At 62.0% G+C, this 89502-nt stretch carries 80 protein-coding genes, 1 other RNA gene, 2 pseudogenes and 1 riboswitch (1 of these 84 running past the window's edge); of the genes and pseudogenes, 27 read left to right on the forward strand and 56 right to left on the reverse strand.

The window, feature by feature from the left end; all coding sequences use genetic code 11:
- The 8 genes from IE093_RS03730 to cobT all read right to left on the reverse strand — a co-directional run.
- Nucleotides 1-104, reverse strand: the 5' end (the start) of a protein-coding gene (locus IE093_RS03730) for a TonB-dependent receptor domain-containing protein (protein ID WP_189466325.1). It extends 1726 nt beyond the left edge of the window; only the first 104 of its 1830 coding nucleotides appear in the window; its start codon is at nt 102-104; the stop codon falls past the left edge of the window.
- Between the two features lie 113 nt (nt 105-217).
- A riboswitch (cobalamin riboswitch) is annotated at nt 218-440 on the reverse strand.
- Between the two features lie 33 nt (nt 441-473).
- A complete protein-coding gene (locus IE093_RS03735) occupies nt 474-902 on the reverse strand; it encodes a bifunctional adenosylcobinamide kinase/adenosylcobinamide-phosphate guanylyltransferase (protein ID WP_189466327.1) in 429 nt (142 codons plus the stop codon).
- Nucleotides 854-1492, reverse strand: a complete 639-nt coding sequence (locus IE093_RS03740) for a histidine phosphatase family protein (protein WP_189466329.1) — start codon at nt 1490-1492, stop codon at nt 854-856. The genes IE093_RS03735 and IE093_RS03740 overlap by 49 nt, the downstream gene beginning before the upstream one ends.
- Complete coding sequence (cobS, locus tag IE093_RS03745) at nt 1444-2202, reverse strand: adenosylcobinamide-GDP ribazoletransferase (RefSeq protein WP_189466331.1); 759 nt, start codon at nt 2200-2202, stop codon at nt 1444-1446. Before cobS ends, IE093_RS03740 begins: the two co-directional genes overlap by 49 nt.
- Nucleotides 2199-2750, reverse strand: a complete 552-nt coding sequence (locus tag IE093_RS03750; RefSeq protein WP_189466333.1) for a bifunctional adenosylcobinamide kinase/adenosylcobinamide-phosphate guanylyltransferase — start codon at nt 2748-2750, stop codon at nt 2199-2201. Before IE093_RS03750 ends, cobS begins: the two co-directional genes overlap by 4 nt.
- Nucleotides 2747-3829, reverse strand: coding sequence for a threonine-phosphate decarboxylase CobD (gene cobD, locus IE093_RS03755; protein WP_229803212.1), 1083 nt, complete (start codon nt 3827-3829; stop codon nt 2747-2749). Before cobD ends, IE093_RS03750 begins: the two co-directional genes overlap by 4 nt.
- Before the next feature lie 34 nt (nt 3830-3863).
- Nucleotides 3864-4841: an adenosylcobinamide-phosphate synthase CbiB gene (cbiB, locus tag IE093_RS03760; protein ID WP_189466338.1), complete on the reverse strand. Its 978-nt coding sequence runs from the start codon at nt 4839-4841 to the stop codon at nt 3864-3866.
- On the reverse strand, nt 4838-5890 hold the full coding sequence (gene cobT / locus IE093_RS03765; RefSeq protein ID WP_189466478.1) for a nicotinate-nucleotide--dimethylbenzimidazole phosphoribosyltransferase: 1053 nt from the start codon (nt 5888-5890) through the stop codon (nt 4838-4840). The genes cbiB and cobT overlap by 4 nt, the downstream gene beginning before the upstream one ends.
- A gap of 204 nt (nt 5891-6094) precedes the next feature.
- Between cobT and IE093_RS03770 the strand changes: the two genes are divergently transcribed.
- The 5 genes from IE093_RS03770 (at nt 6095) to IE093_RS03790 (ending at nt 12726) form a co-directional block, all read left to right on the forward strand.
- A complete protein-coding gene (locus tag IE093_RS03770; RefSeq protein WP_189466339.1) occupies nt 6095-7702 on the forward strand; it encodes an OpgD/OpgG family glucan biosynthesis protein in 1608 nt (535 codons plus the stop codon).
- 83 nt (nt 7703-7785) lie between these two features.
- On the forward strand, nt 7786-8868 hold the full coding sequence (locus IE093_RS03775; RefSeq protein ID WP_189466480.1) for a PA0069 family radical SAM protein: 1083 nt from the start codon (nt 7786-7788) through the stop codon (nt 8866-8868).
- Nucleotides 8869-9106: 238 nt separating this feature from the next.
- The gene (locus tag IE093_RS03780) at nt 9107-9409 is read left to right on the forward strand and encodes a winged helix-turn-helix domain-containing protein (RefSeq protein WP_189466341.1); all 303 of its coding nucleotides are present in this window, start codon (nt 9107-9109) and stop codon (nt 9407-9409) included.
- 72 nt (nt 9410-9481) lie between these two features.
- The gene (locus IE093_RS03785; protein WP_229803214.1) at nt 9482-10459 is read left to right on the forward strand and encodes an alpha/beta hydrolase; all 978 of its coding nucleotides are present in this window, start codon (nt 9482-9484) and stop codon (nt 10457-10459) included.
- Between the two features lie 281 nt (nt 10460-10740).
- On the forward strand, nt 10741-12726 hold the full coding sequence (locus IE093_RS03790) for a putative bifunctional diguanylate cyclase/phosphodiesterase (RefSeq protein WP_189466345.1): 1986 nt from the start codon (nt 10741-10743) through the stop codon (nt 12724-12726).
- Nucleotides 12727-12936: 210 nt separating this feature from the next.
- Here the strand turns inward: IE093_RS03790 and IE093_RS03795 are convergent, their stop codons facing one another.
- Complete coding sequence (locus IE093_RS03795; RefSeq protein ID WP_189466347.1) at nt 12937-14961, reverse strand: CocE/NonD family hydrolase; 2025 nt, start codon at nt 14959-14961, stop codon at nt 12937-12939.
- Nucleotides 14962-15023: 62 nt separating this feature from the next.
- Nucleotides 15024-16328 (reverse strand): ATP-grasp domain-containing protein, encoded by a 1305-nt coding sequence (locus IE093_RS03800; protein ID WP_189466349.1) that lies wholly within the window; start codon nt 16326-16328, stop codon nt 15024-15026.
- Between the two features lie 118 nt (nt 16329-16446).
- Between IE093_RS03800 and cobO the strand changes: the two genes are divergently transcribed.
- Together cobO and IE093_RS03810 are read left to right on the forward strand one after the other, a co-directional pair.
- Nucleotides 16447-17046: a cob(I)yrinic acid a,c-diamide adenosyltransferase gene (gene cobO, locus IE093_RS03805; protein WP_189466351.1), complete on the forward strand. Its 600-nt coding sequence runs from the start codon at nt 16447-16449 to the stop codon at nt 17044-17046.
- A gap of 106 nt (nt 17047-17152) precedes the next feature.
- Entirely contained in the window at nt 17153-17863 is a 711-nt protein-coding gene (locus IE093_RS03810) for a tellurite resistance TerB family protein (RefSeq protein ID WP_189466353.1), read from the forward strand.
- Nucleotides 17864-17972: 109 nt separating this feature from the next.
- Here the strand turns inward: IE093_RS03810 and IE093_RS03815 are convergent, their stop codons facing one another.
- The 3 genes from IE093_RS03815 to IE093_RS03825 form a co-directional block, all read right to left on the reverse strand.
- The gene (locus tag IE093_RS03815) at nt 17973-19778 is read right to left on the reverse strand and encodes an acyl-CoA dehydrogenase C-terminal domain-containing protein (protein ID WP_189466355.1); all 1806 of its coding nucleotides are present in this window, start codon (nt 19776-19778) and stop codon (nt 17973-17975) included.
- Between the two features lie 288 nt (nt 19779-20066).
- Nucleotides 20067-20837 (reverse strand): SDR family NAD(P)-dependent oxidoreductase, encoded by a 771-nt coding sequence (locus tag IE093_RS03820; RefSeq protein WP_189466357.1) that lies wholly within the window; start codon nt 20835-20837, stop codon nt 20067-20069.
- Between the two features lie 21 nt (nt 20838-20858).
- Complete coding sequence (locus IE093_RS03825; RefSeq protein WP_189466359.1) at nt 20859-21437, reverse strand: TetR/AcrR family transcriptional regulator; 579 nt, start codon at nt 21435-21437, stop codon at nt 20859-20861.
- 99 nt (nt 21438-21536) lie between these two features.
- Between IE093_RS03825 and IE093_RS03830 the strand changes: the two genes are divergently transcribed.
- Nucleotides 21537-22724: an acetyl-CoA C-acyltransferase gene (locus IE093_RS03830; protein ID WP_189466361.1), complete on the forward strand. Its 1188-nt coding sequence runs from the start codon at nt 21537-21539 to the stop codon at nt 22722-22724.
- A gap of 69 nt (nt 22725-22793) precedes the next feature.
- Here IE093_RS03830 and IE093_RS03835 read toward each other — a convergent pair whose 3' ends face one another.
- Together IE093_RS03835 and crcB are read right to left on the reverse strand one after the other, a co-directional pair.
- Complete coding sequence (locus tag IE093_RS03835; protein WP_189466363.1) at nt 22794-23120, reverse strand: DUF190 domain-containing protein; 327 nt, start codon at nt 23118-23120, stop codon at nt 22794-22796.
- A complete protein-coding gene (crcB, locus tag IE093_RS03840) occupies nt 23117-23515 on the reverse strand; it encodes a fluoride efflux transporter CrcB (protein ID WP_189466365.1) in 399 nt (132 codons plus the stop codon). The genes IE093_RS03835 and crcB overlap by 4 nt, the downstream gene beginning before the upstream one ends.
- Before the next feature lie 258 nt (nt 23516-23773).
- Between crcB and IE093_RS03845 the strand changes: the two are divergent.
- From IE093_RS03845 to IE093_RS03855, 3 genes and pseudogenes are all read left to right on the forward strand, one after another.
- Nucleotides 23774-23929 (forward strand): annotated as a pseudogene (locus IE093_RS03845) (arsenical resistance protein ArsH); the annotation flags it as partial.
- Nucleotides 23930-24019: 90 nt separating this feature from the next.
- The gene (locus IE093_RS03850; RefSeq protein WP_189466367.1) at nt 24020-24403 is read left to right on the forward strand and encodes an ArsR/SmtB family transcription factor; all 384 of its coding nucleotides are present in this window, start codon (nt 24020-24022) and stop codon (nt 24401-24403) included.
- The gene (locus IE093_RS03855) at nt 24396-24851 is read left to right on the forward strand and encodes a hypothetical protein (protein ID WP_189466369.1); all 456 of its coding nucleotides are present in this window, start codon (nt 24396-24398) and stop codon (nt 24849-24851) included. The genes IE093_RS03850 and IE093_RS03855 overlap by 8 nt, the downstream gene beginning before the upstream one ends.
- Nucleotides 24852-24951: 100 nt before the next feature.
- Here the strand turns inward: IE093_RS03855 and chrA are convergent, their stop codons facing one another.
- The 7 genes from chrA to IE093_RS03890 all read right to left on the reverse strand — a co-directional run bounded on the left by chrA (nt 24952) and on the right by IE093_RS03890 (nt 32835).
- The gene (chrA, locus tag IE093_RS03860) at nt 24952-26151 is read right to left on the reverse strand and encodes a chromate efflux transporter (protein WP_189466371.1); all 1200 of its coding nucleotides are present in this window, start codon (nt 26149-26151) and stop codon (nt 24952-24954) included.
- A 108-nt stretch (nt 26152-26259) separates the two neighbouring features.
- Complete coding sequence (locus IE093_RS03865) at nt 26260-26670, reverse strand: arsenate reductase ArsC (protein ID WP_189466372.1); 411 nt, start codon at nt 26668-26670, stop codon at nt 26260-26262.
- Between the two features lie 362 nt (nt 26671-27032).
- Complete coding sequence (gene pstB / locus IE093_RS03870) at nt 27033-27842, reverse strand: phosphate ABC transporter ATP-binding protein PstB (protein ID WP_189466481.1); 810 nt, start codon at nt 27840-27842, stop codon at nt 27033-27035.
- 67 nt (nt 27843-27909) lie between these two features.
- Nucleotides 27910-29076 carry a phosphate ABC transporter permease PstA gene (gene pstA / locus IE093_RS03875; protein WP_189466374.1) on the reverse strand — a complete coding sequence of 389 codons (1167 nt, stop codon included), beginning with the start codon at nt 29074-29076 and terminating at the stop codon, nt 27910-27912.
- A 23-nt stretch (nt 29077-29099) separates the two neighbouring features.
- Complete coding sequence (gene pstC / locus IE093_RS03880) at nt 29100-30356, reverse strand: phosphate ABC transporter permease subunit PstC (protein WP_189466376.1); 1257 nt, start codon at nt 30354-30356, stop codon at nt 29100-29102.
- 103 nt (nt 30357-30459) lie between these two features.
- The gene (locus tag IE093_RS03885; RefSeq protein WP_189466378.1) at nt 30460-31473 is read right to left on the reverse strand and encodes a substrate-binding domain-containing protein; all 1014 of its coding nucleotides are present in this window, start codon (nt 31471-31473) and stop codon (nt 30460-30462) included.
- A gap of 159 nt (nt 31474-31632) precedes the next feature.
- The gene (locus IE093_RS03890; RefSeq protein ID WP_189466380.1) at nt 31633-32835 is read right to left on the reverse strand and encodes a Bcr/CflA family multidrug efflux MFS transporter; all 1203 of its coding nucleotides are present in this window, start codon (nt 32833-32835) and stop codon (nt 31633-31635) included.
- Between the two features lie 275 nt (nt 32836-33110).
- Here IE093_RS03890 and IE093_RS03895 point away from each other — a divergent pair.
- Nucleotides 33111-34526 (forward strand): annotated as a pseudogene (locus IE093_RS03895) (methyl-accepting chemotaxis protein); the annotation flags it as partial.
- Between the two features lie 290 nt (nt 34527-34816).
- Entirely contained in the window at nt 34817-35755 is a 939-nt protein-coding gene (tal, locus tag IE093_RS03900; RefSeq protein WP_189466384.1) for a transaldolase, read from the forward strand.
- A 22-nt stretch (nt 35756-35777) separates the two neighbouring features.
- Here the strand turns inward: tal and IE093_RS03905 are convergent, their stop codons facing one another.
- The 9 genes from IE093_RS03905 to IE093_RS03945 all read right to left on the reverse strand — a co-directional run bounded on the left by IE093_RS03905 (nt 35778) and on the right by IE093_RS03945 (nt 48492).
- Nucleotides 35778-36284, reverse strand: a complete 507-nt coding sequence (locus tag IE093_RS03905; protein ID WP_189466386.1) for an STAS domain-containing protein — start codon at nt 36282-36284, stop codon at nt 35778-35780.
- Complete coding sequence (locus IE093_RS03910) at nt 36271-37467, reverse strand: PP2C family protein-serine/threonine phosphatase (RefSeq protein WP_189466388.1); 1197 nt, start codon at nt 37465-37467, stop codon at nt 36271-36273. The genes IE093_RS03905 and IE093_RS03910 overlap by 14 nt, the downstream gene beginning before the upstream one ends.
- An 18-nt stretch (nt 37468-37485) precedes the next feature.
- Nucleotides 37486-38229 (reverse strand): MlaA family lipoprotein, encoded by a 744-nt coding sequence (locus IE093_RS03915; protein WP_189466390.1) that lies wholly within the window; start codon nt 38227-38229, stop codon nt 37486-37488.
- 59 nt (nt 38230-38288) lie between these two features.
- Nucleotides 38289-39410 (reverse strand): beta-ketoacyl-ACP synthase III, encoded by a 1122-nt coding sequence (locus tag IE093_RS03920; protein WP_189466391.1) that lies wholly within the window; start codon nt 39408-39410, stop codon nt 38289-38291.
- Nucleotides 39411-39472: 62 nt separating this feature from the next.
- Nucleotides 39473-43462 carry an ATP-dependent RNA helicase HrpA gene (gene hrpA / locus IE093_RS03925; RefSeq protein ID WP_189466393.1) on the reverse strand — a complete coding sequence of 1330 codons (3990 nt, stop codon included), beginning with the start codon at nt 43460-43462 and terminating at the stop codon, nt 39473-39475.
- Between the two features lie 118 nt (nt 43463-43580).
- Nucleotides 43581-45251: an AMP-binding protein gene (locus tag IE093_RS03930; protein ID WP_189466395.1), complete on the reverse strand. Its 1671-nt coding sequence runs from the start codon at nt 45249-45251 to the stop codon at nt 43581-43583.
- Between the two features lie 204 nt (nt 45252-45455).
- The gene (locus IE093_RS03935) at nt 45456-46235 is read right to left on the reverse strand and encodes a class II glutamine amidotransferase (protein ID WP_189466397.1); all 780 of its coding nucleotides are present in this window, start codon (nt 46233-46235) and stop codon (nt 45456-45458) included.
- On the reverse strand, nt 46228-48045 hold the full coding sequence (locus IE093_RS03940; protein ID WP_189466399.1) for a VWA domain-containing protein: 1818 nt from the start codon (nt 48043-48045) through the stop codon (nt 46228-46230). The genes IE093_RS03935 and IE093_RS03940 overlap by 8 nt, the downstream gene beginning before the upstream one ends.
- 9 nt (nt 48046-48054) lie before the next feature.
- Entirely contained in the window at nt 48055-48492 is a 438-nt protein-coding gene (locus IE093_RS03945) for a hypothetical protein (RefSeq protein ID WP_189466401.1), read from the reverse strand.
- Nucleotides 48493-48567: 75 nt separating this feature from the next.
- On the opposite strand from IE093_RS03945, the gene IE093_RS03950 reads away from it, so the two are divergent.
- On the forward strand, nt 48568-50637 hold the full coding sequence (locus IE093_RS03950) for a S9 family peptidase (protein WP_189466483.1): 2070 nt from the start codon (nt 48568-48570) through the stop codon (nt 50635-50637).
- 131 nt (nt 50638-50768) lie between these two features.
- Here IE093_RS03950 and IE093_RS03955 read toward each other — a convergent pair whose 3' ends face one another.
- The 8 genes from IE093_RS03955 to IE093_RS03990 all read right to left on the reverse strand — a co-directional run bounded on the left by IE093_RS03955 (nt 50769) and on the right by IE093_RS03990 (nt 57123).
- Nucleotides 50769-51458 (reverse strand): hypothetical protein, encoded by a 690-nt coding sequence (locus IE093_RS03955; protein ID WP_229803215.1) that lies wholly within the window; start codon nt 51456-51458, stop codon nt 50769-50771.
- A 238-nt stretch (nt 51459-51696) separates the two neighbouring features.
- Nucleotides 51697-52146 (reverse strand): YcgN family cysteine cluster protein, encoded by a 450-nt coding sequence (locus IE093_RS03960; protein WP_189466402.1) that lies wholly within the window; start codon nt 52144-52146, stop codon nt 51697-51699.
- 1 nt (nt 52147) lies between these two features.
- Nucleotides 52148-52453, reverse strand: coding sequence for a YcgL domain-containing protein (locus IE093_RS03965; RefSeq protein ID WP_189466405.1), 306 nt, complete (start codon nt 52451-52453; stop codon nt 52148-52150).
- Entirely contained in the window at nt 52450-53580 is a 1131-nt protein-coding gene (gene rnd / locus IE093_RS03970; RefSeq protein ID WP_189466407.1) for a ribonuclease D, read from the reverse strand. The genes IE093_RS03965 and rnd overlap by 4 nt, the downstream gene beginning before the upstream one ends.
- A 33-nt stretch (nt 53581-53613) precedes the next feature.
- The gene (recR, locus tag IE093_RS03975) at nt 53614-54219 is read right to left on the reverse strand and encodes a recombination mediator RecR (RefSeq protein ID WP_189466410.1); all 606 of its coding nucleotides are present in this window, start codon (nt 54217-54219) and stop codon (nt 53614-53616) included.
- Nucleotides 54220-54278: 59 nt separating this feature from the next.
- On the reverse strand, nt 54279-54605 hold the full coding sequence (locus tag IE093_RS03980; RefSeq protein ID WP_189466412.1) for a YbaB/EbfC family nucleoid-associated protein: 327 nt from the start codon (nt 54603-54605) through the stop codon (nt 54279-54281).
- A 34-nt stretch (nt 54606-54639) separates the two neighbouring features.
- The gene (gene dnaX / locus IE093_RS03985; RefSeq protein ID WP_189466413.1) at nt 54640-56445 is read right to left on the reverse strand and encodes a DNA polymerase III subunit gamma/tau; all 1806 of its coding nucleotides are present in this window, start codon (nt 56443-56445) and stop codon (nt 54640-54642) included.
- Nucleotides 56446-56550: 105 nt separating this feature from the next.
- Entirely contained in the window at nt 56551-57123 is a 573-nt protein-coding gene (locus tag IE093_RS03990; protein WP_189466415.1) for a helix-turn-helix domain-containing protein, read from the reverse strand.
- Nucleotides 57124-57248: 125 nt separating this feature from the next.
- Between IE093_RS03990 and IE093_RS03995 the strand changes: the two genes are divergently transcribed.
- Nucleotides 57249-57500 (forward strand): helix-turn-helix domain-containing protein, encoded by a 252-nt coding sequence (locus IE093_RS03995; protein WP_189466417.1) that lies wholly within the window; start codon nt 57249-57251, stop codon nt 57498-57500.
- 105 nt (nt 57501-57605) lie between these two features.
- A complete protein-coding gene (locus IE093_RS04000; protein WP_189466419.1) occupies nt 57606-58325 on the forward strand; it encodes a DUF2201 family putative metallopeptidase in 720 nt (239 codons plus the stop codon).
- A 72-nt stretch (nt 58326-58397) separates the two neighbouring features.
- Here IE093_RS04000 and ffs read toward each other — a convergent pair.
- Nucleotides 58398-58494: signal recognition particle sRNA small type (gene ffs, locus IE093_RS04005), an RNA gene on the reverse strand.
- 213 nt (nt 58495-58707) lie between these two features.
- Here ffs and IE093_RS04010 point away from each other — a divergent pair.
- The 3 genes from IE093_RS04010 (at nt 58708) to IE093_RS04020 (ending at nt 62888) form a co-directional block, all read left to right on the forward strand.
- A complete protein-coding gene (locus IE093_RS04010; protein ID WP_189466421.1) occupies nt 58708-59931 on the forward strand; it encodes an ATP-grasp domain-containing protein in 1224 nt (407 codons plus the stop codon).
- A gap of 82 nt (nt 59932-60013) precedes the next feature.
- Nucleotides 60014-62005: a hypothetical protein gene (locus IE093_RS04015; protein WP_189466487.1), complete on the forward strand. Its 1992-nt coding sequence runs from the start codon at nt 60014-60016 to the stop codon at nt 62003-62005.
- A gap of 103 nt (nt 62006-62108) precedes the next feature.
- Entirely contained in the window at nt 62109-62888 is a 780-nt protein-coding gene (locus IE093_RS04020; RefSeq protein ID WP_189466489.1) for a TlyA family RNA methyltransferase, read from the forward strand.
- A 5-nt stretch (nt 62889-62893) separates the two neighbouring features.
- On the opposite strand, the gene mscK is transcribed toward IE093_RS04020, so the two are convergent.
- On the reverse strand, nt 62894-66253 hold the full coding sequence (gene mscK, locus IE093_RS04025; protein WP_189466423.1) for a mechanosensitive channel MscK: 3360 nt from the start codon (nt 66251-66253) through the stop codon (nt 62894-62896).
- A gap of 242 nt (nt 66254-66495) precedes the next feature.
- On the opposite strand from mscK, the gene IE093_RS04030 reads away from it, so the two are divergent.
- The 5 genes from IE093_RS04030 (at nt 66496) to IE093_RS04050 (ending at nt 69129) form a co-directional block, all read left to right on the forward strand.
- Complete coding sequence (locus tag IE093_RS04030; protein WP_422730960.1) at nt 66496-67560, forward strand: phospholipase A; 1065 nt, start codon at nt 66496-66498, stop codon at nt 67558-67560.
- Nucleotides 67561-67630: 70 nt separating this feature from the next.
- Nucleotides 67631-67963 (forward strand): ElaB/YgaM/YqjD family protein, encoded by a 333-nt coding sequence (locus IE093_RS04035; RefSeq protein ID WP_189466425.1) that lies wholly within the window; start codon nt 67631-67633, stop codon nt 67961-67963.
- On the forward strand, nt 67963-68355 hold the full coding sequence (locus IE093_RS04040) for a phage holin family protein (RefSeq protein WP_189466426.1): 393 nt from the start codon (nt 67963-67965) through the stop codon (nt 68353-68355). Before IE093_RS04035 ends, IE093_RS04040 begins: the two co-directional genes overlap by 1 nt.
- The gene (locus IE093_RS04045; protein WP_189466427.1) at nt 68345-68656 is read left to right on the forward strand and encodes a YqjK family protein; all 312 of its coding nucleotides are present in this window, start codon (nt 68345-68347) and stop codon (nt 68654-68656) included. The genes IE093_RS04040 and IE093_RS04045 overlap by 11 nt, the downstream gene beginning before the upstream one ends.
- 14 nt (nt 68657-68670) lie before the next feature.
- Nucleotides 68671-69129: a CopD family protein gene (locus IE093_RS04050; RefSeq protein WP_189466428.1), complete on the forward strand. Its 459-nt coding sequence runs from the start codon at nt 68671-68673 to the stop codon at nt 69127-69129.
- 13 nt (nt 69130-69142) lie between these two features.
- On the opposite strand, the gene IE093_RS04055 is transcribed toward IE093_RS04050, so the two are convergent.
- Nucleotides 69143-70354 (reverse strand): BaiN/RdsA family NAD(P)/FAD-dependent oxidoreductase, encoded by a 1212-nt coding sequence (locus IE093_RS04055; protein WP_189466429.1) that lies wholly within the window; start codon nt 70352-70354, stop codon nt 69143-69145.
- Nucleotides 70355-70906: 552 nt separating this feature from the next.
- Between IE093_RS04055 and IE093_RS04060 the strand changes: the two genes are divergently transcribed.
- Nucleotides 70907-71833, forward strand: a complete 927-nt coding sequence (locus IE093_RS04060; protein WP_189466430.1) for a response regulator transcription factor — start codon at nt 70907-70909, stop codon at nt 71831-71833.
- Between the two features lie 126 nt (nt 71834-71959).
- Here IE093_RS04060 and IE093_RS04065 read toward each other — a convergent pair whose 3' ends face one another.
- From IE093_RS04065 to IE093_RS04125, 13 genes are all read right to left on the reverse strand, one after another.
- On the reverse strand, nt 71960-73243 hold the full coding sequence (locus tag IE093_RS04065; RefSeq protein ID WP_189466431.1) for a pilus assembly protein TadG-related protein: 1284 nt from the start codon (nt 73241-73243) through the stop codon (nt 71960-71962).
- A gap of 2 nt (nt 73244-73245) precedes the next feature.
- Nucleotides 73246-73737 (reverse strand): TadE family protein, encoded by a 492-nt coding sequence (locus IE093_RS04070; RefSeq protein ID WP_189466432.1) that lies wholly within the window; start codon nt 73735-73737, stop codon nt 73246-73248.
- 26 nt (nt 73738-73763) lie between these two features.
- Complete coding sequence (locus IE093_RS04075; protein WP_189466433.1) at nt 73764-74711, reverse strand: tetratricopeptide repeat protein; 948 nt, start codon at nt 74709-74711, stop codon at nt 73764-73766.
- 61 nt (nt 74712-74772) lie between these two features.
- Nucleotides 74773-75759 (reverse strand): type II secretion system F family protein, encoded by a 987-nt coding sequence (locus tag IE093_RS04080; RefSeq protein WP_189466434.1) that lies wholly within the window; start codon nt 75757-75759, stop codon nt 74773-74775.
- 12 nt (nt 75760-75771) lie between these two features.
- A complete protein-coding gene (locus IE093_RS04085) occupies nt 75772-76767 on the reverse strand; it encodes a type II secretion system F family protein (RefSeq protein WP_189466435.1) in 996 nt (331 codons plus the stop codon).
- On the reverse strand, nt 76758-78185 hold the full coding sequence (locus IE093_RS04090; protein WP_189466436.1) for a TadA family conjugal transfer-associated ATPase: 1428 nt from the start codon (nt 78183-78185) through the stop codon (nt 76758-76760). The genes IE093_RS04085 and IE093_RS04090 overlap by 10 nt, the downstream gene beginning before the upstream one ends.
- A gap of 65 nt (nt 78186-78250) precedes the next feature.
- A complete protein-coding gene (locus tag IE093_RS04095) occupies nt 78251-79441 on the reverse strand; it encodes a CpaE/TadZ family protein (protein WP_189466437.1) in 1191 nt (396 codons plus the stop codon).
- Nucleotides 79442-79530: 89 nt separating this feature from the next.
- Complete coding sequence (locus IE093_RS04100) at nt 79531-79842, reverse strand: hypothetical protein (protein WP_189466438.1); 312 nt, start codon at nt 79840-79842, stop codon at nt 79531-79533.
- A gap of 25 nt (nt 79843-79867) precedes the next feature.
- Entirely contained in the window at nt 79868-81436 is a 1569-nt protein-coding gene (locus IE093_RS04105) for a type II and III secretion system protein family protein (protein ID WP_189466439.1), read from the reverse strand.
- Between the two features lie 54 nt (nt 81437-81490).
- Complete coding sequence (gene cpaB, locus IE093_RS04110) at nt 81491-82312, reverse strand: Flp pilus assembly protein CpaB (RefSeq protein ID WP_189466440.1); 822 nt, start codon at nt 82310-82312, stop codon at nt 81491-81493.
- Nucleotides 82309-83646, reverse strand: coding sequence for a P-loop NTPase family protein (locus tag IE093_RS04115; RefSeq protein WP_189466441.1), 1338 nt, complete (start codon nt 83644-83646; stop codon nt 82309-82311). Before IE093_RS04115 ends, cpaB begins: the two co-directional genes overlap by 4 nt.
- A 107-nt stretch (nt 83647-83753) precedes the next feature.
- The gene (locus IE093_RS04120) at nt 83754-84305 is read right to left on the reverse strand and encodes an A24 family peptidase (protein ID WP_189466443.1); all 552 of its coding nucleotides are present in this window, start codon (nt 84303-84305) and stop codon (nt 83754-83756) included.
- A gap of 88 nt (nt 84306-84393) precedes the next feature.
- Complete coding sequence (locus IE093_RS04125) at nt 84394-84594, reverse strand: Flp family type IVb pilin (RefSeq protein ID WP_189466446.1); 201 nt, start codon at nt 84592-84594, stop codon at nt 84394-84396.
- Between the two features lie 439 nt (nt 84595-85033).
- Here IE093_RS04125 and IE093_RS04130 point away from each other — a divergent pair, with 439 nt between their 5' ends.
- Nucleotides 85034-86182: an efflux RND transporter periplasmic adaptor subunit gene (locus tag IE093_RS04130; RefSeq protein ID WP_422730961.1), complete on the forward strand. Its 1149-nt coding sequence runs from the start codon at nt 85034-85036 to the stop codon at nt 86180-86182.
- Nucleotides 86182-89310 carry an efflux RND transporter permease subunit gene (locus IE093_RS04135; protein ID WP_189466448.1) on the forward strand — a complete coding sequence of 1043 codons (3129 nt, stop codon included), beginning with the start codon at nt 86182-86184 and terminating at the stop codon, nt 89308-89310. The genes IE093_RS04130 and IE093_RS04135 overlap by 1 nt, the downstream gene beginning before the upstream one ends.
- On the opposite strand, the gene IE093_RS22400 is transcribed toward IE093_RS04135, so the two are convergent.
- Nucleotides 89277-89502: hypothetical protein (locus IE093_RS22400; RefSeq protein WP_229803217.1), on the reverse strand; the 226-nt coding region annotated here is incomplete at its 5' end. The genes IE093_RS04135 and IE093_RS22400 overlap by 34 nt on opposite strands.

The following is an 89502-nucleotide window of genomic DNA, read 5'->3' on the forward strand; positions in this document are numbered from 1 at the left end:
TCGCTATCAGCGTCTTCATCGCCGGTCTGGGCCTGGGCGGCTAGTGGCACGGCCCCCAGACACAAGGCGGCCAGTCCCCACTGACGCATGGTGATCGTCTGCATGATGCTCCCCTTGCTCACCCGCACGGGTTCTATTGAATGGCCCGGTGCGGCGAGAAGGGTAAGGGGAAACGAAATGCCGGAGTCCCGCCCTGCCCTTGGGTCGCCCACCGCAACCAAGCATGCTTCTCCAGGCCGGTCTCCGGGCTGACGAGCGTAGCGGGGCTTGAGAACGTCACGCTTACGGACAACCGCCTTCCCATGCCTGAGCAGGCACAGTGGCGTGAAGGGTTGTCTTGACTCGATCACCGTTGCGGGGGCAGCGTCGGATTGATTCACCGACTTCCCGTTTAACTGGCGAAGCTTGCTCCGCCAGCACCTGAGAGTAGGCGTAAGCTAGCAACGCCCTGGGGAAAGGTCAACGCGGATGGCTTATGCCAGGGGCCTTGCCAGGCCATGCCAGACATACCAGACCTGTTCGCAGTGAGTAGCGGCGTCCTGGGCGAGCCAGCCAGCCAGATCACGCAGCCGGCGATCGTCGGCGTCCATTGGCACGATGCCACGCCCCATCTCCAGCATGATCAGTACGATCCGCGGGCCAAGGGCATCTTCCAGCGCACGGATCGCTTCCAATTCGTCGCACATGCGCGACCTGATCCGGTCGTTGTCGGGCTCGCATGCCAACTCGGCCTCCAGCCACAATTCCCATCCCTCGAGCACCAGGCTACGCCCCTCCTCGACGGCGGAGCGCCACGCGTCGAGACTCTTTCCGTCATAAGCCGAATGCCAACGCGGCGAGTCGAAGCGCTGCCTTACCGCCGCGCGCTTGCCGGCATAGGCACCGCCGATGAAGAGCTGCATTGCCAGTCTCCGTGTCGATGAAGAAAGGTCAGCCGCCGTCCCTCGCCCTGGCCGACGCTACCTTCCCAGAAGTCGATGACTTCGAAGCGACGACGCAATTCGCGAATCACGCCGCCATGCGTCACCATCAGCACCTCGCGATACTCCTTCTCTCCGGCTTCGTCGAACAGTTCGGACAACCAAGCCTCGAGGCGCTTGCGCAGTGCCGCCGTCGATTCGCCCCCAGGCGGGGCCTGCTCGCCGCGGCTTTCGATCCAGGCGCGGTAGGCCGGCAGGTCCTTGAGCTCGTCGTAGCACTTGCCCTCGTAATCACCGAAGTCGAGTTCGCGTAACCGAGCATCGAAACGTGGCTTGGTAGGCTCCTTGCGCTCTTTGAGGAGGAACTCGAGCGTCTGGCGACAGCGTGTCAGGTCGCTGCAGTGCACCGCATCGAAGTTGAAACGAGGCAGGTCGTCGCGCAACATGGCCAGCGCCGAATACGCCTCCGGCACCAGCGGAATGTCGCGATGTCCCTGATAGCGTCGCTCGCGGTTCCAGGCGGTTAGCCCATGGCGGACGACCACCAGATCCAGGCGACCAGCAGCAGCCATAATTCTCCTCCTTCGATAGCGGCACCGATGATATCACCGTTGATGCCTTTGAACGCCCGGGTCATGATCCAGCCATACAGCAATAGAAACGGAACCAGTGCGGCGAATAGCAGCAGCCAACCCGGCAGCAGCCAGAAGCACAGCGGTAGCGGCCACAGCGCCAGTAGCAGATCGCGATGCGCAAGATGCCGCTTCCAGGTCCAGGCCATGCCCTCGGGCCGTGCCGCCGGCGCCAATACCAGTAGGACTACGGCTCCGAAGCGGGCCAGCGCCAGTGTCACGGCCAACACGGCCAGGTTCACGCCCGCATCCAACAGTGCCAGTAACAGCGCCCCCTTCCACAACAGCAGGAACACCAGGGCTATGGTCCCGAAGCTGCCTACGTGCGGATCCTTCATGATCGCCCAACGACGTTCTAGTGGTGCGTTGCTGCCCAGAGCATCGGCCACGTCCATCAGGCCATCGAGGTGCAGCCCCCCGGTCAGCGCGACCCACAGGCTAAGCAGGGTCAGCGCCAGTAGCGTTTGTGGTAGCCAGGCACCAAGCAGATGGCCGGAAAGTGCCAGGATGCCACCCAACAGCAGCCCCACCAGTGGGTAGCAACGCACCGCCCAGCGGCTGGTATCAGCATTCCACGGGCACTGGACCGGCACCGGCAGGCGGGTCAGGAATTGCAGTGCCAGTAGCGAACCGTAGCCGGCGTCTCTCATTGGGCCTCCCCTTCTTTGCCACTTCCTTTCCAGTACATAGGGAGTCCGGCCACGACCTGAATCGCCAGCTCGGCCTCATGAGCCACGCGACGATGCAGCCGCTGCAAAAAGGCGAGATAGCGCCTGACCTCGGCATCACGCGGCGGCACTTCTTCGTTGACGTCGTTGGAAACCACTACCAGGGCGATATTGCGGGCCCTGGCCCGTGACAGCATGGTGTCGATCATGGCCAGCCCTTGTCGCTCATCCAGGCCACTGCCGTAGAGCACCTGACTGGCCCACAGCGTTAAACAGTCGAGCAGCAGCGTACTGCCGGGCACCACCTGGTCGAGAGCTGCCATCAGGTCCACCGGCTCCTCCAGGGTCGTCCACCCTGAACCGCGTGTCTCGCGGTGGCGGGAAATACGCCTGATCATCTCGCCATCCGTGGCCCTGGCGGTGGCCAGGTAGTAAAGTCGACCACCCCTGGCCCGGTGCCAGCGCATGGCCAGGGCTTCGGCCTGTGCACTCTTGCCCGAACGCGCGCCACCGCTGACGAAGGCGATCATTCCTGCTGCCTCCAGGCCGTTAGCGCCTCGATCAGGCAATCGTTGTCGGACGCGGAGCGAATCGCGACTCGCAGCCAGGCACCGTCCAAGCCAGGAAAGTTATGGGTATGGCGCGCCAGAACCCGCTTGCGCAGCAAGAACTCGAACAAGGCATCCGTTTCCCCCGGGCGTCGAGCGTCCTGAAACAAAAGGAAATTGACCCGCGAGGGCACTACCTGGAACCCGAGAGCTGCCAATGCCTCGCTCATGCGTGGCAACTCCTCTTGCAACCAGGCGTGAGTGCAGGTCACAAAACCCTCATCCGACAGCAGCGGCTCGACCAAGGCAGCGGCAAGCGCGTTCACGCTCCATGGCATCTGCACTGCGGCCACTCGGCGCACCGTTTCGGGGCTGGCCAGCAGATAGCCGAGCCGCAGCCCAGGAATGGCGTACAGCTTGGTCAGCGAGCGCAGCAGGATCAGGTTGGAATGGCGCTCCAGCAGCGACGTCAGCCGCTCGGCGGGGTCGGCGAGAAAGTCGACGAACGCCTCATCCACTACCAAGTTGCTACCTCGGCGCTTCCCCGCTTCCAGCATGCGCTCGATCAGTGCGCACTCGACCAAGGTGCCGGTAGGGTTGTTGGGCCGGCACAGGAACACCACGTCGGCCTCATGCATGGCGTTCACGGCACCCGACTCGTTCAGCGAAAAACCGAGCGGATCAAGGTGAATATCGCTCACCATGAGCCCATAGTGGCTGCAGGCCCGGGCATACTCGCCGAAGGTCGGCTGTACGATGACCGCCCGTTTACCGGCACACAAGGCCGCCGCCAGGAAGATCGCTTCCGCGCCGCCGTTGGTCGGCAGCACCTGGGAAAGCGAGATGCCTTCGGCTTCGGCAATAACCCGGCGCACCTCGCCATAGTCCGGGTCGGGGTAGGCTGCCACCCCCTGCAATTCGTCGACCAATCGCTCCCTGAGCCAGGCCGGCGGCCCCAGCGGATTGATATTGGCACTGAAATCCAGTACATCCCGGCCTTCGTCCAGGTTGAAACGGGACAGCACTTGCTTAGGGCGTCCCCCGTGACTGGGCCACTGCATCGTCACTTCCTCCGCCATTGTCTCATCGTCAGCATCAACGTCCTCCAACCACCAGGGCAACTATCCCCAACAGCATGACGAAGACGATCCAGCCACCATGCATGTGCCGGACGGCTCGTGCGATATGCCCACCATTCAGAGGTTCGAGTGGCTCGCCTAATCGCGCCCGGTGCGAAGGCTGGCCGGCATAGGTGTTGGTGCCGCCAAGTTGTACGCCAAGCAGCCATGCCATCATCGCCTCGGGCCAGCCGGCATTGGGGCTCGGGTGACGCGGGGCGTCACGCCAGGTACCGGCCAGAGCCCCCCACCGCCTTGATCCGGGTATCGCCAGCGCGGCAACCCACAGACACAGCGCGGTCAGGCGCGACGGCAGCCAGTTGGCCAGATCGTCCAGCTTCGCCGAGGTATAACCGAAATCGGCGTAGCGGGCGTTACGATAGCCGACCATGGAGTCCAGGGTATTGACCGCCTTGTAGGCCAGCGCCAGCGGCACCCCACCCAACAGAGCCCAGAACAGTGGCGCAGTAATGCCGTCGACGGTGTTCTCGGCCACCGTCTCCACCGCACCGCGTGTCACCTCGGCCTCGCTCAGCTCTTGGGTGTCGCGGCCAACGATCATCGACAGCGCCTGCCTGGCTGCCATGAGATCACCATGCACCAAGGGGCCGGCGACAGTGACAGCGGCATCGCGCAGCCCCTTGATAGCCAACGCGGAGGCTAGCAGCCACAGTTCGACCGCCAGCCCCAGCCACGGGTGCAACCGCGAAGCCCCCGCGATCACTGCCCAGACGATCCCGTAGACACCAAGCACCACCACGCCAGTCAACAGGCCGCCCTTCCAGCGTCGTGCCCGTGAGGTTCCACGGTTCCAGGTACGTTCCAGGGTGGCGATCAGCCTGCCCATGCCCACCACGGGATGCGGAATCCAGCGCGGGTCACCGACCATCAAGTCCAGAACGATCGCCGCCAGCAGCAGCGACATTCCCCAAAGCGATAGTGGCTCGAAGTTCATTCACCTGGCTCGCCGGAGACGACCCCTGCCGAGGCAAAGGTTGCCATTTCGACCAGCATGCGTGTCGCCGCCTCCAGCAATGGAAAGGCCAGGGCCGCGCCGGTACCCTCTCCCAGGCGCAACGCCAGATCGAGCAGTGGCTTGGCATCCAGTACCGCCAGAGCGATATCGTGACCCGGCTCACAGGAGCGATGGCCGAAGATCATGAAGCTGCGTGCGGCGGGACATAGCCGGCACGCCACTAGTGCCGCCACCGTGGCGATAAAGCCGTCGACGAGCACCGGCACACGACGTGCCGCAGCGCCCAGGTAGGCGCCAGCCATGGCGGCGATCTCCAACCCGCCAAGCTTGGCCAATACCTCCATCGGATCGTCGGCTTGCGGTCGACGCGCAGCGATGGCGCGCTCGATCACCGCTCGCTTGTGCGCCAGCCGCGACGTCTCGATACCGGTTCCCGGCCCCACCAGCCCAGCCACCGGCTCGCCACTCAATACCGCCAGTACGGCGCTGCTGGCGGTGGTATTGGCAATGCCCATCTCACCGACGATCAGGCAGCGGCAACCGGCATCGACTGCCCGGCTCGCAGCGCGAATACCCACCTCGATAGCCTGCACTGCCTCGTCGCGCGTCATGGCGTCGGCGTCGATGAAGTTGGCCGTTGCGGGGCGCACCTTCTCGTGCACGACATCCGGCACCACCAGCTTCGTGGCCACTCCCACATCGATGACCTCAAGACGCGCTCCGATCTGTCGTGCGAAGACATTGATGGCGGCTCCTCCTCCCGCAAAATTGGCCACCATCTGCGCGGTAACCTCCTGAGGAAAGGCCGACACCCCTTCGGCGGCCACGCCATGATCGGCGGCAAAGACCAGGACACCAGGCGGCGTCACCCGAGGGAAATCCTCGCCGGTCATGGCCGCCAGCTCCACGGCCAGAGCTTCCAGTTGTCCCAAACTACCCGGGGGCTTGGTCAAGGTATCGAGATACGCGGTGACCCGACGACCGATTTCTCGATCAGGCCCAGTGATCCTGGCTAAGGTATCGTTCAGCACGGCCGCTCCTGGCTTATCTGCTCGGGGCTTTTCATGAACAGCCCCGTGGAAAGACGCCAATGGTAGCAAAGAAGATTCACCATGCCTCGACGAGGTGCGGCACCTTGCCACACGACGTGCAGCGACTTGAGGATTATTGAACTTTTTTGCTATTGCTTCCCTAAATTGATTGGAGCTGACAACGTCAAGGAAAAGACAACCGTGAATCGACGCGACTTCTTGAAAGCCACGAGTGCGCTGGGCAGTGCCTTTCTGCCTCTTTCCTCCCTCTTCGCCGCCGTCGAAGGCCAGCCCCGGCCCATCGGCTCCCGCGAACCCTTCGATTATGCCTGGCTCAAGGGGCTGGCCAGGAACCTGTCGCAGCAGGGCTATCAATCACCCGTAGCCGATCTTCCGCAACAGTTGCAGGGCTTGACCTGGGATGAATACCAGTCCATCACCTTCCGGCCAGAACATGCGCTATGGGCCGATGAGGAGCGGTCACGCTTCCGCGTACAGCTCTTCCATCTGGGCCTCTATTTCAAGAAACCGGTCAGGATCTACGAAATCGTCGACGGCAAAGCACAGGAGCTGGCCTACCACCCAGCGATGTTCGATTACGGCCAGTCGGGAATCTCGGGACAGGCACTTCCCAAGGATCTGGGATTCGCAGGTTTTCGTATACATCATCATGATGACTGGAAACGCGATATCGCCGCTTTTCTCGGTGCCAGTTATTTCCGCGCGGTCGACAAGTCGCTTCAATACGGCATGTCGGCGCGCGGCCTGGCGATCGATACCGCCATGGGCAGACCCGAGGAATTCCCCGACTTCACGCGCTTCTGGCTCGAACGTCCACAAGCCGACAGCGAAGTCGTCAATGTCTATGCCCTGCTCGACTCGCCCAGCATCACCGGTGCTTACCGCTTCGCGATCACCAACAGCGACGGCGTAACCATGGACGTGGACGCCGCGCTCTATCCACGCAAGGCGATAGAACGCCTGGGCATCGCCCCGCTGACCAGCATGTACATGGTGGGTGAAAATGATCAGGAGGCGAGTTGGGACTGGCGACCGGAGATCCACGACTCCGATGGCCTCTCCATGCATACGGGTGATGGCGAATGGCTGTGGCGTCCACTGACCAATCCCCGCAATCTCCGGTTCAACGCCTACAGCGACGACAGCCCTTTCGGCTTCGGCCTGATCCAGCGTGACCGCAACTTCGATCACTATCAGGACGACGGCGCTTTCTACGATCGCCGCCCAAGCGTCTGGATCGAGCCCAAGGCCGAGTGGGGGCCGGGCTCGATTCAACTGGTGGAAATACCCACCCTCGACGAGACCTTCGACAACATCGTGGCTTTCTGGAACCCAGCCGCTCCCGTCGAGCCCGACAGCGAGATGCTGTTCGGCTATCGCATCTACTGGCGCGGCCTCCCACCTGCCGAGCCGGAGTTGGCGCACTGTGTCGCCACACGTACCGGCCTTGGCGGCGTCGTCGGGCAACGCCGGGAATATTTCAGTTGGCGTTTCGTGGTCGATTTCAAAGGTGGCCCCTTTCCCTTCGACGAGGATGAGAATGTCACCGTCCAGCCGGTCATCAGTCATTCCTCGGGCCGAATCGAGATAGTCTCGGCACGGCCACTCGACTCGATTCAGGGCTACCGGGCACGGTTCGATGTCGTGCCACCGGACGATAGCACCGAACCCATCAACCTACGCCTCTATCTCAAGGCGGGAGACAGGCCGCTGACCGAAACCTGGATCTATCAATGGACCCCACCGCCTGCCAGTGAGCGTGAGCTGCATAATCCCGGCCATCTGTAGTCGATCACGGTGGATGGATCAGCTTGCAGCCACGGCCACTCATTCTATACTGTACATAAATACAGTATAGAGTTATCGTGCCCATGACCATTCGCCACCCTTCCACGCCACGCAAGGGACGTGGCGCCACCTATGACCCGCACAATCGTTTCGCGCCCACGGCAAGCGAGGCCATCGACGATGGCTGGTGGCAGGACGAGACACCATCACGCATCGCCACCGAGGTGCGTGACGAAGCGACCAAAAGCGCCCTGTCATGGAACCGCTCGCCAGACCTTCCCTTCGATCGCTCGCTCAACCCCTACCGCGGTTGTGAGCACGGTTGTATCTACTGCTACGCTCGGCCAAGCCACGCTTACTGGGATCTGTCCCCCGGGCTCGATTTCGAAACGCGGCTGATCGCCCGTACCGGACTGGTGGAACGGTTACGCGAGGAACTCTGCAAACCCGGCTATGTTTGCCGGCCGATCAATCTGTCCGGCAACACCGATTGCTACCAACCCCTGGAAGCCGAACGCCGCACCACTCGGGCAATCCTCGAGTTGCTGCTGGAATGTCGGCATCCAGTCACCCTGGTGACCAAGAGCGCATTGATCCTGCGCGACCTGGATTTGCTCGCGGCCATGGCCGAACGACGCCTGGTGCGTGTCTTCATCAGCCTGACCAGTCTCGACAACGAGCTCAAGCGCACACTGGAGCCACGTACCGCTTCGCCCCAGGCACGCCTCAAGGTGATGCGTGAGCTGAATACCGCCGGCGTGCCGGTAGGTACCCTGATCGCCCCCGTGATACCCGGCCTCAACGACCACGAGCTGGAACACCTGCTGGAAGCTGCCAGTCGTTCCGGCGCCCGAAGTGCGGCCTGGATGCTGCTGAGACTGCCTTTGGAAGTCGCGCCACTGTTCGAAGACTGGCTGGTCACCCACTACCCTGAACGTGCGGCCAAGGTGATGAGCCTGATGCGTCAGTGTCGAGGCGGTGAAACCTATGACTCGCGCTTCGGCAAACGCATGCGCGGCGAGGGCGTGTTCGCAGACCTGCTGGCCCAGCGCTTCACCAAGGCCAGCCGTCGCCTGGGCATGCAGGGTCGGGCTGAAACGGGGCTGGATTGCAGTGGCTTTCGTCCTCCTCGCGCTCAAGGCGATTTGTTCGGAAATACTGAATAAATGCCTGCGCGACTCAATCGCTGCGTTGCGCGGTGCGCGGAAGCCTCACAAATACTCCATAGGCTCCGGTTGACTCAAAACCTGCGGTTTCTCGCCCCTTCGGGGCCATCCTTCGGATGTTTGTCGCTGCGCTCGGTTCTGTGCTCCGGGCGCCTTGCGCTTGATGACGCTCGTCGATTTATTCAGCGTTTCCTTCGGGTAAGATGGCATCATCACGCCTCTTCCGGGGAGTCACATCATGGCCGGCAAGCTCAGCAAGACCAAATCCAGTTTCTATCGCCGCCTCTATGTGGCCTACCTGATCGATACTGGCGTCGCCACCAGCGTCCCCGCCTTGACCGAAGCCACCGGCATGCCAAGGCGTACCGCCCAGGACACCATTCACTCCCTGGCCGAACTGGATATCGTCTGCGAGTTCGAGCGTCACCCTGGGGCACCGAACAATATCGGTCGCTACGTGATTCGCGACTGGGGAGCCATCAATCGCCGCTGGATCATGCATCACTTGACACATATCAAGGATTCGCTGGGTTACCCCTGAACATTCGCGATTCGCTATGCTCGTCTCATGGACCGCCCGCTGATCGCATTATTGTCCCTCATGTTGCTGGCCATGCCGCTTACCGGATGCGGCAACCATGTTGTCATTCAGGAACCAGGGCCAGGCGCCGCTGCCGCCAGCCTGGAAAGCTTCCACGTGATCGCCAACGACGGTTACCGCTTGCCGCTCAGACACTGGTCGGCAAAAGGCACTAGACGCGCGGTGGTACTGGCCGTGCATGGCTTCAATGATCACGGTGGCAGCTTCGAGATCCTGGCCGACTCGCTCACGGAACATGGCATCGAGGTCTATGCACACGACCAGCGAGGTTTCGGCACCACCGCGCAACGTCGCTTGTGGCCGGGCGAGGACCGGCTAACCGGGGACGTCGCCACCATTGCACGTCTGCTACGCGAGCGTTACCCGCAAACGCCACTGTATCTGGTCGGCAAGAGTATGGGGGCCGCCGTGGTCATGCTGACCATGGCTGGCGACGACCAGCCGCCGGTCGACGGTAGCGTGTTGATCTCACCGGCCATATGGGGCCGCAGTGCCATGCCCTGGTACCATCGCCTAGGGCTGTGGCTCGGGGTCCGCCTGATTCCCTCCACCACCTTCTCGGCCCGCATGACCCAGCGCCTTGGCATCGAACCCACCGACGACCCCGAGATCAAGCGGCGCCTGGCCGAGGACCCGCTGATCTTGCGCAGCGCCCGGGTCGATACCGTGTATGCTCTCACGGGAATGATGGACAACGCGCTGCGCGCCGCTTCGCGACTCACTGGCCCGGCCCTGATTCTCTACGGCGGAGAAGACCAGGTCATTCCCCCCCAAGCGATCTGCATCATGCTCGAACGCCTGACAGACGCCAAAACCACCCCTTGGCGCATGGTGTTCTACCCTGCCGGCTACCACATGTTGACGCGCTATACCGGCCGTGACCAAACCCATGCCGATATCGCCAGTTGGCTTCTCGACCCCGAGGCTCCTCTGCCATCACACCATGAGGTGACACCCGTCGAGGCCAGGCGACGTCTTTGCAACCCCTAGCATGGTTTCTTTCGCACTTTCGTCTTCCGCCTTTGTAGTGGGGAAAAGACTGGCGCCGCTAAGCCGAAGAAACTGCGCAAGAAATGTGCACCGACTGTGACATAAAGCAAAAAACTGCCCCTGGCGGTCGCTTTGACAGTCCGAGAAGCCCGTGATAAAGAAAAAGGTTCGGGTTCTGAAGACATGCTCTCACAGTCAGTCCCAGTCTCCATAAAGAACCACTAATAAAGTGTGGCTGATTATTACAATACAAGAAATGCTTACATGTAGAAGGATACAGCATGCAAGTAGCAGCCCAGTGCCAAGCCCATGACCATATCGTCCAGTTCTACACGGACGATGACTTTCTTGCCGATGTGGTAGCCGACTATCTGTATGCCGGTGCTCAAACCGGCGAACGGCTGCTGGTGATATTGACCGCGACTCACCTCGATGCCGTCATGCAGCGGTTGGAGGCCAAGGGGCTGGACACCCGCTCGGCAATGGCCAGCAACCGGCTTACCACCTTCGACGCCCACACCACACTCGACGCCATCATGCGAGATGGCATGCCCGACGAAACCTTGTTCGAGCGCCACCTGCTGGGCAGAATCGGCTCCCTATCGCACGATCATCGCCCCGTCCGCACGTTCGGCGAACTCGTCGACCTGCTCTGCGCAGCCGGCAACGCCAAGGCGGCAATACGCTTGGAAGAGCTCTGGCACGAGGCCTGCCATCGGTTGTCGATGTCGCTACTGTGCGCCTATTCCATGGCCAACTTCCACGAGACCAACGACAGGGCGGACTTCGATGCCCTATGCGACCTCCATTCCCATGTCTTGCCGGCCGAAGATTATTGCCTGTTGCCCCCTCACCAACGGCTGCGCGAAGTTACCCGTCTCCAGCAACAGGCCCAAGTGCTACGCCACGAATCGGCATGCCGCGCCAAGGCCGAGCATGCTCTCAACGCCACCCAGCAGCTATGTCACGACATGCTGGCGGAACTCGCCGATCATGCTGGGCATGATGTGCTGACCGGACTGCCGAATCGGCAATACGCCCAGAACCGCCTGGCGGAGATCATCGCCAACAAGACGGATAGTGCGCAAAGAACCGCTGTGCTACACATCGATGTCGACCGGCTACAGTCGATCAACGACTCGCTAGGGCTCGACATGGGCGACTACTTCCTGCACCGCACCGCGCAACGCATCAAGCGCTGCCTACGTCAGGGCCAAGTCGTCAGCCGGTTGGGCAGCGACGAGATGCTGGTGATACTGCCGAATCTTGCCAAAGCCGAAGATATCCAACCGATCGTCGAACGGCTGCTGATCTGGACCAGCGAGCCGGTGGAACTGGCGGGTCACAAGGTATTCGCCAGTTGCAGTGTCGGCATCAGCCTGTTCCCCGACCACGGCCGCACGGTCCATGAGCTGATTCGCAACGCAAGCCTTGCCCTGCGGCAAGCGCAGCGTAGTGGAAGCCGCCAGTACCAAGTCTTCACACCGGAACTGCAGCGCAATGAACCGAACCGCATCGCCTTGCGTGGCGCATTACGCGAAGCCCTTCCACGTGGAGAACTGGAACTCGTCTACCAACCGCTGGTTTGCGCACAAACCAGCCAGGTAATGGCGGTGGAAGCGCTGCCGCGCTGGAACTCGCCACGGTTCGGCCTGATGGGACCACAGCAGCTCGTAAGTGCAGCCGAAGAAGCCGGCCTGACCGCCTCCATCGGCCAATGGGTGTTGGAAAAAGTCTGTCGGCAAGGGCGAAGTTGGCTGGACTCGGGGGTCGGCCTGAAGATGAATCTCAACATCGCCACCGCGCAGTTGCTGCGTGACGACCTCGTCGACAAGGTCGCGGATACACTAGCCGAGAGCGGCCTGCCAGGCAGGATGCTGGAGATCGAGCTGACCGAAAGCGTATTGATGAGCGACCCCCAGCGAGCCAGCAACATCCTGTGCGGCCTCAAGGGCATGGGCGTGAGACTGGCCATCGACGAGTTCGGTAGCGGTCATTCGGTATTGACGCAGCTCCATCGTTTCCCAGTCGATACCATCAAGCTCGACAAGACCCTGATCGAAGGTGTCACCGACAATCCCCATTGCCGGGCGATCGTGCGTAGCCTCATCATCATGGCCCATGAACTGGGGCTTCAGGTCGTCGCCAGCGGTGTGGAAACTCGGGAGCAAGCGATCCTTCTGCGCCATAAAGGCTGCGATATCCTTCAAGGCGGACTCTGGGCTCCCCTGGAATACCGCGGCGATATTGACGAGGCCGAGGCCTAAACCGGCTGATCTCCCCACGACAGCCCCTATATATCCTGTCGCCACTCAGCGCCCCACTCGAAGACAGTCACAGGAAACCGCGGCGGTGGAGAAACGCCGCGTGCCGAACCTCCTCCGCCTTGACTGAGCGCTGTTTCCAACTACGCCTACACTTGTGGAATGTGAACCGACCTAGCCTTGATGCCGTTCGTCGATTTATTCGGTACCTCCCTAAAGCAACCGTCGGCGGATGCTACGATTCCAGGTCCGGCAAAAGATACGACGTTTACCCTCGTAGGCATCGAGAGTGGCGTGCAGCATGAAGTCCTGCGCATTCGATGTCAGTACGGTACGCGTCACGGTCCGGACCTCCCAGTCGCCCTGACGCAGTTCGCGTTCCCAAAGGGTCTCACCACGAATGGAGTCGAAATCGTCGTCCCGGGAGCTATACCATTCCACGGTCCTGGTGCTCGCTTCGATTCCTGAGTCTTCCAGCCGCATCCGCCCCCTGTCATTGATCACTTCCAGGGTCGACAGGTCCTCCGCCAGATCACGATGCACGTACCAGTTATGATGCGGGGGGTCGATCAACGTCTGGTCGATCGAAGGCGCCCCTTCGGGTTCCTCAAAGGCGCATAACTCGGCATCCTCGGCTCGTGGTAGGCGCACGGGCAGGCACAGTACACTGCCTTGGTCAAAGACCGTCAGGCGCACGCGTTCGGGTGGCGGCCAGGCCAGTGGCCAGTAGGAAGTGGAAAGGGAAAGGCGCAACCGATGGCCACCGGGAAACACTTGCGCCACGTGATTGAGGGGCACCGTGACGCGGTAGCGACGATCCGGTACCAGCGGCGAAGGGACCTCATGCCCGTCCCGGTGGGTCAAGTTCAGCAGGCCATAGGTCACCCGGGTCGCCTTGTCGTCGGGCGCCACATCGGAAAGTCGCACCGCGACCATGGCCACGGGACGACTGGCGGCTAGTTCCAGTTCGCACACGGGAGCCCCCATGACCTCGACGTCGTCGTCCAGCGGCGGACTTTCGAAGATCAAGGCTCCGCCGTCCTCCTCACGTTGATCATGGGCCAGATCGGGACCTGCGGCATAGGAGCACCACTTGCCGGCAAACAGCCCGCAGGTCAGCGGCGATTGCACGGTCATCGCCGTTTCGGCATGTCGTCGCTTGCCGTCGAGCGCCAAGCGACCGGGGGCCAGGGGCAACCGCCAAGGCTGGACATGGGGCGAAGGCCAGCATGGCTCCGCCACCCAGCGGCCAGGACGATGCCCGTAACTTGTGGTCGGCAGCACGCTATCCTGCATCCATACCCTGAGTGCCGGATCCCGATCCACTCCGGTATCCTCACCCTTGAGCCACTGGTCCCACCAGCGAAGACACTCCTGCAGGAAGCCGATGGCCGGCCCCGGCTCCCCGAGGTGGGGATACATGTGGCTCCAGGGACCAATCAGCCCCTTGCACGGGCCTGGCAGGTTCTCCACCAGGCGTACCACCGCGTTGGAGTAACCGTCCGCCCAGCCACTGGCGGCGAGTACGGGGGTCTTCACACGCGAGAAGTCCTCACAGATCGAACCATGTTTCCAGTAGGCGTCACGATATGGATGATCGAGCCAGGCAGCCAGCCATAGGCCACTCCCCTCGAGACGCTGTCGCCACATCTCCCGCCAGCCCTCGCCCACCACCGTCGGATTGGGGGGCAATGAGTTGTAGGCGAACATCGTGGAGGCCCAGGACAGGTTGTCGCCCAACAGGCACCCTCCCATGTAGTGGACATCGTCGGCGTAGCGGTCATCGGTGGAACAGACGCTGACCACCGCCTTGAGCTCGGGAGGGCACCGGCTGGCAAGTTGCAGACCGTTGAAGCCACCCCAGGAAATTCCGATCATGCCCACCTTGCCGTCGCACCAGGGCTGGGAGGCGATCCAGCGCAACAACTCCTCGCCATCCGCCAGTTCCTGCTCCAGGTATTCATCACGCAATACACCCTCTGAATCGCCGCTGCCCCTCAGGTCCACGCGCATCGAGGCATAGCCATGACCCGCGAAATAGTGATGATGGATGGCGTCACGCTGGGCGGACCCGTCACGCAACCGGTAGGGAATGTATTCGAGGATCGCCGGTACGGGACTGTCCTGCGCCCCTTCCGGCAACCATAGCCGTGCATTGAGACGAATCCCGTCAGGCATGGGGATCCACACCGGATCAAGACACTCGACGCGATAGGGAAAATCAGTCACGACTCTCATGATGGCCTCCTCTCACAGCGCAGGACTTCCCCCTCGGGTCGGAGCAGGACAGCAGAACCGACTCATGCCGTCGCATCGATGGAAACGGGATCGATGTCGAAAGGCAGCATCTTCCGGCATTGGATGATCCGCTCGCGCAGCTCCCTGCGGTTGTAGGCGCCGACGAAAAGCGCACCAAGCTCGTAGGAAAAGGAATCCTGGTGGAGCAGGTCCGACAACCGCATCCCCTCGCGCACATTGATATCGACCTTCGTCCCCGGAAAGGTTTGCTCGACACGACGAATCTCTTCCGTTGACGGCACCCTTCGAACGACGCCATCCTGGAAGACACGGATCATTTGCTTCGCGGCAACCGGGTAGCGACCTTGCCGGTGTGGCATACGCGGCGCAATCCCCAGCGCCACATCCACCATTACCTGAAAATGCGGGGCTCCATCGACCAGGTGGAACAGCGCCGCATGCGATCGCGAAAGGCGGGCGTTGATCTCCAGCAACCAGAGGCGGCCGCTCCGAGGGTCATGATAGAACTCGATGTTGAACGGTGCGTCGTCGTAACCGATCCGTTCTATGAAGCGCTGCGTATAGGCGAACATTCGCTGTTGCACCGACTCAGGCAGACGGGAAGGATACTCGTAACGTGACAGGACCGAGGGATGGCGGCGATCCCGTACACTGTCGACCACCCCCGTCAGAAAGACCTCGCCGTTCTGCACATAACCTTCCAGGGTGCACTGGAGACCGGCGGATATGATCGACTCCACCACGCAGTAATGACCGGTCACCGTTGCTATCTCATCAGGCACTCGGGCACGCGCCATGACCTGCTCGAAGGGCTTGCCGAAGCGACCAATTCCCCCTTTGATCATCGGTAACACCTCACGCAGCATCCCGGCATCGTCGACCTGGAAGCCGAGATGAGAGGAGTGGGCCGTCACCGGCTTGATCCAGAAGGGATAGTCGATGTGAATCCCCTCGACGGCATCTGTGGCGAAAGGGTCGACGGCCTGGAAGGGCGGAACGCATTCCGGTACCGAGCGACTCTGCTCGATACGGCTCCAGAATTTGTGCTCGCACTTCAACACGGCCTCCAATGTGGGGCCGCGTAGTCCCAAGCGATGGCGCAGCACAGGGGCAAGGGCGCTGGTAGGAAAATCCCAGTAGCCAACGATGGCATCCACTGCCCCCGGGAACCGCTCGAGCTCCGCCACCGCATCCGCCACCAATCGGTCGAACGGGTATTCGTCGGCAAACACTACCTCGTCGAGGGTCAGGAGCCCATGAAACACATAGTCCTGCGCGTGCTTGAGCTGCAGCAGTAGCTGCTTACCCAACTCCTCGTAGCCAATCACGAACACGTTCCAGGGCATTGCCATACCCCCGTGAATGACCTGATCGGACCGTCAGCTCGCTGCAGCGGGCTGGCGACGTTCCTCGACTCACGTACGCTTTTAATATTATCGTCCTTTTTCCATTTTGGAGCCTGTCATGAGCGATCGCGAAACACGCCACAAGAAAGCGATGCAGAAGCTGAAGTCGCATGTCGACGAGAAGATCGACAATGCGACCGAGCAACGTGGCCTGTTGCTGGTGTTCACCGGCAATGGCAAGGGCAAGACCACGGCAGCCTGGGGCACGGTAACGCGTGCCTTGGGCTACGGTTACAAGGTCGGCGTGGTGCAGTTCATCAAGGGCTTGTGGGAATGCGGCGAGCGCGAGCGACTGATCGACGATGACAACCTCGAGGTGCAAGTGATGTCGACCGGGTTCACTTGGGAAACCCAGAACCGCGAAAGCGACACCCAAGCATGCCAGAAGGTCTGGCGTGAGGCTGAGCGCATGTTGGCCGACCCTTCGGTATATCTGGTCGTACTCGACGAGATCACCTATATGCTCAAGTTCGGTTATCTGGAGTTCGAGGCACTGAAGAAGGCGCTCGACAATCGCCCCTCCGAACAGACGGTAATCGTTACCGGGCGCAACGCTCATCGAGAGTTGGTAGCGATGGCCGATACCGTCACCGAGATGCAGGAGACCAAGCACGCTTTCAATAGCGGTATCCAGGCCCGACGTGGTATCGATTATTGATGCCAGTGACGAACTTCCATTCCTTCGCAGCTTCCAAGCAAGGAGACACACCCCCTGAAGACACGGAGGTGTATCAAGACACTTCGGACTTCGCATGGAGTATCAGATGAACGCCAAGGGAATTCTCGATCAGCTCATGAAGCAAGCCGGCGGCAGCAGCGGCGGAAAAGGCCAAGGCAGCAGCGGATTCGACGTCAATCAGTTGATGAATGGCCTCTCTTCCCAGCTTAGCGGCAGAGGTAGCCAGGGTAGCGGTGTCGACATGAAAAGCCTGCTGGGTGGTGGTGCGCTAGGGCTGCTGATCGGCTCCAAGCGCGGTCGCAAGGTGGGCGGCAAGGCTCTGAAATACGGCGCTATCGCCGGCGTGGGCGTCTTGGCCTGGAAGGCCTGGCAGAACTATCAATCCGGACAGGGCGACGACGCTCGGGAAGGCCAGCCGCTGGAGCGGCTGCAAGGCCAACAGCAGGAACGGCGCAGCCTGGAAATTCTGCAGGCGATGATCATGGCGGCACGAGCCGATGGCCATATCGACGAAGCCGAGCGCGCGCAGTTGACCGAACAGATCGATGCCTTGGGGGCCGACGAGGAGTTGCACGCTTGGGTCGAGCGACAGTTCCAGGCGCCACTGGATGCCGAAGCGCTGGCCAAGCAAGCCGACTCCCCTCAAGCCGCACGCGAGATGTATCTGGTCAGCGTGGCAATGATCGATGACCAGAATCCCATGGAGCGTGCTTGGCTGGATCAGCTCGCCAAGGCACTGAAGCTGGAGCCCGATATGGCGACCGAGCTGGAAAAGCAGGCACTCGAGGCTTCTTGATCGTAAAAAAACAGCGACCGAGCGGCCACCACGACCGAAAGGTCGAAACGAAACAGACCGAGAAAGTTTCCGGACGCCCCACAACGTGGGGCGTTGTTGCGAGCATGCCTCAGATCTCGAAGCCCAAGCCAAAATCCTCAGCGGAGATCGTCATCAGCGACGCGGCACCCGCCTGGATCATCTGGGCGTGGGCGCGGGTACGCGGCAACAGGCGTTGGTAGAAGAAACGCGCGGTATCGAGCTTGGCCTTGTAGAAGGCATCTTCATCGCCGCCCAGGGACCGTTGCGCCTGCTTGGCGGCCCGCGCCCACAGGTAGGCCAGGGTCACGTAGCCGGAGTACATCAGGAAGTCGACGCTGGCCGCGCCCACTTCCTCGCGATCGTGCATTGCCTTCATGCCCACCTCCATGGTCAGCTCCCCCCACTCGGCGTTGAGCTTGGCCAGCGGTTCGATGAATTCCTTCAACGCAGGGTCACCGGCCTTGGCCTGGCAGAACTTGTGGATCTCCTTGGTAAAGAGCTTGAGCGTTTCCCCTTGGCTCATCAGCACCTTGCGGCCCAACAGGTCGAGTGCCTGAACGCCAGTGGTGCCCTCGTAGAGACGGGTGATGCGCGCGTCACGCACGAATTGCTCCATGCCCCACTCACGAATGAAGCCATGACCGCCCAATACCTGCACACCTTCGTTGGTGGCTTCGAAGCCGACTTCGGTGAGGAAGGCCTTGACGACCGGGGTCAACAGGCCCAGCAGTGCCTCGGCACGTTCGCGCTCGGCGGCGTCCTGGTCATGCTCGACCAGATCGACCAGTTTCGCGGTGTACATCACCAGCATGCGCCCGCCTTCAGCGAAGGCCTTCTGGGTCAGCAGCATGCGGCGCACGTCAGGGTGCACAATGATCGGGTCGGCGGGCTTGGCCGGTTCCCTTGCACCGGAAAGGGCGCGCATCTGCAAGCGGTCGCGGGCATAGGCCAGCGCATTCTGGAAGCTGGCTTCCATCAAGCCCAGGCCCTGGATACCGACTCCGATACGCGCCACGTTCATCATCGTGAACATGCAGGCCAGGCCCTTGTTGGGTGGGCCGACCAAAAAACCGCGAGCAGCATCGAAGTTCATCACGCAGGTGGCATTGCCGTGGATGCCCATCTTGTGCTCCAGCGAACCGCAGGTCACGCCGTTACGTTCCCCCGGGTTGCCATCGGCATCGGGCAGGAACTTGGGTACCACGAACAGCGAGATGCCCTTTGAGCCTTCAGGGGCATCGGGCAGCTTGGCCAGTACCAGGTGGACGATATTCTCGGCCAGGTCGTGTTCGCCGGCGGAAATGAAGATCTTCGTGCCCGAGATTTCGTAAGCGCCGTCACCGGTCGGCACGGCACGGGTCTTGATCAACCCCAGGTCGGTACCGCAGTGCGGTTCGGTCAGACACATGGTGCCGGTCCATACGCCCTCGACCAGTTTGGTCAGGTAGCTGGCCTTCTGCTCGTCGCTACCGTGATGGCGCAGGGCATCGGCGGCGCCATGGGAAAGCCCTGGATACATGCCCCAGGCCAGGTTGGTGGCGCAGATCATTTCCGAAAGCACCATGCCCAGCGAATGCGGCAACCCCTGTCCACCGAACTCCGGTTCGGCTGACAAGCTCGGCCACCCCCCCTCCACGTACTGACGGTAGGCCTCCTTGAAGCCCTTGGGCGCCTTGACCTCGCCGCCTTCCAGCAAGCAGCCCTCCCGGTCACCGCTCTGGTTGAGCGGCAATAACACTTCACGAGTGAAACGTGCGCCCTCCGCGAGAATGGCGTTCACCACGTCGGGCGAGGCCTCTTCACCGCCTGGAAGGCGAGCATAGTGGGCGGGGAAGTCCAACATTTCGTCCATCACGAAACGCAGATCGCGCAGAGGGGCTTGATAGTCGGGCATGTCGAACACTCCTGGAATCGATGCAAGGCGGCCAAGCCAATTCAAACATATGTTTGAAATTAGCCAGTCCAGCATCGACAGTCAAGCGTTCGTTTAAATCGAGCGTCGAGCGCTGGAAGCTGGAAGCTGGAAGCTGGAAGCTGGAAGCTGGAAGCTGGAAGCTAGCGTCAAGGGTTTTTCTTCAAGCTTCCAGGCGCGGAGCGCCGCTCTTCAAGCTTCTAGCTTATGACTTCCAGCCGCGGAGCGCCGCTCTTCAAGCTTCGAGCTCCTGACCCGGCGTAGCCGGGTTTATTGCATCCGAATTCCGCCATCGAGGCGAATCACTTCGCCGTTGAGCATGGGATTGACGATGATCTGCTCGGCGAGCATGGCGAACTCCCCCGGTTTGCCCAGGCGCTTGGGAAACGGCACCGACGCCGAGAGCTCGGCCACCGCTTCGTCGGGTAGCTCACTCATCATTGGCGTCTCGAATACGCCCGGCGCAATGCTCATCACTCGGATGCCGTGCCGCGATAGCTCTCGGGCCAACGGCAGGGTCATGCCCACCACACCGGCCTTGGAGGCACTGTAGGCAGCCTGGCCCACCTGGCCATCGAAGGCGGCAATGGAAGCCGTGGTGACGATCACCCCTCGCTCACCGTCTTCACCCTGCGAGTTCTTGGTCATGGCGGCAGCGGCCAGACGCAACACGTTGAAGGTGCCCACCAGGTTGATGTTGACGGTCCGCACATAGGCGTCGAGATCGGCCGGCTTACCCTCGCGGTCGACCAACTTGGCGACACTGACGACACCGGCGCAGTGAACCACCCCATGCAGACCGCTGCCCTCGCCACCCACGGCAACCGCCTTGTCCACCGCCGCTTGCATGTCGTCTGCGGAGGTCACATCACCGCGCACCGCGAGGGCTGCATCGCCCAAGCGCTCGGCCAATGCCTCCACCTTGTCGCTCAGGTCGCACAGCACCACCTGGCCACCGCCGGCCACCAGCCGCTCGGCGGTAGCCGCTCCCAGGCCGGAGGCCGCTCCCGTTATCAAAAAGGTCTTGTTACGTACTTGCATTGCCTTGCCTCTACTCTCAAGTCAGTGACCATGGGCGGTCATCATGGCGATCAGCTCACGCGCCAGTTCTTCCGGCGATCGTTGTCCAGCCGGGTCGTACCAGCGTACCGTCCAGTTCAATGCACCCAGCACGAAGCGCGACACCAGAAACTTGTCACCGCGAATCAGGCCCGCTTCCAACGCATCGGCGATCACCGATTGCCACAAGGCCTCGTAAGCATCGCGCAGGTGAATCAGGTGCTCACGGGACGCCTCATCCAGGCGGCGCCACTCGTAGAGGGCGACGACATGGGCATTACGGTCGGTCAGCAGGGTTTCCAGATGTGCTCGCGCCATGGCGTGCAAGCGTGCTTCCGGAGTGTTCTCGCATTGCGCCAGCGACTCTTTGGCAATGGTCAGGGCATTCTGGGTTCCCTCCTCGATCACCGCGCAGAGAATCTCCTGCTTGTCGCGGAAGTGATGAAAGAGACTGCCCGACTTGATGCCCATTTCCTGGGCCAACATACGCACCGTGGTGCGGTCGAAGCCCTCCTGCACGAAAAGTTGGGCGGCGACTCGAGTCAATTCCTTGCGGCGGGGTGAGTCATTCACTACATTCATCGCATTCACACTAGCGCTTGCTTGGTTACGATTGAGCAAACCATAGCCACCTATAATGGTCAACGCTAGAGGACCACGAGAAATTCCAGGAGCCCCGCCATGTCCCACCACGACGATATCGTGATTCTTTCTGCAACCCGGACACCCATGGGCGCCATGCTAGGGAGCCTCGCTAGCCTCACCGCACCCGAGCTCGCCGCGACCGCCATCCGCGCCGCCATCGAGCGTGCGGGCCTTGCCGCCGAGGCTTTCGACGAAGGCATCCTAGGCTGCGTGCTCCCCGCCGGGGTCAAACAAGGACCGGCGCGTCAGGCCATGCGTCAGGCCGGGATTCCCGATGCCATCGGCGCCACCACCATCAACAAGCTATGCGGCTCGGGCATGAAGGCGACCATGCTGGCCCATGACCTGATTCGCGCCGGTAGCGGCGAAATCATCCTGGCCGGAGGCATGGAATCGATGTCCAATGCCCCGCATGTGCTGACCAAGGCGCGCAGCGGCTACCGCCTGGGTCATGGTGAGTTGAAAGACCACATGTTCCTCGACGGCCTGGAGGATGCAGAGACCGGCAAGTTGATGGGTGCCTTCGCCCAGCACATCTCCGATGAGCGTGGTTATTCCCGCGAGCGCATGGACGATTTCGCCATCGCCTCGCTGGAACGGGCCATGGCGGCGCACGAGGCCGGTTACCTGGCAGGTGAGATGGTTCCGGTGACGGTGTCTACGCGCCAGGGTGAAAGCATCGTCGACCGTGATGAGCAGCCTTTCCAGGCTCGGCTCGACAAGGTTCGCAGCCTCAAGCCAGCGTTCTCCAAGGACGGCACCATCACCGCGGCCAACTCCAGCTCGATCTCCGACGGCGCCTCGGCGTTGATCCTGGCCAGCTCGGACGCCGCCCGCGTACATGGCGTCACTCCCATCGCGCGGATGCTCGGCCACAGCACTCATTCCCGGCATCCCAGCGAATTCACCATCGCACCGGTGGGCGCCATCGGCAAATTGATGGACAAGCTCGACTGGAGCGTGGACGACGTCGACCTGTTCGAGATCAACGAAGCCTTTGCCGTGGTTACCCTGCTGGCCATGGATGGGCTCAACCTGCCACACGACAAGGTCAACGTGTTCGGTGGTGCCTGTGCCCAAGGCCACCCTATCGGCTCCACCGGCTCGCGGATCATCGCCACCTTGATCAACGCCCTGCGCGTCAAGGGCGGCAAGCGTGGCATCGCCAGCCTGTGCATCGGCGGCGGCGAAGCCACTGCCGTGGCGATCGAGCTGGTCGACTGATCCCGCATGAGTAAGCCACTTCGGGCCACACGGATGTGACCCGGCAACATCACTCGTCGCGACGGGCAGCTAGCTTCCCAGATGCCCGTATTCAACCCGCCGACGCAAGCAGAACACCGGGATTCCCTCTTGATCCACGGTGTCAATCAGGCGCTCGGCAAGATCATCGTCAAGGACATACATCAATTCGACCGGCTGGTCATCGAGCTCGAAGAAGTGAGCGGAATGCAGATATCCGTTCTCGCCGGTACCTTCGACGTCAACTCGGCGGGTCATGCGCCGAATGCCCAGGTCTCGGGCGCACTCAGCGACCGCCTCGATGGCACGCTTGCCCTTGTGGCGCCGTGACTGCGGCGCCATGAAGATCACTTCGTAACCGGCTTGCAGCGTTTTCATTTGGCAACTCCCATCAGTGCTCTCAAACCTGCAAAGGTGGCGATACCAAGCCCAGTCATCAACAGTGCTCCCCCCACGTGCAATCCGATTCCCAGAAGCGCCATCCCCCATTTCTCCGACTGAATATTGGTAAAAATCTCGGCCGAGAAGGTGGAAAACGTGGTCAACGCCCCTAAAAAGCCCGTCACCAGGAATAACCGCCACTCGGGAGAAAGCTGGGGCAGATGAGCAAACAAGGCAACCGCCAGGCCGATCGCCCAGGCTCCCAGCCAATTGGCCACCAGAGTGCCAGGTGGGATGGAGGGGAAGCAGGCGTTCAGCCATACACCCAGCCCCCAGCGCAGATTGGCCCCCAGCACGGCGCCGGTGCTGACGGCAAGTATCGATAACCACATCAGAACGTCGTCCTTGTGTCGCGAGGTTCGTTTGTCACCAACAAGGGCTTGCCTCCGGGAAGCGACCGCCCAACCGCTCTGCCGGTTTCGCAGCTTATCCCCATGATTGCCGGGATTGAATACATATGAAACAGCATATATGCTCTTATCCATATACCCCTGTTGGCGACAGAATTCATCATGAACGACTTACCCAATATCGTCGACCGGCATTTCCAGGTGCCCGACACCGACAGCCTGTTCGATCCCGCCTTCACATCACCTTTCTATGATCGCATCGTCGATGTCATGGAAGAACTGATGAAGTTCACTTGGCTGATCCGCGACCGCAGCGGTTACCTGACCGACCGCTATTCCGAACGCAAGGAAAGTGCCGAGGAAGTGTCGAAGCGCGTCAACCAGCGAGCGATGTAAGATCCCCGGGAGGCGTCACCACCCGGGTTTCAGAGGAGTCGTCAATGTTTCAATTTTTCTTGAAACATTGATTTCATCTATTATTGAAATATGACCAATGACAACGTTGCAGCCAAGAAGCTTTCCGCTCTTGCCCATCCGGTGCGCCTGGCCGCCATTCGGCGGCTGGTCGCGGCCGGCCCCAACGGCTTGCCGGCCGGTAGACTCAGTGCCGCGCTGGATGTTTCCCCGAATGCCTTGACCTTTCACTTGCAGAAACTGGCCCTAGCCGGACTGGTCCAGTCTCGCCGCAAAGGGCAGTTCGTGATCTACCGTGCCATATTCGATGACCTGCTGGACTTGGTGGATCACCTGGTCGGTGCCTGTTGCACCGAGTCAGTGGAAACCTGCGGCCCACGCTGCCCTTCACAAGGAAACGGGACGGCAACCCCACCCATCCCTTCGTATGGCGAAGAAGGAGTCGACCATGATTGAAGCGCAAAGAAATGGTAGATCCTTGCCACGTGCCGTAGGAATCGGCATCGCCGTCTCCCTTATTACGGCATTGATCATGGTGTCGTTGCTGAAGGCCGGCATTTCGCCCTTCCCCAAACCACCATCACTGGCTTTTGCCGAAACCCTTCTGGGACGTCCCCTGCCCATGCCGGTAGGCCTGCTGTTCCACACGGTTTATGTCACGTTCTGGTCGGTGATCTTCGTGCGTTATTTTCCCCGCCGGAACCTGCTGACCGCACTGGCTCTGGCCTTAGTTCTTTGGCTGGTGATCCTGGTGGTGTTCTTTCCTATCGTGGGATGGGGATTGGCTGGGCTTGCCATTGGCCCCCAATTGATCCCGGCATCCGCGCTGCCGCATCTGTTGTTCGGCATTCTGCTGTGGGGACTGGATCGCTACCTGCCCGGCAAAGCGTCTCATGCCACGTAGGGTTTGTTCGAAAGTCGCCGAGCGACTGACCAGACTCGGCTACACCCAGGTATATCACTACGTCGGTGGCAAGAAAGCTTGGGTAGACGCAGGCCTGCCTTCAAGGCGCGATGAGCACACCGCCACAGGCGACGATGGCGACCACCGCCCATGCCGGCAATTTCCATACGATGAGCAACAGGAAGCCGGTCAGCGCCAGGGCGAATTCCTCGGGCCCGAGAATCGTGCTAGTCCAGACCGGCTGATAGAGTGCCGCACCGAGTATGCCGACTACAGCAGCATTGGCACCCCGCATCAGTGACTGGGCACTGCTCCACTGACGGAAGGTGTTCCAAAAGGGCAGCCCCCCCACAAGCAGCAGCAAGCCGGGTATGAAAATCATCACCAGCGCCAGTGCCGCACCAATCAAGCCATTGGGTGCCGGCTCCAACACTGTGCCGAGGTAGGCGGCGAACGTGAATAGCGGTCCCGGCACCGCCTGCGCGGCTCCGTAGCCGGCCAGGAAGTCATCCGGCGTGACCCAGCCGGATTGCACCACTTCGGCTTCGAGCAATGGCAATACGACATGACCACCGCCGAACACGAGCGCTCCGGCCTGATAGAAGGCATCCAGCATGGCCAACGTCTGCGACGGGGTGATCAGAGCGAGCAGCGGCAAAACCGCCAATAGTGTCACGAACACCGCAAGGGCCGTCATGCCGGCGCGGCGCGTGACCGGAAAATGCATGTCACTGATTGCCTTATCGGCCTGAGCGCGACACAAGACCATACCCGCCAGTGCCCCGGCTACGATCGCTGCTACCTGGCCCAGTGGACCGCTGACCAGGATGACGATGAACACCGCAGCCAGCGCGATGCTGGCACGTTTGCGATCCGGGCACAGATTCCGTGCCATGCCCCACACTGCGTGCGCGACGATGGCCACCGCCACCACCTTGAGACCGTGGATGATGCCTGAGCCTACAGGCCCCTCCAGTACGGCCGCCCCCAGGGCAAACAACACCAGCACGATGGCCGAGGGCAGGGTGAAAGCCAGCCAGGCCATGGCAGCTCCCCACGGCCCCGCTCGCATCAGCCCAAGAGAGAACCCGACCTGACTGCTGGCCGGGCCCGGGAGAAACTGGCATAGCGCCACCAGATCCGCGTAGTCCTTCTCGGACAGCCACCGGCGACGCTCGACGAACTCGGTGCGAAAGTAACCCAGATGGGCGATAGGCCCACCGAAAGACGTCAGGCCCAACAGCAGAAAAGCAGTGAACACCTCTTTGATACGCTCAATGGGAAGCGCCGCTGTCGTCATGGGGTTGATTCCTTGTCATCGCCCTGATGCCTGTGATCTTGGCGGTGAACGGCTTCGCCAGTGAACTCCGACGTTATCGCTAATCTTGTTCTTTGGCTTCTCAGATGCCTAGCGTGCCTGAGTCTCCAACCACAATTGCAGGCGCCTGCGGATTTCCTGCAAGGCCTGGCGATAGGCGTCTTCGCGTTCGATCAAACGCGGGTCGCGAATATCCCAATACAGGTACTCATCGGCATTGCCACGCCATTCACGACAGGATTGATGGGCCTTGTCGCAAAGCACGATCACGGCGTCGAAATGCTGATCCTCGAACATGTCCAGCGACTTGCTGGCCAGGTCCTGCGTGGGGATGCCCTGTTCCTCGAGAGTGGAGAGAGTCAGCTCCTGCTGCCGATCAGTCTCGACGCCAGCACTCAGGGCCTCGAAGCGATCCCCGGCCATGTGACGCAGCAAGGCTTCGCCCATCAGGGAATGAGCGGAATTGGCATTGCACAAGAACAGTACTCGCTTCTTGGTCATGGTAGACACTCCGTCATTACATATGGAACTCCATATATAATATTGCCAGGTGTCAGTTTCATGACGGCAAGCCCCTAGGAAACGCTGAAGAAATCGACGAGCATGCTCAAGCGCAAGGCGCACGGAGCACAGAACCGAGCGCAGCGACAAACATCCGAAGGATGGCCCCGAAGGGGCGAGAAACCGCAGGTTTCGAGTCAACCGGAGCATATGGGGTATATGTGAGGATCCGCCGGTCCGACGCTTCGGCACCGCGCAACGAAGCGATTGAGGAGCGCAGGCATTTATTCAGTGTTTCCCTTATATGACGACGGGGAAGCGACGATCGCCTCCCCGTTCAAAACTCGCCGATTGCAGGCCAATCAGCCGTAGCGCCCGGTGATATAGTCTTCCGCCTTCTTGGTATGCGGGTTGGAGAACATGGTCTTGGTATCGTTGTATTCGATCAGCTCGCCGAGGTGGAAGAAGGCGGTGTAGTCGGCCACCCTTGCCGCCTGCTGCATGTTATGGGTCACGGTGATGATGGTGAACTGCTTCTTGAGCTTGTCCATTAGGTCTTCGATGGTCGCGGTGGAGATCGGGTCCAGCGCCGAGGTCGGTTCGTCCATCAGAATCACGTCGGGCTGCACGGCAATCGCCCGCGCGATACACAAGCGCTGCTGCTGACCGCCAGAGAGGGACGTGCCTGGCTGGTGGAGCTTGTCCTTGACCTCGTTCCACAATCCGGCATCGCGCAGCGCCTTCTCCACCAACTCGTCCTGCTCGGCCTTGCGGCTCACAAGGTCATGCATGCGCGGGGCGTAGGCGACGTTCTCGTAGATCGATTTAGGGAACGGGTTGGGCTTCTGGAACACCATTCCCACCCGGCGGCGCAGGGCCACCTCGTCCATGCGGGACTCGTTGACATCGCGACCGTCCATCTCCACCAGTCCCTCGATGCGCACGCCACGGATCAGGTCGTTCATGCGATTGAGGCAACGCAGGAAGGTCGACTTGCCACACCCCGATGGGCCGATCAGCGCCGTCACGTTCTTCTGGAAGATATCGATGCTGATATTCTTGAGCGCCTGAGTCTGCCCGTACCACAGGTTGAGATCTCGCACGCGAATACTGAGATCATGGTTCGCCTCATCATTACGAACGACCGGCTGCCCGGCACTTTGGCTGGACATGGCGACACTCTCCCGCTCGGCAATTTGCATGTTCATGGTATTCGATCCTGTGTGTCTTGCCGATGGATTACCAGCGGCGTTCGAATTTCTTGCGCAGCACCACGGCGGTGGCGTTCATGGCGATCAGTACGCTCAGCAGTACCAGGATGCCGCCGGCGGTCTTCTCAACGAAAGCACGATCCGGCTCTCCCGCCCAGGTAAAGATCTGTGCCGGCAGCACCGTGGCAGCATCGGTAACGGAAGCCGAGATATCAGGAATGAAGGCCACCATGCCGACGATGATCAAGGGAGCCGTTTCCCCCATGGCCTGGGCCAGGCCGATGATCGAACCGGTCATGATCCCGGGCAGCGCCAGCGGCAACACATGATCGCGAACCACCTGCCAGCGCGAGCAGCCGACGCCGAAGGCCGCATGGCGGATACTGTCGGGAACGCTACGCAGCGCCGTACGCGTGGAAATGATGATTACCGGTAACGTCATCAGCGCCAGGGTCAAGCCACCCACCAACGGTGAAGAGCGAGGCACACCGAAGAAGCTGATGAAGATTGCCAGCCCCAGCAGACCGAAAAGGATCGAGGGTATCGCGGCCAGATTGTTGATATTGATCTCGATGATCTGGGTCAGTCGGTTGTCGGGTGCGAACTCCTCGAGATAGACGGCGGTCATCACGCCGATGGGAAAGGAGACCGCCAAGGTCACCAGCAACGTCATCACGGTTCCCATCGCTGCCGACATGATCCCGGCGAGTTCCGGCATCTTGGAATCGCCGCGCGTGAAGAACGTCGTATTGAACTTGAGCTCGGCCCGCCCTTCCTCGACGAGAGCATCGACCGCTGCCTGCTGGCGATCGTTGAGGCGCGTATAGTGGCCCTTGAGATACTGGTCGACCTGACCGTCGGCAAGAACCCATTCCTGACGAGTCGATCCCAGCAGTTCGGGGTTATCGCGCATCATCATGGGCAGGGTACGCAGCCAGCCGCGGCTGACCAGTTCCCTGACGTCTTCGTTTACCGCCGCCAACGGTAGCTGTTGCGATTGCTCGCTATAGGTGACCTCGACCCGGATCTGGGCCTGCTGAAAGGCCGGCAACCCCTTGCCCAGCATATCGGCAAAGAAAATCACCAGGAACAGGCCAGCCAGCCCCAAGGCTCCCATCGACAGCCATTTGAGTCGCGCCGACTTGCGGTGGCGACGCTTGAGCTGAGCACTGATCTCATCGAAGGATTGACTCATTGTCCTATTTGAACCTCGCTCGCTCACAGGTTGTTGGTGCGGTATTTCTCACGGAAGCGGCGAATCATGATCACCGAGACCAGATTGAGCGTCAGGGTCACCGCGAACAGCACCAGACCCAAGGCGAAGGCCGATAGCGTCTCGGCACTCTCGAACTCCTGGTCACCGGTCAGGGCGGCGACGATACGTACCGTCACCGTGGTCATGTCTTCCAGAGGGTTGGCGGTAAGGTTGGGGCGCATGCCGGCCGCCATGACCACGATCATCGTTTCACCCAGCGCCCGCGACACCGCCAGCAGCGAAGCAGAGATGATCCCCGGCAGTGCCGCCGGCACCACCACGTGCTTGATGGTCTCGCCCTTGGTCATGCCCAGCGCCAACGCCCCCTGACGCATGCTGTCGGGCACCGCGTTGATGACATCGTCGGACAGCGAAGAGATGAACGGAATGATCATGATGCCCATCACGATCCCCGGCGCCAGGGCGTTGTTGAATGATGCCTCGAGCCCCACAGCACCTGCGACAGTGACGATGACGGGGGCAACGGTAATGGCAGCGAAGAAGCCATAGACCACGGTGGGTATCCCCGCCAATACCTCCAGCACCGGCTTGGCCAGGGTGCGTACGTTGGCGGGAGCGAACTCCGACATGTAGATGGCCGACATCAGGCCGACGGGGATCGCCACCAGCATGGCGATCAAGGTGATCATGAAAGTGCCGGCAAACAGCGGCACCGAGCCGAACTGGGCGGTACTGGCCGCATCACCAGCACGCCCTGCGGCTTCCAGGAAGCTCGCTCCGGGATTCCAGGTGGTTCCAGTGATGAATCCCCAGAAGCTGTGCATCTGGAAGAAACGCACGGCTTCGGAAACGATCGAGAACAGGATCCCGAACGTAGTAAAGATGGAAATCAGCGCCGCCCCGGCCAGGATGAAGCGAATCACTCGCTCGATTGCCTGGCGAGCGTGGAAGTCTGGACGAACCTGGTTCACGCCGACCACCAAGCCAACCGCCGCCACTACTAGGCTACCTGCCAGCAGGTAGAGGGTGGGGATCTCGGCGCCCAACAGCAGCATGACGAAGGCCCCCAGGGCCCCGACTGCCACAGCGGGGCCGGCTGTGGCCAGTACCGTAAACCAGGCGTACTGGTCAGGCTGGGCATACATGGCGGTACCGGCGGCCCGCGTACGGGCCGCCTTGGCCCGCCCCAGGAAGAAGGCTATCAGACCCAGCAGCAACAAGACGCCACTGAACAGCAGGAGAAGTTGGTTGGTCTGCATAGGAAACTCTCGGAAATCAACATCCGGCTCATCGACGGGCCGGAACGTAAGCGGGCCGGCAGCTCCGTGCCGCCGGCCTCGTCATGCGTTTATCGCACCACTCTCACTGCAGATCCGACAGTTCGAGCTGTTCCTTGCTTGCGACGGCATTGCGTGCTTCCTCACGCAGATCTTCCGGAGCCGGGATCAGGCCGATGCCCTTGAGGTAGCCCAGATCGCCGACCATCTGCTCGCTCATGAACAGGTTGGCGTATTCATACATTGCCGGTACGTCGTCGCCGTGCTGGTTCTTCAGGTAGAAGTACATGGAGCGAGACACGGGATATTCGCCGCTACCGATCGCTTCGGGAGTCGGTTCGACGCCATCGATGCTGGAGCCGACCAAGGTATCTTCGTTCTCCTCGAGGAAGGAGTAGCCGAAGATGCCGAACGCCTCGGTGTTCTCGGACAGACGCTGAACGATCAGGTTGTCGTTCTCGCCGGCATCGATGTAGGCGCCATCGGCGCGGATGTTGGTATAGCCCTCGCCACCGTAGGCTTCCATGTCCTCGGAGACGGCTTCCATGACCAATTCCTCGAAGGCATCACGCGTTCCGGAAGTGGTGGGTGGGCCATAAACGGCAATCTCGCGATCCGGCAGCGACGGATCGATTTCGCTCCAGCGAGTATAGGGGTTATCGACCAGCTCGCCGTCCACCGGCACTTGAGCGGCCAGAGCGAGGAAAATCTGCTCGCGGGTCACACTCATCTGCTCATTGGCATTGGACTGGGCGAAGGCAATACCGTCATAACCGATGAACGCTTCGGTGATATCGGTCACGCCATTTTCCGCGCAACGCTCGAACTCCGAGGGCTTCATGCGGCGCGAGGCATTGGTGATATCCGGGGTGTCATCACCCGCGCCGTTACAGAACAGGCGCAGACCGCCACCCGAACCAGTGGACTCGATGACCGGAGTCGGGTAATCGGTAGTGGCGCCAAACTCCTCGGCCACGTAGCTGGCAAACGGATAGACGGTACTGGAGCCGACGATACGAATCTGCTCACGCGCCTGGGCGACTCCCACCACGCCCATGACGGCGGCGGCGATGGCGGTGGTCTTGAGGATGCGGTTCATGCTGGTAACTCCTGTCGATGAGAGTGTTCAACCTTCGCGAGACACACGATGCCGCACGAAAATGACAACTTCATGACAGTCGTGACATGAATGTCGATACCGCCACCCCCAAGCCTGAAAGACCCTCACGCACGGCACTTCAGGCCAGTGGCTAACCGCTCAATCGGCCCCGGCTTGCTCGGCATGCCAAGCCTTGCCGGTCAGCTTGCGTACCCCAACATTGCTCAGCACCGCCACCATCAGCATGGTCAGCACCGTCGGCCAGGCGCTATCGATCTCGAATGCCCCCACCAGCACCCCCGCCAGGGCACCGCAGGAAAACTGGATGCTGCCCAGCAACGCCGTGGCAGTAGCGCTCATGTGACTGAAGTGATCGAGCAAGGAAGAGATGGCATTGGGCGTGATCAACCCGATCATGCCGGTGAACATCATGATCAGGGGCACGAAGGTCCACAGCGACTCCAGCCCGGTCGCCACTGACAGCACCAACCCAATGGCCGCAAACAACTGTACGCCCAACCCCAAGCGCAGGTTCCGCTGAGGGCTGCGCCAACGCAATAGCCAGATGTTGACACGGTTGGACGAGGCCATCACCAGCACATTGACACCGAATACCAGTGGGTACATGGCCGGCGACAGGCCAAAATGCTCGATATACAGAAACGGCGAAGCCGTGATGAAGGCGAACAGGCCGGCGAACGACATCGCCGTGGCACAGATATAGCCCATGGCCTCGCGATGACGAAAGACACTCAGGTAGTTGGCAACCACTTGACGCGGCGAGGCCGTCGGCTGGTCGGGGGCGCGGGTTTCAGGCAGGTGGGTGCCCAACAGCCATATCAGGAAGGCTGCGTAACAGGCCAGAAAAACGAAGATCAGCCACCAGTCCGCCAGGTACAGTAGGCCACTGCCTACCGCCGGAGCTGCCAACGGCGCCAGCATCATGATCATCGCCATGGTCGACATCACCTTGGCCGCTTCGCGTCCGCTGAAGCAGTCGCGCACGATGGCCGCGGAGTTGACCACGCAAGCGCCGCCGCCCAATGCCTGCACGAAGCGCCAGGCCCACAACTCATGGAGCGAACCGACCTGAGTGATCGCCAGACTGGCGACCAGAAAGACCAACAGCCCACCGAACAGTACCGGCTTGCGGCCCACACGATCGGAGAGTGGCCCACAGGTCAACTGCCCCAAGGCGAAACCGAACAGGAACACACTGATCGACAGCTCGGTATGGTGAATGCTTGCCCCCACGGCATCGGCCAGTGCCGGCATCGCCGGCAGATAGGCATCGATGGCGAAAGGAGCCAGGGCGGTATTGGCGGCGACCAGTAATGCAACGCGGCGAGCGTTGAGCGTCAAGACAGCCTCCTTGCGTATCAATGCGAAAAAAGATAGGACGCTAATGATACCCCATTTCACCGCCTGCGGCAGGTTCGAAACAGTTGCCACCATAAGCAATGACCGATAAATGCAACAAAGTCCTGCTAATGATTGTTCCCGTCGATGCCATGCCAGATCGGTCAAGTCACCAGAGAGCCGTCAGCTTGCATCGACCTCCATCCGCTGTCCGTGGATGGGAGCTAAAACTCGGAACAGGGGCAGGGAAATCAATGAAAAAATTAGACAATATGACCATCCGTGTTAGCTGGACCTTGGTACTGGCCGCCTTCAGCCTGATGTTGGCAGGCATCGGCGGCTTGGGTCTGTATGCCAACCACTATAGCCATCAGGCCTTCGCCACACTCAACCAGATCAACGTCGAACAAGCCAGAGCGCTCAATCATGCCTATATCGACATGCTGCGCGCTCGGGTCGAAATGGACCGTGCCGCGGAGCTGATTCGCGTGCCCTCCTTCGACCGGCCAGAGCCGGTGATCGAGCAGGCCAAGGCATTGCTGACCAGTGCCGAAGAGGCCTTTTCCCACTTCCTCGACACTCCCGCTCAGGCAGAGCAGCAAGACGCGATCGAAACCCTGCAACAACGCTTTTATTCCCTGCTCAACACCGGACTGTCGCTGCAACTGCTGGTTCTCGAAGATGGTGACGTCGGTGCCTATCGCTCGGGACAATCGCGGGTCAGCGAGATGAGCCAAGCATTCATGGCCAGCGCTGACGAGTTCTTCGACGCCTCGGCAGCCCGTGGCCGCGGTCTATCCGCCACTTTCACGCGCGTCAGCGAGTGGATGAGCGGTTCCATTATCATCACGATGGTGGCGTCCCTGGTAATCGCGGCTCTGGTGCTATGGGGAGTGACACGTAACGTCATCCGTCCCCTGCGGCGTGCCATCGAACACTTCCGGACGATCTCGGCCGGCGACCTTACCGCCCCGATCGAGCAGCGAGGCAGCAACGAGATTGGTCAGCTATTCCACGAACTAGCCACCATGCAGCGTTCGCTGGCCACACTCGTGGCACGCCTGAGAGAGGGGAGCGATCACGTACTGGTCAGTGCGCAACAGATGTCCCTGGGCAATCAGGAGCTGTCATCACGCACCCAACAGCAGTCCGCTTCGCTGGAGCAGATCGCCGCCAGCCTGGATGAGCTGACCACGACAGTAGCGGGGAATGCTGACAGCGCTCGCCAAGCCGATCGCCTGGCGGGGGATGCGGCACTCCAGGCCCGCGAGGGAAACACCGTCATCAGCGAGTTCGTCGATACCATGGATGAGATCCATGAGCGCTCGAAGCAGATCGGCGAGATCATCGGCCTGATAGACGACATCGCCTTCCAGACCAATATCCTTGCGCTCAATGCCTCGGTCGAAGCCGCCCGCGCCGGCGACCAAGGCAAAGGCTTCGCCGTCGTCGCCGGCGAGGTACGCACACTGGCATCGCGCAGTGCCGATGCCGCCAACCAGATCCGAGGACTGATCGCCGCCTCCCGCAACAGTGCGGAACAGGGCAACGCGCTATCGGCTCGTGCCAGCGCTGGCATGCAGGACATCGTCCTTGCCATTCAAGAAGTCAGCACCCTGATGGAACAGATCGCCAACGCCTCGCAAGAGCAACACCTGGGCATCGGACAACTCAACCAGGCAATGAGCCAGATGGAAAGCGTCACGCAAGACAATGCGCGGCTGGTCGAGTTGGCCTCCCGGAACGCCCATACGCTCGAGGAAGAAGCCAAGCGCATGGGTGAGTGCGCGGCACGATTCACCGCCACTACGGCCGCTGCCGAATCGGCACAACCAAGCAACGAGCCCGACGTGGAATCATATGACGCGGATGCCTTCCACTGGCAACCGCGGGTGCTGAAGCATGTTCCTTACCCTGCGTGATGCACAGTGCCCTGCCAGCTTGGTAAAGTGGAGATCTCGTTCATGACCCATACAGGATGCCCATGGCCCAGGACAAGCTGACCCAGCTCAAGACAATGACGACGGTCGTCGCCGATACCGGCGACATCGAGGCCATTCGCCGCTTCCAGCCCACCGATGCCACCACCAACCCGTCACTGATCCTCCAGGCGGCGCAACAGGAAGAACGCCGAGCTCGACTCGCCGAGCTGGCCCGTCACAGCACTGACATCAGTGATGCCGTGGATTCCGTTGCCGTGGAAATCGGTTGTGAAATCAGCGACCTGGTGCCAGGTTACGTCTCCACCGAAGTCAGCGCGCGTCTGTCCTTCGATACCGAGGCGACTCTGGCCCGAGCGCGCTCGTTGATCGAGCGATACGAACGCCGAGGCGTCGGGCGCGAGCGGATCCTGATCAAGATTGCCTCCACCTGGGAGGGTATCAGCGCCGCGCAGCAACTCGAACGCGAAGGAATTCGCACCAACCTGACGCTGCTATTCAGCTTCACACAGGCACAGGCCTGCGCCGACGCCGGAGTAACCCTGATCTCGCCCTTCGTCGGCCGCATTCTCGACTGGTACAAGGCCCATGATCCGCATGCCGACTTCAGCGGAGACAACGACCCCGGAGTGCAGTCGGTGAAACGCATCTACGAACACTACAAGGGACACGGCTACAAAACGGTGGTAATGGGCGCAAGCTTCCGCAACCGTGGCGAGATCGAAGCTCTGGCCGGCTGCGACCGTCTGACCATTTCACCCAAGCTGCTGGCCGAACTGGCCGAGGATCAGGACGTCCTGCCCCGGCAACTTTCCCCGGCTGGCGACGCCGAAACCTCGCCACCCGAGCCATACGACGAAAGCGAGTTTCGTTGGGAGATGAACGAGGATGCCATGGCCACCGAAAAACTGGCCGAAGGCATCCGCAAGTTCATGGAGGATCAGCGCAAGCTGGAAGCCCTGCTCGGCGAACTGCGTCGCTAAGCCCCAGTACACGACGACCCGGTCACTGGACCGGGTCGTGCTGTTGGGCCTCGAGCAACTCCACCAAAGGCTGGAACTGCTCGCGATTGTGTTCGTTCATGCGCATCAGGATGCGATGTGCTTCAAGGATGCGCTTCTGCATGTCGGCTTCGTCGGCCTGTATTTGAGGCAACTCGTTCAGTTCGGCGGGTTCGGTGAGAGGCGACTCGACGAGGGTGAAATAGTGGGAGAATCCCATCACGTCGAGCATGCGTTGTACATCGGGGTGATCGGCCACGATGGTCGGCGGCTGTTCCAGTCGCCCCTGCACGGCCATGGCCACCTTGGCCAGGAAGCCCAGCGCCGTGGAGTCGACATTGGTCGCCTCACGCAGATCGATCATCACTGCTCTCAGACCTGGGGTATTCGCCAAGCGCTGGGCCTGATTGTCCAGCGTCGCACACAGCGTCAGGCGTACGTCTCCGCACAGCTTGAGGACGAATACACCGGAGTCGAATGCTGCCTTCAGCCGTCCTTCATGCATCATCATCTTCGAATCCGCTCAACGTCATGATCGTCAAATCATCCGGGAGTTCATCATGACCCGGTGCATGTCCTGCAACAGTATCCTCCTCACTGTCTAAGACATCTCCCAGTGCCAACTTCTCCCTCAGTGCGGCTACGCCATCGCAGTCCCGCACCAGACGCTCAAGTTCCTTGAGCCGAATGTCGAGCGTATCGCCCGGCAGACACTCCAGCACGCCATCCGAACACAACCATAATCGGAATTTTTGCGGCAGTGCACAACTGAGGCAAGGATACTCCACTCCGGGGAACAGTCCAACCGGCATTCCCTCGCCTTCCAGTCGCTTGACCTTGCCATCCTCGACCAGCAAGGGCATCGGCAACTGAGCACCCAGCGAATAGTGCAAGCGGCGTTCTTCGTGATCAATGACACCTACGAACAAGGTGGCATGCTTACCGATGCCGGTATCGAGCAGTTCGCGATTGAGATCGCTCAGCCAGCGCGACGGTAAACGTTCAGGGTCCTTGCCCTCCCACTCGGTCAACCAGCGGTTGCATAGGTATTTGAGCAGTACTGTGACGAAGGCCGACGACGCGCCATGCCCCGAGACATCGGCAAAATAGAACACGCTGAAGTCATCGTCGAAGCGCTGGAAATCGAGGAAGTCACCCGACAGGTACAGAGAGGGGGCCAACCAGTAATCGCAGGTCACGCCAGCGAACGTTTGATGCCGAGGCGGCAACATCTTGCGCTGGATATGCCCGCCGGCTTGCTGATCGAGACGCAGCATCGCCAAATGGGTTTCCAGGCTCTCGTTGAGTTCGGCGAGACGCTCGCGATCGCGAGCGTGCTCTTCCGCCAGATGGCGGTTCTCGATGACCTTGGCGATGATATGCCGCAGGATATCGCCATGCCGCAGCGGCTCGATGATGTAGTCGACCAAGCCCGCGTCCACCGCCTTCAGCAGATCGCTGTCGAGACGCGAATCGCTGACCACCAACGCCGGCCGGTGCGCCGTCAATGATGGCCACTCATGGCTGGGAACCGCACGGGCGTGCGCGACGATCATCGCGGTTTCTTCGGGCAGGTCCTCGGCGCGTTCGGCGGAGATTACCGCGAAGTTACCCTTGGCAATGGTTTCGGCCAGCGCATCGCGCTCGCGTCCCGGACGGTCGAGTACCCCAATCAGCACACGTGGACTGGCCATGGCCATCTGCTCCCTGCCTCACTCGGCAAAAGCGTCATCGTCAAAATCGAACTCATCGTCGGCAAAGGGGTCTTCCCCCAGTTTTCCATCGTTGACCTCGAAGCGTCGCCGCTGAAGATAGGCGTCTCGAAGGAAGCTGTACCGATCACCTCGGATCAGCTCCTCTTGCTCGAAAAAAGCGGCACGCGCGTCGATCACGCGCAAGGCGGTAAGGCCATAACGGACTTGGTCGTCTTCCACGTAGGTCAGCGGATAGGAATATATGTCCACAGGTAATCCTGCCGCATCACGAACGGTACTCGGCCCGAAGAACGGCAGCACCACATAGGGTCCCTCGCCAGCCCCCCATACGGCAAGCGTCTGGCCGAAATCCTCTTCGCGGGCATTGATGCCCATGGGGGTGGCAAAATCCAGCAGGCCGCCGATACCGACGGTGGAGTTGATGACGAAACGCCCGGCGGAGATTCCCGCATTGCCCGGCTTTCCTTGCAATAGACTGTTGAGCACGGTGCGAATTTCCCCCAGATTGGAAAAGAAGTTCCCCACTCCGGTCTGCGCGGGTTGCGGCGTAACGAAGTCATATCCCTGCGCCAGGGGTTTGAGGATCGCGCGATCGAGAGCTTCGTTGAAAGCAAAGACCCGGCGGTTGAAGCCCTCCCAGGGGTCGTCGGGATTGGGCTCTACGACCTGTTGACCGGCACACCCCACCAGCATCATCAGGACCAGCCCCGCTCCCAGCCATCTGGCACCGGTTAACGACATGGCTTTACGCCTTCCCTTGCCACTCATCAAGTTCACCTTGTTCAACGTTTCTTTTTGCGTCACACCTTGCGCACAACGACACTGCCGGCACTGTAGCCAGCCCCAAAGGAACACACCACCCCGAGCGCCCCCGCCGGCAGGCCGTCGCGATGCAGGTGGAATGCGATGATGGACCCCGCCGAACTGGTATTGGCATAACGGTCGAGAATGACCGGCGCCTGCGCCGGGGTCGGATCGCCACCCAGTACGCGACGCGCGATCAGGTCATTCATATGGCGGTTGGCCTGATGCAACCACAACCGCGCCAGCTCGGAGCCGGACAGTCCCAAAGCCGTCAAGTGCTCGTCGATCAAGGTCGCCACCATGGGGCAAACCTCCTTGAACACCCGCCGACCTTCCTGAACGAATAGCTTGTCTGCGGCCAACGGGTCACTATCGGTGACACGATTGAGAAAGCCGGCATTGTTGCGAATGGCATGGGAGAAACGAGTCACCAAGCGCGTACCGAGAATCTCGAAGCGCGACGAGGCCGTTGCCAGTTCGGCGTTTTCGATGACCACGGCAGTACAGGCATCGCCGAAGATGAAATGACTGTCGCGATCCCGGAAGTTGAGGTGTGCTGAACAGATCTCCGGGCTGACCACCAGGGCGCGCCGCACACTCCCTGCGCGAATCGCATTGGCGGCGATATCGATGGCGAAGGTCGCCGAGCTGCAGGCGACGTTCATATCGAAGGCGTGGCCGCTGGCCCCAAGCGCGTCCTGGAGTTCCACGGCAATCGCTGGATAGGGCCGCTCCAGGTTGGAACAGGCGACGATCACCATATCGATGTCCGCGGCTTCGACGCCTGCGCGACTCAGCGCGTCACGCGCGGCGGCGAGCCCCATCTCGCACTGGATCGAGAGATCGTCGTTACTGCGTTGTGGCAAGCGGGGGCGCATACGCTCGGGATCGAGAATGCCCACGGCATCCAGTACATAACGGCTGTGGATACCCGATGCCTTGACGATGAACTCGGTGCTGGAATATTCCAACGGCTCGCGCTCGCCAGCGGCGATGGCCGAAGCATGTCGGGCGTTCTCAGCATCCACCCAAGTGTTGAAGGCCTCCACCAGAGCGGCATTGTCGATGGCATGCTCCGGTGTGTAGAGCCCAGTGCCGGTAATCACCGCGTGAGTCATGGTTCCCCCTGTGGCGGTTCATCTCCGCCTTGCATCCTTTATCGGCAATCCCCGCAGCCGCTTCAACGACGGCCGGTGATCTCCGCCCAGCGCTTTTCCAGGCGCTTGCTTGATACTGGCATCAAGGTGCCGAGTTGCTGAGCGAACAGCGACACGCGCAACTCCTCGATCCACCAGCCGAATTCGACCAATTGTGGATCCTCCATTCCGGCGCGCCGGCTCGCCTCGCGACGTTCGGCAAGGCGCGTTTCGAACTCCTGGACCTCCTGCATCAGCATCTGATCGCGCATGCGTTCTCGGGGAGCCTTTTCCAGTCGAATCATCGCCGCTTCCATATAACGAGGATAATGCTCGAGCCAGTCTCCGGCTTCGGCGACAAAGCCGGGATGCACCAAGCGCGTCATCTGGGCCTTGAGGTCACTGTATACCAGCGCCAGCGCAAAGCTCAGATTGCCTTTCAACGCCTTGGTCACCGCCAGGTGTCCCTCGAGTGCCTTCTCGAGCGTGGCGACCAACGATTCGCCATGCGGCACCAGCTCCGCGCGCCGCTCATCGAGACGTTCGTCGAGCGCCTGAGGCGTACGTGGCAAGGGGTCGGTGGCGATCACACGCAGGAATACGGCCTCGACCACATCATCGACGAGTTGGCGCTTGGTACCGACCTTGGTGAACAGCAGCGCACAGCGCTCGAGACCTGGCAAGCGCTGCAATAGTCGCACCTGATCGGGCAACCGCTGCATGGCAAGGCGCTTGATCCCATGGCGATGCGCTTCGCGCGCCTTGTCGGGGTGCTCGAAGAGCTCCACCACCAGGCCTTCGGAAGACTCGGCCAGGGCCGGGTATGCCTCGACGCGGATCCCCGCCTGGGTGGTGACCCTTGATTCGGGTAGTCCCGCCCGCGGTAGGTCATCGAGATCACGCTCGGCCACGACCTCTTCGCTCAACGCCCGAGCACCAGCGCTGGCGGCCTTGGCGAAGCGTCGTTCGAGCTCAGCAGGATCGCGCCCCTCGCCCAGCACACGCCCTTCATGATCGACCACTCGCAGATTCATCATCAGGTGCGGCTCGAGTTGCTCGGTGCGCCAGTCGTCGGGGGCAAGACGCAAGCCAGTCTTGACTCGCAGGAACTCCCCCAATGCCGCGGTCAGCGGCACATCGTCCGGCACCAGGCGCTCGAGCGCGGCGTCGACCCAATCGGGAATCGGCACCACCTGACGGCGCACCGATTTGGGCAGCGACTTGAGCAGAGCGATGCATTTCTCGCGCAGCACCCCCGGCACCAGCCACTCCAACCGCGCCACAGGCAACTGGGAAAGCATCGCCGCCGGTACCGTCAGGGTCACGCCGTCGTCGGAAGCGCCGGGCTGGAAGTGGTAGCTGAGCGGATAACGCACGCCGTTCAGCACCAGTTCGTCCGGGTATTGCTCGGCGGTTACGTCCTCGGCTTCGCGCGCCATCAGCGCCGCGCGGTCGAACTTGAGAAAAGCCGGGTTCTCGGCCTCGGCTTGCTTGCGCCAACGCTCGAACCCCTTGCCATTGACGATGTCGTCGGGCAGGCGCTGGTCGTAGAAATCGAACAGCGTCTCCTCGTCGACCAGGATGTCACGCTTGCGGGCACGATCCTCGAGATCCTCGACCTCCTCGACCAAGGCCCGGTTGTGACTGAAGAACTCGGCCTGGGTGCGGTATTCACCCTCGACAAGGGCACGCCGGATGAAGATTTCCCGCGCTTCCAGCGGAGCGATGGGACCGTAATTCACCTTGCGCCGGTTGACGATCGGCAGCCCGAACAGCGTGACCTGCTCGAAAGCCACGACCTGGGCGCGATTCATCTCCCAATGCGGCTCGCTGTAAGAACGCTTGACCAAGTGGCCGGCCAACGGCTCGATCCATTGCGGCTCGATACGGGCAACCTGACGGGCGAACAGCCGCGAGGTCTCGACCAATTCACCGGCCATGACCCACTTGGGAGATTTCTTGGCCAGCCCGGACCCGGGATGAATGAGAAACTTGCGATTGCGCGCCCCCAGATATTCACGGTTCTCGAGCAATTGACCAATGTTCGACAGCAGCCCGCTAAGCAACGCCTGGTGCAACTTGACGCCACTTTCACGCAGCTTGCGGGCACGCTGCTCGTCATCCTCGGGCAAAGGCAGCGCCGCGGGCACTGTAATGTCCATGTCACGCAGCAATTGCTTGAGCTGACGGAAGGTGTCGTGCCATTCGCGCAAGCGCAGGTAGTTGAGGTAATGCTCGCGACACCAACGCCGCAACTGGTTGCCGGAAAGCTCGTCGCGAGCCATCTCGAAGCCAAGCCATAGATTCAACCAGGCGACGAAATCGGAGTCCGGATCGTCCCAGCGCTTGTGAGCCTGGTCAGCGGCCTGGCGTTTTTCGGCTGGGCGCTCTCGAGGATCCTGCACGGCCAACGCTGATACCACGATCAGCACCTCACGCAGGCAGCCCGACTCGGCGCCAGCCAGTACCATGCGCCCCAGCCGGGGATCGATGGGCAACCGCGCCAGGCGTCGGCCGGTAACGGTCAAGGACTGGCAGTCGTCCACCGCTCCCAGCTCGAACAGCAAGCGGAAACCATCCTTGATGAATCGTGAATCGGGGGCGTCGATGAACGGAAAGTCCTCGATGTCACCAAGCTTCAGGGACAGCATCGACAAGATCACCGACGCCAGATTGGTACGCTGGATCTCGGGTTCGGTGTACTCGGGTCGAGCGAGGAAATCCTCTTCGCTATAGAGGCGAATGCACAGCCCGTCGGCGACACGCCCGCAACGACCCTTGCGCTGGTCGGCGCTGGCCTGGCTGACCGGTTCGATGGGTAGGCGCTGGACCTTGGCACGGTAGCTGTAGCGACTGATGCGTACCAGGCCCGGATCGATCACATAGCGAATCCCCGGCACGGTAAGCGAGGTCTCGGCAACGTTGGTGGCCAGCACGATACGCCGCCCTGTGTGCGCCTGGAAGACGCGATTCTGTTCGGCACTCGACAGCCGCGCGTACAGCGGCAGAATCTCGGTCTGCTTGAGATCGGCGCGACGCAAGGTATCGGCGGTTTCACGGATTTCGCGCTCGCCAGGCAAGAAGATCAACACGTCGCGCGGGCCGTGGAACCAGCGCTTTTCGCGCTCGATGGCCTCGATCTCCTCCACGGCATGCAGGATTCCCTCCTGCAGGGTGCGGTCCTCTTCGTCGGCCTCCTCGCGCAATAGCGGCCGGTAATGCACCTCCACCGGATAGGTGCGGCCGGATACCTGCACCACTGGTGCCGGCCGTCCGGGGGCGGAACCGAAGTGAGCGGCGAAACGTTCCACGTCGATGGTCGCCGACGTGATCAGGATCTTGAGATCGGGACGCCGCATGATGAGGCGCTTGAGGTAACCGAGCAGAAAATCGATGTTGAGGCTGCGCTCGTGAGCCTCGTCGATAATGATCGCGTCGTAGCGGCTGAGATCGGGGTCGTGCTGGGTCTCGGCAAGCAGGATGCCATCGGTCATCAGCTTGACCAAGGTATCGTCACCGGTCTGATCGGTGAACCGCACCTGATAGCCGACCTGTTGGCCCAGTGGAACCGCCAGTTCCTCGGACAGGCGCGCGGCCACCGAGCGTGCCGCCAGCCGCCGCGGCTGGGTGTGACCGATCAACCCGCGCCGCCCTAGTCCTAGTTCCAGACACAGTTTGGGTAGCTGCGTGGTCTTTCCCGAGCCGGTTTCACCCGCCACTACCACTACCTGATGCTCGCGGAGGGCCGCGAGAATCTCCTCACGACGCTCGGCCACGGGAAGTTCAGGCGGATATTCGAGCCGCACCGGCAATGCCTGGCGGCGCACCAACGACGCCTGGGAATCCGCTAGACGCCGCTCGATCTCTCCCAAGCCACGATCCACCGGCTTGCCGTCCTTGGCACGGCGCTTCAGCCCCGCTAGACGGCGCTCGAGCTCCCGGGCATCACGCAACAGACAATCGCCCAGGCGCGCTTGCAAGGCATGCAATCGAGACAGCTCGGAGGCGGATTTGGGGCGAGTGGTGGTGCTCAAGACTTCCTCTTTACGATCAAAGAAACCTGCCCGCCCCAGAGCTCCTGGAACGGGCAGGCCATTGTAACGCCTGGTGACAGGCCGTGCCTAATCAAGGTGGCCCCTATCAAAGCACCGCTCAGGCTCCACCCGGTTGGGTATCGCGCAATTCGCGACGCAACACCTTGCCCACATTGGTCTTCGGCAACTCATCGCGAAACTCGACATACTTGGGTACTTTGTAGCCAGTCAGCTCCTTCTTGCACCACTCGCGCAGGGTGTCGGCATCCAGATCCCGATTGCGTGAGACCACGAACAGCTTGATCGCCTCGCCACTATTGTCGTCGGGAACGCCTACTGCCGCCGCCTCGACCACGTCCGGGTGCCCGGTCACCACATCCTCGATCTCGTTGGGGTAAACGTTGAACCCGGAAACGATGATCATGTCCTTCTTGCGGTCGACGATTCGCACATAGCCATCCTCCTGCAACACAGCGATATCGCCAGTGCGAATCCAGCCCTCCGCATCCAACGCCTTGGCGGTTTCATCGGGTAGATTCCAGTAGCCCTTCATCACCTGTGGCCCCTTGACGCAAAGCTCGCCCGGTTCGCCCAATGGCAGGTCATTACCCTCGGCATCGATGGTCTTTACCGACGTTCCGGCCACCGGCTTGCCGATGGTGCCGAGTTGGATGGCGTCGATGGGGTTGAAGGTGACGATTGGCGAGGTCTCGGTCATGCCATAACCCTCGGCGACCGGACAGCCAGTGATCTCTTCCCAGCGCTGGGCGGCGGCCTTGGTCAACGCCATACCACCGGAAATGGTCAGCTTGAGGTGGGAGAAGTCGAGCTGCTTGAAATCGTCGCGATTGCACAGCGCATTGAACAGAGTATTCAAACCGATGAAGCCGGTGAATGGCAGCCCCTTGAGTTCCTTGACGAAGTTGTCCAGGTCACGCGGGTTGGTGATCAGGATCGAGTGGTTGCCGGTTTCCATCATGAACAGGCAATTCACTGTGAAAGTGTAGATGTGATAGACCGGCAACGGAGCAATGATCGTCTCGGCCCCGTCCTTCAAGGCCGGGCCGATTGCCGCACGGGCCTGCAGCATGTTGGCCACCAGATTGCGGTGGGTCAGCATCGCCCCCTTGGCCTGCCCGGTAGTTCCCCCCGTGTACTGCAGGGCGGCAATATCCTCGGGACCACGCGGCACGTCACGATGGGACAGGCCACTCCCCTTGCGCAGGGCATCACGGAACGGTATCGCCGTGGGCAGCTTGTATGGCGGCACCATCTTCTTGACATGCTTGACCACGGCATTGATCAGCGGCCGTTTGGGGAAGCCGTGCATGTCGCCAAGCTCGGTGACCAGTACGTGCTTGATCTCGGTGCGATCGAGCACTTTTTCGAGCTTGCCGGCCATGTTGGCCAGGATCAGGATTGCCTTGGCTCCCGAATCCTTGAACTGGTGCGCCATTTCGCGCTCGGTGTAGAGCGGGTTGGTATTGACCACCACCAGGCCAGCGCGCAGGGCCCCGAACACCGCCACCGGAAACTGCAACACATTGGGTAGTTGGATGGCAATGCGATCCCCCGGCTCGAGATCGGTTTCATGTTGCAACCAGGCGGCGAACTGCCTGGATAGGCGGTCGATATCGCCATAGGTCAAGGTCCGGCCCATGCAAGTGAAAGCCGGTTTGCCAGAGAAACGTGCGACCGATGCGTGGAAAACCTCCATTACCGAAGCATATTCATCGAGCCCCTCAAGAGGCTGGCCGGTGAGGACCGGGGCAGTGGCGTGCTCACTCATGGGCTGATCTCCGCGGTGGCGACAGTATCGTCGGCATTGGTTCTTGAAGTTTTAAAACGATCAATTTAAACCCCCGACTGAACCCTTCTGCAAGGCAACTTAAGGCTAACGGCAACATGGGAAGACTCCTGCCAGCCCGCACAAGTCTTCATATAGCGTTTTCTTAAGCGTATGAGGCTTTACCGGAAGCGCAAGCCAAGCCCTTCATCCCATCAAACGCGCCTGGATCTCACCATCCCGCCATACCAGCAACTCGCCGGTCATCATGCGGACCCAGCGCTCGTTGTCGGTCAGCGGCTCGGTCGCCAATACCGAGACGATGTCATTGGGCGTGGTATGTTCGGCGAAATTCACGCTCATTTCGGCATCGCTGAGCTTGGCCTTGCCGAAGGGAGCCCGCCGAGTAATATGCGCAAGTTTGGTCGAGCAATAGGCGTAGAGATAGCGGCCATCGGACAGCAACAGGTTGAACACTCCCAACCCACGTAACCGCTCACAAAGCTCATGCAGGCATTGCCACATCTTTTCGGGAGACGCTGGCGGTTCACTGAAGCGTCGCCGCAGTTCGCCCAACAGGAAACAGAAGGCATGCTCACTGTCGGTATCGCCCACTGGCCGATAGAAAGTCAGCGGCAGCGTCTGCCAGTCACTGAGCTGGCCATTGTGGGCATAGCACCACTGCCGCCCCCACATTTCCCGGGTGAAAGGGTGAGTATTGGCCAGGCGCACCTGGCCAACGTTGGCTTGGCGAATGTGGCTGATCACCACATGAGACTTGATGGGATATTCGCAGATCAGTCGGGCGATCGGTGAACCCATCGATGGATGAGGGTCGCGAAAGTCGCGATAGCCGCCTTCTTCGTAAAAGGCGATCCCCCAGCCATCACGATGAGGTCCGGTGCCACCGCCCCGATGCAGGAAGCCGGTGAAGCTGAAGCAGATATCGGTGGGCACATTGGCACTCATGCCCAACAATTCACACATGCGGCTCCTCCACACGCCGGAGCCGACGGCGGCGACGTACCGCCATCCGGTGCCACAATCCGATCACCACCAGCACCAGCAGCGCCATCCCCGCGAAGATCCATAGCCGTGGATCATCGCCGTGTTCGCGTGCCAAGCGCTCGACACCGGGCCGCGCCTCACGCCACAGCGACTGTGCCTGACGCGGCAAGGCATTGATCGCCGAGACCAGGCGATCCGCCAGTTCCTCTTTCGTCGCCTCGGGTTCAGCTTCCGAGGGGAACTGTTGGGTTTGCACATTGGCGCCGTCAATACGCGCCTCGCCGAGTGTGATCTCTCCGCCAGGGTTGAGCATCAGTCGCGGCAACCGTATCTCGCGGATCTGACCATCCAGCGTAATGGTCGCACTGAGCAGCAACGGCACACTGATATCGGGTTCCAGGCTGGGCAGATCCACTCGCCAACGGCGTGCGTCCGCGACGTTCACTTCCAGCGACTCCCCCTGCAACTCTGCATGCAGCACCGTATTGTCGGCATCCAGGCGAGGATGCTCGGCATTCAGGATAACCCGGTGCCGGGCGCCGTCGAGTTGCGCACTGATCGCTGGCAACACGTTCACGGCCTGGACACGCTGACGATTGAAGGCATCACTGATGGCTGCGATCACCAGGCGAGCATTGCCGATCAATCTCGGGGCCGGAAGCATGCCCTCGAAGCGTCCCTCGCTCTCCTCCAGTGCCACGGCTGACCGCACGTCTCCTTGAGGATCCTGCAGTTCGGCACGCATCTGCAGACCGCTGGGTAGTGCGTCCGTGTCGAGCACTATGTCGTTGCGCTCCAGCCAGGCGGACAATGCCAAGCCAAATCCCATATAGAGTGTGGTCGGCAACTCCGAGGTACGCAGTACCAGTGGGGAATCGACGCTGACCCGGCTATCGTCAGTGAACTCGCCTTCCACGCGCCACTCCCCTTCCTGCGGGGAGGGAATCGTGATCAGGTCGAAGCGCGACTCACTCTGCCAGCGCGCGCCTTCGGGATACTCGTCCGCACGGTATCGACGCCCTTCGGGATCGATCAAGGTCAGGGGTGGCGTATCGGGATCGTGGAACAACAGTGCCGAGAACGAATCGATACCGGGGTCGATGGTGAAGCGCCCCTCTTCGAACGGTAGCTGGTCGACAGGGAAGATGCGCTCGGTGATACCCAGGAAGGCACGCAGCAGGGTTTCCGGGGTTTCTACCAGAGTCGCCAGCCCACCGGTCTCCTGTGCGAGCCGTTCCACCAGGTCGAGATCGGCCTGTGGCGAGAAGGCGATGGCATGGATGACCACATCACCTTTGGCCAACTCAGGTGCCAGCTCATCGAGCAGTCGGCGCCGCGACTCGGCATCCCTGGCCGCCTTGTCACCCCCTCGTGCGGGCAGATCGATCATGCCATCTGTCAGCAGTATCAGGTGGCGTTGCCCATTCTCCGGCGAATTGGCAGCTTCGCGTATCGCCGCCTCGATATCGGTGAACTGTTGATACTCGGCGAGCGCCGGGGTCAGCGCCAGCGCTCGTTCACGCCACTGGGGATCGACGGACGCCACCGGCAGCGCGTTATCGACCGTTTCGCCGAAGGTCCACACGCCGCCATGTACGCCGGAAGGCAACAAGGCCACCAGCAACTCGAGGGCATTGGCGCTGAGTCGCTCGGGGTCGTTGTCCTTCATGCTCCCGGATACATCGAAGATCACGCGGACATCGGGGTCCGGGGTCCCCGCTGACTGGGCCAGCACGGGCGTGGACAACAGCATCAGGCAGCACAAGCCTACCCCTACGATGACGCGCATGATTTCCCCTTAACCGATCACCGGCTCACGGCGCTTGCCGTTGGTCGCGGGCTTGTCGGAACGACGCGGCGCTCGTTCCTCGTTCGACTCGTCGGATTCGCCACGGTGCCGCCACAACCACCATAGAGCACCACCGGCTGCGGCTCCGATAACCATCGCAATCGCCAACAGCGTCATGGCCATGGCAAAAGCGCCGCCATCGTGTTGCAGGAAGGCGACTCCCGCTACCACCACCGCCGGCGCCAGACCAGTGTAGAACTCCCCCTCTTCCAACAACGGCAGCGAGAAGTGGGCCGGCATCCACAGACTGCCCGCCACCACGCCGGTCACCATCAAGCGCGGCAACAGCGGCAGGAAACGAATGCCCAAGTAGCCAGTGGCCAATACTACCAGCGACAATAGGACATAAATCAGCCAAAGTAACGGAATCGAATCGGAAATCAGCATGCATGTCTCCTGGCGTGCGCCATCACTTACGCACGACATCGAATGAACTTCAATGAATATGGTACACCGCAGCACATGAAAGCACAGCCGCCCAGTGACAACGCCTCCCTCACGCGCGACACGTCCCCGGTCGAATCATTCCGCCGCACGGACGACCCGGAGTGGCACTGGCTCGAACAACGCGACGATCCCCAGGTCGAAGCGTTTCTTGGCGCCGCCAATGCCCGTTTCGAGCACTGGTTCGCCCCGCTGGAGCCGCTGGTCGAAACCCTGTACCACGGCCATCTGGCACGCCGTGAGTTGGCCGTCAGCGGCCTGCCGACACCATTGGATCACTATACCTATTGGAGCGAGACCGCCGCGGACGCCGATTACCCCGTGTGGTGGCGACATCCCAACGACGATCCCTCCTCGGCCCACTGCTTTCTCGACCTCCAGGCGCGTGCCGCCGAGCAGCGTTTCCTCGAAGTCGGCGACATGACCATGTCGCCCGACGAACAATGGCTGGCTTGGACCGAGGATACCCAAGGCGATGAATATTTCGACCTGTATCTCAAGCGTCTGCCTGATGGAGAACCACGCAAATTGCTCGGTGAGATCGGCTCTGAGCTGACCTGGGCCGAAGACAACCGCACCCTACTGTTTACCCGCTACGACATGACCCAGCGCCCCGACAGCGTGTGGCGCCTGCGGATCGATGCCACTGACGAAGAACCCAAGCAGAGTTTCCATGAGCCCGACCCGGAGTTTTGGGTCGGGCTGGGCAAGACACGCTCCCGCGCCTGGCTGATCATAGAGACCGCATCCAAGGACACCTCGGAGTGCCACCTGATCCCCGCCCATGCGCCCGACACTCCACCGCGCTGTTTTCTTCCCCGGAGCAATGGCGTGGAATACGCCATCGAGCATCGCCCCGGGTACTTCTATGTACTGCATAACCGTAATGCCCCCCACTTCCGGCTCGACACTGCCAGTGAATCCGCCCCGGAAGACTGGCAGCCACTGATCGCCCATCGCCGCGAACAAACGCTGGAAGGCGTGGATGCCTTCGACTGGGGACTGGTGGTCACCGAACGCGACCATGACCAGGCTCAGGTTCACCTGCGAGTGATCGAACTCGATGCAGGCCACCGTCCGGTACGCGACGAGCGCCTGCCGCTGCCCGAGGCTCCTTGTAGCCTGATGCTCGGTGACACCCCACACTTCGATGCCCGCAAGTTACGCCTGCGCGAGGAGTCGTTCACCCTGCCGGTACGCTGGATCGAGCACGATCTCGACAGCGGAGAACGCCGCCTGCTCAAGGTCCAGCCGATTCACGGCGACCTGCAGCCCGAGCAGCTCGTATGCCAGCGGCTATGGGCAACCGCGCATGACGGCGAGCGCATTCCTGTCTCGGTGGTGGCGCTTGCCGACCGGCTCGGTCAAGCACCGTTGCCCACGCTATTGTACGGTTACGGTGCCTACGGCGAGGTACTCGACCCCTGGTTCTCGGTGGCCCGTCTGGAGCTTCTCGCACGTGGAGTGGCCTTTGCGGTAGCCCATGTCCGCGGAGGTGGCGACCGCGGCGAGCCTTGGTACTTGGCAGGGAAACTCGAACACAAGGAAAACAGCTTCCGCGATTTTCTGGCTGCCCGCGATGCCCTGGTCGAGGCCGGGCTGGCCGATGGCGAACGTATCGCCGCCTATGGGGCCAGCGCCGGCGGCCTGCTGGTAGGCGCCAGCCTCAACCTGGCCCCGGAGGCCTTCTGTGCCGCCGTACTCGACGTGCCCTTCGTCGACGTGCTGCGCACCATGGAAAATCCCGACCTGCCATTGACCACTGCCGAGTACAGCGAATGGGGCAACCCCAACGAGCCTACGGTGAGGCGACGTATCCGCGCCTATTCGCCGTTGGACAACCTGGCGGCCCTGCCCTACCCCAGCGTATTCCTGCAGGGCAGTTGGCACGATTCGCGTGTCCCCTACTGGGAACCGGCCAAGCTCTATGCACGACTCATCGAATTGGGCAGCGCGCGAGGCCCGGTGCTGTTGCGCACCGATATGACTTCCGGTCACGGTGGTGCCTCCGGACGCTTCAAGGCCTGGCGTGACAATGCCCGTCAGGATGCCTTCATTCTTTGGGCACTGGGACTGGCCGAGACATGAACCAAAGCAGCGAGCCTTGGCAGCTCGTAGCCCGCAGCTCGTAGCCCGCAGCCCGCAGCATGAGATGAAAAAAGCACCCGGCGCATGACCGGGTGCTCTGTTACATGGCATAGGTAAATGGCCAGCGGGCATTAGCTCCCCCCGCCGGCACCACCATTCGTACCTCCCCCGGCGCCTCCACCGCTAGAATCACCGCCGGAACCACCGTCACTGCCGCCACCTGAGCCGCCACCGCTCGAGTCACCGCCGGAACCTCCGTCGCTGCCGCCGCCAGTGCCCCCACCGTCCGATCCGCCTCCGGAACCGCCATCGCTGCCACCCCCGGAGCCACCGCCATCCGAATCGCCGCCGCTTCCACCGTTGGAGCCACCACCATCACCGCCACTATTGCCCCCGCCAGAGCCGCCAGTGCCACCACCGCCGGAACCACCAGTGCCGCCACCATCGTTGCCGCCACCGTCGTTCGAGCCAACAGGTGTCATACCACCGTCGGAATCGTCAGGGACAGGATTGTGTCCAGTGGGGCTGCCATCGTCCTCGACTGCCACGCTTACCAAGAAACCACCCTCGCAGCCGCCGCCATCTTCCATGACACCGCCGCCGCCACCACCGCAGCCGCCACCGCCGCCACCTCCAGCGGCGGGAGCCGGCAGGACATCGAGAATATCCGTATCCGGCGGCAAGTCGTCGAGGATATCCGCCAGCTCATCGTCGCTGATGGAGCCATTCACCTCATCCCAGGAAGCATCCTGCGCCCAGGCCCCCGCCGCGGTCAGGCAGCCGAGCGCCACAGCCAACGTCACCCACGAAATTCGTTCCATAGCCAGAGCCTCAGTGTCGCCCTCTCCCAAGCACCGCCTGAGAACTGTCCAAGTTCGACTATTCGGAGAAATAAAATTCAACAAATAGTTACAGACCCAGTTAGCATCGCTACCGGAAGGAACATTCTCCATCGGAAATCAGGCTGATTGTGCGGTACTAGAGATAAGCGACGAAAACGTCCCGTTCGGGTGAAGCGCTTAATGCGCCGGTAGGGCTGACGCCAATCCAGTGGGGTGGCTAATCGCGGATGGGGAGAATCGCGATGATATGCTCCTCCAGTTCCTCTTCGGGGATATCAAGCTCGGACACGGCATAGCTGGCAACGCTGATACCGGCACGGTGAACACTGGCGGGATCGCCGGAGATCAAAGGATGCCAAGACGCCAGGCGACGCCCTTCGTGCAATCGGCGATAGGCGCAGGTCTTGGGCAGCCAACGGAACTCGTCGATCCGATCGGGCGTCAGCCGGGTGCAGCCCGGCACCTTGTCGAAGCGGTTGGGGTAATCGCTGCAGCGGCAACTTTTCGTATCCAGCAACTGGCAAGCAACATCGAGTGTCGCCACCTCACCGCTGTCCTCATCTTCCAACTTGAGAAGGCAGCACTTGCCACAACCGTCGCACAACGCTTCCCACTCGTCTTCAGTCAATTCATCCAGCGAGAAGCGTTCCCAAAACCGTTCGCGCATCTCAATAGCGACTCTCGGTCGGCGTACGATACAGGTCCAACAGATAGCTGTCCTTGGCTGGCGGCATCTGCAGGTAATAGCCTTTGTCCTCGATCGCCGCCATCACGTCCGCGGCCTTGGCACGCGCAAGACGCTTCTCGGCGGTCAGTATCAGGGTCATAACAGGCTGCGGATCGCCGAAACGTTCCAGCAATGCCTCCGGCACGTCCACCAGCCCACGGCGCTTGTCCACATACAAGTACGTTTCATCCTTGCGTGGACTCTTGAAGATTTCACATAGCAACTTGTCTGAAGACATTCCACTCATGAGGCTTCCACCTGATCGAGAGCTTCCTGTAGAGAGGTGGACAAGCGCTCACCGCGCCATCCACTCGGCAAGGGCAGATCCCGACATTCGAGATGGGCGGCGACCATGGCTTCCAGCTCTCGGCGTCGCAGCAGCAATTCCGGTGCGACACCCAACTGTTCCGCTTCATGGTTGACCACCCGCTTGAGCGCCTTGAGTCGCTTCTTGAAAGGGCCGCTCAAGGGTGAGGGCAAAGACCCCGGAAGCTCGTCGGCATCAAGGTGACGCGCCTGCCGCACCAAGGTCAACAGCATATCGCCTTCGCGCTTGATCACCGCTGGCTTCAATCCCTCGATCGTGGCGAGCTCGTAACGATTTTCAGGCATTCGCTCGGCAATGGCGTACAACAGCTTGTCATTGATCAACCAGCCACGCGGTCGGTTGCGGCGACGAGCTTCGGCCTCGCGCCAGGCGGTCAGGCGCCGATAGGCTTCGATCTGGCGTGGCTCGAGACGCCATAACTGACGATGACGGCGGTACCACTGCTCATCACTGTCGCTATTGCGCACGGTCTGTGCCTGCAATTCGTCGCAATCTGCCCGTAGCCAAGCCAGACGCCCCTGGGCATCGAGAGCGTCACGCTGGGTATGCCAGACTTGCAGCAGATAGACCACATCCAACGCCGCATAGCGGCGTTGCGCTTCGGAAAGTGGCCGTTCCAACCAATCGGAACGGGTCTCCTCCTTGGGCAACGTCTCGCCGGTCCAGTGCTCAACCAGGCGCTGGTAGCCCATCGCAGGGTCCTCGCCCAGCAGTGCTTGCCCAATCTGGGTATCCACCAGGGGCGATACCGCGACCCCCGCCCAGGCTGCGACCACCTCCAGGTCCTCACTGGAAGCATGCAAGATTTTCAGCGGCCCTTCAGCGAGCAAGGAACGCAGTGCCGGCGTGGCCACGACCGCCTGTGGGTCGATCAGGTACACCGCTCCTCCAGCGTAGAGCTGAACTAGCGCGGGCACGGGATGAAACGTCGACTCGCGGAAGAACTCGGTGTCCATCGCCAAGACATCGGCCTTGGCCAGCTCGGCACATGCGGCATCAAGGGCGTCGGGGGTATCGATCCAGCGGATATCGGGGTCCAAGGGCATTGGGTTTCCGGTTGTTCTGGTAATGAAAAAACGTCACTCGGTGGAAAATGGCAGGCGCCCGTTGAAGGCCCGACTCAAGGTCCCTCCGTCGACGTATTCGAGTTCACCGCCCATCGGCACACCATAGGCAAGCCGTGACAAGCGCACGTCGCTACCTTCCAGTTGCGCGGCGATATAGTGAGCGGTGGCTTCGCCTTCGACGGTGGGATTGGTGGCGAGGATCACTTCCTCGATCCCGCCTTCATCGAGCCGCGCGGCGAGCTGGTCGAGACCGATGTCCTCGGGACCGATACCGTCCAGGGGCGATAGGTGGCCATGCAAGACGAAATACTGGCCTCGATAGCCGCCCGCATCCTCGATCGCCAGCATATCGGCAGGAGACTCCACCACGCATAGCAAGCGCTCATCACGGCGCGCACTCCGGCATAATTCGCACACTTCTTCCTCGGTCAGGGTACGGCAACGCCGGCAATACCCGACCTCCTCGAGCGCCCGAGCCATGACCTCGGCCAGGCGACGTCCGCCATCGCGGTCGCGCTCCAACAGATGCAGCGCCATGCGCTGCGCAGTCTTGGGCCCGACACCGGGCAACACACGCAAGGCTTCCAGCAGGCGATCGACCAGAGGAGAGAAGCTCATAAAATGTCTCTTGATAGCGCTAGGCGAAACGTAAGCGAGTGCAGTAAGTCACGGCAGCGCTAGAAAGGCATTTTAAAGCCAGGCGGCAAATTCAAGCCCGAGGTCACTTCTTCCATCTTGGCTCGGGAATTAGCCTCGACCTTGCGCACGGCATCGTTGACCGCAGCAGCCAGCAGGTCCTCGAGCAGTTCCTTGTCTTCTTCCATGACGCTGGGGTCGATCTCGACACGGCTGACATCATGGCGGCCATTCATGGTCACCTTGATCATGCCGGCGCCAGCTTCTCCGGTCACTTCAGCATGCGCGACCTCTTCCTGGACACGCTGCATCTTCTCCTGCATTTCCTGGGCCTGCTTCATCAGGTTGCCCATTCCACCTTTCATCATGATGTCACCTCAATGGATCGACAGATAATTGGAACTATTCGTGGGGCGTCACGGTATTCTCGAGCAAACGGGCACCGAAAGCTTCCTGCAGTTTCTGGATGTGCGGATCATCCTGCAAGGCTTCGACCGCCTGGGCATGCCGCTCCGCCGCCCGACGCTCGGCACGGGTCCGGGGCGTTTCGTACTCAGCCGGGAGTTCGCCCGCGACGATCGACAACCGCCGCTCGACACCCGCCGCCGCCAACGCCTTCTGGATCCGCTCGACATGCACCTCGGCATTCATCGCTGCCTGCGATGGGTCGAGACGCAGTTGCAGCGCTTCGCCGTCATCCCTGTCGACCACGCAATGCGCCGCCAGGTTGCGTGTCAGCCCACCCAATTCGAGGCTATTGAACAATTCGAGCCAGGCGGCGTGATCGAACTCGCCTTTGTGGTGGGTTGTCTCGACCACTTCAGGCGTCGCCGCGGCCCAGTGGGGGGAAGGCATCTCGCTGGCTGCCGGTTCCGGTTGCCCTTCCCAGGGGGGAGGTTCCGGCATTGGCTCCGCAGCGACAAGCGTCTCGGGAGCGGGGTTCTCCTCCGCTGCCTGCGGCGCGTTCTCCATCACCGAACGCGGTTCAGTCGCGTCATTCTGGCCTGGAGGCTCGGATTCGGATTCGGAGGATGATGTCGTAGCGGTTTTGGCAGGGGTGGGCGTTGCCTTCAGCGGCAGCGGCGTCTGCGCCGGCTTGGGTACCCCCCGGGGGCGGAAGGCCAGCATGCGCAACAGGGTCATCTCCAGCGCCGTGCGCGCATCTGGCGCATGTTCCATGTCGGCACGCCCCTGCAAGCCGATCTGGTAGTAGAGCTGGATATCCTCGGCGGTGAAGCGAGACGCCAGGGTCAGCAGCGTATCGCGATCGCCATGGCCATTATCCAGCGCATCAGGCACCATCTGGGCGATCGCCAGCCGGTGCAACACCCCCACCAGATCGTCCAGCACGCCGGCAAAGTCCGGCCCCTGCTCGGCAAGGCTTGCGACTTCGGCCAGCACCCGCCCCGCATCGACCTCGGCCAAGGCCTCGACCAGTGCCAGCAAGTGGCGATGATCCAGGGTCCCAAGCATCGCCGCCACGTCACGATGGCGTACCTCGCCCTGCCCGAAGGCGATGGCCTGGTCGGTCAGACTCAAGGCATCGCGCATGGAACCATCGGCCGCCTTGCCCAGCAACCACAAGGCGCTCTCGTCGAAGGCCACGTTTTCGGCTTCGAGCACCCGGCTCAGATGCTCGACGATGCGCTCGGGTGGCATGTTCTTGAGCGTGAACTGCAGACAACGCGACAACACCGTGACCGGCAGCTTCTGCGGATCGGTGGTGGCAAGCAGGAATTTCACATGCGGTGGCGGCTCTTCCAGGGTCTTGAGCAGCGCATTGAAACTGTGGCCGGAGAGCATGTGCACCTCGTCAATGAGGTACACCTTGTAGCGCCCTTGGGTCGGTGCGTACTGGACGTTGTCGAGCAGCTCGCGGGTATCCTCGACCTTGGTGCGCGAAGCGGCATCGACCTCGATCAGGTCGACGAAGCGACCGTCGTCGATCGCCCGGCAGCTCTGGCACTGGCCACATGGGGTCGAGGTGACGGCACTCTCGTCATCACCCTTGGCGGTGCAGTTCAAGCATTTGGCGAGAATCCGCGCCAAGGTGGTCTTGCCCACACCACGGGTGCCGGTGAACAGGTAGGCATGATGCAGCCGCCCTTGGTCGAGCGCATTGACCAAGGCACGCTGGACATGCTCTTGGCCGACCAGCTCGTGAAAGGTGCGCGGCCGCCATTTGCGGGCCAGTACCTGATAGCTCATGCAACACGGGATCCTTGCTGCGGGGTGGACGAGCGCCGACTGGCGCCATGCATAACCCGTCATTCTAGCGGCTGGCGGCATGGGCGAAAAGCGAACCCGGCCGATTCACTCGCAGCGCTTGAGCACTGCCACTGCCAGCGCCACGGCTTTTTCCAGATCGGACTTGCTTAGTTCCGCCATCAGCGCCGGACGGCCTTCGCAGGCAGCGCGGATGATATCGATGGCTCGTTGCAACACCCATTCGCGCTGCTCTTCGCTGTCGGTGTGCTCGAACAGGGATTCCATCATACGGGCATAGACGATCGTGGGCGCCCCCTCCTGGGGCACGGTATCGGCTCGATACTCCCGCTCCTCCTGTCGCACAGCCTCAGTGGCGACTTCCTTCACACCGAGGTCAGGTGGCGCGCTTTCTTCCGCGATACCCTGCATGATTGGCTCCCCAGCGGCCAGCCAACCCACCGGGACCCGCAGCGCACCGGCAAGCGCCACCAACTTGTCGGCTCCCGGCGAAGAGGAACCGCTCAAATATTTTCTTATCAGGCTCTGTGCGATGCCAGTCCTTCTCTCCAGGGAGTAGGCCGATTGCCCTCCCATCGCCTGCCGGAGACGCCGGCTGAAAGCCTCGATATCCCACGCATGAAGCTCACTGCCCTCGGACTTTTCGGATTGATGTGCCACATCAGACTCCAATCCGTTGATATATCACAGTCAATGAAAATACAATCAAGAAATGTCGCATATTGATGGCACAAACAGGCTGTTTGTGATTGCATAGGGCTTCATGTCATCGCACCCTTTCCGTCATGAACGAAAAAAAGCGCCCAAAAAAACCGGCCTCCCAGGATTGGCATCGCGCCGATATCGTGGCGGCCGTCCACAAGGCCGGCTGGACACTACGCAAGCTGGCCGCGTATCACGGTTATAAGCAGGCCACCACCCTGTCCGTTGCCCTGGACCGACCGTGGCCAAAAGGTGAATGCATCATCGCAAGCGCGATCGGTGTCGACCCGGCCGCCATCTGGCCAAGTCGCTACCACGCAAGGAATAAAGAATAGCAGCCCGACAGGGTGAAGTCGTCAAGCAAGTGCTTGTCGGTACGAGCTCCTATTACCTGATGCACCGATCAGGAAATCAGGGCGGGCAGCTACCAGGAGTCCCCTATGTCCCCGAGCCCCCTCATCACACTACCGATCAACGACGGCACGACGTCCCATCCACGCGCTCCCACGGCAGCCGAGCAACTGCTGAAGGCCGAGCAACGCCAAGCATGGGAAGTCGACCGCATCACCCTGCTGGCAAGCCATCCGTTCATCGGGCCACTGGCCGCGTCGTTGATCCCGGTGCCAGTGATCGACAGCCGGATCCCGACCGTAATGACCGACGGCCACCACGTGTTCGCCAATGCGCACTTCACCGCGAGCTTACCCCCCGCCGCGCGGCGCTTCCTGATCGCCCATGCCGTCGCGCACTGCATCGGTGGACACTTTCTGCCGGTCGAAAAGCGTGACATCCATCGCTGGAACCTGGCTTGCGAGCATACCGCCAACTACCTGGCGTTACTGGGGGGCATCACCCTGCCGACAACGGCCATCCTGTACCCCTCACAAGCCGGCAGGAGTGCCACTCAAGTATATGACTGGCTCGCGGCGCATCCCCGCACCGCCCATGATAGCCACTTGGACCTGCACCCATTGGATGCCCGGCTTCCTCTGGCACAGGCGGCAGTGGTCGACCCGGACTATCGGCCGGTCGCCCCACAAGTCGCACAGGCCAGCTTCTGGCTCGACCTGGCCATGGAGCAAGCAGCCGACGAGCGCATGCGCGCTTACCTCTTCGAGCTGGCATTCGAAACGCGGAACATGGAAGCGGTCACGAGCTAGCACTACTGGACGCTCGACACGTCGTGACGAACAGGAGAAGAAACGCAGGGGGGGGGTTGAAATGGAGGCGGCCCCCGACAGCCACATCCCGGCACACGCATCCACCACTACCGTTGCTCCCTTCCGGGCCTGGCGGGGTTCGCGGTTTCGCGTTGCGGGAGGACCGACGAGGGCCACCATCGCAGTCTCGGAGGGTTGTATCCCGCCCGAGCCACTCGACGAACTATTGCGGCAATAGCTTGTCCCGAGTGCGAGCGCACTATAACAGCGCCCCTTCACCCTCGCAAGCCCGCGCCCCTCCCCTGGCAGGCCACCAGGGTATCTACGCTATGCTTAAGTCTGTACGGTTAGTCCACTCAATCATCGATCGGGAGGAACCACCATGAAAAAGGATCCTAGCAAGGGCTATGTCGCACTGCTCGGCTGGAGCCTGAATGCCATCGAAGCCGCCGAGAACTTCGACCGCCGTTACGTGGTGGTGGCCCCGGAGTGGGCGGAAGAATACTGCCAGCAGCACGACATCCCCTACGTCTCGTGGAATTTCGAGCGCTTGAATGACCGCTCCATGGAGATTGCCGAAACACTGCAGGAGATGGGCGTGGACGTTGCCATCCCGCTGTTCGAGGAAACCGTGGAGTGGGCCGGAGCCATCAACTCGCTGTTGCTGGATAACCCGCGCCTCTACGGTCAAGCGCTGCTGCTGCGCGACAAGGCATTGATGAAACGTCGCGCCCAGCTCGGCGGGATTCGCGTTGGAATCTTCGAGGAGGCGCATGACAAAGGAGACGTCATCCGCTTTCTCAAGCGCGTCAACCAGACGCTGCTCAAGCTCGACGGCGATCCCAACGACCCGATTCACCTCAAGGCCTTCGATAAGGCCGGCTGCCTGGGTCACCGTGTAATCCGCACGCCCGACGAGGTGGATACCATCCCCGAAGAGGAATTCCCGGTGCTGATGGAATCGCATCTGGATGGCTGGGAATTCGCCGTGGAAGCCTGGATTCATGACGGCAAGATCCGCTTCCTGAACATCTCCGAGTACGTAACCTTAGGTTATTCGGTGTTCGTACCGGCAACGCCGGAGCTGGAGCAATACCGCCCGCAGATCACCGCCCAGATCGAGAAACTGATCAAGGCCTTCGATATCGACTTCGGCTTCATCCATCCCGAATACTTCGTCACCAGCGACGGCGAGATGTATTTCGGCGAGGTCGCCTACCGGCCACCCGGCTTCAAGGTTTTCGAACTGCTCGAACGCGCCTACGGCTTCAATGCCTATCAGGGCCTGATTCTGTCGTTCGACCCCAAGACCACCGAGGAAGAGATCACGGCTTTCTTCCCCAGAGAAGTGGTGGATGCCAAGTGCCATGCCGGTTGCTTCGGGGTCTATCCGCGCCGGCGTGTGGTCAGCCGCCTGGAGATACCCGAGGAAACCGAGGATCACCCCTACTTCGAGTCACATGAGCTGACTCGGCCGCTGGAAGAAACCGTCACCAAGCGTACGGCCTTCGGCACCCACTGGGGGCTGGTTTACTTTACTGGCGACGATGCGCATACCATGCGCGACCTGCTGAAACATCAGGAAGAACTCGACTTCTATGTATAATCCCCGGTTAAGCCCAAGGGGATAAGGAGTCTGCGTGACTATCGAAGACGGCCAACATGACAACCAGGACAGCAAGTTGGACATGTTGCTGACCAAGCTGGACGAGGCCACTGAGATCCTCGCGCAAGCCCAGGATTTCGCCAAACCACTCAAGATCCGTCGGGTGCTGGACACCGCCCGGCGCGTGCTGCTGCAGGACGGTGGCGCCGCCGCCCTGCAAGCGCGCGCTGAATCCCTGGAAGCGGCGGGTATCTTCAACGGTTCCGACTGGGCCTTTCCGCATATCCTGATTCCCTCTTTGACCACCCACTCGCTGAAGAGCGCTGATGCCGACACCGTGGTGCTCGAAGCCCTGAGCGAGCTGCGCATGCTGGCGGTGGCCAATGGCGACTATCGTCATCCGCTGATTTCCGACGAACAGGCTCATCACTATCTGACCCAGGTGCTGGCGATCAATCTGGAGCTGTTGTTCATGCCGCCCAGCGAAGCGGAGCGCGAGACCCAGGGTCGCCTGGCCCAAGTGCCCCGTGCCCTGTTCAAGCATCTGGCCGAGGAAATCGGCTACGAGCATGTGATCGACCGGCTGATTGACGAGATATGGCGCATCCTGCAACAGCGTCCTATCCAAGTGGAACCGGTCAAGCGCATGATCACTCAGATCGCCATCTGCCGGACCAACCCCGACATCGACCTTGGCACCAGCGGCCAGGGAGCCGACCGCCTGATCAGCAGCCTGTATGGTGCCACCCAGGCTTGCCGGGAAGACCCTGGAGTGGATGTCTATCGCGATCGCCTGGAGTCGATGGATAGCGGCGCCCTGCAGTACGAGGCAACCGGCTTCGCCCGCGCCATGCACGACACCGGTCTGGTATCGCCCTATCACGCCGTGCTGCTGCGTTATCTGCTCGATCAGGGCGACCACTTGCTGTCCGAGGCATTGGGCCTTTCGAGCACCGGCCGCGACTGCCTGTTGTGCTATCGCCAACTGGTCCAAGCCTTGATCGAGGAAGCGGTACATCCGGCCACTGCCCAAGCCATCTACGGCCTGGCATTGATGCTCGAGCGCGGTATTCTCTACCAGCCACCGGTCGCCCCGGCGATGTGGCGCCAGGTCGCCCTGCCGCTCTCGGAGTGGTCGCAACTGCGCCTGCGACTCGCCTATGGCGATGCCGTGACTCCCAAAGCCTGGCTGCTGGAAGGCGTGTTGTGCATGCTCGGCCTGCCGCTGGGTGTGGGCCAGGGCAACAACCCCACCTGCCAGTCGGCGCGCGCCTTGTCGATGTGGGCCTACAACGACCCCGACTATCTGCTGCAGATGGTCGCCTGGGCCGCGCGTGACGACGAGATCATCATGCACTTCGAGGGTATGCCGCTCTCCTCGATGGCCAGCCTGTCGGGCGTGTCCAAGGAGTTACCCATGGATCTCGATCCGGTATCGCTGCTGGTAGTCCCGCATCTCGACCGTATCTATGCCGAGATGGGCCGCCGCTGCGTGGGCCGCGAGGGCGACCCTCACCGCTGGGTCAACCCGGAATTCCATGGCTGGTGGTCCGGGCGCGGCTTTCGCATCAATGTCGATGTCGCCACCGGCCAACTGCACGAACTCGAGGACTTTCTGCGCCATTTCTATGCCAGTTACCACCCTTACTACAATGGCAACCAACCACTGATACACCCTCAGCCAGCGGGCATTGCCGTAACCGACAGCGCAGCCCGTTTCATCGGCTGGCATGCCATTACGCTGCTGCGGGTCACGCTCGACCCCAGCGATGTAATGCGCGCCTACTTCTTCAACCCCAACAACGACAGCGGCCAGGACTGGGGCGACGGCCTCAAGGTCAGTACCGCCGGCAATGGCGAACGCTTCGGTGAAGCCTCGTTGCCGTTCGAACAGTTCGCATCACGACTCTACATCTTCCACTATGACCCACTGGAGCATGGCGAACTGGCCAATGTGCCGCAGGAAGAGCTCGACCGGGTCATCGGCTATATCCATCGCAGTTGGGGGGTCGACCGGGTGCCGGCTTCGGACCTTCAGGCCGATCCTGGCCCGGGGAACGGCACGCGGCAATGAATCAGGCCCTCGGCCAGTTGAGCATCCGATCGCCAATAGAGCATCGCTACTCTCCAATCGCTATAATGTTGAGCTTCATATTCAGCAGCCATCCATGACGCTCATGCCCCGACTCGACCAGTTGCTTGTCACCCAGGGCCTGGCCCGCTCCCGCACCCGTGCCCAGCGGCTGATTCGCCACGGTCGTGTCAGCCTGGCAGACGATGGCCGAGTGCTGACCAAGCCCGGCGAGAAACTGCCCGATGACAGCCACCTTGCGGTAATGGAGGATCCCGAGGAACGCTACGTGTCGCGGGCGGGCTTGAAGCTCGAGGCATTGCTGGAAACGCTTGGCATGCGCCTGGACGGCAAGACGGTGCTGGACGTGGGACAGTCCACCGGGGGGTTCACCGACTGCGCATTACGCTACGGGGCTCGGCACGTGGTTGGCGTCGAGGTCGGCCATGGCCAGCTCGATCCCGAGCTACGTGGCGACCCACGCGTGACCGGCGTGGAAGGTCTCAACGCCAGGGCAATGGCCGACGACGACGGACTGCGCCAAGTACTCGCCCGGCATGCGCCGGGAAGGCTCGACATTGCGGTGATGGATGTCTCCTTCATCTCCCAGACACTGATCCTGCCCGAACTGGCACGCCTGCTGCCGACGGGTGGCGAGCTGCTGTCGCTGGTCAAGCCACAGTTCGAGGTCGGACCGGGGAAGGTCAACGAGCGCGGCATCGTCACCGACGAAAGCCTCTACGCCGAGGTGGAAACACGCATCCGCACCTGCTGCGACGAATGCGGCTTCACGGTGCTGCACTGGGCGGAGAGCCCGTTGCGCGGCGGCGACGGCAACCGCGAGTTCCTGCTGCACGCCCGTCGACTGGCGGCACCCACCGACTGACGGTCTCAGGCCCCTCTCGTGCCGGTGGCGGCACTGGGGCCCGACTTCGACATCACCTGCACCGCCTGGCCCTGGGCATTATGCAGCCACACATCGAGCTGGTTGAAGGCAATTTCCACCCCGTGCTCACGGAACAGTTCGTCGATTCTCAAGTTGACTTCGTCGACGGCATAGAGCCGGTCGGTCAGGGTATTGACGAAGATGCGCAGCTCGAAGTTCAGAGTGCTCTCGCCATAGCTCATGAAGAACACTTGCGGCTCGGGGTCGGCCAGCACCCGCGCGTTCTCGTCGGCGGCTTGGCGCAGCAGCCGATGCACCAAGGCCAGGTCCGAACCATAGGCAACACCGAAGTTGAGTACCACCCGGGTGACGTTGTCCGACAGCGACCAGTTGATCAGTTGGTCGGTGACGAAGGTCTTGTTGGGGATGATGATCTCCTTGCGATCGAAGTCGGTCACGGTGGTGGCGCGGATACGGATCTTGCTCACCGTGCCGTGCAGGTTGCCCAGGGTGATGGTGTCGCCGATGCGTACGGGACGCTCGAAAAGGATGATCAGCCCCGAGATGAAGTTGGCGAAGATCTCCTGCAACCCGAAGCCCAAGCCAACACCCAACGCCGCGACCAGCCATTGCAGCTTGTCCCACGACACACCCAGGGTTCCCAACGACACCACCAGGCCGGTGCCGACGATCGTGTAGGAAAGCAGAGAGGTGATGGCGTAGGCGCTGCCCTGCTTGAGGGTCAGGCGAGACAGCACCATGACCTCCAGCAACCCCGGCAAGTTGCGCGCCATCATCAGGGTCAAGGCCACGATCACCAACGCGGTGACGATATCGGCCACGCTCACCGCCGCGCCGACCACGTCCTCGCCTTCACCGCGCGTACTTTCCCACAATGCCACCTGATCGAGATAGCCAAGCACCGCCAGCAGGTCGGCCCACACCAGATAGAGCACCACACTGAAGCCAATGAACAGGATCAACTTGGACAGTCGCAGTGACTGCTGATTGACCTGCTCCATATCCAGCGGCGGCTCCTCGATTACCTCCAGACCACCTTCGGCGCCTTCCTGCACCTGGGCCCGACGGCGCGCCAGGGCACGCCGATACGCCAGTCGCCGTGCCGCCACCGCCAATCCGCGCACCACCGTGGCCTCGACCAGTACCCACAGACCCAGCAGGTACAGCGTGACGATGAAGCGTCCCAGCAGGCTCAGCGCGGTATATTCGAAGCCCAGTGCGATCAGCAGCAACAGCACCAACGGCACCGTGGCCAGCGCCAGACCAAGCACCAAACGGAACAACTTGACGCCGAAAAAGGGCATATGCGCGAGGATCAGACGCATCATCAGCACACTCATCGCCACCAGCCCTGCGGCCATCAGCAGCAGCGACACGGGACGCTCGGCCAGGGTGGCCCCGGCCCCCTGGTTCAGGTTGCCGATCAACAGCACCGGTGTCAGCGCCACGCCCAGCCAGAGCAGCAACCAGCGCAAGCGCAGTGCATAGCCGACCGGCCAGGTGAAATGCTTGGTGGCCACCCCGTCACGGACCAGCAAGCGACGGCAGAATGCGATCACCGCCCAGGCCAATGCCAGTTGCCACAACGCCTTGCCCAAAGGCACGGCGAAATCGCTACCGCCAAGCACCAGAGCCGTACCCGTGCCCGCCAGGGCCAGTGGGCCGGGTAACGCGAACAGCATGTTAAAGGCAATGGCCAGTGGCGTATGCCGCTGCGAGTCGCGTTTGAGCCGCCCGACTTCGGCATGCAAGGTTTCCAGATAGGTGCCGATACGCCGGCGCCATGCCAGCAGCGCCCCGGCAAGCAACACCACCGGCACTCCCCACCCGGCCGCTGGCTGTGGCCATTGCCACAGGCTGGCCAACGAGGCCCGCCATTCGCCCTCGGTCAAGTGCAGGCGGAAAGTGGCCGGCAACTGGCGCAACCAGGCCATGTCCAGCGGCCGCCCGTTGGCGACCCAGAACAACTGCTCGTCGATGGTGGCGCGCAACTCGCGACCGATCTCCAACAGTTGTTGCTGGTTGAGTTGCAGGTCGATCGCCGCCGTGAGCAAGCCGCCATATTCCTGCTCGAGCTGGTCGACCAACTCGCGGCGCGAATGATAGAGACGTTGCAGCGATTCGCTCAACCCCGGGGTAGCCTCCACGCCGGCTTCCTCCAGGCGCTGATTGGCGAGTCGCTCGGCATTGCGCAGGCTCTCGCGCTGCCGCCCCAGTTCGAACTGCTTGAGCCGCAGGTCGGCGATCTCGTCCTGCAGGTCACGCCGCACACCGACCCGCGGCAGCGCCTGCTGCTGCTCGCGCAGGATCCGTGACAATAGCTGACTGCCGCGAATGGCATCGATCTGCTCGGTAAGGCTACGTTGTAACTGGCGCACGCGATCGAGTTCGCTGCGCACCTCGATCCCCTGGCGAACCAGGTGGTTGGTGCGGTCGGTGGCCCGCAACAGTTCCAGGCTCAGGTCGTGGTTGATCTGCTGGGCGCGCAGCACTACCGGATGACCGGCCGCGATCAGCGGGTCGTCGCGCGCGGCGTCGGCGATGGCTTGTTCCGACTGCAGGCGGCGCTGGCGGTCGATCACGCTCTGCAAGACCGAAAGCCGGGCCTCTTCCTCGCTCAGTTGGCGGGTGAGCAGATCCCGCCGCTGCATGGCAAGTTCACGCAAGCGGGTATTGCCGGTCAGTTCCTGCTGGTAAAGGCGCAACTCCTGCTCGGCGAGTCGTTGCTCGACACGCAGGGCCATCAGGGCCGGGTCATCGGGACGGGTGGATCCTCGCTCGAGCTCCTCGATCTCGCGTCGATACCGCTCGAGGCGCTTCATGGTCTCGGCGATCGACTGTTGGGCACGCTCGGGTACCGTTTGGGTGGCGATCAGGCTGGCGTTGACCTCGGCTTGCTGGTCCTGGAGGCGCTGCAGGGTAGCTAGTGACTCTTGCAGACGCGATTCCAGCTCGCCGATCGGCAAACCATCGAGACCCTCCGCCGACCAGTCGATAGGCTGCTCTTCCAGACGCGACAACTCGCGCTCAAGTCGCAGGAGCTCCTCGGGCGCCTGCTGTATCCGTTGGTCCAATTCAGCCAGGCGCTGCTGCGTGGCCTCGAGGCTCTCGAGGGCCGCCACGGTACGGTTCAGTGCCTCCAGGTCGCGTGTCTGCGACTCATTCAGGGTCTCTTCCGCCTGCAATGCCTGAACCCGCTCGGTCACCTCGCCGAGCTCGGGCAAGTCGCTCTCCTGAGCTTGCACGCTCCCCCCGGCCAAGGCCAGCAAGAGCCACAACCCAAGCCATACAGCGCCCTTGCGCCATGCCACCACCCGCCACCGGTGGTCTTCCTGCCTGATCATTTTCCCGATACCTGCTCCGTTGTCTTTCGCCGATGGGGATGACACGCATCACGCAACATCGGTGTCCGACCCGCGCAGGCGTTCCAGAGTTCCCCTCATCCCTCATATCATTGGCGGCGATTGTCAGGCTACCAGGGTCAGTTGGCAATCACTTACCATAGCTTTTCACTCGGCAATTGACTTGCCGCACCGGCGTGGTAGAAACGGCTTCTACTAGCCTTCTTACCCTCAAGGTGTTGTTCATGGCATCTGCTAAATCAGTCATTGGCTACGGGCTCGTCTTGCTTGGTTTCATGCTGACATCCGACGCCATGGCGCAAGACACGGACGATCAGAAAGCGTTGCCCCCGGACGAGCGGGAAGCCATCGAGACACGAATCGAAGCGTTGACCACCGAACTGCGGGAGCTGCGTGCCCAGTTGGCCCAGGATGCCGCCGACTCCAGCACGAGCGATTCCGTTCTGGAATTGGAAGAGGACCCCGCCAGTGTGGCCCTGGAAGAAGCCGAGGAACGCCGCGAGCTCGAGCGCGAATCGAGCCGCAACCCCTTTGCGATCACGACCTATCGCCGCAATTACTTGATGCCCTGGAGCTACAATGCCAACCCCAACCGCGAGGCATTCAGCGAGATCTCGGAAAACGGCGACATCGACAATGCCGAGGTCAAGTTCCAGTTCAGTGCCAAGTTCAATCTGGTCGAGGACATGTTCGGCGACAACGGCGACCTGTTCTTCGCCTATACCCAACGGAGCTGGTGGCAGGCCTACAACTCCGATCACTCGGCCCCCTTCCGCGAGACCAACTTCGAGCCAGAAGTCTTCGTCAGCTTCGACAACGACTTGACGCTGTTCGGCTGGACCAACACCCAGAATCGAGTGGCCTTCAACCACCAGTCCAATGGCCGTTCCGCCGACCTGTCGCGCAGTTGGAACCGGATCTATGTCGAGAGCCTCTTCCAGCGCGGCGACTGGGTGGTAAGCGCCTCTCCGCACTGGCGGATTCCGGAATCGGAAGGTGACGACGACAACCCGGACATCGAGCGTTTCATGGGCTATGGCGATATCTCCATCGCCCGTCGTCTCCACGAAGATCACGAAGCCAGCCTGCTGGTACGCGGCAACCCCAGTGCCGGCAACATGGGTACCCAACTCGACTACTCCTGGCCGCTGTTCGGCAACGTGCGTGGCTACGTGCAGTACTACTATGGCTTCGGCGAGAGCCTGATCGACCATGACCACCGCACCAATCGCCTGAGCCTGGGCTTCAGCTTGAATCCGTTCTTCGTCGGCAGCCAGGCAAGGCGTTAATGCCCATTGCCATCTGGACCCCTCCTGCTGCTATGCTGAGGGCGTCATTCATCGTCAGAGGAAGACCCAAATGGCAAACCGCAAGTCCAGCACCGAAGCCAGCACCGAGCAGCTCAAGGCCGATCTGCGTCATCTTTCCCAGACCATCGAGGAGCTGGTAAAGGCAACCGCCGACGATTCCCGCAGCAACATCAAGGAACTGCGCGAGCGTGCCGAGCAACGCCTGCATGACACCCGCGAACGCCTCGAGGCACGCGGCGAGAAGCTCTACGGCGAAGCCCGTGACAGCGTTCGCGAACAGGTTGATGCCTGCGACAAATACGTTCACGAAAACCCCTGGACCAGCGTCGGTATCGGTGCCGCCGTGGGCATAGTAATCGGCATGCTGATCGGACGTCGTTGATGAGTGATCGCCAAGGACCGGCGGAACGCCTGTTCATCGCCACCAAGCGACTGATCACGAGCCTTGTCAGGACCGGCGAGACACGCTTGCGTCTCGCCGTGCTGGAGCTGGAGGAAGAGCGTGCCCGACTGGTCTCGCTATTGCTGCTTGCCGGTATCAGCCTGGTACTGATCCTGCTGGGTCTGGCGGCGGTTACCCTACTGTTGGTGGTGATCTTCTGGGATACCCACCGGTTGATGGCCATCGGCATTGCCGCTGGTGTGCTGCTCGTCAGCGGCATCGGTCTCGGGTTGTGGGTCCGCCGGCTCGCCAGCCGCCCCACGTTGCTGAAGAGCACCCTGAAACACCTCGCCACCGACCGCGAGATACTGGAGAGACGCGATGAGCCATGACCGCTCTTCCCGCCTCTCGCCACGCCGACAACGTGCCCTGCACAAGGCGGCGCTGGAACTGCGCATCGAGCAGCAGCGTATCGACATGCTGGTCGAGTCGAGTCGCTGGCGCGAGGCCAGCAGCGGTATCGATGCCGTCTGGCACGGCCTGATGCGTTTCAAGGTGCCATTGTTCGCCATCGGCGGCGTCGTGCTGCTGCGCGGCGCCAGGCACCCTCGCTCGTTGCTGCGCTTGGCCAGGCGTGTGGCGTCCGGGGCATTGTTGCTACGCCGCGCCCAACGCCTGTTGGGCAAGCGCTGAACTGGAGACTCACCATGTCACTCGCCATCGCCTTGCATCTGCTGGCCTCGACCATTTGGGTCGGGGGCATGTTCTTCGCCTACATGGCGCTGCGCCCGGTCGCCGCCGGGCTGCTCGAACCTCCCTCGCGGCTGACACTGTGGGCAAGAGTCTTCGAACACTTCTTTCCCTGGGTCTGGGCCTCGGTGATAGTGCTGCTAGGCAGTGGACTGTGGATGACCTTCGCCGTATTCGGCGGCATGGCGAGCGTCGGTCTACACGTGCACCTGATGATGACGTTGGGCGTGGTGATGATGCTGATCTTCCTGCACCTCTACTTCGCGCCCTACCGCAAGCTCATCCGCGCCGTGGAACGGGAAGATTGGCCCTCCGGTGGCGAGCAGCTCGGCCGCATCCGCCGCCTGGTCGGCATCAACCTGATCCTCGGGTTACTCGTCGTGATCATCGCCTCGGGTGGGCGCTATCTTTTCTGAACGCTCGGCAACATCACAAAGACTGCCCGCAGGCCACACCCGACGCCCAGGCCCACTGAAAATTGTAACCGCCAAGTTCGCCGGTAACGTCGAGCACCTCGCCGATGAAGCGCAGTTGCGGGAGACCATCGACTGCGAAGGTCTTCGAGGAGATTGCACGGGTATCGACACCGCCCATGGTGACTTCGGCGGTACGCCAACCTTCGGTACCCGCGGGCTTGACCCGCCATTGCGTTAGGCGTGCTTGCCATTCCTTCAGGTGGGTATTGGAAAGCTCGGCCAACGGCGGGTCTTCGCCATGCCACTCGCCAAGCGCCTGGGCCAGGCGCTTGGGTAAGCGCTCACTCAGCCACGTCGAGAGCTTGCGCTTTGGGGTGTCGCGACGCGCGACTGCCAGCGCCTCGAAAACCTCGAGCCCCGGCAACAGGTCGATCTCGAGCTCGTCGCCAGGCTGCCAATAGCTGGAGATTTGCAGCATCCCCGGGCCGGAAAGCCCGCGGTGGGTGAACAGCAGCGGCTCACGGTAACGGCGATCGCGCCCCGGCCCCTGGCGCTCACCATCGCGCAGGCTGCTCACGGCGATATCGCATGCCACCCCGGCCAGATCCGCGACACGCGCCTTCCAGTTCGAAGTCAGGGTGAAGGGCACCAGCGCGGCACGCGTCTCGGTAACCTCGAGCCCGAACTGACGGGCGATGTCGTAACCGAAACCCGTGGCACCCATGGTCGGGATCGACAGCCCACCCGTCGCCACCACCACGGCCCCCGTCTCGATACGGCCCCGCGACGTGTGTAAGCGCATACCTTCACCATGACGCTCGAGTGTTTCGACCGTGGTACCAAGGCTGACCTCAACCCCGGCCCAGTCGCACTCGGTCAACAGCATGGCAACGACTTCCTTGGCCGACTCGGCACAGAACAACTGCCCTGGCGCCTTCTCGACGAACTCGATGGCGTGACGTTCGACCAGTTCGACGAAGTGCTCCGGACGGTAGCGTTTGAGCGCCGAGATGCAGAAGGAAGGGTTGGCGGAGAAGAAGTTGGCAGGCGTGGTATTGAGGTTGGTGAAGTTACAACGCCCGCCACCGGACATCAGGATCTTCTTGCCGGCCTTGTTGGCATGGTCGAGCACCAGCACACGCCGGCCGGCATAACCGGCCGTGAGTGCACACATCAGCCCAGCGGCACCGGCACCGATCACGACCACGTCGGGTTGAGGGGGCATGCAGCGTCACCATCGGAATTGTCGCAAAGGGCAGCGATTCTACCAGAGTGGTAGGCATCCGCCAGCCGCGGCATGTCGCTCGTAGGACGCTCCGCTGAGAGAACGCTTACGACGTGCCATTGGCAAAAGTAAAGTTAGCTACTACGCTTTAAGTAACATCCTGTAAGCATCAGTAGAAAGCAGGAAGCCAACTCTCCTGTGCAAGCATGACGTCGTTTGGTACTTAGGTATTTTTCCTGTACCTAGCCTAGACAATACACAAAATTACACATATAGATAAAAAAGTACACAATAAGCGTAACACTAATTCGGCACTACCAGCCCTCAGCGACAAACAACCAAAAGTTAATAAAGAAAAATAAATAATAGCTAATAAAAGGAGGCGCTGCATAAATCGACGAGCGGAGTGAAGCGCAAGGCGCCCGGAGCACAGGAACCGGAGCATATGGGGTATATGTGAGGCTTCCGAGCACCGCGCAACGCAGCGATTTACCCGCGCAGGCATTTATGCAGTGTTTCCTAACGAACAGGGAACCGCGGGGGATCTTCTTGATGAAGACGCATGACTATGTCCTTGTTGTGGTACGCAATCTCAAGGAAACCTTCGATAACGACTACATCGAAACGCTGCGACAGCATGGCTACCGAGTCGAGCTCGTATTCGCGGGGCAAGATCCGATCCCGGTCATGGAAGCCCGGCCACCCATCGCGGCATGTTTCCAGTTCGACTACCCTGATCTCCAGGGGCTGGCGGATCTACGCCAGACCAAGCAGCGGGTCGCCACGGTGCCGCTACTGATGATCACCCAGGCCCATTCGGAGCATCTGGCCGTCTGGGCCTTCCGCTCCCGGGTCTGGGACTACTTCGTGCATCCCATCGACATGCCGCGCTTTCTGGAAGTGTTCGCCAGCCTGCGCAGCGTCAGGTTGCCAGGCAAGAACAAGCAGCCCATACCCGCAGACGAAGCCCCTGATTCGAGACGCGCCCTGGACATCCAGAACGCGATCCCTCCCGAGGCACGCCTGCGCTGCACCAGCCCCGGCGACGCGCAATCTCAGCTCGACCGCGCCATTTCCTTTCTCGACAAGAACCTGCATCGCAAGATCGCGCAGGCGGAAGTGGCGGAAAGCTGCGGCCTGAGCACCTTTCAATTCAGCCGCCTGTTCAAGCGCCTGACCGGTGTCACCTTCCAGGAATACCTGCTGCACCGGCGCATCGCCGAAGCCATGCGCCTGCTTGCCAACCCCAAGGTGTCGATCACCGATGTCTGCTTTACCGTCGGCTTTCGCGACCTCTCCTATTTCACACGGGTCTTCCAGCGTTACGTGGGCCAGCCGCCCTCTCGCTACCGCCTGAGCCTGGCCAACAAGCAGCCCGAGCCGTCATCCACCCAGGCCGCCTCTTTCAGGCAGAAAGCCCAATTGCAACGCCTGACCGCGGCTACGTCCGAGTTCTCTCTACTCCCGCTTAAAGATTGACGCATCCCACCCACCATCGATATTCGCATAATCAATATTTGTGAGCGCAACGCCAACCGGCCCGTCATCATGACGGGCCGGCTTCACACTTGTGTATGCCAACATGGCAGTTTTCGTAACAGCCAATCAGTCCACCAATACCGGAATCCTGGCCAGTATTCCGAAATTCTCCCCGCCCGTCTGGCCCTTGGGTTCGTGATAGCTGCAACTCGGCAGGAAGTAGATCGTTTTCTGGCGCCAGCCGCTTTCCTGGGGATCACTGCTCCACTTGGCCAACGTGTCATCGGAGTTTCTGATATTCATAGCACCCACGAAATCATCCCAGCGCGTGACGCCATTGGGGTCGGCATTGCTCCAGGTGCCGGGTGACACACCGTCGCTATCCTCAGGCGGCAACTCCATCCGTTGCGGAGCCTGAGCATCGATATTGTTGGCCTGATCGTTGATCCACGCAATATTGAGATTCACCGCACCAACCAACTTGTTGCTGGGTGCAATACCGCTCGAACAGTCGACCACCGGCAACGTCAGGCTCCATAAGCGCTCCTTGTCAGTCTCTTCCACCCAACAGTCATACAATGCCTTGAATGCCGATTGCACTTGGCCATTATTGGTGGTCATGTCTTCCCCGAAGTGCAGCTCATTAGGGTTGCCATCGCCGCACACCAGATCCCTGATTTCACCGGCATTGGCGGCCCCATCATCACCCTGCTCGAAATTGGTCCAGCCGCCGGTCTGGTCGCCTTCGGGAATGAAGCGCCCCACATCGCAGGAGTAGCCATCGCCATCGACGAGTGCCTCGCGGCACATGGCGATCGGTTGGTCGACATCCTCGGGGCGCAGCGAACCGGCATAGCCGATATAGGCCACCGCCCGCGCCTGAACCTCGTAGCCATCGAAACCGAAGAGACTGCCGAAGAAGGCTTCCACCTTGGTCTGCTGCCGTGCGGTGACCACCTCCACGGCATTGATGAAATTGGGGTCAGCATCCAGGTCCGCAGTACTGCGGTCGAGGTCCACCGGATCCACGGAGTCATTGGCAGTGAAAGTGCGGGTGGCGAAACTCCAGTGGCCGCGTAGCGCACTGATCACCTCGACCGACGTATTCTGGCTATTGTTAGCCTGTGCCGCGTCGGTGGCGATCTGGTTGGCACTGGGGCCGCCGTTGCTGCCGTCGTTGACCCTGCTGCCATCCTCCTCGTAGAGGAAGCGCGCACCGGCCAGCGACCCGGCATCGGCGGCATTGTGCAACTCGTTGCGCGCCACGTAGAGGTTGCTGCCGTCCACCGCCAGCGCGGTGAAGGCCAGTAGCATGAGCAGTGCCACCGCCAGCAGCACCATGGAAACGCCACTCTGGTGTCGAGGTGAGCCGAACCGGCCCCGGGATGTGGTCGCGAGTCGTGTTTTCATAATCATTCCGCCCGCATCACGATGGTGGAGGTGATATCCAGCACGCCGCCCAGGGACTCGATGAATCCCGGCAGCACCAGATACTGGTATGGATAATTGACGTTGACCGTCAGATCGTCGCCGGCATCGAAGCTGCCGTTGACATTGCGATCGAACCGCTGGACTTCGATGGTCATATCGGCCGGCCCGCCTAGCGAGAGCAGAAACTGCTCGGCATAGTCGCAGACGGCCACCCTGATAGCATCGTTCTCCGGATTCACGGCATCGGTATCGCACTGCAGGGTATAAGTTCCGAAGTCGGGGCGCGGATCGGGCCGAAACAGGATCCCGCTGCGTGCCCCTTCGCGGGTGGCATTAGTCATGGTCGACTTGTCGAACAACGCGACACTGAACTCGATGATGCCGAACAACAGCAGGAATAGCAGGGCCGCCGAGATGGCGAACTCCACCAGTTCCGACCCTTTCTGCCTGCGCAGCGAGCGTCCTATGTTCATCTCGCCCCCTCCCCTTGGTCATCCTATCAATTGGCCGACTGGCCACCGCTGCGCCGCAACACCATATCCAGGTTACGGGCATTCTGGCTGGCGGTGACGTAATAGGCCGGCGACAGGCGCATGGCTTCCTGGAAGAAGTTCATCGCCTCGTCGTAGCGCCCTTCCACCATCGAGATGTAACCGATGTCGTTGTAGGCCTCGGCACGCTCGCCGTTGCGCGCCACCGCCTCGATGGCGAACTCGTAATCGCCTTCGCGGGCGTGCACCAACCCCAGGTTGCGCCAGGCCAGCTCGTAACGTGGGTTATGGCTGACCGCCTCACGCAGTGCCTGGCGGGCGCCCGGCCAGTCACCGGCCAGGTAGCGCGAATAGCCCAGGTTGTTGAGCACCTGGGCCGAACGCGGGTTGGTCTGCAGAGCCTGCTGGTAGTGCTCGGCGGCCTGTTCGTGCTCGCCACGCATGTCGGCGATGATGCCCAGCGCGTTGTGGGCCTTCCAGGGGGCATTGCCGCGCGCGACGATGGGCTGCAATTGTTGCTCGGCCAGCTCGTACTGGCGTTGCTGCAACAGCACGATGCCCAGCCCGGTTCCTGCCCCCGCGTGCTGCGGCTCGAGTTCCTGCGCCCAGCGGTAAGCCAGGCTGGCGAGGCGATAGTTGCCTCGCCCATGGTGGATGGTGCCGATCTTGTAGAGCGGCTCGGCCTGGGGCGATTTTTCCAGTTGCAGACCGCGCAGGTATTCGAACAGTGCGCGGTCCTCGTCACCGGCATTGAGCGCGGCATCGCCGTTGTGGTAGGCCTCGGCCGGCGATGCCACCGGGAAGGCGGTGCTGTAGACCGCCGTCGACTCACCGTCGTAGAGGGCGCCATAGGCATCCGAGGCGCCGTGGCGTGAGTTGTTGGTGGCACAGCCGCTCAGGGCCACACCAAACAGCACGGCGCTGAGCAGTAAGGTGGTGCGGTGCTGGTAGAACATGATGGATTCTCCCTGGTACCTTGTTTTCGTAATTCGTTTTGGTTCTTCGTTTGCGTTGTTCTCAACTGGCCAGCGCCCTCATCGCACCCAGCAGCGGCGGCCCCAGGGCCACCACGAAGAAGCTGGGAAAGACGCAGAAGATCAGCGGGAACAACATCTTGGTGCTGACCTTGGCGGCCTGTTCCTCGGCCTCCTGGGTGCGCTTGTCACGCAGTTCCACGGCATAGATGCGCAGCGTGGTGGCGATGCTGGTGCCGAAGCGCATGCTCTGCAGCAGGGTGGTCACCAGGCCGCGGATATCCTCGACCCCGGTGCGCTCCTCCAGGTCGCGCAAGGCAGCCTTGCTGTCCATTCCCGCCCGGGTCTGCATGCTGAACAGGTGCAGTTCGTCGGCCAGTTCCGGGTGACTGACCTCGAGATCCTGCGCCACACGCTGAATGGCGGCACCTAGCCCCAGCCCCGCCTCGGTGCATACCACCAGCAGGTCCAGCGCGTCCGGTAGGCCACGGCGCAACGCCCGCGTACGTTGCTTGATCGCCCGCTCCAGCCATAGGCTCGGCAGCAGGTAACCGGCAAGTGCCGTGGCCACCAGCATCAGCAGGCTGGCACCAAGCGGTAGACGAGTGAAGGGAATCACCAGAGTCAGCAGCAGCAGCGGCGGCAGCACCGTCAGCGCCAGCCGGGCACCGTAGAACACGCTCGCAGCACCGGGCGAACGCTTGCCGGCACGCCGCAGGCGCTGGGCCATGCGGCTTCTGGCTTCTTCCTTGCTCGGTACCAGGCGCTCACCCATCGGCCCCAGCCACTGACCGACCCCCGATCCTGTGGCCTTTCCCGCACCGCCGCCAGCGGAAGCAGTGGCGGCTTCGGCCTCCAGGCCACGCAGGCGCCGGCGCAAGGGGTCGGACAGGCCCATCACCAGCAACAGCAGGGCGATCATCAGGGCGAAAATGGTCAGCCCTAGCAGCACCGAGAAGCCGAACTGGACCATTTCCGGGTCGGCGAGCCACTCATCAAGCTGGTTCAACAACATGGTCAGCGCGTCCATTGGCGGTCCTCCTCAGACGTCGATGCGCACGATCTTGCGCATCCAGAAAATCCCGATGATCATCATCACGAATGCTGCCATGATCAGTTGCCGCCCGATGGGGTCCTGGGTGAGCATGGGAATGAACGTGGGATTGGTCACCGTCAGCACTCCAGCCAAGGCGAAGGGCAGCAGCGACAGGATCCAGGCAGCCATCCTCCCTTGGGCCGAGAGCGTTCGCAGCTTGCGGTGGAAGCGGAAGCGGTCGCGCACCACCGCCGCCAACCCGTCGAGCAGCTCGGCCAGGTTGCCGCCGGTCTCCTTCTGGATCAGCACCGAAGTCACGAATACCATCACCGTGACGCTCTCCACCCGCTCGAGCAAACCGTTCATGGCGGTGCGCACGTCGCCGCCGTAGTTGATCTCCATGAAGGTGGTGCGAAACTCACCGGCGATGGGGTCGGCCATCTCTTCGGCCACCAGGCGCATGGCATCGCTGAAGGGGTGGCCGGCACGCAGCGCCCGCGCCATGATGATCAACGCATCGGGCAATTGCTCCTCGAACTTGGCCAAGCGGCGGTTGCGCGCCATGTTCAGGCGCATGAAGGGAATGCTGGCCACCCCCAGCCCGATCAGCACCCCAAGCAATGCATGCGGCAGCAGATAGAGCGCCGCCACGCCGGCCATGCCCCCCAGGCATACGCTGTAAAGCACGATGCGGTAGGCAGGCGTCTCTTTGCCGGCCTGCTCGACCAGACGCTCTAGCCGCTGCATGCCGGGCAGCGATTCCAGCATGCGCTCGAATGTCGAGAGCTCGCCCAGGTACTTTTGCCGCATCAGCGACACCTGGCCCTGTTTGGAGGCGCTGTTGATATGGCGCAGGCGCTTCTTGAGGCGCTTGCGTGCCTGGCGGTTCTCGCCAAAGGCCGGCACCATGAAGCTCTGGATCAGCAGGAAGGCGGCAATGAAGATCATGCCGAGGAAGATCACCTCGTCGGAGAGCTCGATGTTCAGCGCGCTCAGTTCCATGGCCGCTGGCCTCCACCGATCTGGAACACCTCGAGCCCCGGCGCCATGCCGCGCCGCTGCAGGTAGTCGTAGAACCCGGGCACCACGCCGGTGGCCATGAACTGGCCGATGACCCGACCCTCTTCGTCGATGCCTTCGCGCTCGAAGCGGAAGATCTCCGACATGGTGATGATGTCGCCCTCCTGGCCGTTGATCTCCTGCACGCTGACCAGCCGGCGCTTGCCGTCCTCTTGGCGCTCGACCTGCAGCACCACGTCGATGGCCGAGGCGATCTGTGAGCGCAGCGCCTTGGCCGGCAACTGGAAGCCACTCATCGCCACCATGCTCTCGATGCGCGTCAGGGCGTCGCGCGGCGTGTTGGCGTGAATGGTGGTCAGCGAGCCGTCGTGGCCGGTGTTCATCGCTTGCAGCATGTCGAAGGCCTCGCTGCCGCGCACCTCGCCGACGATGATGCGGTCCGGGCGCATGCGCAGGCTGTTGCGCACCAGGTCGCGCTGGGTCACCTCGCCACGCCCCTCGATATTGGGCGGCCGGGTTTCCAGACGCACAATATGCGGCTGCTGCAACTGCAGCTCCGCCGAGTCCTCGATGGTGACGATGCGCTCGCGGTGCGGAATGAAGCCCGAGAGGATATTGAGCAGGGTGGTCTTGCCGGCGCCGGTGCCGCCCGACACCAGCACATTGAGCCGTGCCTTGACCACCATTTCCAGCAACTGGGCGACCTGCGGCGTCAATGTGCCGATCTCAACCAGGTTCTCGGCGGTCAGCCGCTCGACCGCGAAACGCCGGATCGATAGCATCGGGCCGTCGATCGCCAGCGGCGGGATCACTGCGTTGACTCGCGAACCGTCCTTGAGGCGCGCGTCGACCATCGGCGAGGATTCATCGATGCGTCGCCCCACGCCAGAGACGATTCGGTCGATGATGGTCATCAGGTGGCGGTCGCTGTCGAAACGCAGCACGGTCTGCTCCAGTTTGCCGCTACGCTCGACGAAGATCGGCGCGGTGCCGTTGACCAGGATGTCCGACACCGACTTGTCGGCCAGCAGCGCTTCCAGCGGCCCCAGCCCCAGTACCTCGTCCTGCAGCTCGGAGACGATGCGTTGGCGCACGCCGGCGTTGAACGGCAGCGCCTCCTCGCTCATCAGCGACTCGCAGACCTGCTGGATCTGCACCCGCGCCTCGCGCTCGTCGAGCGAGCCCAGCAGCGACAGGTCGAGCACCTTGACCAGCTTGCGGAACAGCTTCTGCTTGCACTCCTGCTCGGCCGCGGAGAGACCCTCCCCGGCGCCGCGGCTCGTCTTCAGCCCCCAGGAGGGCCGCGATGTTTCACCATTGGCAGCGGAAGCCGCGTTGGCAGTGGCAGTGCCATTGCCGTTACCGTTGCCATTGCCGTTAAAGCGTTCACGTAAGCTCATGCCTGCCTCTCCTCGGATCTGTGCTCGACTCGCCTCTTATCGCGTCGCTCTCGCCGGTTCGCTTGTCAATCTCGCCGGGCCCAGCCCAGCAGCGACCATTTGCCGCGAGCGGTCTCCCGCGCCTGCGCTGGGTCGTCGTCCAATGCCTTCGCCAGCGCCACCAGCTTGCGGGTCACCGGCGCCTTGCGCGCCGCCTCGCGCAGCGGGACCCCCACATTGATGCTGTGACTGACGCGGCGAAAATCGTTGGGCAGTGTCAGCAGCGGCAGCCCCGGCAAGGCCTCGCGGATATCCGCGAGCCCCACGGCGTTGCGCTTGTCGTAGCGGTTCACCACCAGCATCACGCTGGCAGTCGACAGGTGCAGCTCGTGACGCAGGATGTCGCGCAGCCGCTGCGCATCGCGCAGGTGGGTCACGCTCTGCTCCATCACCACCAGGATGCGGTCGGCGCGCTCCAGCACCATGGCCGTGGGGCCGCTGATCCAGCGCGGCAGGTCGACCACCACCTCGTCGTAGCTCTGGGCCAATACCTGCAGCAGCAGCTCGACCCGCGATTCCGGCACCTCGGCGATGGTCACCATGTCCTCGGGCGAGGAAGCGAGCAGGTCGAGGCCGCTGTCGTGGGTCTGCACATAGCCTTCCAGCGCCACGCCATCCAGGCTGTCGGCTGCCTCCAGCGCCCCAACCAGGCCGTTGCGCGGGGAAAGATTGAAATACAGCGGCAGCGAACCGAACTGCACGTCGAGATCCATTAACACACTGCGCCGGTCCCGCTCGGCCAGGATATGCGCCAGGTTGGCCGCCACCATACTGGCCCCGGAGCCGCCCTTGGCATTGACCACCGCGGTCAGGCGCGCCGCCTGCCGCAGGGGGTCGGCGAGCCGATCGCGGGCCAATTGGCGGATGAACTGGGTGATCTCGCCGTCATCGATCGGCGGCGAGAAGAAGTCTCGCGCCCCGGCACGCATGGCGACCCGGATCAGCTCGACATTGCCCTTGGGTCCTACTACCAGCAACGGTGGTCGTTCCGCCGCCGGGCGCTCGCATAATGCCGACAGTTCGGCTTCCCAGTGGTCGCTGACCAGCAGCACCAGGGCATCGGGCAACGGCGAGACGCCGTAGAGAGGGTCGGCGTGACCATTGACGATCACCCGCGTCGTGACGTTGATGTCACTCTGGCTGCGCAACAGCGTCTCCAGGAACCCCAGCTCGTCCCGTACCCTTCCTGCCAGTAGTATTTCCAGTCGATAACGCATTGCCGTTTCACCCACCTGTGATTGGCTTCCTTTCGTCAGCCGCGGTGTCCAGCGGGGCGTCACTGCCCCGCCCCCGGCTCGCTTGCCATTCAGGGCATGGGCGCCGCCGGCGCCTGCCTGGCCTGTCCCGAGCCGGCGGGAGCGCGATAGGCTTCCATGGCTGCGGCTGGCTTGTCGCCGCGCATCGTGTCGATCTCTTCTTCCGGCGCATAGGTCTGCAGCTCGATCATGCGCCGCACGCTGTCGCCATACTGTGGCAGATCGGCGCCAGGCTTGGCCGCGCAGCCGCTAAGCAGCAGGCCAGCGAGAACGAGCGCCGCCGGTTTCCAGAGGCTGCAGCCAGGGCCACGAGTGACACTTGATGGGCACCGACCGGCCAGGAAAAATGATGAAGGCATCATGAGGCTGTCTCCCGCGCTGTGTGGATCAGAGGTCATGGCCGAAGCGCCCTTCGGTACCGCCGTCGTCACGGCTGGACATCAGCTCCATGTCGAGACTGCTGGCCCGGCGCGGCGGTGGCTGGTCCTCGGGTCCACGGGCATGGAAACGTCCCAGCAAGTAGAACTCGATATCGCTCGGCGCCACGAAGGAACCAGTCGGCAGTCGCACCTGTTGGGTATCGAACGAACGTGCCAGGCGCGGGGTGACGAAGATCACCAGTTCGGTCTGCTCCTTGATGAACTCCTGGCTGCGGAACAGCACGCCGAGTACCGGCAGGTCGCCGAGCCCAGGAAACTTGGAGACGTTCTCGCGCAGGTTCTCGTTGAGCATGCCGGCGATGGCGATGGTCTGCCCGGTGTTGAGTTCCACTGTGGAGCTGGCGCTGCGCTTGACCAGCGCGGGTACGAAGAACTGTTCGCTTGCCTGGTCGCCAGCCCCGACACGTATGCTGTTGGCGGGCACCAGGTCCGAGACCGAGACATCGACCTTGAGATTGATGGTGCCGGAATCCAGCACCACCGGCACGAAACGCAGGCCGACGCCGAACTCCTTGAACTCGATGGTCACCTGGCCATCACCCTGGGGCACGGGAATCGGGAATTCGCCACCGGCCAGGAACTGGGCCTGCTGGCCGGTAAGGGTGGTCAGATTGGGCTCGGCGAGGATCTTGGCCACCCCTTCGCGATTGGCGGCGTCGAGCACCAGGTTGAGCAGGTAGTCGCTGCGCTGGTAGCTGGCGAAGATACCGGTGTCCTCGATCGACGGCGTGTTGGGAGCGAATTCGTCGATCACCGGCCCAATGGGGGTACGTGTAAAATCGTTGAATACCGGAACCCGACCCGTCGAGCCTCCCCCGGTGTCAAACTCGGCATCGGGGAAGGTCGCCCCACCGGTCACACCACCGATCCGCAAGGAAGAACCGACGTTGAAGACATTGAAGTTGGCTTGCAGGCGCTTGACCAGCGAGCGCGAGACCTCCGCCACCTTGACGTCGAGCATCACCTGCTGGGCACCACCGACCTGCATCAGATTGAGCACCGTCTCGCCGCCGTCCTCGCTGGATGTGGCGAAGCGGTTGGCCAACCGCAGGGCGGTGTCCATGCGTTCGGCACTCGACACCTCGCCGCTGAGCACGATGCTATCCTGGGCCGAACGTACCTGGACGTTCTCGCCGGGCAGCATGGCGTGCAGGTGGCTCTTCAGCGATTCCAGGTCATGGGTCACGGCGACATTGAGCATCCCCTGGACCTGCTCGGACTCGTCCCACAGCACCACGTTGGTGGTGCCCAGGGTCTTGCCCAGCACATAGATTTGCCGCGAGCGCACCACCACGATATCGGCAATATCGGGGTTGCCCACCGAGAGGATCTTCACCGAGCGCGGAAACTCCAGCACCTGCGACTTGTTGACCGGCACCGCCACCGACACCGCTCGCCCCTCGTAGGGCATGGCGACACGTCGCTCCTGGGCCTCGGCCAGCGTCGCCCAACACGCTGCCAGCAGCACCACCAGGGTTATCGCCAGCCATTTTCCGATTGCTGCTTGCCTGTTCATCGTGTTTCCCCTGCTGACTCATCGCTTATGGTTATCGCCATCGGCCTGGACAACTCAGTTACGCACAGTGACCGAGCTCTGCTGGGTACCACGAATCACGTGCACCTGTCGCAGTGCCGGGGCCCGGGCCTGGGGTGACGGTGCCGGCTTGGGTGGTTCGGGTTCGGCCACGCCGAGGTTGGAGCGCTGGGCGGTCATGAAATCACCCGTTTCCTCTTCCGTGTCGAGCGGGTTGCGCAGGGTGAGCTGCACCTTGCCCTCCTGGGTCGCCTCGACCAGTTTCTCCGCCTGGCGCGGGTCGACCTCGACCGTCACCGCGCGCACGATCACCGGCCCATCACGTTCCTGGGAGGCGATCTGGTCCACCGCCAGCACCTTGATGTTGCGCAGGATGGTTTCCGAAGCGACATTGCGGTTGTCGCCATTGCGCTTGGCCGAGACCACGTCCACCCTGTTGCCCGGCAGCAGGAAGCCGGCCACCCCGACCACGTCGTCTACGCGCACGCTCATCGCCCGCTTGCCGTGCTCGAGCACCGCGGCCAAGGCGCTTCCGCCCAAGTGCTCGGCGACCCGCCCCTCGAGAACGATCTCGCCGGGGTAGATCACCTGGTTGCTGACCCGCCCGGCCACGCTCTCGATGTCCGAGAAGCTGCCCGCGGGAACGGCATTCGGTGGCAGTTCCAGCATGCGCAGGTCCGACGCCTGCACCGTTTCCCCAAAGGGGATCTGCAGCGCGGCCACCACGACTTTCGCCATGTTGCTCTCGTCATCGCCCTCGCCGTTCTGCTCCTGCATCCAGGTCTTGGCCAGCATGGCCGCCCCCGTGGCCATCATCAGCGAGACGCCCAACATCAGCACGATGCCTTTCTTGTTCATGATGCTTCCCTCCCGGGGTCACCGAGTTCTCCGAAGTAGTTCTGCCAGGCCCACTCCAGGGCATCCCGCGACAGCCCGCCCTCCATCTGCCCCTGATAGCGCAGATAGTCCATGGCCAGGCCGATCAGGTCGCGAGGGTGGCAAGGCAGCAGCGGCACGTCGAACACGGCATGCCATTCGTCGATCATGAGATTTGCCAGCACTTCGTCGAAGGCCAGCCCATGCTTGTCGCACTCCTGCTGCCAGATAGTGAGGTAGTCGTAACGCGACAGCGGTTCGAAGCGGATCTTGTAGCCGATACGCCGCAGGAAGGCCGGGTCGGCCAACGACAGCGGCTCGAGATTGGTGGAGAACACCAGCGCCACGTCGAAAGGCACGCGGAAGTGCTGGCCGTTGCTCAATGTCAGGTAGTCGTGACGCTCTTCCATCGGCACGATCCAGCGGTTGAACAGCTCCATGGGTTCCATGCGCTGGCGGCCCAGGTCGTCGATCACCAGCATGCCGTTGTTGGCGCGAAGCTGGAGCGGAGCATGATGGATATGCGTGGCGGCGTCGTACTGCACCTCGAGCATGCCCAGGGTCAATTCGCCGCCGGTGACCACGCAAGGCCGCCGGCAGCGCACGTAACGCGGGTCGTGGCCATTCTCGAGATACAGACGCGCCAGTGGCGAGTCGTCTTCGCCCTCGATCGCCTCATGCACGGCAGGGTCGAAACAGCGCAGCGCCTTGCCAGCGACCAGGATGGCGTACGGCACCAGCACCTCGCCAGGCAACAGCCGCGACAGTCGCCGCGAGATGAAACTCTTGCCGGTACCGGGGTCTCCATAAAGGAACATGGCGCGCCCGGAATGCAACGCCGGGCCCAGTTGGTCAAGCAGGCCGACAGTGATCACCGTATCGGCGAAGGCCTCATGCACCCGTTCACGGTCGGCCCCCACCGCGCTCATCGCCTGGGCCTGGGCCTGCCGGGTGTAGTCGTCCAACGTGACCGGCGCCACCCCCGCATAGCCGTCACGTCCCAGCGCCTCCAGTGCCCCGGCGCGACCGCGATCGGTCAACCCGAAGCGCAGCGCACCGCGTTCGCCAGCCCCGCGCACTTCCGCGCGCCCCTCATCGCGCAGGAAGTTGCACACCTCCTCGACCACCGATCCTGCCAAGGCACTGCCCCGGCTCAACTGATGCAGATCGAGCACGCCATGTTCGTAAAGCTGCTTGGAGAGCAGGTCCGCCAGATAGAGCAGATCGAGCCCGGTCTCCGCCACCGTACTCGGCCGCGACACCCTGCCGCTCCCCGACTCCAGCGACGTATCCTGCTTGATGAGACTCAATGTCATGACAAGGCTCCTTCTGCCCAGGTTTCCCCACTCGCGTTTTCTTATCTTTAACTTCTTATCTCTAACTTCTTATTTCTTCCCTCTTCCCTCTTCCCTCTTCCCTCTTATTACAGCGTCCCCTGCCATAGCTGCCATGCAAGAAATCCCGTGGTCCCCAGCGCGATCGACACCGCAAAGGGAAACTTCCTTCCCATTACTTCACCCTCAGCCGGCGCCGCATAGATCGGCCTTCCCGTGGTGACCAGGGTCTTGACCATCAACCCATACCTGGCCCATGGTGAGATAGAATTCCTTGAAAACAGAGCGCTGGCGGCAAAACCGAGGGCTATCACGCCACCGACAAAAATGCTGGCCAATGCGGCGAGAAGGACATGATAGGGGCCAAGAAAAGTGCCCACTGCCGCCATCAATTTGACATCGCCTGCGCCGGTCATACCCAGCAGATAGCCGGGCAGCAGAATGCCAAGCCCTACCGCCAGGCCGGAAATGGTGGCCAGGAAACCGCCGGATCCCGCCAGCATCCATTGCAGCAGTATTCCTGTTGCGGCCCCGGCCATGACAAGCACATTGGGGATACGCCGTTGACGCAGATCCCAAGTCGCCGCGCTCCAGATCAGCAGCAAGACCAGACCGGAAATCAGATGCAGTTCATGGCGCATGGATTTCCCCTTGTTCTTAATACTTGGAGGAGAAAGAGACGCCGATTTCCCTATCAGCGACTCTTCAAGGGCTTTTCTTAACTAGCTACTACGGGGTCGCAGTGGATCCCCCACCTGTAACCAGCGCGTCATTCACGCCTCCTAGGAGTTCCGCGACGTTGTCTCCAATCGCCACAAAGATCGCCGCCCCGACAGCCACGATCAGCCCACCGACCAGCGCCCATTCGACGACCTCGGTGCCCTCTTCCTCGCGCAGGAAGCGCTCGATACCCTTCATCAGCTTGTTCATGTTGTGATTCTCCATTGCGTCTTGAGTTGGTTAACCACTGCTTTCCAGAGCCGGCCGGGACCGGCCGGAGCCGACACACCCGGGAATCAGCTCCCGAAGTCAGCATCGTAGTTACAATCCAGTTACGCTGTAACGATCTTGCAGGGCTATAGGATTATCTTGCGCTGGGTCGGATGACTGATGCTTGCATAGGAAGGCTGAGGGAGTTTTCAGACACGGGAATGACAAGCTGATCAACGGGTTGGACACTGGCACCCTACCGCAATGCAGCAAAGACTTTTTTCATCTGTACAACTCTCGTAAAGCCATGGGAATTTTCCGATTTTTGTCACATTGTCAGCCATGCCCAGCCGTTAGCCTGATAATGTGGCCTTATGGACCTGGGACTGATCCGCTCTTCGTTTCATCGCCAACGTTTCATCGCCGACATCGAGACATCATGATTCACACATCGTCCTTTTCGTGCTGCTGGCGGCGCGTCTGCTGGCCGCTATTCAGCGCTGTCCTGCTGGTGTGCGCGGGGCTGATGGCACCCAGCGTCCAGGCCCAGGAGCGTACCCCGGTGATCGCCACCCGCGCCGCGCTCAGCCAGTGGTCGGATCCGCTCGAGGCGCTGGGCACGCTGCGCGCCGACGAGAGCGTGACGCTTTCCGCGACCATGACCGAGATCGTCACCGAGCTGAACTTCCACGATGGCGAGGCGGTCGAGGCCGGGCAGTTGCTGGTGCGCCTTGAGGACGCCGAGGAGCAAGCGCAGTTACGCGCCGTCCAGGCGCTGCGCGACGAGCGCCGCAATGCACTGTCGCGGGCCACCCAGTTGCAACAGCGCAACCTGGGTTCGCGAGCTGACGTCGAGGACAGCCAGGCCCAACTGCGCCAGGTCGAGGCCGAGATCGACGAGATCGAGGCACGGCTGGCCGACTATCGTCTGCGCGCACCCTTCGACGGCATTATCGGGTTTCGCAATATCAGCACCGGCAGCCTGGTCACCCCGGGCATGGAACTGCTGACGCTGGACAAGCTGGATGTGGTCAAGCTCGACTTCCGGGTGCCCGAGGTGCATCTCGCCGCGCTGGAGCCGGGCCTGCGCTTGACCGCCCGCACCGCTGCCTATCCCGACGAGACCTTCAGTGGAGAGATCGCCAGCATCGGTACCCGCGTCGACCCCGTCGACCGCAGCGTGGCGGTACGCGCCATTCTGCCCAACGACGACCTGCGCCTGCGCCTGCGCCCCGGCATGCTGATGGAGGTAGTGCTGCAACGCCGCCCACGCGAGGCTCTGGTGGTGCCCGAATCGGTGCTGGTGCCCAGCGGCGAGCGCCACTATCTGTTCGTGATCGACGAAAGCGACGACAACCGCCTGGAACGGCGCCGGGTCGAAGTCGGCGAACGCCGTGTCGGCGAGGTCGAGATTCTCGCCGGGCTGGAAGCCGGCGAACTGGTGGTCCACCATGGCGTGCAGCGCGCCCGCGACGGCGAGCATGTGGCCCTGCTGGGCATCGCCGACGACGAAACGGCGGTGCGCGACATCCTGCGTCGAGAGCGCCAGCAAGCCTCCCCCGATGTCCCGGCCCAGGGTGACGCCTGATGCGCCTTTCCGATATCTCCGTTCAACGCCCGGTATTGGCTACGGTGATCGCGGCGCTGATCGTCGCCTTCGGCTTGCTGGCGCTCCAGCGGCTGCCGTTGCAGGAATACCCTTCCATCGACCCGCCGATCGTCAGCATCGACACCCGCTACCCCGGCGCCTCGGCCAGCGTGGTGGAAACCCGCATCACCCAGGTGCTCGAGGATCGTATTGCCGGAATCGAGGGCATCGAGCTGATCACCTCGTCGAGCGAGGACGGCCGCTCGCGCATCGACGTCGAGTTCAGCCTGGCGATGGACATCGATGCCGCTGCCAACGATATTCGCGATCGCATCTCGGGCGCCCGGCGCAACCTCCCCGACGAGGCTGACCCGCCGGAGGTGCAGAAGGCCGACAGCAGCGAGGACGTGGTGTTGTGGCTGAGCCTGTCGGGCGAGGACTACACGATCGCCGAGCTTACCGACTACGCCAACCGCCACCTGGTCGACCGCTTTTCCGTACAGCCTGGCGTGGCCCGGGTACGGGTCGGCGGCGGCAGCGAGTACGCCATGCGTATTTGGCTGGATCGCAACGCCCTGGCGGCGCGGGGCCTGACGGTTGGCGATGTCGAGGACGCCCTGCGCGCCGAAAACGTCGAATTGCCCGGCGGTTCCCTGGAATCGCGTGAGCGCCAGTTCATCGTGCGCCTGCCCAGAGGCTTCGCCACTCCCGAGGACTTCCGCAGCCTGGCGTTGAGCCGGGGCGAGGACAGCTATCTGGTGCGCCTGGGCGACGTGGCGCGGGTCGAGATCGGTACGGTGGAGGATCGTACGCTGTTTCGCGCCAACGGCGTGCCAATGGTCGGGCTGGGCATGATGAAGCAGTCCACCGCCAACGTACTGGAACTCTCGCAAGGCGTGATCGCCGAGATGGAGCGCTTGCAGGCCACCCTGCCCGAGGGCATGGAGCTGCGCATGAACTTCGATGCCTCGGTGTTCGTTTCCGGGGCCATCCAGCAGGTGGTGATCACCTTGTTCATCGCCATGGGCCTGGTGGTGCTGGTGATCTTCATGTTCCTGGGCAACTTCCGCACCACGCTGGTGCCGGCGGTTACCGTGCCCATCGCCCTGGTCGGCGCCTTCATCGCCCTGGCGGCGCTGGGCTTCTCGATCAATCTGCTGACCCTGCTGGCGCTGGTGCTGGCGATCGGCCTGATCGTCGACGATGCCATCGTAGTGCTCGAGAACATCAACCGGCGCATGCATGAATATGGCGAGCCCCCGCTGGTTGCCGCCTTCCGTGGTACCCGCCAGATCGCTTTCGCGGTGATCGCCACCACGTTGGTGCTGATCGCGGTGTTCGTGCCGCTGAGTTTCCTGCAAGGCGATATCGGGCGACTGTTCTCGGAATTCGCCCTGACACTCGCTGCGGCAGTGGCGATCTCCAGTGTGCTGGCGCTGAGCCTGACGCCGATGATGGCCTCGAAGATCCTCGACCCCGCCATGCATGAGGGGTGGCTGGCGCGTGCCGTGCAGTGGCTGCTGGAACTCTCGCAGCGCGTCTACCGGGCGGCTCTGCTGAGAGCGCTGAAACTGCGCCTGGTGGTGCTGGCGGTGTTTCTGGGCCTGGTCGGTGCCACCGCCTGGCTCGCCGACCGCCTGCCCGACGAGTACACCCCCCAAGAGGATCGCGGCAACTTCTTCATCCTGGTCAACGGCCCGGAAGGCGCCACCTATGACTATATCGTCGACTACATGAACGAGATCGAGGCACGCCTGGCGCCGATGGTCGAAGAAGGGGAAATCGAACGTGTGGTGATCCGCGCCCCGCGCGGCTTCGGCAATATCGAGAATTTCAACAACGGTTTCGCCATCGTCAACCTGGCCGACTGGGGCGACCGACGCTCGGCATGGGAGATCATGGACGAGGTACGCGCCAAGCTGAACGGCCTGCCGGGGATCACCGCCTTTCCGGTAATGCGCCAGGGCTTCGGCCAGCGGGTGCAGAAGCCGGTGCAGTTCGTGCTGGGCGGCGGCACCTACGAGGAGTTGGCAGCGTGGCGTGACCGGCTGCTCGACCATATCCGCGATGACAATCCACACCTGACCGGGCTCGATAGCGACTACCGCGAGACGCAGCCGCAATTGCGGGTGGACATCGACTACCAACGCGCTGCGACGCTGGGCGTTACCGTGACCGAGATCGGACGCACCCTGGAGACCCTGCTTGGCGGGCGCAACGTGACCCGTTACGTGGATGACGGCGAGGAGTACGAGGTGATCGTCGAGGGCGAGCGCGACACTCAACGCAGCCCACGTTCGCTGGACAACATCCAGGTGCGCTCGGCCAGCTCCGACGCGTTGATTCCGCTTTCCAGCCTGATCAGGCTGACCGACTTCGCCGGCCCCAGTACCTTGAACCGCTTCAACCGGGTGCGCGCGATCACCATTGAAGCCAACCTGGCCGACGGTTACCCGCTCGGCGAAGCGCTCGACTACCTCGAGCGAACCACCAGCGAGCTGCTGCCGCCCGAAGCCCAGACCGACGTCGCCGGCGCTTCTCGCGATTACCAGGAGGCCAGCGGCGCCACCACCTTCCTGTTGGTGCTCGGGGCCCTGGTGGTTTTCCTGGTGCTGGCGGCCCAGTTCGAGAGCTTCGTGCACCCCCTGGTGATCATGCTCACCGTGCCCCTGGCGATGAGCGGGGCGTTGCTGGGGCTATACGTCACCGGCCAGTCGCTGAACATCTACAGCCAGGTGGGGCTGGTGATGCTGGTCGGTCTGGCGGCCAAGAACGGCATCCTAATCGTCGAGTTCGCCAACCAGTTGCGCGACCAGGGAATGGCCTTCCATGATGCCCTGGTGGACGCCTCGGTGACCCGCCTGCGGCCGATCCTGATGACCGCCGTGACCACCATGGCCGGTTCGATTCCGCTGATCGTCTCCGGCGGCGCCGGCGCCGAGACGCGCACGGTGATCGGCACCGTGATTCTGTGCGGCGTAGCGGCGGCGACACTGTTCACGCTATTCGTCATCCCGGTGGCCTACGATCTGCTTGCGCGGTATACCGGTTCGCCCGGCGACGTGCAGCGGCGCCTGCAACGCGAGATGGACGATCACCATATCTCCAGCGCTAGCGGGCAATTGTAGTCGGGGGGCCAGGCCGGCCTGGCGGCCGGATCGCCGCCACGGCGGCTCCTACACAAGCTGTGCCACCGTCCCTCGTAGGAGCGCCCGTGGGCGCGATGGTCATGCCGCCCAAGCCGGCCCGACGGCCGGATCGCCGCCACGGCGGCTCCTACAGAAGCAGTGCCACCGTCCTCCGTAGGAGCGCCCGTGGGC

This window comes from Litchfieldella qijiaojingensis, assembly GCF_014651875.1.
GTDB lineage: Bacteria > Pseudomonadota > Gammaproteobacteria > Pseudomonadales > Halomonadaceae > Litchfieldella > Litchfieldella qijiaojingensis.

Coding starts and splice junctions, on each gene's coding strand:
- IE093_RS03735 (WP_189466327.1), bottom strand. CDS start 902: ATGCAGCTCTTCATCGGCGGTGCCTATGCCGGCAAGCGCGCGGCGGTA.
- IE093_RS03740 (WP_189466329.1), bottom strand. CDS start 1,492: ATGGCTGCTGCTGGTCGCCTGGATCTGGTGGTCGTCCGCCATGGGCTA.
- cobS (WP_189466331.1), bottom strand. CDS start 2,202: ATGAGAGACGCCGGCTACGGTTCGCTACTGGCACTGCAATTCCTGACC.
- IE093_RS03750 (WP_189466333.1), bottom strand. CDS start 2,750: ATGATCGCCTTCGTCAGCGGTGGCGCGCGTTCGGGCAAGAGTGCACAG.
- cobD (WP_229803212.1), bottom strand. CDS start 3,829: ATGCAGTGGCCCAGTCACGGGGGACGCCCTAAGCAAGTGCTGTCCCGT.
- cbiB (WP_189466338.1), bottom strand. CDS start 4,841: ATGAACTTCGAGCCACTATCGCTTTGGGGAATGTCGCTGCTGCTGGCG.
- IE093_RS03775 (WP_189466480.1), top strand. CDS start 7,786: ATGACCATTCGCCACCCTTCCACGCCACGCAAGGGACGTGGCGCCACC.
- IE093_RS03780 (WP_189466341.1), top strand. CDS start 9,107: ATGGCCGGCAAGCTCAGCAAGACCAAATCCAGTTTCTATCGCCGCCTC.
- IE093_RS03785 (WP_229803214.1), top strand. CDS start 9,482: ATGCCGCTTACCGGATGCGGCAACCATGTTGTCATTCAGGAACCAGGG.
- IE093_RS03790 (WP_189466345.1), top strand. CDS start 10,741: ATGCAAGTAGCAGCCCAGTGCCAAGCCCATGACCATATCGTCCAGTTC.
- IE093_RS03795 (WP_189466347.1), bottom strand. CDS start 14,961: ATGAGAGTCGTGACTGATTTTCCCTATCGCGTCGAGTGTCTTGATCCG.
- IE093_RS03800 (WP_189466349.1), bottom strand. CDS start 16,328: ATGCCCTGGAACGTGTTCGTGATTGGCTACGAGGAGTTGGGTAAGCAG.
- cobO (WP_189466351.1), top strand. CDS start 16,447: ATGAGCGATCGCGAAACACGCCACAAGAAAGCGATGCAGAAGCTGAAG.
- IE093_RS03810 (WP_189466353.1), top strand. CDS start 17,153: ATGAACGCCAAGGGAATTCTCGATCAGCTCATGAAGCAAGCCGGCGGC.
- IE093_RS03815 (WP_189466355.1), bottom strand. CDS start 19,778: ATGCCCGACTATCAAGCCCCTCTGCGCGATCTGCGTTTCGTGATGGAC.
- IE093_RS03820 (WP_189466357.1), bottom strand. CDS start 20,837: ATGCAAGTACGTAACAAGACCTTTTTGATAACGGGAGCGGCCTCCGGC.
- IE093_RS03825 (WP_189466359.1), bottom strand. CDS start 21,437: ATGAATGTAGTGAATGACTCACCCCGCCGCAAGGAATTGACTCGAGTC.
- IE093_RS03830 (WP_189466361.1), top strand. CDS start 21,537: ATGTCCCACCACGACGATATCGTGATTCTTTCTGCAACCCGGACACCC.
- IE093_RS03835 (WP_189466363.1), bottom strand. CDS start 23,120: ATGAAAACGCTGCAAGCCGGTTACGAAGTGATCTTCATGGCGCCGCAG.
- crcB (WP_189466365.1), bottom strand. CDS start 23,515: ATGTGGTTATCGATACTTGCCGTCAGCACCGGCGCCGTGCTGGGGGCC.
- IE093_RS03850 (WP_189466367.1), top strand. CDS start 24,020: ATGACCAATGACAACGTTGCAGCCAAGAAGCTTTCCGCTCTTGCCCAT.
- IE093_RS03855 (WP_189466369.1), top strand. CDS start 24,396: ATGATTGAAGCGCAAAGAAATGGTAGATCCTTGCCACGTGCCGTAGGA.
- chrA (WP_189466371.1), bottom strand. CDS start 26,151: ATGACGACAGCGGCGCTTCCCATTGAGCGTATCAAAGAGGTGTTCACT.
- IE093_RS03865 (WP_189466372.1), bottom strand. CDS start 26,670: ATGACCAAGAAGCGAGTACTGTTCTTGTGCAATGCCAATTCCGCTCAT.
- pstB (WP_189466481.1), bottom strand. CDS start 27,842: ATGTCCAGCCAAAGTGCCGGGCAGCCGGTCGTTCGTAATGATGAGGCG.
- pstA (WP_189466374.1), bottom strand. CDS start 29,076: ATGAGTCAATCCTTCGATGAGATCAGTGCTCAGCTCAAGCGTCGCCAC.
- pstC (WP_189466376.1), bottom strand. CDS start 30,356: ATGCAGACCAACCAACTTCTCCTGCTGTTCAGTGGCGTCTTGTTGCTG.
- IE093_RS03885 (WP_189466378.1), bottom strand. CDS start 31,473: ATGAACCGCATCCTCAAGACCACCGCCATCGCCGCCGCCGTCATGGGC.
- tal (WP_189466384.1), top strand. CDS start 34,817: ATGGCCCAGGACAAGCTGACCCAGCTCAAGACAATGACGACGGTCGTC.
- IE093_RS03905 (WP_189466386.1), bottom strand. CDS start 36,284: ATGATGATGCATGAAGGACGGCTGAAGGCAGCATTCGACTCCGGTGTA.
- IE093_RS03910 (WP_189466388.1), bottom strand. CDS start 37,467: ATGGCCAGTCCACGTGTGCTGATTGGGGTACTCGACCGTCCGGGACGC.
- IE093_RS03915 (WP_189466390.1), bottom strand. CDS start 38,229: ATGTCGTTAACCGGTGCCAGATGGCTGGGAGCGGGGCTGGTCCTGATG.
- IE093_RS03920 (WP_189466391.1), bottom strand. CDS start 39,410: ATGACTCACGCGGTGATTACCGGCACTGGGCTCTACACACCGGAGCAT.
- IE093_RS03930 (WP_189466395.1), bottom strand. CDS start 45,251: ATGAGTGAGCACGCCACTGCCCCGGTCCTCACCGGCCAGCCTCTTGAG.
- IE093_RS03935 (WP_189466397.1), bottom strand. CDS start 46,235: ATGTGTGAATTGTTGGGCATGAGTGCCAATGTGCCCACCGATATCTGC.
- IE093_RS03940 (WP_189466399.1), bottom strand. CDS start 48,045: ATGCGCGTCATCGTAGGGGTAGGCTTGTGCTGCCTGATGCTGTTGTCC.
- IE093_RS03945 (WP_189466401.1), bottom strand. CDS start 48,492: ATGCTGATTTCCGATTCGATTCCGTTACTTTGGCTGATTTATGTCCTA.
- IE093_RS03950 (WP_189466483.1), top strand. CDS start 48,568: ATGAAAGCACAGCCGCCCAGTGACAACGCCTCCCTCACGCGCGACACG.
- IE093_RS03955 (WP_229803215.1), bottom strand. CDS start 51,458: ATGGAACGAATTTCGTGGGTGACGTTGGCTGTGGCGCTCGGCTGCCTG.
- IE093_RS03960 (WP_189466402.1), bottom strand. CDS start 52,146: ATGCGCGAACGGTTTTGGGAACGCTTCTCGCTGGATGAATTGACTGAA.
- IE093_RS03965 (WP_189466405.1), bottom strand. CDS start 52,453: ATGAGTGGAATGTCTTCAGACAAGTTGCTATGTGAAATCTTCAAGAGT.
- rnd (WP_189466407.1), bottom strand. CDS start 53,580: ATGCCCTTGGACCCCGATATCCGCTGGATCGATACCCCCGACGCCCTT.
- recR (WP_189466410.1), bottom strand. CDS start 54,219: ATGAGCTTCTCTCCTCTGGTCGATCGCCTGCTGGAAGCCTTGCGTGTG.
- IE093_RS03980 (WP_189466412.1), bottom strand. CDS start 54,605: ATGATGAAAGGTGGAATGGGCAACCTGATGAAGCAGGCCCAGGAAATG.
- dnaX (WP_189466413.1), bottom strand. CDS start 56,445: ATGAGCTATCAGGTACTGGCCCGCAAATGGCGGCCGCGCACCTTTCAC.
- IE093_RS03995 (WP_189466417.1), top strand. CDS start 57,249: ATGAACGAAAAAAAGCGCCCAAAAAAACCGGCCTCCCAGGATTGGCAT.
- IE093_RS04000 (WP_189466419.1), top strand. CDS start 57,606: ATGTCCCCGAGCCCCCTCATCACACTACCGATCAACGACGGCACGACG.
- IE093_RS04010 (WP_189466421.1), top strand. CDS start 58,708: ATGAAAAAGGATCCTAGCAAGGGCTATGTCGCACTGCTCGGCTGGAGC.
- IE093_RS04015 (WP_189466487.1), top strand. CDS start 60,014: ATGTTGCTGACCAAGCTGGACGAGGCCACTGAGATCCTCGCGCAAGCC.
- IE093_RS04020 (WP_189466489.1), top strand. CDS start 62,109: ATGCCCCGACTCGACCAGTTGCTTGTCACCCAGGGCCTGGCCCGCTCC.
- mscK (WP_189466423.1), bottom strand. CDS start 66,253: ATGATCAGGCAGGAAGACCACCGGTGGCGGGTGGTGGCATGGCGCAAG.
- IE093_RS04030 (WP_422730960.1), top strand. CDS start 66,496: ATGGCATCTGCTAAATCAGTCATTGGCTACGGGCTCGTCTTGCTTGGT.
- IE093_RS04035 (WP_189466425.1), top strand. CDS start 67,631: ATGGCAAACCGCAAGTCCAGCACCGAAGCCAGCACCGAGCAGCTCAAG.
- IE093_RS04040 (WP_189466426.1), top strand. CDS start 67,963: ATGAGTGATCGCCAAGGACCGGCGGAACGCCTGTTCATCGCCACCAAG.
- IE093_RS04045 (WP_189466427.1), top strand. CDS start 68,345: ATGAGCCATGACCGCTCTTCCCGCCTCTCGCCACGCCGACAACGTGCC.
- IE093_RS04050 (WP_189466428.1), top strand. CDS start 68,671: ATGTCACTCGCCATCGCCTTGCATCTGCTGGCCTCGACCATTTGGGTC.
- IE093_RS04055 (WP_189466429.1), bottom strand. CDS start 70,354: ATGCCCCCTCAACCCGACGTGGTCGTGATCGGTGCCGGTGCCGCTGGG.
- IE093_RS04060 (WP_189466430.1), top strand. CDS start 70,907: ATGAAGACGCATGACTATGTCCTTGTTGTGGTACGCAATCTCAAGGAA.
- IE093_RS04065 (WP_189466431.1), bottom strand. CDS start 73,243: ATGAAAACACGACTCGCGACCACATCCCGGGGCCGGTTCGGCTCACCT.
- IE093_RS04070 (WP_189466432.1), bottom strand. CDS start 73,737: ATGAACATAGGACGCTCGCTGCGCAGGCAGAAAGGGTCGGAACTGGTG.
- IE093_RS04075 (WP_189466433.1), bottom strand. CDS start 74,711: ATGTTCTACCAGCACCGCACCACCTTACTGCTCAGCGCCGTGCTGTTT.
- IE093_RS04080 (WP_189466434.1), bottom strand. CDS start 75,759: ATGGACGCGCTGACCATGTTGTTGAACCAGCTTGATGAGTGGCTCGCC.
- IE093_RS04085 (WP_189466435.1), bottom strand. CDS start 76,767: ATGGAACTGAGCGCGCTGAACATCGAGCTCTCCGACGAGGTGATCTTC.
- IE093_RS04090 (WP_189466436.1), bottom strand. CDS start 78,185: ATGAGCTTACGTGAACGCTTTAACGGCAATGGCAACGGTAACGGCAAT.
- IE093_RS04095 (WP_189466437.1), bottom strand. CDS start 79,441: ATGCGTTATCGACTGGAAATACTACTGGCAGGAAGGGTACGGGACGAG.
- IE093_RS04100 (WP_189466438.1), bottom strand. CDS start 79,842: ATGATGCCTTCATCATTTTTCCTGGCCGGTCGGTGCCCATCAAGTGTC.
- IE093_RS04105 (WP_189466439.1), bottom strand. CDS start 81,436: ATGAACAGGCAAGCAGCAATCGGAAAATGGCTGGCGATAACCCTGGTG.
- cpaB (WP_189466440.1), bottom strand. CDS start 82,312: ATGAACAAGAAAGGCATCGTGCTGATGTTGGGCGTCTCGCTGATGATG.
- IE093_RS04115 (WP_189466441.1), bottom strand. CDS start 83,646: ATGACATTGAGTCTCATCAAGCAGGATACGTCGCTGGAGTCGGGGAGC.
- IE093_RS04120 (WP_189466443.1), bottom strand. CDS start 84,305: ATGCGCCATGAACTGCATCTGATTTCCGGTCTGGTCTTGCTGCTGATC.
- IE093_RS04125 (WP_189466446.1), bottom strand. CDS start 84,594: ATGAACAAGCTGATGAAGGGTATCGAGCGCTTCCTGCGCGAGGAAGAG.
- IE093_RS04130 (WP_422730961.1), top strand. CDS start 85,034: ATGATTCACACATCGTCCTTTTCGTGCTGCTGGCGGCGCGTCTGCTGG.
- IE093_RS04135 (WP_189466448.1), top strand. CDS start 86,182: ATGCGCCTTTCCGATATCTCCGTTCAACGCCCGGTATTGGCTACGGTG.